Annotated in this window: 93 protein-coding genes, 1 tRNA gene and 4 pseudogenes; 34 read left to right on the top strand and 64 right to left on the bottom strand. The window is 67.1% G+C overall.

The genetic code is table 11. The features are described 5' to 3' along the window. Positions 1–2,456 (bottom strand): winged helix-turn-helix domain-containing protein (locus AC3WLF_RS25320; protein WP_492358988.1); only part of this gene is annotated, 2,456 nt, incomplete at its 3' end. Positions 2,457–2,769: 313 nt separating this feature from the next. On the opposite strand from AC3WLF_RS25320, the gene AC3WLF_RS25315 reads away from it, so the two are divergent. From AC3WLF_RS25315 to AC3WLF_RS25285, 7 genes are all read left to right on the top strand, one after another. Next, positions 2,770–5,637 carry a winged helix-turn-helix domain-containing protein gene (locus AC3WLF_RS25315; RefSeq protein WP_492358987.1) on the top strand — a complete coding sequence of 956 codons (2,868 nt, stop codon included), beginning with the start codon at positions 2,770–2,772 and terminating at the stop codon, positions 5,635–5,637. A gap of 203 nt (positions 5,638–5,840) precedes the next feature. Continuing rightward, positions 5,841–6,980, top strand: a complete 1,140-nt coding sequence (locus tag AC3WLF_RS25310; RefSeq protein ID WP_492321042.1) for an acyl-CoA dehydrogenase family protein — start codon at positions 5,841–5,843, stop codon at positions 6,978–6,980. Between the two features lie 37 nt (positions 6,981–7,017). Beyond that, positions 7,018–8,205: a lipid-transfer protein gene (locus tag AC3WLF_RS25305; RefSeq protein WP_492358986.1), complete on the top strand. Its 1,188-nt coding sequence runs from the start codon at positions 7,018–7,020 to the stop codon at positions 8,203–8,205. A gap of 26 nt (positions 8,206–8,231) precedes the next feature. Continuing rightward, positions 8,232–8,672 carry a MaoC family dehydratase N-terminal domain-containing protein gene (locus AC3WLF_RS25300; RefSeq protein ID WP_492357031.1) on the top strand — a complete coding sequence of 147 codons (441 nt, stop codon included), beginning with the start codon at positions 8,232–8,234 and terminating at the stop codon, positions 8,670–8,672. A gap of 14 nt (positions 8,673–8,686) precedes the next feature. Then, positions 8,687–9,103, top strand: coding sequence for a MaoC family dehydratase (locus AC3WLF_RS25295; RefSeq protein WP_492358985.1), 417 nt, complete (start codon positions 8,687–8,689; stop codon positions 9,101–9,103). A 26-nt stretch (positions 9,104–9,129) separates the two neighbouring features. Further along, positions 9,130–9,954 (top strand): SDR family NAD(P)-dependent oxidoreductase, encoded by an 825-nt coding sequence (locus AC3WLF_RS25290; RefSeq protein ID WP_010808912.1) that lies wholly within the window; start codon positions 9,130–9,132, stop codon positions 9,952–9,954. A 270-nt stretch (positions 9,955–10,224) separates the two neighbouring features. Then, positions 10,225–11,373, top strand: a complete 1,149-nt coding sequence (locus tag AC3WLF_RS25285; RefSeq protein ID WP_492358984.1) for a porin — start codon at positions 10,225–10,227, stop codon at positions 11,371–11,373. 50 nt (positions 11,374–11,423) lie between these two features. On the opposite strand, the gene AC3WLF_RS25280 is transcribed toward AC3WLF_RS25285, so the two are convergent. Continuing rightward, a complete protein-coding gene (locus AC3WLF_RS25280) occupies positions 11,424–12,299 on the bottom strand; it encodes a pirin family protein (protein WP_492321036.1) in 876 nt (291 codons plus the stop codon). Between the two features lie 139 nt (positions 12,300–12,438). Then, entirely contained in the window at positions 12,439–13,017 is a 579-nt protein-coding gene (locus tag AC3WLF_RS25275) for an acyloxyacyl hydrolase (protein ID WP_492358983.1), read from the bottom strand. Between the two features lie 235 nt (positions 13,018–13,252). Between AC3WLF_RS25275 and AC3WLF_RS25270 the strand changes: the two genes are divergently transcribed. The 6 genes and pseudogenes from AC3WLF_RS25270 to AC3WLF_RS25245 all read left to right on the top strand — a co-directional run. Continuing rightward, positions 13,253–14,047: a hypothetical protein gene (locus tag AC3WLF_RS25270; RefSeq protein ID WP_492358982.1), complete on the top strand. Its 795-nt coding sequence runs from the start codon at positions 13,253–13,255 to the stop codon at positions 14,045–14,047. Further along, entirely contained in the window at positions 14,044–15,441 is a 1,398-nt protein-coding gene (locus AC3WLF_RS25265; RefSeq protein WP_492351824.1) for an MFS transporter, read from the top strand. Before AC3WLF_RS25270 ends, AC3WLF_RS25265 begins: the two co-directional genes overlap by 4 nt. An 87-nt stretch (positions 15,442–15,528) precedes the next feature. Further along, entirely contained in the window at positions 15,529–16,557 is a 1,029-nt protein-coding gene (locus AC3WLF_RS25260; protein WP_492321032.1) for a TGS domain-containing protein, read from the top strand. 111 nt (positions 16,558–16,668) lie between these two features. Then, positions 16,669–16,956, top strand: coding sequence for a GYD domain-containing protein (locus AC3WLF_RS25255; RefSeq protein ID WP_492321031.1), 288 nt, complete (start codon positions 16,669–16,671; stop codon positions 16,954–16,956). 400 nt (positions 16,957–17,356) lie between these two features. Next, positions 17,357–17,650, top strand: coding sequence for a hypothetical protein (locus tag AC3WLF_RS25250; RefSeq protein WP_492358981.1), 294 nt, complete (start codon positions 17,357–17,359; stop codon positions 17,648–17,650). A gap of 79 nt (positions 17,651–17,729) precedes the next feature. Beyond that, a pseudogene (locus AC3WLF_RS25245) lies at positions 17,730–17,972 on the top strand (DUF255 domain-containing protein); the annotation flags it as partial. A gap of 48 nt (positions 17,973–18,020) precedes the next feature. Here the strand turns inward: AC3WLF_RS25245 and AC3WLF_RS25240 are convergent. From AC3WLF_RS25240 to AC3WLF_RS25230, 3 genes are read right to left on the bottom strand one after another with little or no spacing between them, the layout of a single operon-like run. Continuing rightward, complete coding sequence (locus AC3WLF_RS25240; protein ID WP_018315177.1) at positions 18,021–18,389, bottom strand: hypothetical protein; 369 nt, start codon at positions 18,387–18,389, stop codon at positions 18,021–18,023. Beyond that, positions 18,386–19,303, bottom strand: coding sequence for a DUF2950 domain-containing protein (locus tag AC3WLF_RS25235; RefSeq protein ID WP_492358980.1), 918 nt, complete (start codon positions 19,301–19,303; stop codon positions 18,386–18,388). Before AC3WLF_RS25235 ends, AC3WLF_RS25240 begins: the two co-directional genes overlap by 4 nt. 20 nt (positions 19,304–19,323) lie before the next feature. Continuing rightward, positions 19,324–20,730 carry a DUF3300 domain-containing protein gene (locus tag AC3WLF_RS25230; protein WP_492358979.1) on the bottom strand — a complete coding sequence of 469 codons (1,407 nt, stop codon included), beginning with the start codon at positions 20,728–20,730 and terminating at the stop codon, positions 19,324–19,326. 340 nt (positions 20,731–21,070) lie between these two features. Here AC3WLF_RS25230 and ppk2 (AC3WLF_RS25225) point away from each other — a divergent pair, with 340 nt between their 5' ends. Next, on the top strand, positions 21,071–21,955 hold the full coding sequence (gene ppk2, locus AC3WLF_RS25225; RefSeq protein WP_492321016.1) for a polyphosphate kinase 2: 885 nt from the start codon (positions 21,071–21,073) through the stop codon (positions 21,953–21,955). Here ppk2 (AC3WLF_RS25225) and AC3WLF_RS25220 read toward each other — a convergent pair whose 3' ends face one another. The 5 genes and pseudogenes from AC3WLF_RS25220 to AC3WLF_RS25200 all read right to left on the bottom strand — a co-directional run. Beyond that, positions 21,956–22,357: a hypothetical protein gene (locus AC3WLF_RS25220; RefSeq protein WP_492321015.1), complete on the bottom strand. Its 402-nt coding sequence runs from the start codon at positions 22,355–22,357 to the stop codon at positions 21,956–21,958. Positions 22,358–22,440: 83 nt separating this feature from the next. Continuing rightward, on the bottom strand, positions 22,441–22,695 hold the full coding sequence (locus AC3WLF_RS25215; RefSeq protein ID WP_010808930.1) for a hypothetical protein: 255 nt from the start codon (positions 22,693–22,695) through the stop codon (positions 22,441–22,443). Positions 22,696–22,888: 193 nt separating this feature from the next. Continuing rightward, a pseudogene (locus AC3WLF_RS25210) lies at positions 22,889–23,170 on the bottom strand (phosphotransferase family protein); the annotation flags it as partial. Positions 23,171–23,180: 10 nt separating this feature from the next. Continuing rightward, a pseudogene (locus tag AC3WLF_RS25205) lies at positions 23,181–23,601 on the bottom strand (TauD/TfdA dioxygenase family protein); the annotation flags it as partial. A 38-nt stretch (positions 23,602–23,639) separates the two neighbouring features. Further along, positions 23,640–24,147 (bottom strand): annotated as a pseudogene (locus AC3WLF_RS25200) (zinc-binding dehydrogenase); the annotation flags it as partial. A 2-nt stretch (positions 24,148–24,149) separates the two neighbouring features. Here AC3WLF_RS25200 and AC3WLF_RS25195 point away from each other — a divergent pair. Continuing rightward, entirely contained in the window at positions 24,150–24,761 is a 612-nt protein-coding gene (locus tag AC3WLF_RS25195; protein WP_492358978.1) for a tripartite tricarboxylate transporter substrate-binding protein, read from the top strand. Between the two features lie 36 nt (positions 24,762–24,797). On the opposite strand, the gene AC3WLF_RS25190 is transcribed toward AC3WLF_RS25195, so the two are convergent. After that, positions 24,798–26,528, bottom strand: coding sequence for a SulP family inorganic anion transporter (locus AC3WLF_RS25190; protein ID WP_492321013.1), 1,731 nt, complete (start codon positions 26,526–26,528; stop codon positions 24,798–24,800). Between the two features lie 295 nt (positions 26,529–26,823). Here AC3WLF_RS25190 and AC3WLF_RS25185 point away from each other — a divergent pair, with 295 nt between their 5' ends. Further along, on the top strand, positions 26,824–27,171 hold the full coding sequence (locus tag AC3WLF_RS25185) for a hypothetical protein (protein WP_010808933.1): 348 nt from the start codon (positions 26,824–26,826) through the stop codon (positions 27,169–27,171). A gap of 85 nt (positions 27,172–27,256) precedes the next feature. On the opposite strand, the gene AC3WLF_RS25180 is transcribed toward AC3WLF_RS25185, so the two are convergent. Next, positions 27,257–30,760 (bottom strand): pyruvate carboxylase, encoded by a 3,504-nt coding sequence (locus AC3WLF_RS25180; protein WP_492358977.1) that lies wholly within the window; start codon positions 30,758–30,760, stop codon positions 27,257–27,259. A gap of 200 nt (positions 30,761–30,960) precedes the next feature. On the opposite strand from AC3WLF_RS25180, the gene AC3WLF_RS25175 reads away from it, so the two are divergent. Then, entirely contained in the window at positions 30,961–31,257 is a 297-nt protein-coding gene (locus AC3WLF_RS25175) for a hypothetical protein (protein ID WP_492321011.1), read from the top strand. Between the two features lie 127 nt (positions 31,258–31,384). Here AC3WLF_RS25175 and AC3WLF_RS25170 read toward each other — a convergent pair whose 3' ends face one another. From AC3WLF_RS25170 to AC3WLF_RS25155, 4 genes are all read right to left on the bottom strand, one after another. Continuing rightward, a complete protein-coding gene (locus AC3WLF_RS25170; RefSeq protein ID WP_492358976.1) occupies positions 31,385–32,176 on the bottom strand; it encodes a glycine-rich domain-containing protein in 792 nt (263 codons plus the stop codon). 53 nt (positions 32,177–32,229) lie between these two features. Next, on the bottom strand, positions 32,230–35,637 hold the full coding sequence (locus AC3WLF_RS25165; protein WP_492357041.1) for a bifunctional diguanylate cyclase/phosphodiesterase: 3,408 nt from the start codon (positions 35,635–35,637) through the stop codon (positions 32,230–32,232). Between the two features lie 180 nt (positions 35,638–35,817). Continuing rightward, the gene (locus AC3WLF_RS25160) at positions 35,818–38,280 is read right to left on the bottom strand and encodes a SagB family peptide dehydrogenase (protein ID WP_492358975.1); all 2,463 of its coding nucleotides are present in this window, start codon (positions 38,278–38,280) and stop codon (positions 35,818–35,820) included. A 206-nt stretch (positions 38,281–38,486) separates the two neighbouring features. Then, positions 38,487–38,789: a putative quinol monooxygenase gene (locus AC3WLF_RS25155; RefSeq protein ID WP_492351789.1), complete on the bottom strand. Its 303-nt coding sequence runs from the start codon at positions 38,787–38,789 to the stop codon at positions 38,487–38,489. Positions 38,790–39,086: 297 nt separating this feature from the next. Between AC3WLF_RS25155 and AC3WLF_RS25150 the strand changes: the two genes are divergently transcribed. Next, the gene (locus AC3WLF_RS25150; protein ID WP_492351788.1) at positions 39,087–39,818 is read left to right on the top strand and encodes a GntR family transcriptional regulator; all 732 of its coding nucleotides are present in this window, start codon (positions 39,087–39,089) and stop codon (positions 39,816–39,818) included. Positions 39,819–39,850: 32 nt separating this feature from the next. Here the strand turns inward: AC3WLF_RS25150 and AC3WLF_RS25145 are convergent, their stop codons facing one another. The 12 genes from AC3WLF_RS25145 to AC3WLF_RS25090 all read right to left on the bottom strand — a co-directional run bounded on the left by AC3WLF_RS25145 (position 39,851) and on the right by AC3WLF_RS25090 (position 49,755). Continuing rightward, positions 39,851–40,768 (bottom strand): porin, encoded by a 918-nt coding sequence (locus tag AC3WLF_RS25145; RefSeq protein WP_492351787.1) that lies wholly within the window; start codon positions 40,766–40,768, stop codon positions 39,851–39,853. A gap of 110 nt (positions 40,769–40,878) precedes the next feature. Next, positions 40,879–41,304 (bottom strand): hypothetical protein, encoded by a 426-nt coding sequence (locus AC3WLF_RS25140; protein WP_492357043.1) that lies wholly within the window; start codon positions 41,302–41,304, stop codon positions 40,879–40,881. A gap of 225 nt (positions 41,305–41,529) precedes the next feature. Continuing rightward, positions 41,530–43,329, bottom strand: a complete 1,800-nt coding sequence (locus AC3WLF_RS25135) for an amidohydrolase family protein (protein ID WP_492358974.1) — start codon at positions 43,327–43,329, stop codon at positions 41,530–41,532. Positions 43,330–43,413: 84 nt separating this feature from the next. Next, a complete protein-coding gene (locus AC3WLF_RS25130; RefSeq protein WP_436226094.1) occupies positions 43,414–44,121 on the bottom strand; it encodes a fumarylacetoacetate hydrolase family protein in 708 nt (235 codons plus the stop codon). A 31-nt stretch (positions 44,122–44,152) separates the two neighbouring features. Next, positions 44,153–45,088, bottom strand: coding sequence for a VOC family protein (locus AC3WLF_RS25125; RefSeq protein WP_492358973.1), 936 nt, complete (start codon positions 45,086–45,088; stop codon positions 44,153–44,155). Between the two features lie 58 nt (positions 45,089–45,146). Beyond that, entirely contained in the window at positions 45,147–45,545 is a 399-nt protein-coding gene (locus AC3WLF_RS25120; RefSeq protein WP_436226092.1) for a cupin domain-containing protein, read from the bottom strand. Positions 45,546–45,617: 72 nt separating this feature from the next. Further along, a complete protein-coding gene (locus AC3WLF_RS25115; RefSeq protein WP_492351783.1) occupies positions 45,618–46,574 on the bottom strand; it encodes a fumarylacetoacetate hydrolase family protein in 957 nt (318 codons plus the stop codon). A 12-nt stretch (positions 46,575–46,586) separates the two neighbouring features. Continuing rightward, positions 46,587–46,982, bottom strand: coding sequence for a nuclear transport factor 2 family protein (locus AC3WLF_RS25110; protein WP_492351782.1), 396 nt, complete (start codon positions 46,980–46,982; stop codon positions 46,587–46,589). Positions 46,983–47,083: 101 nt separating this feature from the next. Next, positions 47,084–48,442, bottom strand: a complete 1,359-nt coding sequence (locus tag AC3WLF_RS25105; RefSeq protein ID WP_492357047.1) for an MFS transporter — start codon at positions 48,440–48,442, stop codon at positions 47,084–47,086. Between the two features lie 146 nt (positions 48,443–48,588). Beyond that, positions 48,589–48,891, bottom strand: coding sequence for a putative quinol monooxygenase (locus AC3WLF_RS25100; RefSeq protein ID WP_492351780.1), 303 nt, complete (start codon positions 48,889–48,891; stop codon positions 48,589–48,591). A 90-nt stretch (positions 48,892–48,981) separates the two neighbouring features. Beyond that, positions 48,982–49,281 carry a putative quinol monooxygenase gene (locus AC3WLF_RS25095; RefSeq protein ID WP_492351779.1) on the bottom strand — a complete coding sequence of 100 codons (300 nt, stop codon included), beginning with the start codon at positions 49,279–49,281 and terminating at the stop codon, positions 48,982–48,984. A 78-nt stretch (positions 49,282–49,359) separates the two neighbouring features. Further along, entirely contained in the window at positions 49,360–49,755 is a 396-nt protein-coding gene (locus tag AC3WLF_RS25090) for a nuclear transport factor 2 family protein (RefSeq protein ID WP_492358972.1), read from the bottom strand. Between the two features lie 226 nt (positions 49,756–49,981). Between AC3WLF_RS25090 and AC3WLF_RS25085 the strand changes: the two genes are divergently transcribed. Beyond that, entirely contained in the window at positions 49,982–50,911 is a 930-nt protein-coding gene (locus AC3WLF_RS25085) for a LysR family transcriptional regulator (RefSeq protein WP_492351777.1), read from the top strand. 320 nt (positions 50,912–51,231) lie between these two features. On the opposite strand, the gene AC3WLF_RS25080 is transcribed toward AC3WLF_RS25085, so the two are convergent. The 15 genes from AC3WLF_RS25080 to AC3WLF_RS25010 form a co-directional block, all read right to left on the bottom strand. Continuing rightward, positions 51,232–51,414: a hypothetical protein gene (locus tag AC3WLF_RS25080; protein ID WP_492321054.1), complete on the bottom strand. Its 183-nt coding sequence runs from the start codon at positions 51,412–51,414 to the stop codon at positions 51,232–51,234. A gap of 30 nt (positions 51,415–51,444) precedes the next feature. Continuing rightward, positions 51,445–51,753: a YciI family protein gene (locus AC3WLF_RS25075; RefSeq protein ID WP_035825261.1), complete on the bottom strand. Its 309-nt coding sequence runs from the start codon at positions 51,751–51,753 to the stop codon at positions 51,445–51,447. A 23-nt stretch (positions 51,754–51,776) separates the two neighbouring features. Continuing rightward, a complete protein-coding gene (locus tag AC3WLF_RS25070; protein WP_492357048.1) occupies positions 51,777–52,217 on the bottom strand; it encodes a nuclear transport factor 2 family protein in 441 nt (146 codons plus the stop codon). Continuing rightward, positions 52,210–52,929, bottom strand: a complete 720-nt coding sequence (locus AC3WLF_RS25065) for an ABC transporter ATP-binding protein (protein ID WP_492321004.1) — start codon at positions 52,927–52,929, stop codon at positions 52,210–52,212. Before AC3WLF_RS25065 ends, AC3WLF_RS25070 begins: the two co-directional genes overlap by 8 nt. Positions 52,930–52,931: 2 nt before the next feature. Continuing rightward, complete coding sequence (locus AC3WLF_RS25060; protein WP_492321003.1) at positions 52,932–53,738, bottom strand: ABC transporter ATP-binding protein; 807 nt, start codon at positions 53,736–53,738, stop codon at positions 52,932–52,934. Further along, entirely contained in the window at positions 53,735–54,682 is a 948-nt protein-coding gene (locus tag AC3WLF_RS25055) for a branched-chain amino acid ABC transporter permease (RefSeq protein WP_492321002.1), read from the bottom strand. The genes AC3WLF_RS25060 and AC3WLF_RS25055 overlap by 4 nt, the downstream gene beginning before the upstream one ends. Positions 54,683–54,684: 2 nt before the next feature. Next, positions 54,685–55,572: a branched-chain amino acid ABC transporter permease gene (locus AC3WLF_RS25050; protein ID WP_492321001.1), complete on the bottom strand. Its 888-nt coding sequence runs from the start codon at positions 55,570–55,572 to the stop codon at positions 54,685–54,687. A gap of 29 nt (positions 55,573–55,601) precedes the next feature. After that, complete coding sequence (locus AC3WLF_RS25045; protein WP_492358971.1) at positions 55,602–56,756, bottom strand: ABC transporter substrate-binding protein; 1,155 nt, start codon at positions 56,754–56,756, stop codon at positions 55,602–55,604. Positions 56,757–56,793: 37 nt separating this feature from the next. Further along, the gene (locus AC3WLF_RS25040) at positions 56,794–57,711 is read right to left on the bottom strand and encodes an NAD(P)-dependent oxidoreductase (RefSeq protein ID WP_492351775.1); all 918 of its coding nucleotides are present in this window, start codon (positions 57,709–57,711) and stop codon (positions 56,794–56,796) included. A gap of 10 nt (positions 57,712–57,721) precedes the next feature. Then, positions 57,722–58,714 (bottom strand): Bug family tripartite tricarboxylate transporter substrate binding protein, encoded by a 993-nt coding sequence (locus AC3WLF_RS25035; RefSeq protein ID WP_492320998.1) that lies wholly within the window; start codon positions 58,712–58,714, stop codon positions 57,722–57,724. A 67-nt stretch (positions 58,715–58,781) separates the two neighbouring features. After that, a complete protein-coding gene (gene leuD / locus AC3WLF_RS25030) occupies positions 58,782–59,420 on the bottom strand; it encodes a 3-isopropylmalate dehydratase small subunit (RefSeq protein ID WP_492320997.1) in 639 nt (212 codons plus the stop codon). A gap of 21 nt (positions 59,421–59,441) precedes the next feature. Continuing rightward, a complete protein-coding gene (leuC, locus tag AC3WLF_RS25025; protein ID WP_492320996.1) occupies positions 59,442–60,857 on the bottom strand; it encodes a 3-isopropylmalate dehydratase large subunit in 1,416 nt (471 codons plus the stop codon). A gap of 37 nt (positions 60,858–60,894) precedes the next feature. Continuing rightward, positions 60,895–61,839 (bottom strand): hydroxymethylglutaryl-CoA lyase, encoded by a 945-nt coding sequence (locus AC3WLF_RS25020; protein WP_492320995.1) that lies wholly within the window; start codon positions 61,837–61,839, stop codon positions 60,895–60,897. A 39-nt stretch (positions 61,840–61,878) separates the two neighbouring features. After that, the gene (locus tag AC3WLF_RS25015; protein ID WP_492358970.1) at positions 61,879–63,090 is read right to left on the bottom strand and encodes a CaiB/BaiF CoA transferase family protein; all 1,212 of its coding nucleotides are present in this window, start codon (positions 63,088–63,090) and stop codon (positions 61,879–61,881) included. A 121-nt stretch (positions 63,091–63,211) separates the two neighbouring features. Next, on the bottom strand, positions 63,212–64,099 hold the full coding sequence (locus AC3WLF_RS25010; protein ID WP_010808952.1) for a LysR family transcriptional regulator: 888 nt from the start codon (positions 64,097–64,099) through the stop codon (positions 63,212–63,214). 83 nt (positions 64,100–64,182) lie between these two features. Here AC3WLF_RS25010 and AC3WLF_RS25005 point away from each other — a divergent pair, with 83 nt between their 5' ends. Beyond that, positions 64,183–65,037, top strand: coding sequence for an IclR family transcriptional regulator domain-containing protein (locus AC3WLF_RS25005; RefSeq protein ID WP_492358969.1), 855 nt, complete (start codon positions 64,183–64,185; stop codon positions 65,035–65,037). Between the two features lie 18 nt (positions 65,038–65,055). Here the strand turns inward: AC3WLF_RS25005 and AC3WLF_RS25000 are convergent, their stop codons facing one another. The 4 genes from AC3WLF_RS25000 to AC3WLF_RS24985 all read right to left on the bottom strand — a co-directional run bounded on the left by AC3WLF_RS25000 (position 65,056) and on the right by AC3WLF_RS24985 (position 68,789). Continuing rightward, positions 65,056–65,895 (bottom strand): dioxygenase family protein, encoded by an 840-nt coding sequence (locus AC3WLF_RS25000; protein ID WP_492357052.1) that lies wholly within the window; start codon positions 65,893–65,895, stop codon positions 65,056–65,058. A 22-nt stretch (positions 65,896–65,917) separates the two neighbouring features. Next, positions 65,918–67,570, bottom strand: coding sequence for a class I adenylate-forming enzyme family protein (locus tag AC3WLF_RS24995; RefSeq protein WP_492320990.1), 1,653 nt, complete (start codon positions 67,568–67,570; stop codon positions 65,918–65,920). After that, the gene (locus AC3WLF_RS24990; protein WP_058696897.1) at positions 67,567–68,355 is read right to left on the bottom strand and encodes a citryl-CoA lyase; all 789 of its coding nucleotides are present in this window, start codon (positions 68,353–68,355) and stop codon (positions 67,567–67,569) included. The genes AC3WLF_RS24995 and AC3WLF_RS24990 overlap by 4 nt, the downstream gene beginning before the upstream one ends. A 140-nt stretch (positions 68,356–68,495) precedes the next feature. Further along, positions 68,496–68,789, bottom strand: a complete 294-nt coding sequence (locus AC3WLF_RS24985) for a hypothetical protein (RefSeq protein WP_492351772.1) — start codon at positions 68,787–68,789, stop codon at positions 68,496–68,498. Positions 68,790–69,045: 256 nt separating this feature from the next. On the opposite strand from AC3WLF_RS24985, the gene AC3WLF_RS24980 reads away from it, so the two are divergent. Next, positions 69,046–69,696, top strand: coding sequence for a TetR/AcrR family transcriptional regulator (locus AC3WLF_RS24980; RefSeq protein WP_492351771.1), 651 nt, complete (start codon positions 69,046–69,048; stop codon positions 69,694–69,696). A gap of 139 nt (positions 69,697–69,835) precedes the next feature. On the opposite strand, the gene AC3WLF_RS24975 is transcribed toward AC3WLF_RS24980, so the two are convergent. The 6 genes from AC3WLF_RS24975 to cysS form a co-directional block, all read right to left on the bottom strand. Continuing rightward, positions 69,836–69,929 (bottom strand) — tRNA-Ser (locus AC3WLF_RS24975). 129 nt (positions 69,930–70,058) lie between these two features. Beyond that, positions 70,059–71,309, bottom strand: coding sequence for an aspartate kinase (locus AC3WLF_RS24970; protein WP_492320986.1), 1,251 nt, complete (start codon positions 71,307–71,309; stop codon positions 70,059–70,061). 123 nt (positions 71,310–71,432) lie between these two features. After that, complete coding sequence (gene tilS / locus AC3WLF_RS24965; RefSeq protein WP_492320985.1) at positions 71,433–72,884, bottom strand: tRNA lysidine(34) synthetase TilS; 1,452 nt, start codon at positions 72,882–72,884, stop codon at positions 71,433–71,435. Then, a complete protein-coding gene (locus AC3WLF_RS24960) occupies positions 72,850–73,821 on the bottom strand; it encodes an acetyl-CoA carboxylase carboxyltransferase subunit alpha (protein WP_010808961.1) in 972 nt (323 codons plus the stop codon). The genes tilS and AC3WLF_RS24960 overlap by 35 nt, the downstream gene beginning before the upstream one ends. Positions 73,822–73,936: 115 nt before the next feature. After that, on the bottom strand, positions 73,937–74,764 hold the full coding sequence (locus AC3WLF_RS24955) for a DNA-3-methyladenine glycosylase family protein (protein WP_492353321.1): 828 nt from the start codon (positions 74,762–74,764) through the stop codon (positions 73,937–73,939). Then, the gene (cysS, locus tag AC3WLF_RS24950; protein ID WP_492358968.1) at positions 74,761–76,149 is read right to left on the bottom strand and encodes a cysteine--tRNA ligase; all 1,389 of its coding nucleotides are present in this window, start codon (positions 76,147–76,149) and stop codon (positions 74,761–74,763) included. Before cysS ends, AC3WLF_RS24955 begins: the two co-directional genes overlap by 4 nt. Positions 76,150–76,434: 285 nt before the next feature. On the opposite strand from cysS, the gene AC3WLF_RS24945 reads away from it, so the two are divergent. The 4 genes from AC3WLF_RS24945 to AC3WLF_RS24930 all read left to right on the top strand — a co-directional run bounded on the left by AC3WLF_RS24945 (position 76,435) and on the right by AC3WLF_RS24930 (position 79,192). Continuing rightward, positions 76,435–77,145 (top strand): tetratricopeptide repeat protein, encoded by a 711-nt coding sequence (locus tag AC3WLF_RS24945; protein ID WP_492358967.1) that lies wholly within the window; start codon positions 76,435–76,437, stop codon positions 77,143–77,145. A gap of 74 nt (positions 77,146–77,219) precedes the next feature. After that, positions 77,220–77,804 (top strand): peptidylprolyl isomerase, encoded by a 585-nt coding sequence (locus AC3WLF_RS24940; protein ID WP_492358966.1) that lies wholly within the window; start codon positions 77,220–77,222, stop codon positions 77,802–77,804. Positions 77,805–77,827: 23 nt separating this feature from the next. After that, a complete protein-coding gene (locus tag AC3WLF_RS24935; protein WP_010808966.1) occupies positions 77,828–78,328 on the top strand; it encodes a peptidylprolyl isomerase in 501 nt (166 codons plus the stop codon). A gap of 66 nt (positions 78,329–78,394) precedes the next feature. Then, complete coding sequence (locus AC3WLF_RS24930) at positions 78,395–79,192, top strand: UDP-2,3-diacylglucosamine diphosphatase (protein WP_492358965.1); 798 nt, start codon at positions 78,395–78,397, stop codon at positions 79,190–79,192. Positions 79,193–79,222: 30 nt separating this feature from the next. Here the strand turns inward: AC3WLF_RS24930 and cysE are convergent, their stop codons facing one another. Then, positions 79,223–79,966: a serine O-acetyltransferase gene (gene cysE / locus AC3WLF_RS24925; protein WP_492358964.1), complete on the bottom strand. Its 744-nt coding sequence runs from the start codon at positions 79,964–79,966 to the stop codon at positions 79,223–79,225. Between the two features lie 305 nt (positions 79,967–80,271). Beyond that, positions 80,272–81,102, bottom strand: coding sequence for an RNA methyltransferase (locus tag AC3WLF_RS24920; protein ID WP_492320980.1), 831 nt, complete (start codon positions 81,100–81,102; stop codon positions 80,272–80,274). A 191-nt stretch (positions 81,103–81,293) separates the two neighbouring features. Here AC3WLF_RS24920 and AC3WLF_RS24915 point away from each other — a divergent pair, with 191 nt between their 5' ends. From AC3WLF_RS24915 to AC3WLF_RS24890, 6 genes are all read left to right on the top strand, one after another. Further along, positions 81,294–82,112, top strand: a complete 819-nt coding sequence (locus AC3WLF_RS24915) for an inositol monophosphatase family protein (RefSeq protein WP_010808970.1) — start codon at positions 81,294–81,296, stop codon at positions 82,110–82,112. Between the two features lie 223 nt (positions 82,113–82,335). Beyond that, positions 82,336–82,551, top strand: coding sequence for an HP1242/YdcH family protein (locus AC3WLF_RS24910; protein ID WP_492320979.1), 216 nt, complete (start codon positions 82,336–82,338; stop codon positions 82,549–82,551). A gap of 13 nt (positions 82,552–82,564) precedes the next feature. Beyond that, positions 82,565–83,677, top strand: coding sequence for a polyphosphate kinase 2 (gene ppk2 / locus AC3WLF_RS24905; RefSeq protein WP_492320978.1), 1,113 nt, complete (start codon positions 82,565–82,567; stop codon positions 83,675–83,677). A gap of 53 nt (positions 83,678–83,730) precedes the next feature. Next, the gene (locus tag AC3WLF_RS24900; protein ID WP_010808973.1) at positions 83,731–84,165 is read left to right on the top strand and encodes a universal stress protein; all 435 of its coding nucleotides are present in this window, start codon (positions 83,731–83,733) and stop codon (positions 84,163–84,165) included. A gap of 234 nt (positions 84,166–84,399) precedes the next feature. Continuing rightward, positions 84,400–87,099 (top strand): DNA mismatch repair protein MutS, encoded by a 2,700-nt coding sequence (mutS, locus tag AC3WLF_RS24895; RefSeq protein WP_492320977.1) that lies wholly within the window; start codon positions 84,400–84,402, stop codon positions 87,097–87,099. Further along, a complete protein-coding gene (locus tag AC3WLF_RS24890; protein ID WP_492352990.1) occupies positions 87,096–88,145 on the top strand; it encodes a hypothetical protein in 1,050 nt (349 codons plus the stop codon). The genes mutS and AC3WLF_RS24890 overlap by 4 nt, the downstream gene beginning before the upstream one ends. 68 nt (positions 88,146–88,213) lie before the next feature. On the opposite strand, the gene AC3WLF_RS24885 is transcribed toward AC3WLF_RS24890, so the two are convergent. Next, a complete protein-coding gene (locus tag AC3WLF_RS24885; protein ID WP_026201125.1) occupies positions 88,214–88,741 on the bottom strand; it encodes an FKBP-type peptidyl-prolyl cis-trans isomerase in 528 nt (175 codons plus the stop codon). A gap of 11 nt (positions 88,742–88,752) precedes the next feature. On the opposite strand from AC3WLF_RS24885, the gene AC3WLF_RS24880 reads away from it, so the two are divergent. Continuing rightward, a complete protein-coding gene (locus tag AC3WLF_RS24880) occupies positions 88,753–89,958 on the top strand; it encodes a JmjC domain-containing protein (protein ID WP_492358963.1) in 1,206 nt (401 codons plus the stop codon). 199 nt (positions 89,959–90,157) lie between these two features. Further along, positions 90,158–90,394, top strand: a complete 237-nt coding sequence (locus AC3WLF_RS24875) for a hypothetical protein (protein WP_037024358.1) — start codon at positions 90,158–90,160, stop codon at positions 90,392–90,394. A gap of 93 nt (positions 90,395–90,487) precedes the next feature. Here the strand turns inward: AC3WLF_RS24875 and AC3WLF_RS24870 are convergent, their stop codons facing one another. From AC3WLF_RS24870 to AC3WLF_RS24840, 7 genes are all read right to left on the bottom strand, one after another. Continuing rightward, positions 90,488–91,276, bottom strand: coding sequence for an MBL fold metallo-hydrolase (locus tag AC3WLF_RS24870; protein ID WP_492358962.1), 789 nt, complete (start codon positions 91,274–91,276; stop codon positions 90,488–90,490). Between the two features lie 67 nt (positions 91,277–91,343). Beyond that, complete coding sequence (bamC, locus tag AC3WLF_RS24865; RefSeq protein ID WP_492320820.1) at positions 91,344–92,576, bottom strand: NlpB/DapX family lipoprotein; 1,233 nt, start codon at positions 92,574–92,576, stop codon at positions 91,344–91,346. Between the two features lie 48 nt (positions 92,577–92,624). After that, a complete protein-coding gene (dapA, locus tag AC3WLF_RS24860; RefSeq protein WP_010808980.1) occupies positions 92,625–93,509 on the bottom strand; it encodes a 4-hydroxy-tetrahydrodipicolinate synthase in 885 nt (294 codons plus the stop codon). Positions 93,510–93,646: 137 nt separating this feature from the next. Further along, a complete protein-coding gene (locus AC3WLF_RS24855; RefSeq protein WP_492352994.1) occupies positions 93,647–94,225 on the bottom strand; it encodes a class I SAM-dependent methyltransferase in 579 nt (192 codons plus the stop codon). A 16-nt stretch (positions 94,226–94,241) separates the two neighbouring features. After that, complete coding sequence (locus AC3WLF_RS24850; RefSeq protein ID WP_492320822.1) at positions 94,242–94,907, bottom strand: site-2 protease family protein; 666 nt, start codon at positions 94,905–94,907, stop codon at positions 94,242–94,244. Positions 94,908–94,986: 79 nt separating this feature from the next. After that, positions 94,987–95,610, bottom strand: a complete 624-nt coding sequence (locus AC3WLF_RS24845) for an L-threonylcarbamoyladenylate synthase (RefSeq protein ID WP_492320823.1) — start codon at positions 95,608–95,610, stop codon at positions 94,987–94,989. Between the two features lie 71 nt (positions 95,611–95,681). After that, positions 95,682–96,527, bottom strand: a complete 846-nt coding sequence (locus AC3WLF_RS24840; protein ID WP_492352995.1) for a 3',5'-nucleoside bisphosphate phosphatase — start codon at positions 96,525–96,527, stop codon at positions 95,682–95,684. Positions 96,528–96,701: 174 nt separating this feature from the next. On the opposite strand from AC3WLF_RS24840, the gene AC3WLF_RS24835 reads away from it, so the two are divergent. Continuing rightward, complete coding sequence (locus tag AC3WLF_RS24835) at positions 96,702–97,787, top strand: NAD(P)/FAD-dependent oxidoreductase (protein ID WP_492358961.1); 1,086 nt, start codon at positions 96,702–96,704, stop codon at positions 97,785–97,787. Positions 97,788–97,857 lie beyond the last annotated feature (70 nt).

The raw sequence follows: 97,857 nt of genomic DNA, 5'->3' as shown, positions 1-97,857 counted from the left end.
AAGTATGCTCCGCGCCCCGCCGCGCCACCGTCCTCCCTGCCAGCCATGCCTGCCAGCAAGCCGAAGGTACGTTCGCCTTCGTCGAGGATGGTGCGCACCAGCCCCAGCCGCTCGCCCGCCGCCAGCGCGGCTTCGAGGTACGGTGCCGCTTCATCGGGACGATAGAGGTCGTCGAGCGCGGTGGCCTGCAGCAGGTCGACCGTCACAAGCAGCGGTTCCCGCACCGAAGCCACGTACAGGCCACGCACGGTGCCAAGCGCGGCAAGCGCCTGCGCGGGCTCGCCTTGCGCCAGCGCCAGCCGGGCGCGGGCCAGCGCCGCCACGGCGGCGATTTCCTGGCCGCGCGGCGTAGCGCCCGGATCGTGCCGGCCGAGTTCCTCCAGCGAGGCCTGCAGCCGCTGCGCGTGGCGCAGGTCCTTGCCCAGCAGCGCCAGGCGCTGGCGCTCGGCCGCCACGCGCGCCACCCCGCGCGGCAGGCCACGGCGGTGGAACATGGCTTCGGCTTCCACCAGTTCCGCCAGGGCTTCATGGCGAGCGCCGGCCAGCCATTGCAGCCGGGCATGGCACAGCGCCGCTTCGATCAGCACGTCCGGGGTGCCGGTACGCAGCGTCTGCAGCCGGCCCGCCAGCACTTCGCTGGCTTCGGCAATGCGGTCCTGCTCGTACAGCGCGGCAGCCACCGGCACTGCGCACAGGCTGGCCGCGATCGAGCGGCGCCCATAGGCATGCTGCGCGGCCGCCAGCACGTCCGTGCCGAGCCGCAGCGTCTCGTAGGCATTGCCCTCGACCCAGGCCATCAGCGCCATCGTGCCGGCACCCATCAGCGCAATCTCGGTGTCGCCGGGCTGCGCCGCGCAGCGGTATGGCGCACGCGAGCGCGGCTGGCAGCCCAGCAGGGTGCCGTAGCGCAACGCCAGGCTCATGCGGATCTGCTCGAGCGCGGGATTGCCCGGCGGCCTGCCCTGCAGGCTGTCGAGCAGCGACTGCACCCGCGCGTGGTCGTCCTGCTGCGCGGCAATGGTCGCGCGCATCACCGTGGCGTGCACGACGGTATCCACGCCGGGCCCGGCACTGGCTTCCCAGCGCCGGATCCAGTGCTCGGCGTGCTGCGGCCGCACCGATACCACGCATGCCCAGGCCGAGGCCAGCAGCAGCGCCGGGTGCAACGCCAACCGCGCGGGTGCAATGCCGTCGGCCCACTGCAGGAAGTCGCGCAGCGGACTGACGCCGGGCAAGTGGGCCGCGGTTGCCTCCACCAGCGCCAGCACGCGGCCAAAGTCGCCGCTGCGCAGCGCGTGTCCGATGGCCTCCGCCGGCTTGCCGCAATGGTCCAGCCACGCGGACGCAAGCCCGTGCAGCCGCTGCAGCTCAGGCAGTCCATGCGGCCCGGGGCCCGTGCCGTGCTCCAGCTCATGCAGCAGGTGCGCCCGCAACAACGGGTGGAAACGGTACCAGCCGTGCCCGCTCCCATCGGCAACCTCATCCGGCTCGGGCGGGGCTGGCTCCAGGAACAGGCCGCGCGCGGCGATCTCGGCAAGGCGCGCCGGCGCCTGCGCGCAGCCGGCAAGCAGCGCGGCAAGATCGGCATGGATGCGGCGCGGCACCGCGAGACAGCGCATGAAGTCCAGCAGCGCCGGCGGCAATCCGGCGGTCACTTCCTCCTGCCAGTAGGCATGCAGGGCAGCGGATTGCGCATGCGGCCACGCCGGCTCCTGGCCCATGCGCAGCGATGCGGCAACCAGCTCCACGCCGGCGGGCCAGCCTTCGGTGACTTCCTGCAGCGCCACCGCCATGTCGATCGCGGCTTGCGAGTTCTCCCGGCGCGCGGTGCGTCCTTCCACGCGCTGGCCCACGAAGGCCAGGGTTTCGGCAACGCTGAAGGCCAGCTCGGCGCGGCCGGCTTCGGCCAGCTCCCGGCCGGCGCGCAGCCGGGCCAGGGCCAGCCCGGCCTCGCCGCGCGCCGCGGCGACGATATGCAGGTGCGGCAGGCGCGCGCACAGCACGCCCTGCAGGAAGGCCAGCGTGGCCGGGTGCCGCAGGCGGTCGAGACCGTCCAGCATCAGGTAGACCTCGCCGGGCACGCCGTCCAGCAGCGCGACGAAGGCAGGCAGCAAGGCGGCGGGGTGCGCCGGGTCGCTGCCAAATTCCTGGCCGGGGCGGCACAGCCGGATGCCGGCCTGCCGCAGGCTGGCATCGAGGCTGGCGCAGAACTGGCCCAGGTCGTCGTCTTCCGTCGCGATCGTGAGCCAGGCCACGCGCGCGCCGCCGGCCATCAGGCGGTGGCGCCACTGCGCCATGACCGTGGTCTTGCCGTAGCCGGCAGGCGCAGTCAGCAATATCAGCCGGCCATGCCGGGCATGGTGCAGGCGCTGCAGCAGGACCTCGCGCGCAATCGAGCGCCGGTTCTGGCGCGGCGGCACGAGGCGGGTCGCGACGGCAGCATGTATGGTTTCCATGGGCGTCCAGCGGTGCGCAATCGAAGCGGGGCAAAGGGACGAAGGAGCGAAGGCATGAACAGGCACGCGCTTCGCCAGCGGGCTTGCCGCTGCGCGAATATAAGGCGACGCCCTGTGACCGGACATCCGGCAAACCCTTCCCCACCTGTTCCGGGTGGCCCGCGGGTGCTGTGCGCGTCTCACCCGGGCCACCCGGACAGCCGGCCTGGCCGCGTCTGCCAGTACAATTGCGACAACGTGCCGCCTTTGCCCGGCATCGCGCTGCCCCACCCGCATTTCCTCCGCACCTCACCTGCACCGTCCTGCCTCGTCCATGCCCCAGACGCCAGCCAATCCGCCAGCCGCTCCCCGTAGCCAGCCCGCCGCGCCAGTCTCGCAGCCGTCCCGGCCGGCGTCGCTGCGCAGCGCGGCGCGCGTGGTCGCGCGCGAGCGCCTGCTGGCGCAGCTGACCGAGGCACGGCGCCGGCGCTGCATCGTGCTGCAGGGCCCGGCCGGCTACGGCAAGACCGCGCTGCTGACCGCGTGGCGGCTGGACCTGCTCGCGCTCGGCTTCGACATGGCCGCGCTGACGCTGGAGCCGGCCGACAACGAGCGCCAGCGCTGGCTCGACCGCCTGCTCGGCTGCCTGTCCGAGGTCAGCCCCGCGCTGACGCGCGAAGCCATGGTGCTGGCCGACCGCGGCACCGACGACGAAGCCGTCGAGCGCGCCATCATCACGCTGGTGCGCGGCATTGCCGCCCATCCGCGCGACGTGACGCTGGTGCTCGACGACGTGCACCACCTGACGGCGCGCGTGCTGGAGCCGCTGCAGTGGCTGCTCGACTATGCCCCGGCCAATTTCCACGTGGTGCTGGCCTCGCGCGTAGCGCTGCCGCTGTCGCTCGGGCGCCTGCGCGACCAGGGCATGCTGCTGGAGCTGGACCAGCGCGACCTGCGCTTCACGCTGGCTGAATCGCAGCATTTCCTGCGCGCCCAGCTGGGCGACATCAGCCCGCGCGATGCGCGCATGCTGCACGAGCTGACCGACGGCTGGGTGGCCGGCCTGCAGCTCTTTGCCGCGCACTGGAAGCGCAAGAAGGCCAACGCCAGCGGCCTCACCTTTGCCACCGGCTTCGTGCAGGCCAGCGTGCAGGATGCCGGCGCCTTCGCCGAGTATTTCGAACGCGAGGTGCTGTCGCGCCTGGCGCCGGACGAAGCCGAGCTGCTGGTGCGCGCCGCCTCGTGCGAACGCTTCACCGCATCGCTGTGCGAGGCGCTGGGCGAGCAGGCAATGGGCGGCGAAGGCGAGATCCTGGCGCTGCTGACACGGCTGGAACAGGAGAACCTGTTCATCACGCCCGCGCAGGGGCCCGAACGCGAAGCCTGGTACCGCCTGCATCCGCTGCTGCGCGAAACACTGGCGCAGCGGTTCCGCTCGCGCAGCGAGTCGCAGCAGCGCGCTGTGCACGCGGCGGCATGGCGCTGGTTCCGCGACCATCGCATGCTGGAAGAGGCCGTGCGCCATGCGGTGCTGGCGGGCGATGCCGACACCGCGGCCGACCTGGTGCAGCGCTTTGCCGACACCCTGATGATGCGCGGCGAGGTGCGCAAGGCGCTCGGCCTGCTGCGCGCCATCCCCGCCGATCAGGTGCAGGCGCGCCCCGAACTGCGCCTGCTGGCGCTGCGCATGCAGATGTTCTCGCGCGACCTCGACCAATGCGCCGCGGCCGCCAACCGGCTGGAGGCCGATATCCCGCCTGGCGACAGCTCGCTGCGCTACCGGCTGTCGCTGCTGCGCTTTTCACTGGCGGTGCTGCGCGACGATACCCAGAGCGCCCTGGCGCTGCTGCCGCAGATCGAGGCAGCGCCCCCCGACCTTGCGGCCCTCTTCATCGGCTCGCGCAACAACCTGCTGTCGTGGCTCTACATGCACCTGGGCGACTACGAGCGCGCCCGCCGCATCCAGACCGAGGCGCCGCCCCTGTTGATCGACGGCGCGCCGCTGCTGGGCACCGCCAGCGGCATGCTCAACGGCCGCTGCATGATCGGCTTCAGCCATGCGCTGGAAGGCAACGTGATCCAGGCCGAGCGCGTCGCCCGCGACGTGCTGCGTGAAGTCGAACAGGTGGGCCACGGCGGCGCCGGCGCCGGCGCCGAGCCGGAATACTTTGCCGCGGCGCTGCTCGGCGAAGTGCTGTATGAACAGAACGACCTGGACGCTGCGCGCCGGCTGCTGGAAGACCGCGTCGACGTGCTCGAACGGGTATCGATCCCCGATTCGGTGCTGCGGGTGCACACCGTGCTCGCGGCCGCGCACTGGCTCAGCGGCCACCGGCTTGATGCCTTCGCCCAGCTGGAGCGGCTGGAGGACTACGGCACGCAGCTGCACCTGGACCGCCTGGTCGCGCAGAGCCTGGCCAACCAGTTCCGGCTGCACCTGGCCGGCGGCGACATTGCCGCCGCCGAGGCCGTGCTGGCCCGCCTGGACGCCATTGCCGCACGCCATCGCAACGCGCCGCGCGGTTCGCTGGACGCGATCCACATGGTGACCGAGCGCGCCCACGTGCTGCTCAGCCTGGCGCATGACGACATGCGCGGGGCCGCGGCCCGCATGGCGCCGCTGATCGCCTACTGCGAGACGCGCGGCTGGCAACGCCATGTGGCGCAGCTGCATATGCTGGCGGCGGTGGTGGCATCGCGGCGCGGCGAGACCGGGCCGGCACGCGCGCATGTGCTGGAAGGCTTGCGCCGGGGCCACCGCCTCGGCCTGATGCGCAGCCTGATCGACGCCTGCCCGGGCGCGCTCGCCCAGATCGCCGGCGCGGCCGCCGACCCCACGCTGGATCCGGTGCTGGCCTTCTATGTCGAACGCCTGCAGGCCGCCGTGCCGCCACGTGCCGACGCAGCGGGCGCGGCCGGATGCACCGCCGCCGTCGCAACCGCCGGTGGCACCGCCAAGGCCGACGCGCGCTTTGAGGAACTGAGCGATCGCGAAGCCGATGTCGTGCGCCTGCTCGGCCAGGCCCTGCCCAACAAGAAGATCGCGCGCACCCTGGGCCTGTCGCCGGAGACGGTGAAATGGCACTTGCGCAACATCTTCCGCAAGCTGGGCGTCAGCAGCCGCGACGAGGCCGTGGCCCGCGCCCGCGACCGCGAACTGGACCAGGCCGGCGGCGCCCAGCCGCCTGAAGCGCCGCACTGACGGCGCGCCCTCTCCCTCTCCCTCCCCCGCTCCCCCTCCTCAACGCCGCGCAACCCATGCGCGGCACCCCCTCTTTGCTGTCTCCGGCCACCTGACGCGGGTGGTGTTCGCGGCCCCCTCCTCCCCGGTACCTTAGCGCCATACCAGTGGCCGCATACCTTGGCCGAGGCAACCTCCCGCAGACCGATATCCGGAGTCACCCAATGGAAATCAACCGCACCATCTATCGTGACGACCACGAGATGTTCCGTACCACCGTACGCCGCTTCCTGGAACGCGAATGCCTGCCCAGGCAAGCCGAATGGGACAAGGCCGGCAAGGTCGACCGCGAGACCTGGCTCAAGGCCGGCCGCGAAGGCCTGCTGTGCGTGACGCTGCCGACCGAGTACGGCGGCGGCGGCGGTGACTTCGGCCACTGCGCGGTGTTCGCCGAGGAATACGCCCGCGTCGGCCTGAGCGGCGTCGGCTTCGGCGTGCACTCGGACATCATCGCGCCATACATCGCCCGCCTCGGCAATGAAGAGCAGAAGCAACGCTGGCTGCCCAAGGTCTGCTCCGGCGAATACATCCTGGCCATCGGCATGACCGAGCCGGGCACCGGCAGCGACCTCAAGGCGATCCGCACCACCGCTACCCGCGACGGTGACGAATACGTGATCAACGGCAGCAAGACCTTCATCAGCAACGGGCTCAACGCCGACCTGATCATCATGGTCTGCAAGACCGACCCCGCCGCCGGCGCGCGCGGCGTCAGCCTGATCGTGGTGGAAGCCGACCGCGAAGGCTTCCGCCGCGGCCGCAAGCTGGACAAGGTCGGCCAGCACGCGCAGGACACCGCCGAGCTGTTCTTCGACAACGTGCGCGTGCCGGTGGCCAACCTGCTGGGCGAGGAAGGCAAGGGCTTTGCCTACCTGATGACCGAGCTGCCGCAGGAGCGGCTGTCGATCGCCGTCAGCGCCGCCGCCAAGCTGGAGGTCTGCCTGGAGCACACGCTGGCCTACGTCAAGGACCGCAAAGCCTTCAACCAGACCGTGTGGGACTTCCAGAACACCAAGTTCAAGCTGGCCGACATCAAGACGCAGGCCATCTCCGTGCGCCTGATGATCGACCACTACATCGGCGAGCACGTCCGCCGCCGGCTGACGCTGGAAGAAGCCGCCATCGCCAAGCTGCATTCGACCGAAGTGCTGGGCATCGCGCTGGATCAGATGGTGCAGTTGCACGGTGGCTACGGCTACATGATGGAGTACCCGGTGGCGCGCGCCTTTGCCGACATGCGCGTGACCCGCATCTACGGCGGCACCAGCGAAGTGATGCGCGAACTAATCGCCCGCAAGCTGTAAGCACCGCCCACCCACAGACATTCTTCGGAGCACACACATGACTCGCAAGGTATTCGTCGCCGGCGCCGGCATGATCCCGTTCAAGAAGCCGGGCAGCAGCAACACCTATGACGTGATGGGCGCAACGGCCGTGCGCCAGGCGCTGGAAGACGCCGGCCTCGGCTATGAGGACGTGCAGCAGGCCTACGCCGGCTACGTGTATGGCGATTCGACCTGCGGCCAGAAGGCGCTGTACCAGGTCGGCATGACCGGCATCCCCGTCATCAACGTGAACAACAACTGCGCCACCGGCTCGTCGGCGCTGTTCCTGGCGCGCCAGGCGGTGCAGAGCGGCGCGGTGGACTGCGCGCTCGCCGTCGGCTTCGAGTTCATGCAGCCCGGCGCGCTCAAGTCGCGCTGGGACGACCGCGCCCCGGCGCTGGAGCGCGCCCTCGACCTGGTGGACGACCTCGTCGACCGCAAGGACCTGCCCAATGCCATCCGCCAGTTCTCCGGCGCCGGCAAGGCCCATATGGACAAATACGGCACCAGGCTGGAAACCTTCGCCAGGATTCGCGCCAAGGCCAGCCGCCACGCCGCCAACAACCCGCTGGCCGTGTTCCGCAACGTGCTGAGCACCGAGGACGTGCTGGCCGCGCCGGCGCTGTGGGAAGGCGTGCTCACGCGCCTGATGGCCTGCCCGCCGACCTGCGGCGCCGCCGCCGCCATCGTGGTGTCGGAAGAATTCGCCCGCAAGAAAGGCCTGAAGACCGATGTGCTGATCGCCGGCCAGTCGCTGACCACCGACCGCCCCAGCACCTATGACGCACGCGACATGATCCGCGTGGTCGGCTTCGACATGACGCGCGAAGGCGCGCAGCAGGTGTATGAGCAGGCCGGTGTCGGCCCGCAGGACATCGACGTGATCGAGCTGCACGACTGCTTCGCGCAGAACGAGCTGCTGACCTATGAAGGCCTCGGCCTGTGCCCGGAAGGCGGCGCCGAGAAGCTGGTCAACGACGGCGACAACACCTATGGCGGCAAGTGGGTGGTCAACCCGTCGGGCGGCCTGCTGTCCAAGGGCCATCCGCTGGGCGCCACCGGCCTGGCGCAATGCTACGAGATGGTCCAGCAACTGCGCGGCACCGCCGACCAGCGCCAGGTGCAGGGCGCGAAGCTGGCGCTGACGCACAACCTGGGCCTGGGCGGCGCCTGCGTGGTCACGCTGTACCAGAAGCACGCCTGAGCACACGCCGACACAGGAGCCCATCCATGATCGACAAGAAACACATCGGCAAAGTGATCGCGGACTTCCGCACCTCTGCCCCCGCCAGCCAGCTGCGCTTCTTCGCCAAGGCCACCGGCCAGACCGATCCGGTCTATATCGACGAAGCCGCGGCGCGCGACGCCGGCCACCCGGGCCTGCCGCTGCCGCCGACCTTCCTGTTCTCGCTGGAACTGACGCAACCGTCCACCGCGTGGCGCGATGAGGTCGGTATCGTGCCCTCGCGCATCCTGCATGGCGAGGAATCTTTCATCTACCACCGCATGGCCTACGCCGGCGACACGCTGCACTTCACCACCACCATCGCCGACATCTACGACAAGAAGGGCGGCGCGCTGGAGTTCCTGGTGCGCGAGACCCGCGTGACCAACCAGGACGGCGAGCACGTGGCGGACCTGCGCAGCGTGCTGGTGCAACGCAACGGCTGAACCGGAGAACCCGCATGAGCAAACTGAGCTTCGACCAGGTCAAGGTCGGCGACACCCTGCCCCCGCTGACACTGGAGCCGATCAACCGCACTACGCTGGCGCTGTTCGCCGGCGCGTCGAACGACCACAACGCCATCCATATCGACACCGACTACGCGCGCAAGGCCGGCATGCCCGACGTGTTCGCGCACGGCATGCTGTCGATGGCCTACCTGGGCCGCCTGCTGACGCAGTGGGTGGACCAGCGCCAGCTGCGCCAGTTCGGCGTGCGCTTTGTCGGCATCACCCACCTGGGCCATCGCATCACCTGCACCGGCCGCGTGGTGGACAAGCTGGAAGTCGACGGCGAGAAGCGCGTCAAGCTGGAAATCCAGACCGCCAACCAGTATGGCGAAAGCAAGATCCTCGGCGACGCCGTCGTTGCCCTGTAAATCCAATCAAGCACAAGGAGTCTGAAATGGGAGCACTTGAAGGCAAGGTGGCACTGGTCACCGGTTCGGGCCGCGGCATCGGCAACGCCATCGCCATGCGTCTGGCACGCGAAGGCGCGCGCCTGGTCATCAATGACCTGGACGCCGAGCCGGCGCAACAGACCGTCGAGGAACTGAAGGCAATGGGCGTTGAAGCCGTGGCCTGCGTGGGCAATGTGTCCGCACCGGACTTTGCCGACCGCTTCATCAACACCGCGATGAGCAACTTCAAGAGCATCGACATCATCGTCAACAACGCCGGCTTTACCTGGGACGACGTGGTGCAGAAGATGAGCGACGAGCAGTGGTACGCCATCCTGGACTGCCACATGACCGCGCCCTTCCGCATCCTGCGCGCCGCCTACCCGCATATCAAGGCACTGGCCGCCGCCGACAAGGAAGCCGGCCGCGAGGTGTACCGCAAGATCGTCAATATCTCGTCGACCTCGGGCCTGAACGGCAATGCCGGCCAGATCAACTACTCCGGTGCCAAGGCCGGCGTGATCGGCATGACCCGCGCCATGGCGCGCGAGTGGGGCCGCTTCAACGTCAACGTGAATGCGGTCGCGTTTGGCCTGATCCACACCCGCATGACCTCGGCCGACGCCAAGGCCGGCGCCACGGTGAACATTGAAGGCCGCGAAATCCGCGTGGGCCTCAATCCGGAAATGCTGAAGTCGCACGCCCAGCGCAATCCGCTTGGCCGCGGGGGCACCCCGGAAGAAGCCGCGGGCGGTGTGTACCTGTTCTGCTCGCCGGATTCCAACTACATCACCGGCCAGGTGATCGCGGTCGCCGGCAACGTGCAGTAAATCCAGCCGCACCGAAGCGGGGGCTCGCGTTGGCGAGCCCCCGTTTTCTATTGTGCTTCGCCAGCAGCGTGCCTGCGCCGCACCGCCCCCCCATCTCAAGTCAATAGGGACTCTCCGTCTGCCATCAACCGTGCGGCATTGCAACGCCCAGACCCCGATTCACTCCTTTTAGGAGGGGGCCTGACACCATGCACAAAGGTCTAATGGAACAGAGCCGGGCGTAGCAACCGGCCAGCGCCTTCCATAAAAACCGACAGGAGACGACTTAGCATGAAGCAATCGCTTATCACGCTGGCTGTACTGGGCGCGGCTGCAGGCAGCGCCAATGCACAGTCCGGCGTGACGCTGTATGGGGTCATCGACGGATCGATCGAGTATGTCAACCGCGTGGCCGCATCCGCCGCCACGCCCACGCAGGGCGGCAAGCGCATCGGCATGCCGCAGGTCGGCGGCCTGTCCGCCTCGCGCTGGGGCCTGCGCGGCGTGGAAGACCTTGGCGCCGGCAACCAGGCGCTGTTCGTGCTGGAAAGCGGCTTCCAGTGGGACAGCGGAAATCTGCAGAGCGCGCCGCTGTTCAATCGCCAGTCCTATGTCGGCGTGCAAAACGACACCTTCGGCAAGCTGACTTTCGGCCGCCAGTACACGTCGTTCTTCGACGGCATGGCCAACTTCGCGCCGATGCGCTTTGCCGCCACCTATGAGCCGGGCATCTGGTGGATGGGCCTGAACTACCGCGAAGACAACATGGTCAAGTACATCGGCAAGTTCGGGCCGCTGCAGGCCGCCGCGCACTTCTCGTTCGGCGCCGGCGTGGCCGTGCAGAATGCCACCGTGCTGCTGGCCAACGGCGGTGCCGGCGAGGTGCCGGGGCACTTCAGCGACAACATCGCCTACGGCGGCTCGCTGATGTACCTGAACGGCAGCGGCTTCGGCGCCTCGATCGCGGCCGACGTCTGGCGCCCTGCCGCGGTCACCGGCCAGCCCGGGACCATGACCAAGCTGGGCGCGGCGGCGCTGTACAACTCCGGGCCGTTCAAGTTCACGCTCGGCTACCGCTACAACAAGGGAGAGTTCGCCAACGGCAACACGCTGCTGCGCGACGACTACTGGTGGGCCGGCGTCAACTACCAGGCCACGCCCGCGCTGGGCCTGTCGCTGGCCTACTACTACGCCGACGTGAAGGGCGCACGCGCCACCGCCACGGCCGCCGAAACCAACCCGTCCAACCTGCAGCAGGTCAGCTTCATCGCCGACTACAACTTCAGCAAGCGCACCGACGTGTACCTGTCGGCCGGCTATGCGCGCAACGGCGGCCTGAGCTTCGACGGCGCGGCCACCGCCTTTGCCTTCAAGTACCCGACCATGGCCGGGCAAAAGAGCATGGTGGGCGTGACCGTGGGGATCCGGCAGATCTTCTGATGCCGGAGCGGGGCGGGCCGCAAGGCTCGCCCCGTTGCAGCAGCAGGCGCCTAGCGGCCGCCCGCCGCGATGCTGCCGAAGTGACCGCTGCTGAAGTCGCGGAAGGCATCGGCGATCTGCTCTTCAGTGTTCATCACGAACGGGCCATGGCCGACGATCGGCTCGTCGATCGGCTCGCCGCTGAGCAGCAGCACCACCGCGTCGGTGCTGGCTTCGATGTTCACATCCTCGCCGGCACCGTCCAGCACCACCATCTCGGCATCCCGCACCGTCGCCTCCGCGTTGACGGTGATCTTGCCGCGCAGCACCACCAGCGCGGTATGCCAGCCCTCCGGCAGCGCCAGCCGCGTGCTGGCCCCCTGGTTCAGGCGCATATCCCACACATGCATCGGCGTGAAGGTGCGCGCCGGACCGGCCTTGCCCGCGTACTCGCCGGCGATCACGCGCGCCGTGCCGGCGCCATCGGGCATCGGCACCACCGGGATATCGCGGTCGACGATGGCCTGGTAGCCGGGCGTGGTCATCTTGTCGCGCGCCGGCAGGTTGACCCACAGCTGCACCATTTCCAGCGCGCCGCCGCTTTGCGTAAAGGCCGGCGAGTGGAACTCCTCATGCAGGATGCCGGCGCCCGCCGTCATCCACTGCACGTCGCCGGGACCGATCACGCCGCCCTGCCCGGTCGAGTCGCGATGCGCGACCTCGCCCTTGTAGACGATGGTCACGGTCTCGAAACCGCGGTGCGGATGCTGGCCAACCCCGCGCGGGCGCTGCGTCGGCGTGAAATCGGCCGGCCCGGCGTAGTCCAGCAGCAGAAACGGGCTCAGCTGCTTGCCGTGGCTCATGTACGAAAACATCGAGCGCACCGGAAAGCCATCTCCGACCCAGTGCTGACGCGGTGCGCTGTAGACACCCAGAATGCGCTTCATGTCTGATCTCCGAGTATGCGAGCCGATAGTGGCAGGCAATGATACATGGAGCAATGATAGGCGCCGCAGACGATGCGCGGTAGGCGGTGGGATTGCGATGCAGTGTCCTGCGGCTGGAACGATGCCGGCCGCCACCCCGTCAGAAGCGGTAGCGCACGTAGCCCATGCTGAAGTTGGTGCCGGGATTGGGGTGCTTGATGCCGGCATTGGACAGGTGCTGGAAGCGGTAGCCGATGGCAAGCCGCTGCGCCTTGCCGAAGGCAATGCCCGCGCCGACCATGTCGGAGAACTGAAATGCCGAGCCCATGCGATGGCCGTCGGCGATCTCGGTATGGCTGAGCACGCGCAAACCCACTGAGGCTTCAACAAACGGCGTCGCGTATTCGCCCGCATAGCTGAGCCGGAAGATCGGTGACACGCCGAACTCAGTCAACTGGCTCGACGGCCGGGACGACAGCGCCCGCCAGTTCGCGACATTGACCTCGCCGTCCAGGGACAGCGCAAGGCGGCTGGACCACTGCCACTGCACGATATCGTCCCAGCGCGCGGCCACTTCGTATTTTTCAACACCGTGGCGGTTGTCGCGGCCATAGCCGCCCTGCATCGAGAAGGTTGCCGCGTCGGCTGCGGCCGGCAGCGCGCACAGCCAGGCCGCAAAGGGAACGGCGGCAGCAAGGTGCGCCAGCCGGCTTGATGAGATTGCCTTCTTCACTGACATCCGCGGATTTCGGGCAGCGTCGGCGTGTATCGCGGTGCTGCCACTTTGTTCTGGTCACGGCGCTCGAAGATAGCAGCCCTTCAGATTTGCGGAAGCCTGCCAGAAGCAAACACAGTGTTCCAATGCCGGAACAATGCACAGTCACGGCTAAAGAATTGGCAAAGCCACGCACAATTGTCGAAACTTGGTAGTACGCGGCGGTCACAGGGCCGCCCACCAGCGGAAGGAAGCCATCATGCGCGCCTGCCGACAAGCCCGCCCTGCCGCCAGGGCCGCCGCAGTCTGGCTGCTGGTGGCGGCCATGGCCACGGCGGCCTGGCTGCTGCCGCGCCTCGCGCAGCCGCCGCAATACCATCGTTATGCCGACCCTTACGTCTGCTTCGGCGCGCCCCACTGCCTCGACATCGGCTCCAATCTGCTGTTCCTGCTCGCGGGCGCGGCCGGCCTGCGCTATCTGGGCACCACGGCCGCCAGCCGCGCCTTTATCGCGCCAGCGGAGGCCTGGCCTTACCGGCTGCTTTTCTTCGCCGTCTTCCTGGTGGGCCTGGGCTCCGCCTATTACCACCTTGCACCGGACAACCAGCGGCTGGTATGGGACAGGGCCCCGCTTGCGTTCGCGCTGATGTGCTGGCTGGGCGCCAATGTGTGCGAGCGGGTCAGCCTCAGGGCCGGCTTGCGGCTGCTGCCGCTGCTGCTGATTGCGGGGCCGGCCAGCGTCGGCTACTGGGCCTGGAGCGAAACCCGCGGCATCGGCGACCTGCGTCCTTACCTGCTGGTTCAGGCATGGGCCATGCTGGTGGTGCCGCTGCTGCTCTGCCTCTATGCGCCGCGCTACACTGGCGACCGGGAGGTGCTGGCCATCACCGGCTGCTATGTGCTGGCCCTGGCTTGCGATGTGCTGGACCACCAGGTCGCCGCGCTCACCGGGCTGGTCAGCGGGCACACGCTCAAGCACGTGTTCGCGGCACTGGCCGTCTATGGCGTCCTGCTTCGGCTGAAGCGGCGCCGCATCGTGGAGGAAGGAACATGACCGTGCCCCAACCGGGTAGCCACGCTCGCGCGCCCCGCATGCCCTCTGCCCTGGGCGTCGATGTACGGCCGCGCGAAGTGTGGGCATGGGCCATGTACGACTTTGCCAACTCCGGCTACACCACGGTGGTCATCACCGCGCTGTTCAATGCCTATTTCGTCGCCGTGGTGGCCGGCAATGCGCCCTGGGCCACGCTGGCGTGGACCGCGGCGCTTTCGCTCTCCTATGCGCTGGTGGTGCTCAGCGCGCCGCTGGTCGGTGCCTACGCCGACCTGCGCGCAGCCAAGAAGCCGCTGCTTGCGGTGACGACGGCGGGTTGCGTGGTGTTCACCGCCCTGCTCTATTTTGCGCAGCCCGGCACCCTTGGCCTGGCCATCCTGTGCGTGGTCCTGTCCAACTTCTTCTTCGGCAGCGGCGAAAACCTGATCGCGGCCTTCCTGCCGTCGCTCTCCACCTCCCGCGCCCTGGGCAGGGTATCGGGATGGGGCTGGAGCCTTGGCTATATCGGTGGCCTGGTCACGCTGGGCGCATGCCTGCTCTATGTCAACTGGGCCAGCGCACGCGGCCACGTCGCCAGCCAGTTCGTTCCCGTCACCATGCTGATCACGGCGGCCATCTTTGCCCTGGCGAGCCTGCCGACCTTCCTGCTGCTGCGCGACCGCGGCGCGCCACGGATCGCTGCGTCCGCGCCGGCTGGCGAACCGGTCCGCGGCACGGCCTGGGCCAGGGTATGGCAACGCCTGGGCCAGCTGCGCCAGTTCAGGGACCTGCGCCGCTTCCTGCTGTGCACCCTGTTCTACCAGGCCGGCATCCAGGCGGTGATCACGCTGACCGCAATCTACGCCAACCAGGCCATGGGCTTCACCATGCAGCAGACCCTGATCCTGGTGCTGGTGGTCAACCTGACGGCGGCGGCCGGCGCCTTCCTGTTCGGCCCGGTGCAGGACCGCATCGGACACGTGCGCGCCATTGCCCTGACGCTGCTGGGCTGGATCCTGACCATCCTGCTGGCGCACGCCGCGCGCGAAGCGCCGCTGTTCTGGCTTGCCGCCAACGTGGCCGGCCTGTGCCTGGGCGCCGCCCAGTCCGCGGGACGGGCCATGGTGGGGCTGCTGGCCCCGCCCTCGCGCGCGGCCGAGTTCTTCGGTCTGTGGGGCCTGGCGGTCAAGCTGGCCTCGATCGCCGGGCCGCTGACCTATGGCATGGCAAGCTGGCTGACGGGCGGCGATCACCGGCAGGCGCTGCTGGTCACCGGCAGCTACTTCGTGGTCGGGCTGGGCCTGCTGTGCGGGGTCAACACCGTGCGGGGCCGGCGGACTGCCTTGCGCGCCGAGCGCATGGTCAGGCTCGAGACCGGGTACGGCGCCGCCACTGCCAGCCCTGCTTGCCATTAGCAGCGCGGATGATAGGCTAATGAAACTGCCCTTTGGCGATTGGATCGCCCTTTCGGCTTCCGGACGCTGAAACTCTGGCGACAGCCCATGCCAGCAAACCTCACCCCAGAGTACAAGCAGGCCGAACAAGCCTATCGGCAGGCACGCCAGCCGCGCGAGCAGCTCGAATGCCTGAAGGAAATGCTCCGTGTCATCCCGAAACACAAAGGGACGGAGCATCTGCAGGCCGATATCAAGTCGCGGATCAGGGAACTCACCCAGGCATCTGCGGGCCACGGGAAGGGCGCGCACAGAGGGCCGGCACATGCGGTGCATCCCGAAGGCGCGGCCCAGCTCTGCCTGATCGGCCCGCCCGGCGCGGGAAAATCCAGCCTGCACGCGAGGCTGACAGGATCGGGCAGCGGGGCCGGGCCCTACCCCCACTCTACGCAGGTGCCGGTCCCCGCCATGTTGCCGCTCGACGACATTGCTTTTCAGCTGGTGGATCTGCCACCGGTATCCGTCGACTTCATGCAACCCGGGCTCACTGACATATTGCGCGCGACAGACGGCGTACTGCTGGTGGTCGACCTGAGCGCGCCAGACTGTACAGAACAGTTGGCATTGATTCTGCGGCGGCTCGCCGAGGCGAAGATCATCCTGTCGGAGCGCTGGCCGGGTCAGGCCGACAGCCCTGGGACGACGGCGGAACCGGTGGCTGACCCGTTCAGTGTTCACCTCCCCGCGCTGCTGCTGGCCAACAAGACTGATCTCGCCAACCCGGAAGACGCGGCCGTGCTCGAAGACCTGCTCGGTGTACGCTTTCCGGCGCTCGCAACCTCGGCAACCGACGGGCGCGGACTGGCCGCGGTCGGTCCGTTCCTTTTCAAGGCCCTGGGGATCGTGCGTGTCTACACCAAGGCACCCGGGAAACCCGTCGACCAGCGTCGGCCTTTTACGATGCGCCGCGGCGACACCGTGCTCGATGTCGCCTTGCGCGTGCACCCCGATCTCGCGCGTACATTCAAGTTCGCCCGCATCTGGGGCAGTGGCAAGTTCAGCGGCCAGCAGGTGGGCGCCGATCATCCGGTAGCCGATCATGACGTGGTGGAACTGCATTCGCAGGCGCATGGCTGACCAAAGCCATGGCGCGAGCGCCGATGGCATAGACTGAAAGACCTGCGGCCGGTTGTTCCCGCATGACTGCCGTGCCGGTTTGTGGAGCAATTTCTTGCACGGAGGTATGCCATGACTACATACGTCATCCTCAGCCGTCTCGCTCCTGATGCGTTCACGGATCCCAGGGACATGAAGCAGCTCGCCGCCACGGTGGCCGAGAAAATCAAGGCCGAATGCCCTGCCGTCACCTGGAAGGACAGCTATCTGACACTCGGGCGCTTTGACGTGGTGGACATTGTCGAGACGGACGACCTGAAGCAGCTCGAGCGTGCGGCGTTGATTATCCGCGGCTATGGACACGCCGCGACCGAGACGCTGCAAGCAACGCCGTGGGACGAGTTCATCGCGGCCCTGTAGCGCCGATCGACGGACCAGGCCGCGCACGCGGCGGCGCAGCCAGATTCAGGTTGACCTGACCGTCGGCTGCCCTATACTGAAAGTGCTGACTGAGACACGCTTGAGTAAAGCGAAGGTAGGTCGGCGAAACGATCATGTTTCCTGGCTGATCTGCCAGATGAAGCGTGATCGTGCAGGCGACATATGCCTGCAAGTCCGGACCGGATCATAAGTTGCTGACCCGGTTCGGACGCACCCCGATTGAAGCGCTGGGCACCTGCAGAAGGTGCTCTTTTTATTGGTGGCATGGGGCGATGTTGACCACTCGCCTCGCGTGCGCCGCCATCGAGCGATCGGGTAATGCAAAAGTGGACGGATCGGATCAGAGCCGTACCTGATCCGAACTGAAACAAGGAGTCGCATGCGCGCCCGCTCACGCCCTCCGAACGCCGGCTACCGCTGGCTGTGGCAGCTGTCTGCCGCCGGCTGGGGGCACTGCGGCCTGGCCTATGTCAGCGGCGCGCTGCTTGCACCGCGCTGGTGGCCCGCAAGGGAGGCCATGCCCCTGCGGGACCGGTATTCTTCGCGGCGCACGGCGCTGGTGCTGTACACCTTCGCCTATCGTGGCGGCGGGGTGCCGCCCGGCACCATGCCACCGCGCGATGGCTTTACCTGGCGATACCAGCACTGGTCACAAGGGGTTGGGGTGGCCTGATGCCGGAAACCAGCCACGCGCTTGCCGGGCACCCTGTTCTGCCCCACAGTTGTCCCCCCGGCCCAGGCTGGAGACCATGATGACAAACCGGCTCGCCACAGAAACCTCGCCTTACCTCCGGCAACACGCGGAGAATCCTGTCGACTGGTATTCCTGGTGCGAACAGGCGTTTCGCCGCGCGCGCGACGACGACAAGCCGGTTCTGCTTTCGATTGGCTACGCCACCTGCCACTGGTGCCACGTCATGGCGCACGAATCGTTCGAGAATCCCCGGATCGCCGGCCTGATGAACGAACGGTCCATCAGCATCAAGGTCGACCGGTAGGAGCGACCCGACCTCGACGACATTTACCAGAAGATCCCCCAGACCTCAGCGGCCCATGCGCGCGTCGTAGCTGCGCGAGATGCGCTCCAGCAGACGCGGATCCGACGGGTCGGTGCCGTCGAACTGCACCCGCACCGTGCCGTCGGCCTGGCGGCGCACGCTGGCCCTCACCGGCAGGTTGTTGCGGGTTCCTTCCACCGTGCCGGCCACGGCATCCTCGGTGCTGATCGCCACGCCCTGGTCGCGCATGGCGCCGGCGGCCGCGGCAAAGGCGCGGTCGTAGCGGCTGGGCTGCAGCCCCGGGTAGGTGGTCGGGACCACCTCGGCGGGGTAAGGGTAGGGATAGCATGCCGTCAGCACCGGCACTGCGGCGAACACGGCAACGCCCGCCAGGAGCCCGAGCCCATGCTTCATGGCGTCACCTTGCTCCAGCCAGGGCCGGGATCGAAGGTCTTGGTCGCCGCGGCCTTGCCGGCGCTGTCGGTGCCCAGGTCGCGTTCATAGACCTGGCCATCGTGGCTGACCATGAAGCTCTTCACGCCGGTATCGCCATACCGCACCGGCCAGGCCAGCACGGCGAAGCCGCCGAACAGCTTGCCACTGACGACATAGTTGTACGCGCCGCCGGGTGCGTTGGGGCCCTGGGCCGTCAGCAGCTTGTAGTGATAGCCGTAATAGCCGCCCTGCCCCGGATTGCGCTTGCCGGCCGTCAGGAATGCGGCCCCGAGCGGGCTGGGCGGTGCGCCATCCGATGTCGGCCAGTACAGCCCGTCCTGCTTGCCCGGCGTACTCGCAAGCTTGCCTGCGTAGGCCAGCAGGCCGTCACCGTCGTGGTCGGTCCGGGCGTATTCGCGCTGGGCGTCGTAGATCGCCAGCATGGTCTGGATCACCGAGAGTTCATTGCGGCCGATGCGGCGTATGCGCATCTCATCGACCCCGGCACGCGTATCGAACTGCCAGCCCTTCGATGTCTTCACCAGCGGCACTGGCAGGGTCCAGCCGTCATTGCCTACGGCGATGCGGGCATGGCTGTCGCCCTCTGGCTTGACCGCATGCGAGATCCGCCAGGCCTCGAGAAAGCGGTAGCGGATGTCGGCGCCGACTGGCGGGATCAGGTCGTGGAATTTGGCGCCCAGCAGCACCTTCATGGCATCGTCGTCGCTGGCGGCGACTGCCTCGCCAAAGGCGTTCATGGCGGCCTCGGGGGTTTTGAAGGGCTTCTGCGCGTGCGCGGCGTGCATGCCGGCAACGGTCAGCGCGAGCGCAAGCGCCACCGCGCAGGCCGGGCGGCCAGGCAGGGATCGGGCAAGGCTTAGTGGTGACGTCATGATCGAGACTCCCTGGTCCGCTAGCGCCTGCCACCGCGTCCGCCACCGCCACGGCCGCCGCCGAAGCCGCCGCCACCACGGCCCCCGCCGCCGCTGAAGCCGCCGCCTGCGCGGCCTCCGGCCGATTGCATGCTGGCGCGTCCGCGATCAAAGTCGCGCTGCGACGCCGCGCCGCCGCCCACGCCCTGGAAGGCGTTGTCCCGCCCGCCACCGCCGCCGCGGTCGGCTACGGTGGTGGCCCGTTCACCGCCGCCCCGCGACCGGTCGGCGGCCCCCGCGCGGTCCGATGCACCGGCCCGGTCAGATACGCCGCCTCGATCGGAGACTCCGGCCCGGTCAGAGACCCCGGCCCGATCACCGCCCCGTTCGCCAGCGCGATCACCGACCCGGTCTCCCGCCCGGTCTCCGGCCCGATCCCCGGCACCCGGCCGGTCCTGCCCGCCTGCCCGGTCGCGCGCCGCGCGGTCGGACACGCCGGCACCGCCCTCGCGGCCGCGGAACTCATTGCGCCGGTCCCCGCCTGGCACATCGCGCGAGAATTTCTCGCGGGTAGCATTGTCGCGGTAGGCCACGCCCTGGCGGTGACTGGCGTCGTGCTGCCAGCGCCCGCCCGCCTGTACCTTGGTGCGGTCGAAGTTGCGGTCGATATTGGTGGCCCGGTTGACATTGATGTTCACGTCGCCGCCGCCCCAGTTGCAGTTGCCGAAGATCGCCCCGGCGGCGGCCAGCCCGATGCCCCAGGCAAAGCCCGTGGCCAGCGCGGCGCCCGGGTAGTAGGCGGGATAAGGCGGCCAGTAGTACGGCGGGTAGGACGGATAACCCCAGGAACCGTAGACCACGGTGGGGTTGTAGGCCGGGACGTAGATGACCTGCGGGTCGGCCGGTTCGATGCGCACCACGGTCTGCACGCCCGGCGCCGCCGTGGTCGCGGGCTCGACAATGACCTTCTGCTGTTCGGTGGTCTTGAGGTTGCCGGATTGCTGGGCCTTGTTGCGCAGCCGCTGGACCGCGGCCAGCACGTCTTTCTCCTGGGCCAGGAAGGCATCGCCCAGCTTCTGCGTCCAGTCGAGCTTGTCGTTCATCGGCTCAAGCACCTGCGGGAAGGCCACCAGCGACTTCACGCTGACATCCCAGGGCTGGTCGGCCACGGCCTTGACCGCGGCGTCGCCCTTGACCTTGGGATTGGCCTTGACCCAGCGTGCCGCGTGCACGATCTCCAGCGGATAGGTGGAGGCCATCAGCACCTGCGACAACACGGAATCGGGATAGAGCGCGATCGGTGCGACCAGCGCCTCTAGCTCTTCGGGCTTGAAGGTGGGTGGCGGGTTCTGTAAGTCTTGGGCAGCGGCGCCGCCCGCTCCCGCCACCAGCGCGACCAACAGCCATGCGCAGCCGGACCTGAGCAGCCGCCTGACCAGAAAGGCCATGTTCCCTCCTCGCAGCCGGTGACGGAACCATCCGAGGCGTACTGGGGCAGCGCGCCGGGCTGGAGGATGTTCTCCAGCCGCGCGCCATTGCCAGCCGGCATACGGAGCGGATATTGCTCCATACGCGCTACGAAGGTAGTACGGAAGACATTGAAATTCAACCGAATTCCGGTCGCCGCCCGGCAAGGGTTGCGACAGGAAAACGGACCGGCATGAGGATTTCCCCCGATTTTGTTCCTATCGTAGAAACGAGCCGCCAGCGCGCATGCAAGCGGTACGCCCAGGTTTGAAGGTGCATGACCGGACCCTCAAGGCACCGGTACGTCAGTGGAGGAAGATCATGGCCAAGCGAAAAGGGAAGCGCCACGGCGACAACGGGAGCCAGGCGGAGCCGCCGCGCGAACCAGGCCCGGCTGAACGCCTCGATGAAAATCCGGACCAGCAGCAGCGCGAGCGCATGTCGGAGAAGGAATACCAGAAGGCGCTCTTCACCCTTCATGTCGAGCTGGTCAAACTTCAGCAATGGGTGCAGGCCAGCGGCAGCAAGGTCTGCGTGGTGTTCGAAGGGCGCGACGGTGCCGGCAAGGGCGGCGCCATCAAGGCCATCACGGAACGCGTCAGCCCGCGCATTTTCCGCGTGATCGCCCTGCCCGCTCCGACCGACCGCGAAAAGAGCCAGATGTACGTGCAGCGCTACCTGCCGCACCTGCCCGCCGCGGGAGAAATCGTCATCTTCGACCGGAGCTGGTACAACCGCGCCGGCGTCGAACGCGTGATGGGATTCTGCTCCGAAGCGCAGGCCGACGAGTTTCTGCGCGCCGTCCCACTGGTCGAACGCGCCATCGTGCATTCCGGCATCATCCTGATCAAGTACTGGCTCGAGGTCAGCCCGGAGGAGCAGACCCGCCGCCTGCAGGGACGCATCAAGGACGGCCGCAAGCTCTGGAAGCTCACTGACATGGACTTGCGTTCGTACAGCCGCTGGTACGACTATTCACGCGCGCGCGACGCCATGTTTGCCGCATCCGATACCGACTATGCCCCATGGCATGTGGCCAATTCCAATGACAAGCGCCGGGCGCGCCTGAACATCATCACGCACCTGCTGGCACAGATCCCGTACCAGGCGATCGAACGCAAGCCAGTCAAGCTGCCTGCCAGGCAGAAGGCGGGTGGATACCGGGAGCCCGACTATCCCTATCGGTACGTCGAAGAGCGGTACTAGCTACTTCGGCAGCTTGCGCGACCTCCAGTTGCCGTCCTTCTCCTTGCAGTACCACCCGGTCCAGGCTTCGGTTTCGCCGGCCCGGCGGAATTCACTGCGCAGTTGCCGGCAGCGGTCGCCGTGGTCGCGCCGGGACTGCAATGGCGTGAAGGAACCTTCGACCTGCCGCTCGCGCGTGTCGGGCGGCAGCCTGAACGTCATGCGGGCGCCGTCGGCGCCCTGCTCCAGGGTCCTGCGGAAGACAGCCGTCAACGCCGTGAGCTGGTCCTGGGTAAGCGTGCCGACGATGGTGCCGCCCAGGTAGTGGTCAAAATAGGCAACGGCCGGCCCCGCCGACATTGCACCCGCCAGCATTGCGGCACTGCATGCCAGCGCGTGCAGGATCGTGTATCGCCTGCTCATCTTGCCTCCTCCGCCATGGCACGCCCCCAATCGGGCAAGCGCGGAAGCACCGGACCCACATGCCCGCCAGCCGCGGCAGCGGCCTATTCGAAGCGCTCGGTCAGCACCATCGCGTCCACCTTGCGCTGCTTCCAGAACAGGTGGTTGATGCGCGGCTGCAGCAGCCGCAGCGCGGCCCCATCGACCGAATTGAAATGCAGCGACACCGCCGGGCGGGTGCCGTCTCCCGGAACGCGTTCGATCTCATCGCAGGCCGGGAAGCCGTAGCGACCGATGAACTCCTGGATTTCCTCGTCGGTTGTCGCCGTATCGATATTCACAAGCATCAGCACACTCATTGACGTCTCCTGAAGTCTCGGGATGCCAGACAGCCCGGTTCCGATGCGGCCATGAATCCGCGGACCCATCTCCCCTTCCTATCTTTAAGCCAGGCCGGATCGGAAGGCAAACTTTGATTCCCGATAAGGAGTCCAGGGCAGATTCCGTCACCTGCGGCGGATTCGATCCGGCTGGCGCCGGACCGCGCCGACGCTAGCGCCCTGCCGCGCGGTAGCGCATCGCGAATTGCCACCCCAGTTCGGCCAGCGGCACCGCCTTCCTGCCTGTCTCCACGGCATCTGCCGCGGCGGCGTTGCCGCTCCTGGCACGCTGCCCGATGCCGTGCATGATCGCCGCGAGCCGGAAGAAGTTGTAGGCAAGGTAAAAGTCCCAGTGCTCGAGCGCGTGCGTGCCGTTGGTCTCGCCGTACCAGCGCAGGTAGGTTGCCTCGTCGGGAATGCCCAGCGCCTGCAGGTCGAGCACGCCGATGACGCGGGGCTCGGTGGGATCGCCGGCGACAGGCGGTCGTACGAGACGTACTGGTTGCACCACATGGTGTCACCGCCGGTGGGGATGGTGACCGCCGACAGGATCGAGATCTTCGGCGGCACCTCGGTATAGATCGAGTCGGAATGCCAGGCCTCGGTCGAGGCGGTTTCCTTCGGGATCCTGGTGACCTGAGCCAGTTCCGGGAACTCGGTCAGGCCCCTGAGCAGCGGGTTGCCCTGCACCGGCTTGCCCCAGCGCCGGGCGAACGCGACCTGTGCAGCCGGCTGTAGCTGCTGGCCGCGGAACACCAGCACGCCATGCTCCAGGAATGCCCGGTGCAGGATCTCGAAGCTGGCATCGTCGAGCGGCTGGTTCAGGTCGACACCGGTCACGGCTGCGGCCACGGAGCCGCTCAGCGGCTTGATCTGGATTGTCATTCATCATGTCTCCTCTTATCTATCGCTTCTCTGTGGAATCAGTCGACCAGCAACACGATCTTGCCGACGTGCTGGTCTTGCTTCATGTACGCATGCGCGGCGTCGATGTCGGTCATGGCAAAGGTCCGGTCGATCGGCAGCCGCACGCGGCCCGCGCGCAAAAAAGGGCAGCATGTCGCACGCGCAGGCCTGGATGCATTCCAGCCGCTCCTGTTCCGTGCGGGTGCGGAAGATCACGCCGATCAGCTGCAGGCGCTTGAGCCAGAGCTGCGCCAGGTCGATCTGGGCGGTCGCCGAGCCCAGCCGCGCGATATTCACCAGGCGGCCCTTGACCGCGAGGCTCTTCATGTTGGCCTCGAACACCGGGCCGCCGACGGTATCGATGATGATGTCGACGCCCTTGTTGTCGGTGGCCTGCAAGACCGCCTCGACCTGGTCGTCCCGCGAGGCATCGATGCCGACATCCACGCCGAACTGGCTGATCTTGTCCAGCTTGGCCGCCGAGCGCGAGGACGCGATCACGGGCCTGGCGCCCATCAGCGGGGCTGATGGCAAGCTCGCCGTACATGCTGGTGGTCAACCCGTCCGTGGGCGGCTCGGTCAAGGAACTGGTGGCACGGGCCAAGGCGGAGCCCGGCAAGCTCAGCTATGCCTCGCCCGGCCCGGGCACCCAGCAGAACCTGATCAGCGAGGTGTTCAAGGAAACCGCGCATATCAACGTCGTGCACGCGCCGTACAAGGGCGGACCCCAGGCGCTGACCGACATGGTGGGCGGCCATATCCACATGATGTTCCACGGCGTGCCGGCGGTGATGCCGTTCGTCAAGGGCGGCCAGCTCAAGGGCATCGCCGTGGCCGGCAAGCAGCGGCTGCCGTTGTTCCCCGATGTGCCGACCATGGCGGAAGCAGGCTTTCCGGGCATCGAGGCCAGCGAATGGTATGGCCTGGTCGCGCCTGCCGGCACGCCCAGGGAGATCGTTGCGCTGCTGAGCAAGGAAATCGACAAGGCGCTGAATGCGCCAGGTGTGCGCCAGCAGCTTGCCAGCAAGGGCTATGAGCCAGCCAGCCAGAGTTCTCCGGACCAGCTTGCGACGTTCATGGCGGCAGAGCTGAAGAAATGGGCGCTCGCCATCAAGCAGACCGGGTTCCGGCTGGAGTAGCCGGCGCGCGGCGCAACCAGCCTGGACCGTAACGGTTCAGGCTGGCTTGCCGACGTAATCATCCACCGCACTGCCCACCGTGGGGTGGAAGTTCTTGTCGCCAATCGCCTCCATCAGCTCGAAGCGCTTGAGCTTGTCGCGCACCGGGTCCTTCATCTCGGCAAAATGCAGCGCGATGCCGCGCTCGCGCAGGATGCCGCTCAGTTCACGCAGCATGTCGGCCGAGGTGACGTCGACGCTGGTCACCGGTTCGGCCGCCACCACCACCCTGCGCACGGGTGTCGGCGATTCGTCGATCGCTTCCATCAGGCGCGCCTGGAACAGCTCGGCATTGGCGAAGAACAGCGGCGCATCCCAGCGGAACAGCAGCAGCCCGTCGATGCGCTCGGCATCCGGGTAGCGCTTGGTGTCGTGGTAGCCGCGCAGGCCCTCGACACGGCCGAGCACGGCATAGTGCGGCCGCCAGCCGTCCCACAGGAATTCGATCACTGCAAGGACCACCGCCAGGATGATCCCCGGGATCGCCCCGAACACGGCGACCGCGGCAAAGCAGACCATCGACAGCCAGAACTCCCACTGCTGGATGCGGTAGATGCGCTTCAGGTCCGCGAACTCGAACAGGCCGATCGCCGCTGCGATCACGACCGCAGCCAGCGCGCTGTTGGGCAGGTACTGCAGCAGGTTGGGCGCGAACATCAGCAGCACCGCCACGGCCAGCGCGCCGACCACACCGGTGAGCTGGGTCTTCGCGCCCGCGGCTTCGGCCACCGGCGTGCGCGATGCGCTGCTGCTGATCGGAAAGCCCTGGAAGAATCCCGCAGCCAGGTTGGCGGCGCCCAGGCCGACCATCTCCTGGTTCGGGTCGACGCGGGTGTTGGTGCGCGCGGCAAAGGTGCGCGACAGCACGCTGGTATCGGCGAACGAGATCAGCGCGACAGCAATGCTTCCCAGCAGGATCGCAACCAGGTCCGCGCCACTGACCCAGGGTACGACAAAGCCCGGCAGCCCTTGCGGGGTCTTGCCCAGCACTTTCACCCCGTGCTGGTCGAGATCGAACATGCTGACGGCCAGCGTCGCGACGATCACGGCAATCAGGATGCCGGGCACGCGCTCGAAGCGCTTCAGCAACAGGATCAGCACCAGGCTGCCCGCGCCGACCGCAAAGCTGTACCAGTTGGTCTCGCCGGCCAGGATCGCCTGGCCGAGGCTGACCATCTCCCGCAGCGGGCCGGCGTCTTCGATCGAGATGGCGAACAGCTTGGGCAACTGGCTGACCAGCACCGTGAGCGCGATCCCGTTCATATAGCCGTAGCGGATCGGCTTGGACAGCAATTCGGTAATGAATCCCAGCCGCAACAGCCCCATCACGATGCAGACCACGCCCGACACGATCGCCATCATGCTGGCCACCATGACCGCGCGCCCCGGATCGCCGCCGGAGACCTGCAACACCACCGCCAGGATTGGCGCCGCCAGCGCCGAATCCGGCCCCAGCACGAGGATCCGGCTCGGGCCAAGCAGGGCATACACCAGCAGCGGGACCATGGTGGCGTAGAGCCCGTAGACACCGGGCACGCCGGAAGCCTCGGCGTAGGCGATGCCGACCGGCACCAGCATGGTCGTGAGCACCAGACCGGCGGCGAGGTCTTTCGGCAGCCAGGCCGGCTGATAGTTCTTCAACACCAGCAGTCCCGGGAGCCAGCGCAACCATCCGGGTGCCTTGTCGACTTCGCGCTGCGCGGCAGGGGTCAGGTTCTGGGGCTGCATGGGTCGAGTTCTGCCCTGGGCAGGCAAGGAGTATGCATCGACTATAGGAGGTCGCGCTTCGACAAATGTGCGTCGAAGCAAAGAAAAAAAGGATTTTGGATTGCGCTGGCGGCGCCAGGCCGAGGCCCCCGCGAGCCGCTCCGATGCTGCATCGCAACACCTCCTCGTGCTGCCATGCTGCCTGCGCAGGTCTCCGCGCTGTCGACAACCATCAGTTTCTGACAATCCCGCGACGGGCACATATGATGGTTGTCTGGCGGGCATGCCCCGTTTATCCATCACCGGGGAGAGAACGATGCCGATATCCAAGAGATGCCTGGTAGCCGGCCTGGTGGCACTGGGCTGCGCCTCGGCGGCGCTGGCGCAGCGCGCATCGACCGAGGGTGCCGCGAGCGCCATATCGGATGCCGTTCAGGGCGGGACCAATCCCTATCGCCCCCCGTCGGCCGCCACCCAGGATCCCGAAGAGGCCGCACGCGCGAAGTGCGAGGAGCTGAAGGAGCAGTACAACGCCACATCAAAAAGGCGTTCGTACCATTCCGCCCCGGGCACGCAGAACGCGCAGGGCCGGACCATCCCCAAGATCGAACGCGACAAGACGCGCAAGCAACTGCAGCAGGCGTACCGCGACAATTGCACCTAGCCGGGATCTGTCTGAACGGCGTGGTGGAAGTGGCGGACGGTTCGCTGCAGGATGCGAATCGGAGCCTGCGCCCTGCCGGCCAACGTCAGCCCTTCAGTTCGATCAGCAGATCCTTCGCCGCCACGCGATCCCCCTGCTGAACATGGACTGCGGCGATTTCGCAGTCCCGCTCCGCCGCGATATGGGTTTCCATCTTCATCGCCTCCAGCGCCAGCAGCGTCGTGCCCGCGGCCACGCGCTGCCCCGGCTGCACCGCCACCGTCACGATCGAGCCGGGCATAGGCGCGGCCACATGCAGCGGGTTGTCGGGCTCGGCAACCGGACGGCTATGGCGCGCTGCCGCCGCTTGCGTGGGGCTGCGCTGCTCGACCAGCGTGGTGCGCGACTGCCCGTTCAGCTCGAACTGGACCTTGATGACACCCTCTTCGGCATCGGGGTGCGTGCCTTGCAGCGAGACCAGCAGGGTCTTGCCGGCGGCGATGTCGATCGCCACTTCTTCCTGCGGCTGCAGGCCGTACAGGTATGCCGGCGTGGGTACCACCGAGGTGTCGCTGTAGTTGCGCACATGCGCGTGGTACTCGCCGGCCTGCTTCGGATACATCAGGTACGAAGCCAGCTGGCGGTCGTCGAGCGGCTGCTCGCACGCCGCTTCGGCCGCGGCGCGCGCCGCGTCGAGGTCGACCGGCGGGATCTGGTCGCCGGGCCGGTATGGCACCGGCGGCTCGCCGCGCAGCACCTTGCGCGACAGTTCCGCGGGGAAGCCGTCGGGCGGAAAGCCCAGCTCGCCCTTGAACAGCGACACCACCGATTCAGGGAAGGCGGTTTCCTTGGCGGGATCGCACACATCGGCGGCGCTCAGGTCGTTGGCCACCATCATCAGTGCCAGGTCGCCGACCACCTTGGACGTCGGCGTCACCTTGACGATGTCGCCGAACATCTGGTTGACCTCGGCATAGGCGCGCGACACCTCGGTCCAGCGATGCTCGATGCCGAGCGAGCGCGCCTGCTCGCGCAGGTTGGTGTACTGGCCGCCGGGCATCTCGTGGCGGTACACGTCGGCGGTGCCGGCGCGGATTTCGGATTCGAACGGCGCGTAGTAGCGGCGCACCCCTTCCCAGTACATCGACGCTTCGTGCAGGCGCTCCAGGCTGAGGCCGGGATCGCGCTCGCTGCCGGCCAGGGCCGCGGCGATGCTCGACAGGTTGGGTTGCGAGGTCAGCCCGCTCATGGCGTCGAGCGCGCCGTCGACCGCATCGCAGCCGGCCTCGATCGCGGCCAGCGCCGAAGCGGCCGAGATGCCGCTGGTGTCGTGGGTATGGAAATGGACCGGCAGCCCGGTCTCTTCCTTGAGCGCCCTGACCAGTGCCGCCGCGGCCTGCGGACGGCAGATGCCGGCCATGTCCTTGATGCCCAGCACATGCACGCCGGCCTGCTTCAGCTCGCGCGCGATGCCGACGTAATACTTCAGGTCGTACTTGGCACGCGACTTGTCGAACAGGTCGCCGGTATAGCAGATCGCGCCCTCGCACAGCGCGCCGCTCTCGCCGACGGCATCGATCGCCACGCGCATGTTGCGCACCCAGTTCAGCGAATCGAACACGCGGAACACATCCACGCCGGCACTGGCCGCCTGGCGCACGAAGAAGCGCACCACGTTGTCCGCATAATTGGTGTAGCCGACCGCGTTGGAGCCGCGCAGCAGCATCTGGAACAGCACGTTGGGAACGCGCTCGCGCAGTTGCTCAAGGCGCTGCCACGGGTCTTCCTTGAGGAAGCGCAGCGCCACGTCGAAGGTGGCGCCACCCCAGCACTCCAGCGAGAACAGCTGCGACAGTTCGCGCGCATAGAACGCCGCGATCGGCAGCATGTCGGCGGTGCGCATGCGCGTGGCGAACAGCGACTGGTGCGCGTCGCGCATGGTGGTGTCGGTCAGCAGCACCTGCTTCTGCTCCAGCATCCAGCGCGAGAACTTCTCCGCGCCCAGCTCGCGCAGCCGGTCGCGCGTACCGTAGGGCAGCGCGCCGCTGGTGTCGAAGGCGGGCAGGACCGGTGCGGGCAGCGGCAGCGATGGCAGCGTGCGGCCGCTCATCTCCGGGTGCCCGTTGACGCTGACCTCGCCCAGGTAGCGCAGCAGCTTGGTGGCGCGATCCAGGCGCTTGGTGAACGCCAGCAGTTCCGGCGTCAGGTCGATAAAGCGCGTGGTGACGTCGCCGGACCGGAACGCGGGATGGTTGATGACGTTCTCGAGGAACTGCAGGTTGGACGCGACGCCGCGGATGCGGAACTCGCGCAGCGCACGGTCCATGCGCCGGATCGATTCGGGCGCGGTCGGCGCCCAGGTGGTGACCTTGACCAGCAGCGAATCGTAGTACGGCGTGATCACCGCGCCGCCGTAGGCGGTGCCGGCGTCCAGGCGCACGCCGAAGCCGGCCGCGCTGCGGTAGGCGGTGAGGCGGCCATAGTCCGGCAGGAAACCGTTCTCCGGGTCCTCGGTGGTGATCCGGCATTGCAGCGCATGACCGTTGAGCGAAATCGCTTCCTGCACCGGCACGCCCGCGGCGCGCACGACGATCTCGCCGTTTTCATTGCGCGTGTTCTCGGTCATGCCGATATGGCCGCCTTCGGTCACGCGGATCTGCGCCTTGACGATATCGATCCCGGTGACCATCTCCGTGACCGTGTGTTCGACCTGGATGCGCGGATTGACCTCGATGAAGTAGAACTGGCCGGAGTCGGCATCCATCAGGAACTCGACCGTACCGGCATGGGTGTAGCCGACTGCGCGCATCAGCCGCAGGGCCGATTCGCACAGCGCGGCCCGGCCGGCATCGTCGAGGTATGGCGCGGGCGCCCGCTCCACCACCTTCTGGTTGCGCCGCTGCACGGTACAGTCGCGCTCATAGAGATGCACGAGGTTGCCGTGCGTGTCGCCGAGCACCTGCACTTCGACATGGCGCGCGTTGCGCACCAGCTTCTCGACATACACCTCGTCGTTGCCGAACGCAGCCAGCGCCTCGCGCCGCGCCGCGGCCAGCGCCCCCTCAAGGTCCTGCTCGCTTTCCAGGACCCGCATGCCGCGGCCGCCACCGCCCCAGCTTGCCTTGAGCATCAGCGGATAGCCGATGCCGGCAGCCAGGCGTTTGCACGTTTCCAGGTCATGCGGCAGCGGATCGGTTGCCGGCATCACCGGCACGCCCGCGTCGATTGCCGCGTTGCGCGCCGCCACCTTGTTGCCAAGCTTGCGCATGACCTCGGGCGACGGGCCGATCCAGCGGATACCCGCGTCGATCACGGCCTGCGCGAAGTCCGGGTTCTCTGAAAGGAAGCCATAGCCCGGATGAATGGCATCGACCTTCGCCTGCCTGGCAATGCGCAGGATATCGTCGATGTCGAGGTAAGCCGCCAGCGGCTTCTTGCCCTCGCCGACCAGGTAGCTCTCATCGGCCTTGAAGCGATGGAGCGCGAGGCGGTCTTCCTTCGAATAGATTGCCACCGTGCGCACGTTCATCTCGGCGGCCGCGCGCATCACGCGGATCGCGATCTCGGAACGGTTGGCAATCAGCAGGGAGCGGATAGGGGCGTAGTCCATGGGATGCAGGGAAGCGAACCAGCCGCGCGCAACCGCCGCGGCAGGGTCAGGTGATCGGGGATGCAGCACGGGCGCAAGGCTTGCCCGGGCTGCTAGTCGTATTGGGCAAATGGGGCGTGCGAGTCCATCCAGTCATAGTGCGCCGATGCAGCGGCCCACGCCCAGTTGGCACGCTTTGGCAATGGCTGGTTCCGATCGCCATGCTCGCTTCGGTTCTGGCCGGCAAGTGGCTGATCGCCGTCCCCGGCAAGCTCGCGGCTGTGCGCGCGGGCTCCGATTCTTCCGTAGTACATCGTGGTGCCTTCCTCATCAAGACCAGGTTCGCCTGCCCACGACGCAGCGCGATGCAGGGCGACGGCAGGTTTGCAGGCACGATGAAATACGCGCCCGTCCCGTCCTGCTGCCGCAAGAACCGGGCCACGGCCGGTTCAGGCACCATCCCATTGATTTGGCGGAGGATTTTCTTCCGAGGCCGGCCTAACGAATTTCAGAAATGAAATTTTTCATTTCATGGATGCCGCGGCCAATGCGCGATGCAGCACCTGTGGCGCGCGGCAACCGGGAGTGCCGGCGTGGGCAACGTGGCCAGGCTGACGACGCCCGCCCGGCCACGAATGCAGGCCTTCAGCAGGCAGCGGCCTGGGGCGCCGCCAGTGCGCAGTATGCGGGGGCGCCGGCCGTGGCAAGGCGGGCACAGTACGCCGGTTCTTCCGTCCTGGCGATGCGTGCGCAATACGCGGGCTCTTCCGCCCTGGCCATGCGCGCGCAGTACGCGGGCTCGTCCGTCCTGGCGATGCGCGCACAGTACGCGGCCTCTTCCGCCTTGGCCATGCGTGCGCAGTATGCCGGCTCCTCCGTCCTGGCGATGCGTGCACAGTACGCGGCCTCTTCCGCCTTGCCCATGCGTGCGCAGTATGCCGGCTCCTCGGTCCTGGCGATGCGTGCGCAGTACGCGGCCTCTTCCGCCTTGGCCATGCGTGCGCAGTACGCGGCCTCGTCGGCCGCCGCCCGGGCGCAATATGCGGCAGACGTCAGCGGGCTGCCGAATTCGCGCATGCTCAGCGCATCGCTCGCAGCGGCCATTTGCAGGAGGCGGGCCTCGTCTTCCGGACCGTCGATGCCAACGTAGGGGTCGTGGTGAAGGACATAGCCGAAGATGCGCACGCAATCGCTGGCATAGCGCCTGGTGTCCAGGATGTGGGCATGCCAGAAGGCATCCACCTGCTCGCTGGGGACGGCTGGCGCGTCCGGATGCTTCGCCGCCAACTTGAGGAATTGCCGATAGCCGCTCTCCGCCTGCTCCAGCGATTCCGGCGACCAATGCGCATGCTTCTGATGCAGCAGCTTGGCCTTCATCCTGGAAAAGTCCAGGGCGTCGATGGCCTGCCACATGATTTCAATAGTACGGTCCTGCATGATCTAGCTCCCTGTTATTGGACTGCTTAAGCACGCACCGGACTGACGGGCAGTCAGGCGCGCATCGGTTGCGGTCCATGCTCGAGAGCGGGACCGTTCTCCATGCGGCTGGCCAGGAAGGCAGTGATCTTCGCTGGCGGCAGCGGATGGCTGAAGTAGTAGCCCTGCACTTCGTCGCAGCCTTCGCGGCGCAGGAATTCGAGTTGCACCTCGTTCTCCACGCCTTCGGCGACCACTTCGAGGCCAAGCCGGTGGCCAAGGCCGATCACCGCGCTGGTAATCTGCGTGTCGCTGCGGCTTTCCGGTATGTAGCGGACGAAGCTGCCGTCGATCTTGACCGTATCGATCGGGAAGCGGCTCAGGTACGCGAGCGAGGAGTAGCCGGTGCCGAAGTCGTCGATTGCCAGCCGGACACCGGTGCGCTTCAGGCGCGAGAGCCAGCTGGACGCCTGTTCGGCATCGCGCATGACCATGCTCTCGGTGAGTTCAAGCTCCAGCAGGTTGCCGGGCAGCCCGGCTTGCCGCAGGGCATCGATGATGGTCAGCCTGAGCGACTTGTCGGCGAACTGCCGTGCCGAAAGATTGACTGAAACACGCACCGGCGGCAGTCCCTGCGCGCGCCATGCGGCATTCTGCCGGCACGCTTCGCGCAGGGCCCAGGCACCGATCTCGACAATGGCGCCGCTCTGCTCCGCGAAGGGAATGAAATCTCCGGGCATGACCAGGCCGAGTTCCGGGTGGCGCCAGCGGATCAGTGCCTCGACCGCCGTGCACGCCCCCGACGCGAGCGCAATGCGCGGCTGGTAGTAGAGGATGAATTCGTCCTGCTCGAGCGCGCGGTGCAGGTGCGACTCCATGTCGATGCGCCGCTGCAGCGACGCGCTCATGCCCCGGCAGTAGAACTGGTAGCCGTTCTTGCCGAGCTGCTTGGCACCGTACATGGCCAGGTCGGCATGCTTGAGCAGGGTCTGCCAGTCGCTGCCGTCCTCGGGGAAGGAGCTGATGCCGATGCTTGCCGTCATGCGCAGTTCCGACTCGTTGACGACGAAGCCTGGCGCGAGCGCAGCCTGGATCCGGGCGATGGTCCGGTCCAGGATCGTCGAATCTCCCTTGGGGTCCAGCAGCACGACGAATTCATCGCCGCCGAAGCGGGTGATCAGCTCCACCTCCTCCAGGCTGCCGCGCAAGCGGTCGGCCATCTCGCGCAGCACGATGTCGCCGGCGTTGTGGCCGATGGTGTCGTTCACGACCTTGAATTCGTCCAGGTCCACGAAAATGACATGCAGGGCCTGGCCGCTGGCGCGGGCACGGGTCAGCGCCTGCTCGAACTCGGCCTTGAACATGAGGCGGTTGGGCAGCCCGGTAAGCGCATCGTGATTGGCGATGAAGCGCAGGTTTTCCTCGGCCTGGCGCCGCAACAGGAAATGCCCGGTCTGATTGGCAATGCCGCTCGCCATCGCGAGCGCATGCGTATCGGGGCTGCGCTTGCTGCGGGAATAAAGTTCGACCACGCCGAGCGTCACGTGGCCCCGGCTCAGCGGGAAGGCGAACACCGTCCGGATGCCGCCGGCGTCGAGCCACCTGGCTTGCGGATGCCGGGCCATCGCGCTCCGGCTTGCATACCATTGCGGCGCCTGCAAGACCACGGCGCCGGCCGGCAATGCGGGGCGCTCGGCGAGCCAGGGCTGCAGCGTCTTGACGCGGGCCAGGTAGACCGGCGGCAGCTTCAGCCCCTGGCTGTCATCGCCAGGCCAGAAGGCACCGGCCTCCCAGTCCATGCCTTCGAGCAGCGTGTGGACGATCTCCTCCAGCACCTCGATCTCGCTGGTGGCGGTGGCCAGGTGCAGGGCAATCTGGTGTTCCTGCGTCCTGGCCTGCTCGGCGGACCTGCGCTGGCTGATGTCCTGCGCGGTGCCCCGCAGCACGGCGCTGTCCGCCGCCCCATGCGCGTGGCCGATCAGGTGCAGCCAGCCCCGGCGTCCGCGCCGCGACCGGTAGGGGCACTCGAACTCGAACGGCTGGCGATCCTGCAGGGCTGTCCGCATCCTTTCCCGCAGCACGGCGCGATGGCCGGCGTCGATCGCCTGGAACAGCGCTTCCGGAGTCGGCTTGTCGCCGCGCAAGCCTAGCAGGCGCGCCATCTCCTGGGAAAAGTGCGCGCTGTCCTGGTCCAGGTCGATGCGCCAGTCGCCCAGGTGGGCAATCTGCTGTGCCTCGGCAAGCGCGGCCTGGCTGTCGCGCAGGCTGTGCGTCATCTGGTCGGCCACGGCCACGGCGCGAGCGCGCGAACTCGACAACGCGTAGGCCAGCCACCCCAGCAGCACGCTGATGATCGCGCCGGAAATCACCACCAGCCCCGGCAGGTAGCGCTGCGGACCACTGATGGCCTTGGCATCGGCAGCAAATGCAATCACCCAGCGCCGTCCGCCGAAATTCCGCACCACGCTCTTGGCCAGGTCATGCTGGCCCGGGGCCGCCTGGCCGTCCGCCAGTACTGTCGCGCCATGCGCGGCACTGGCGTGGACGGCGCTGCCGCCGGCAACCCGGCTGCGTTCCCTGGCCGCCAGGCCGGTCACGCTGTCATAGAGCAGGTTGGCTGCGGAAGGCGGAACCGCAGCCTGCGCGAAGTCTCCGGCATCATGCACGCGGAACCGGATCCGGCGCAGGTTCTCATTGCTGACCAGGTCCTTCAGCAGGTCATCCACCCGGATCCCCGCGCCAACCGAGCCGACATAGGCGCGCCGGCGCGCTTCCACGGAATCCAGCTCGGGCACCTTGCGGTACACCGGCAGGCGCAGGGCGATGCCCACATGCGGGTTCTTTGCCTCGCTGAAGATCAGGCGCCCGCTGCTGACTGACTGCCCGGTATCGCGCGCGCGTTCCAGCGCGGCCAGGCGGCGTGGCTCGGCGCCCATGTCGATGCCGATCGACGCCAGGTTGAGGGCGAGCGGTTCGACATAGGTCAGCACGAAATGCCCCGGCCGCTGGCCGGGAGGGCGGACGTTGAACGTCACGCCCGCCTCGCGCAGGATCGGATCGCTGCGCTGCCGGGCGACAAAGGCGTCGATCTCGGCCGCCGGCACGTAGGGCGCGTAGTTCAGCGTCTGGAAACCGGGATAGCGCTGCGGCAGGTTCAAGCCGCTGACGAAATCGCGAAACTCGCCGCGCGAGACATGGTCGCTGGCGCCGAACAGCGCCTGCATGGTCACCAGTACATCGGTATAGAGGCGGATCCGTGTATCGATCTGCTGGATCACGTCGCCGGTATCGTTCTCAAAACGCAGGCGGACGTCCTTCTCAAGCAGGTCGGTGCAGAACGCATAGACGACAGCCGTCGTCATCAAGCCAAGCAGCAAGGTGCCCGCGGTGATGGTGCGCGACCCAAGCCGTCCAAGCGGGCGCAGCGCGCGCGCAAGCGTCTGGCGCAAGATTGTTTCCCCCCGGATGTCGATGGCAACCATGCGGCCGAACGTCCGTCACCAACGACTGATGCTAATAGTGCACTTATTGGCTGGGGTTTCTATTCGAAACCCGCGCTCTTATATGTCTTAACAATCTATAACAAGCGGGGAAAAACGGGCCCTGATTATCGCGACGTAAACACCCGACTTAAGTGGGGTTGCAGTTTTGCGAGATGCGGATCAGGACGACGGCTGCGGCACGGCGTGGCCCAGCGCCACCGCCAGCAGGAACTGCTCCTGCGATGGATCAAGCCCGAGGACGTCGTTCAGAAGCGTGTCGAAGACGCCGCCGAACGGGCGCGCGCTCAGCCCCAGCGCGGTGGCGGCAAGAATCAGGTTCTGCGACAGATGGCCGGACTCAGCCACCAGCATGCGATAGCCCCCCTCGCCATACTTGTACTCGTGCCGGGGAAAGTACCCGGTCAGGCAGATCAGCGCGGCACAGCCCGAGATCATTTCCCGTTCCGCCGGCAACATGGCTTCGATCAGGCGCTCGCGGGGCAGCGGCCGCACGCATTCCAGTTCCCCCTCATCCGGGCAGAGGTGATAGATGGCTGGGGGGAGCCCTTCCACATTGAGTATGACCGGGTAGATTTCGACCGCGTAGAGCCCTCCGCTTGACGGATAGGCGCGTAGCGTGGCGTCGCGCGAGGCTCCGCTCAGGATGCCGGTCGCGCCACAAGCGATCTGGAGCAGCGCGTCGAACGGCTGGCGGGAAACCGGCAGGCCGGTATAGGCGCGCTGCGAACGCCGGGCCCGCGTGATGGCATGGAAGGCCTCGAGCTCTGCGGGGACGGATCGCCCGAGCGTCGTTCTTGGCGCGCCAGGATAAGCGCGATGCCCACCGTCAGTTGCCAGATGCAGGACGGCATCGCGGTCCAGGCCGCCGCCGGCAAGCACACCCTTTTTTGTGAGGGTATGCAACAGCCGGCCGGCGGCCCTGCCCGAGAGGTCGATCACGCCGGCGTCGGCCAGCGCGCGCAGCAGGGCATCCCCGACGCCGCGGTCGGGAGGGGATAGCCGGTCCAGCAGCTGTGCGACAGTGTGCCCGCCGTCCATGGCGCGTAACAGGCCAGCCAGCACCGCGGCCGCACCAGCCACGGCGACTTCGCGCCGTGTGGCGCGCATCAACACGCAGCCCGGCTGTGGCTCAAATGCCGGCTCCTCGCAACGCAGGGCGAAGCGCGTGGTGCTGTCTGCGTCGGCCCAGCTGCGTGCAAAGGGAACAAGCGTCGGGCATAGGGCGCCGACGTTTGCTCCGCCGGCTGGCGTCCAGGTGGTCTGCCGCCTTTCAGGCACCCCGTCTATCAGCAGGCCAGAATCGAAGACATACGAGACCGCCGTCTCATCAAACATGGTCAACCTGAAGCCGGCGGATTCAGGCATTGGGCCAGGCGCCGGCACGGCGGCCTCTGCTGTGGCTGCTGTGGCTGCTGTGGCTGCTGTCGCTGCTGTCGCTGCTGTCGCGCCGGCGCGCCGTGTCGCGTCGTCGAGCCGGTCACGCAACACCGTCTGACCGGCTAGGTCCCGCGTTGCCTTGCAGGCGGCCAGACCGGCCTCGTAAGCTTGGCAGGCCGGCGCCGGCCGATCGAGCGCCAGCAGCGCGTCGCCCAGGTCGCGTTGCAGCATGGCCGCCAGCCCCGTGCGGCTGGCGCCCTCCGGCGCCTGTGCAAGCGTCCCAAGGGCCTGCTCAAGGAAACGGACCGACTGCTCGAGCCGATGCGCCAGCCGCAGTGAGTGCCCGAGCCGGCCGAGCACGACGGCGGCGCCGAAGGACTCTCCCTGGCCCAGCGAGGCCAGCGTGGCGAACAGTTGTGGAACACGCAGGTGCAGTCCGTGGAAGAGCAGATACTCCGCCCGCGGCGCGGATGCCGTCGCAGCGTCGCTCGCGGCGTCGGCCTGCATGCCAGCCACGTCTGCCAGGACACCAAAGGCATGCCAGATCTCGGGCGCATCCGGATCAAGTGCAACGGCAGCGTCCAGGGCATGCTGCACCAGGCGGCGGATATCCGCCGCCGGTGCCGACCCGACCAGGAGCCGTGCCAGCGCACATGTGTGCTGAAGCCGGCGCCGCGACGGGACGGCGCGCACATCGAGCTCGAGTGCCTCTCGATAGCATGCGATCGCCTCGGCTGGCCTGGCGGCGCGCGCGAGACATGCGCCCTTCTCGCCGAGGACCTGCGCTGCCCGCGCGCAATCGCCCAGCGCACGGAACGCGCTTGCCGCCTGCGCATAAGACAGGCTCGCATCGGCGTCACGCTGCAGCGATGCGTCGAACTTGCCAAGCCGATGCCAGGCCTGGGCCACAAATCCCGCATCGCCCGCGTTCCTCGCGGCGGCCAGCGCGGCTTCATAGGACTGTCTTGCCTGCTCAATGTCGCCCGAGGCGCGGAACCCGTCCCCTAGCGCGGCATGCAGCATGTAGACAAGCCGGCCAACGGCCCGCGCGGGTGCGAGCCGTTGCGCCAGCGTGAGCGCGGCGTGCAGCTGCGACATCGCCGCGTCGAAGCGTGACGCCCCAAGCAGGCACTGTCCAATCCGCTCGAGGACGACAGCGCGCTCGAAAGCGCGCGCCTGCGGCAGCCGGGCTTCGATGGCCTCGAACAATTGCCGGGCATGATCCCAGTTCTGCGCCTGCAGCATTTGCTGCGCCCGCTCGCACGCGGCCGGATACCACGCGCGGATGTCCTGGTTTTTCGATACGCTCCGACTACCGGCGCTAGCGCCCTGTGTCCCTGAACTGGCCATTGGTCTCATCCGACAGATCTCCGCGCCGACAATGTGGCAGGCAAGCCCGCCCGGAGCCCGAGCGGTCGTCCGGACGCAGCTTGCGACAGCGGGACTTTATATTACGGCGCTACGCGGATGAAATCCGAACGCTCCCGCACCTCGAGCATCGGCGGCCCCACGGTGTACCACGTCTTGTGATGCGCTGTCTGCGCATGCGCTTCGATGGCGGCCTGGTCCCGATAGACTTCGTAGTACATGATTCGGGTGGGATCTTCCGGGTCGACCAGCACGTCGAACTGCAGGCAACCCGGCTCGGTCGTTCTTGCCGCTTCGGCATTCGCGTTCAGCGCTGCCATCAGTTCCTCCACCTTGCCCGGCTTGATGCGGCAATTGACCACCAATACGACGTTTCCTTCACTCATGAATCTCTCTCCTTAGTCACCGCCGCTGATCCGCACTTCGGCTCGAACGGCGTTTGTTGTGGGTCATGGCAGCATCCCGGACCGCACACAGTGCTACGATCCTAATGCTATTATCATTATACTTATATAGACCAGCACAGCAAGCCAACTTCGCGGCAATCGACTATCGTTGCAGCGCACGAACCAACAAGGAGAGGCGATCTAGTCTCCTGTGCGCGCCAGTGATCGTTATGTTGTATAATATTTTCATTATGTTCAATGCAACAGCCGTTCGCCGCCGGCAGGAATATCCTACCCATGGAAACCAGTCATTTCAGCCGCAAGCTTCCGCTCTGGTACCAGGCTTGTGAGTCGATCCGCGCGGAGATCTACAGCCGGCTGCGTTCCAGCGAACTCCGCCTCCCGCCCGAGAGCCAACTTGCAGAAGAGCATGGCGTCAGCCTGATCACCGTCCGGCAGGCATTGACGGTACTGGAGAGCGAGGGCCTGATCACGCGGACTCGCCGCCGTGGCACCGTCATCAATCCACTCGAAGCGCAGCCAAGGAAGGAGATGAAGGTCCTGGGAACACTGGCGACAGTGTTCAATCACGACTCGGCTGCGGAACTCGACCTGCTTGAGAAGCTTCTGGTCGTCACCCCCGAGGACCTGAAAGCGACCTTCCGCGACGCGACGCACCTGACCTATATGCGCCGCCTGCGCCATGACAAGAACGGCCCGATCAACTACGCGGTCAATTACATGCTTCCCGAGTTCGGTGAGAACATCACCGAGGCGGATATGCAGAAGATGCCGATTCCGCGGATCCTGCGGGACAAGTTCAATGTCAATGTCATGCGCATCGACTACAGCGCCAGCGCAATGGAAGCCTCCGCCGATATTGCGAGCCACCTCCGGGTGCCGCCGAAAAGTGCAATCCTGAATCTGGTGGCGACGGTCTTCGATCATACGGAGCGCGTGGTCGATGTCGGGCGGATCTATTGTCCCGCGGGCAAGTTCTCCTTCGATATCTCGATCGACATGTCATAGCGGCCGCGCATGCGCGGCCGGCGCGCCCGCTCTCAGAATCTGTGCTTGATGCCGATCTCGCCGCCGAAGTGTTTCGGCCTGGCATTGCTGTCGTGCACGATGTCGGCATACAGCGAGGTGCGCTTCGATAGCGAGTAGTAGTAGGCGATACCGGTCTTTTCCATCAGCGTCCGATCAGAAGTGGTATCCCTGAGCTTGCCGTGGGAAATGTGGATCTGGCTGTTCCGGATCGGAATCGTGGCGCCCAGGATCAGGGACACGCGCCGGTTCCCCGTATCGGTCATGCCGCCGCCCATCGAGGCGCGCAGCGTAAATGCCTGCGTTTCATAGACGCCGGTGACCATGTGCCAGATGGCCCTGTCGCCGCCAGGCCGGTCGTATCCATAGGCTGCGAGGACGGAACCGGCCCGGTAGGAAACGGAGAAGGAAACCGGACGATGCGGCACCTTGTTGCCCTCGGCCTCCGCGACCTGGCCAGAGAACGTCAAGCCGTCGACATCAAACTGATAGTTAACGGATTTGTCGTTGTATACTCTACCGATGCCGCCGGTGCTGATCAGGAACATCGACATCAACGTGCTGTTGTAGAGCGGGTCCGCGGGAATCTGCACGTTCCAGCTCGCTGGCGTGTATTCCCGCCCGACCCAGAACCGCCCGAACCGGCCGAGAATGCCCACCATCGAGCGGTCATTGAACAGCCGGGTCGGATCCCGCATGGCACCCGTGTCCCCGGCAAAGCGGTTCTCCACATTGAAGAAGGCCTGCATGCCGCCCCCCAGGTCCTCGGTGCCCCGCAGACCAAAGCGGTTGCCCGATCCGTTCTGCATTGCCCAGGCGCCCTTGCCCGGGTTCTTTGCGATCGCAATATCGATCACGCCATACAACGTCAGCGATTGTCCCCACGCGGTACTGCAGAGGACGAAAAGCAGGAAAGAGACTAACAATTTCATCGGACCACGCTCCCCCATCTGTTGCCTTTGGCACTTCAGGCATATTTATTAAGAATATTTATAAATCTATTGGGCGGGACAGCCTCCTCGCTACACCGCCGGGTGGTCCCTCACATCATGTCTTCAAAGGAATTGATGGACATCTGCGTGCCGCGCAGAACACCGCCGGCGTCGAACTGGAAATGAAATACCGCGATCTGCGTCACATACTGGAAGCGGTAGGACCAGATTTCACGCTTCTGCAGCGCGTAGTACTGGATCGGCAAGCGGGGCTTGCCGAAACGCGCCACCACATCCTGCTTGGCCCACGCGCCCGGCCTGGCCTGCTGCAGCCCCTCCATCGTCAGCATCTGGCGATAGTCGACCAGAGCGCCATCCGTATCGAAATCCGCGGCATAGACGAAGAGTCCGAGCGGCTGGCCCGAGTACAGCCAGCGGCTGCGCCCGTCATGCAGCCGAACCTTGTCGGTGGGTTCTCCTATCCTGGCCTGCAGCGTCTGCGCGGAAATGCCGCGCACCTCCTGCAGTTCAACCATGGTCGGCGCAGCGGCGCAACCGGCCAATGCAAGCGCGGCACCGGCACTTGCCAGAAAACCGCCGAGCGCACTCAATCGGTCTATTTCCTTTTTCATCAGCGATTCCCAGAGGGGTGAGGAATCCCCGGGATGAATCCACGGGGCAAATGGGGAACAGGAATTCCCGCAGACAGAGGCTGACGGCGCAGGCCCTGCCTGCGCCGCTGATGCCGTCAGGCGCCCAACCTACGGCCTGAGCACGTAAGCCGGCGCGGTGGCGTTCTGCCCGATATAGGAAGTCGATCCCAGGAAATTGGGCCGATACGGTTCGGCATGGCTGTTCAGGCCCGCCGGCAGGGTGCCGACCAGCGCCGGGCCGTTGATGCGCGCCAGCACGCGATCCCTCGCCCGGGTCACGTCCCTGAGCAGCTTCTGCACGTCCCAGCCGACCAGTTTCCTATCGCGGTACACGATCTTTCCGGCAATGACCACGTCGCGCACGTTGCGCGACTCCATCAGCGTGACCACGGTGCCGGGAACGTTGTTCATGGGCGCGGTGTTGAGCGTATTGGCGTCGAGCACGACGATGTCGGCCTCTTTTCCCGGTGTCAGCGTGCCGACCTTGTGAAGCAGTCCTGAGCCCGCGGCGCCGGCAATGGTCATCATCTCGATCACTTGCCGGCTGGTCACCAGCTGCGGCGCCTTCAGCCCCTGCGGGTCGCTCAGCGGGAACACCAGCTCGTTCGCCAATGCCCGTTGCAGCGTGAATGCGGAACGCATCATCGAGAACGGGTTGGTCGTCATGTTGGTTTCCGTGTCCGGGCTCAGGCTGGGCAGGATGCCGTAGTTCAGCGCAAGCTGGAACGGCGGCATGCCGTGGCGCATCTGCATTTCCACCAGCGGCGAGATCGAAACGTGCGCGCCCCGGTCGGCAACCAATTGCCAGGCGCGCGACCTGACGTTATCCACGCCGATCTGGGCGACCGGCTCGTCCTGCCACAGCGTGCAGTGAACCAGCGTGACATCGGACCAGTCGGCGCCGTTGCGCGGATCCTGCGCAATGCCCTCGACGACTGCGCCGTGCGCCGCGTGGTTGTTGATCCAGGCGCCGAACTCCCGCGCGAGTTGCCAGCCCGTGTAGTTCTGCTTCTCGCGCGTGCGCGGATCGACCACCGGGTGCCAGTCCAGCATCGCGCCCAGCGTCACCAGCTGGTCCTTCGAGTTGAAGTACGTCTTGGCCAGCCGGCCCAGCCCGAATGACGTATCGCCGCTGCGGCCGGGGTATTCATAGGACTGCTCCGGGAACTGCGCCGAGCGGTCATTGCCCCATCCGTAAGCGTAGACCGCGCGTTGGCCCGAATCGAAGAGCGCCTGGATCATTGCGTCGGTATGGTCCGGCGTGTGCGATGACTGCGAGGTATCCGTGATCGTGGTGACGCCCTGGGTGATCTGGCTGAGGGACGACACCAGCTCGGCGATGTAGCAGTCCTCCGGGTCCATGGGCGGGCGCCCGAGATCCCAGATGGGCGGCTGGCCCGGAACGGGCGGATTCGGCATGAATCCCGGCGTCCAGACCTCCTGGATGGTGGTGGTATAGAACTCGCCCGGCCATTTGGCGACCGGCTGCTGGCTATTGGCCGGTATGGCGCGGATATGGATGCCATCGGACAACGCACTGCGCATCAGCGTCTGGTACTGATGCTGGTGCGTGCTGATGAAGCCGGGCATCACGATGGTTCCGCTGCAATCGATGACCTGCGCGTCGGTCGCTTCCAGATGCGGGGCAATGGCCACGATCTTCTTGCCCTCGACCAGGACATCCGCCTGTTCGAAGTCTCCTACCTTCTCGTCAAGCGTGAGGACCGTGCCGCCTTTCAGCAGCAGGCGCACGCCGCGGTTCCCGCCGACTTCCGGGCTCCGATACGCCTGGCTGTATGCGCTGCGAGCCGATGCCTCGCTGACCGCGTTGTCGGCTCGATTCTCCTGCCCTGCTGCATCCGCCGGCGGCCATTTACCGACTCGCCCGGATTCGCCTTGCTCATTCATGCTCCGACTCCAGATATGAAGGAAATATTTCCCTGTGGCTGGCGCCTGGACCTGGCGCCATGCCTGCATGCGACTGACGCCTGGCTAGGCTGCAGGCCCAATGCGCAGGTCAATGCTGGCGACGCCTGCGACCACGCCGTGCAGGCTGTCGCCGGCACGCACCGGCCCGACGCCGTGGGGCGTTCCCGTATAGATCAGGTCGCCCGGCCCGAGGCGATAGTATTTGGAGAGATCGGATACCAGCTCCGCCACGTTCCAGATAAACATCGAGATATCGCTGTCCTGCTTCGTCTCGCCATTCACCGAGACCGCGATCCTGCCGCTTTGCGGGTGACCGATTTCCGAAACCGGCACGATCTCCGAGACGATCGCGGACTCCTCGAAATCCTTGCCCACCTCCCACGGCCGGCCCTTGTCGCGCGCGGCGAGCTGCAGGTCGCGCCGCGTCATGTCGAGCCCGCATGCGTATCCGAACACGCAGTCCCAGGCCTCGGCGGGCGACACCCTGAACGCAGGCTTTCCGATCGCGGCAACCAGTTCGATCTCGTGGTGATAGTTGGCAGTGGCCGGCGGATACGGAACGACCGAGTCCGTGTGCGTGATGGCGAAGGGACTCTTGGTGAAATAGAAGGGCGGCTCAGGCGAGACTTCCCTGCCCATCTCCCTGGCATGGTCGGCATAGTTCAGCGCGACGCAGAAGATGCGGCGCACATGGTAAGGCTGGGCGCTGCCACGAATGGGCACACGCGGCAGCACCAGGCTTTGCGGGTCGAATTCAAGTGAGGTGTTCATGTTCGGCTTGATAGTGGTGTTAAGCGGCGGCTCAGGGGACGACGCGATTCAGCAGTGCCTCGGAAGGCTCCCCGCCCCACGGCGAGACAAAGCCCTGGGCGATGTCAACGCGCTTGCGTCCCGAGCTTGCGTTCAGCAGGTCGCCATGCGCGTAGTGTTCGTGAACCATCCCCCAGGGGCCGCCCCAGTAGTCGAACACCTGGTTTCCGAGCAGGTGGCGTCCAACGCCATAAAGCGGCTCGTACCTTCCCTTCGCTTGCAGGTGCTCGTGGCCGGTGAAGACGTCGTCGAGGTCAACCACCTCGAAGGCGAGATGGTTCAGGCCCGCGGTGGCATTGCTGAAGAACATCGCCACGTGGTGGTCGACGAACTCGTCGCCGCAGTCGCAGCGGTTGAACGACCCCAGCACGTTGTCCGGGCTGCCCTCGTACACCTCCTCTGACGGCAGCAGGCCCAGCACATGCCAGTACCATTCCAGCGTCTCCTGCAACCGGGGGGTGAAGATGACGGCATGGCCGAAGCTCCTGACCCGGGCGGGCCCCATGTGGATCCGGTCCAGTACGCCGACCGTCCGGCCTTGCTCCGGATGGCGATGCGTAATCGGAAGCTCAGGCAGCGGCGCGATGCCGTGGACGACTTCGATCAGGTAGCCGTCGGGGTCGCGCAGGCGCACGCGCTTGCCGCCACCGGGCGCGTCGATCGGCTCCACCGCGGAGGCGCCAGGCACCCGCGTCAGCTTCTCCAGGTCTGCCTCGCTGCCCGCGCGGTAGGCCATGCCCAGGAAGGCAGGGCTGCCCTTTTCCGTCACATGGATGTATTGCGCGGGCCCGGTGCCGCGCATGTACAACGTATTCTCGTTGCGCGCGACGCGCACCATGCCGAAATCGAGCAGGAATGCCTCCATCCTGTCCAGATCCGGTGCGCGCAGCCGCCCGTATGCAACGCCGGTTGCCTTGATGATGCTCATCATGTCTCCAGGTATTGGCTGGCCGCTCGTGGGCGGCCGAGCCTTGTGCCGATTGTTGCTAAGCCGCCTCGGTCTCGGCTTCGAGCGTGCTGAAATTGCCCGGCGAAATGACCTCGAGGCATTCGAAATCGGCCGACCAGTCCAGCGCGCCGTGCGTCAGGCCGCCAGGCTGGTACATGCAGTCGCCGGCCTTGAGCGTGACTTCGCCGTGGCCCTCGTGCCAGAGCTTCATCCATCCCTTGAGCATGTAGACGACCTGCAGGTCTACGATGTGCCGGTGACCGCCGATGGGCGACTCCATCGACGCGGTGGCACGAATCAGGTGCACCAGGTAGCGGCCGCTGGTCGCCTTGCGCATGCCGAGATCGCAATACTCGAAGAAGCCCCGCCTTCCATCGCTTTCCCAGTTCAGATCCTCGCCTCTGAGGATCGTCAGTTTCTCCACGTCTTCCATCATGTCTCCTTGTCCAGTTTCCAGAAGATTTGCGCCCGTGCGGGTTGCCGTGCCGGACCCGCAGCCCGCCCGGCGCTATGCCACCGGATTGGCCAGCGTGCCAAGTCCGGCGATCTCGATTTCGATGCGGTCCCCTCGCTTGAGATAGACCGGCGGCGTGCGGCCGGCGCCAACGCCTTCCGGGGTGCCGGTGCTGAAAATGTCGCCCGGCTGGAACCGGTACCATTTCGAGAAATACGAGATAAGCCTGGGAATCCGGCAGATGAGATCGCTGGTGCCGCTGTCCTGCATGACCTTGCCGTTCACGCGCGTGGTGATCGCCAGGTCGTGGGGATCCGCGATCTCGTCAGCGGTAGTCAGGACTGGACCGCATGGCGAAAAGCTGGGCAGGTTCTTGCCGAGGATGTTCCGGTCCCATGCGCGGATGGACTGGAAGCGCTCGGTCGAGGAGAACACCTCGGCTACCCAGTTGCGCGCCGACACGTCGTTGACGATGGTGTAGCCGGCGACATACTGCATCGCCGACGCTTCGTCGACGTTATGGCAGGTCCGTCCGAACACGAAGGCGAACTCGCCTTCGAAGTCGACCTGGTCCGGAAACTGCGGCGGAATCAGGATTGGCTTCTCGTGGCCCGTCAATGTGTCGGCAGGCTTGATGAAGGCGGTAGGATTTTCCGGCAGCGGCACGTCCGGATACTCGCGCATATGGCGACCGTAGTTGCCGGACGCCGCCAACAACAAACGCGGCTCCGGGATCGGGGCCAGCAGCGGCGTGCCATGGAACGACACCAGTGCCCCAGTTTCGCTGAGCTGGGCACTCGCGTGGTCGCTCATTTCCTCGACGGCACGCCGGCACTGATCGGCCAGCGCCAGTGCGGGAGCGCCGCCTTCGAGAATGCCGCGCACATCCGCAGGGATAAGCCTCGCCACACCAAGATGCCGGCGCAGCAAGATCAGGTCGAGGATATTCCCGTCGCTCATCAGCAGGCCGGGATGGCCCTTTTCCCCACAGTCGATAGTCACGAATTTCATCTTGCCGTCTCCTTATGCCTGCGCCTTGCCAGTCGGTATGGACGCCCACCCAACCATCTGCCAGCCGAAGGAAGCCAACACCCATACGCTCTGGAAGAGGCTGTCGATCAGCCGCTTCTCGCCACTGGACATGCCCTGGATCGCAATGTGGCCATGAACCACCGCGGTATCCCCGTACACCTGGACCGCTGCCGCCGTGCGCTTGATGTCGAGGTACTTCACCGCCCCGCTCGCGATGGAGGCGAGGTATTGCTGCTTGTCGTCCTGCCTCGCGCTGCCGTGGATGTAGACCAGGTCGCCGCCCAGCAGGCGGTCCAGGCCTGCCATGTCACCGCCGATCATCGCGGCATGCCGCTGGTCGTCGGCATTGAGGACCGAGGTGATCTTGCTTTTGGTTTCGTCTTTCATATCGATTCTTCCAGGCCATCGGATGAAGGCTGACATCCGATGGCTATTTTTTGCTTATATCAATAGATTTAATGTGCGGACCATGGCCGCCGGTTATCGCGTCATTGCGCCATGGAATCCGCCACCGATCCGCCTGTCTTCGGATCCTTCAACGCGCGGCTGCCGGCGCCTGACTGGCCGGGGGCATGGGCAGGAATCAGCCAGATGGCGAGCGCAGAGATCGAGCAGATGGCAGCCATCACCATCAGCGGCGCCGTCAGGCTTCCGGTCCGCTCCTGGCCGATCCCCATCAGGTAAGGCCCGATGAAGGAACCGAACGACGCAACCGTGTTGACCAGGGCCAACCCGCACGCGGCGCTCTGCCCGACCAGCAGCGTGGACGCCAGCGCCCAGGCGGGCGGAAAGCACGCGAACAGGAAGGCGCAGGCAACGCTGAGACCGGCTATGGTGACGTAGATGTTGGTGCTTGCCTGGACGCTGATCACGAAGCCCAGCGCTCCCAGGAGGACTGCGAAACAGAAATGTCCGCGACGCTCCTGGAAATAGTCGGACGAGTAGCCGAGCAGCAGCGTCACCAGCACGGTGCCAATCCAGGGAATGGAGGCGATCAGGCCGATGTTGCGGAAGCCGCTGACGCCGGCCGACTGCACCATCGTGGGCAGCCAGAAGACGATGCCGTACAGGCCGAGATAGCCGCCCGCCATGATTGCGCCGAGTGCCCACGCGCGCCAGTCCTTGAACGCCAGGAACCAGCCGCCCGACTCATGCCTGGAGGCACGATCCCTTGCGATTGCGTCGAGGACGACGCGCTTCTCATGTGGGCTGAGCCACTTTGCGTCCTGGGGCTTGTCCGCGACCAGCAGGAAGAACACGAAGCCCATCAGGATCGCCGGGATGCCCATGACCACAAACAGCCATTGCCACCCGGCCAGCCCGGCCGTGCCGGACATCGACTCCAGGATCCAGCCGGACAACGGGCCAATGAACAGGTTGCTGATCGGGAACACCAGCAGCAGCAATGCCATGACCCGGCCAAAGCGCGCCCGCGGGAACCAGCCGGACAGGTAATAGACGATGCCGGGGTAGAAGCCAGCCTCCATGAGGCCCAGCAGGAACCGGGCCATATAGAACTGCTCCGGCGTGCGCACCAGGATCGTCCCGACCGTGACGATGCCCCAGCTCACCATGATCCTGGCAATCCATTTCTTCGCACCCACGCGCGCCAGGATGACGTTGCTCGGCACTTCGAACAGCAGGTAGCCGAGCGAGAAGATCCCGGCCCCAAAACCGTAGGCCGCGGCTGACAGGCCGAAGGCCTCGGTGATCTGCAACTTGGCGAAGCCGACAATGAAACGGTCGAACAGCGCAATCATCGAACAAATGAACAGCAGCGGCAGGATGCCTCGCGTCACGCGCCGAAATACCTTGTCCTCTTCTTCCTTGCCGATCTCCGCCGGCAAGCTTGTCCTGATAGTCGAATCAGAATTGATCATGGTGAACCCTTCTCTTTCTGGATGAGCCAGCCCTTGCCGGGACGCCGGCAAGGGACGGTGAATCGCGTGGCAAGACCCAAAGACCGGCATGCCAGCCCGGGACAGCCTCCGCCTCAGGGCGCGACGCGCTCGTAGATCGCCAGGTCGTGCTCGGCGAACAACGGGATGCCTTCCTGCAGGAATCTCTTGAAATGCGGCGTCTGCTGATGCGCCTGCAGCGCCGCCAGATCCCGGTAGACTTCGTAGACGACAATGCGCTCGTCGCCGTCCTCGGCGGTCGTCACATCGAACTGCAGGCAACCTGCTTCGGTCTGCAGTGCCGCCATGCGGTTCTTCTCCAGCTCATCCAGCAGTTGCTGCCGCTTGCCGGCCTGCGCCTGGCAGGCCACCACCACCACTTGCTTTCTCTCGCTCATCAGTCTCCCCTCTTGCTTGTTGTGTATTGCTTCGCTGCGCCGGGCGGGCGGCCTGTCGCGTGCCGGCCGAACCGCCTCAGCCGCGCCCGGTCACGGTGCCGTGCGTGACAGCCGCACCGGCTGCCGCACTTCGAGAAGCGGTGCGCCTTCGGTCACCCATCGCTTGTGGTGAGCGGTCTGCGCGTGTGAATCGATCGCCGCCTGGTCCCGGTAGACCTCGTAGTACATGATCTTGGTCGGATCGTCCTTGTCGACGCTGACGTCGAAATGCAGGCAGCCCGGCTCCGCGCGGGAGGCTTCCGCATTCGCCAGCAACTCCGCCATCAGTTCCTTCACCTTGTCGCTCCGGATCCGGCAGCTCACTGCCAGGACCACGTTCCTTTCGCTCATCGCTTCTTCCCCTTCAGTAGATTGATCTGCTCGCAGACCGTACTGCCTGGCGCAGGCGCGGCCAGGCACGAACATCCATCACGCGGACGTAAACGCTTGCGGCACAGAGGCCCAGGCCGCCATTTGCCATTGCTTGTCCGACCTGACCCAGACGCTCTGGAACAGGCCGGTCATGCCCTTGCGGCTGCCCTCGCGCAACACACTGAGTGAAAGCTGTCCGTGCATGACGGCGGTCGGCCCATAGACCTGCACGACTGCCTCCGACCGCTTCAGCTCGACGTATTTGACGAGGCCGCTCGATACCGCCTTGAGATAGGCAGCCTTGTCTTCCGTACGCGCAGTCGCATGCGTGTAGACCAGGGAATCCGCAAGCAACGCATCCAGCGCGGCCACGTCGCCGGCCAGCATGGCCGCATATCGCGCGTCATCCGCCGCCATCACCGCCGCAATGTCGGCGCTCAGCTTCTCGTTCATCTCCACCACCTTTTCGAGTTTTCAGGGTTGCCCCGGACAATCTTCGGAGCCTCAAAACTAATGATAATATTTATATACTCTTATGAGACAAGATCAATCAGGGATTCCCCGCGCGACCCGGTCTTGGGCGGCACGAGCCTCACATCTTCGCCTCGCCCGGCAACTGAAATTCGACGGCCAGCGCTCGCGAATCAACAACTTCGAAACAGCCACCTCGTCAATTCTCATGGATATCAAGCAACTCCGTGCATTGCTGGCCGTCGCAGAGACCGGCAGCACGACCAAGGCGGCGGAACGCCTGCACATCGTCCAGCCCGCCGTCTCCCGCCACATCCGGCTTCTCGAGGAGGAGCTGGGCGTCGAACTGTTCGAGCGCGAACGGCACGGCATGCTGCTGACCGATGCCGGCAAGACCCTCGCGGAGTACGGCCGGCGTGCGCTGCGCGAACTGGATCGCGCCAGGGCCGAGATCCAGCCCGCCGCGGGCCTGGTCTCAGGCACGGCGGACATTGGCCTCCTTCCCAGTTGCGGCGAACTCCTGGCGCCGGAGCTGGTTGCCACGCTAAGGGACCGGCATCCGCAGCTGGGCGTCCGCCTGACGGTAGGCTATGCCGGGCATTTGCGGCAGTGGCTCGAGTCGGGCGAGGTGGATGCCGCGCTGATGTATGACGACAAGTCGGTCACGGGCCTGCAGGTGCAGGCCCTGCTCGACGAGCAGCTGTACCTGGTGGGGCGGCCAGGCACGCTGCCACAGGCCGGGCCGCTTTCCGTCATGGACCTGGAGGGACTGGCGCTGGTGCTGCCGAATCCGCCGCATGGCCTTCGCAATGTGGTGGAGCATGCTTATGCCGTTTCCGGTATTGACCTCGTTATTGCCGCCGAAACCAATTCGCTCAGCGTGCAGAAGTCGCTGGTAGCGAAAGGCTTCGCCCATACCATCCTGCCAAGTTCCGCCATCTCCGACGACCTGGCGCGTGGCACCCTGGCCGCCGCGCCCATTGCCTCGCCGGCCCTGTCTCGCCGCATCCTTCTTGCGCGGCTTGCCACGCGCACCCAATCCACCGCCGCCTCCTGTGCGACCGCCGCGCTCGTGTCGCTGATGAAGCGCCTGGTGCAGGACGGCATCTGGCGCGGTGCGACATGGATCGGCGCGTAAAAAAAATCGCCATGGCATCGCGGCTGCTCACGGGGTGCCAGCGGATCGCGAACGGATTGGCCGGCGGCGCCTCCGTAATGATCCAGACACTCCTGGCCTGCCTGGCAAGAGGTTCGGACCTGGATTTGTCATCGAAAAATGCAAGGCATTCGCTTCGGTGGATCAGTGGTCATGATGTTAGAACTGATACTCATCGAAGGTGAAATTCAACTTGCTGATCTGAAGGATCAGTTAACGTGATACCGGGCGCCGCGACGCAATCCGGTATGTCAGGGACGATTTGGCAAGAAGGCCGGATCGCCGCACCAGGACAGCGCGGTTCAGCGCTTGGATGTCGTCGTCGGACCAGCCGCGGCCAATGCCTTCAGCTCGCGGGTGTTGAAGAAGTGCTCGCGCACACAGGCGCCGTCCCTCGACGTGGAGGTCTGGTGGTCGGCGTCGATGCATTCCATCGTCCGCCGCGCCAGGATGCCGGCCTTGTCGCCATTCACCGCATGATCCATGCCCCGCATCACGCCAGGCGCGCCCGGGCATCAAGCCGGATCCAGGACGTCCGACCTCGGCTGGAACCGGTGGATATGAATCGTCTGCCAGACGCCGGCCTGATAGAACGGATCGGACCGGTTAAAGGCGATCACGGCCTCCTTGCTCCTTGCCCGGACCAGGAACAAGCTGCCGATCATGTGCTCGCCGCCGTCGGACATCAGCGGGCCGCGCAGCACGCATTCGACAGGCGCCGCGGCCAGGTAGGCACGGTGCGCGTCATGGCTTGCCAGCCGGCGCGGCAGCGCGTCGGCATGGTCCAGGCAATGGATGATGAAGTACGTGTCGTCCGGGTCCATCGGTGCTGCTCCACATGCTGCCATCAGGAGGCTCCTGGCACGGGCGGCGCGCTCGCGGCCGGCATCGGCGTCGAGGCCCAGGCCAGCATCTGCCATGCGCCCTGATGGCGCCTCCACACGCTGAGAAAGCGGTTGTCGAGCGTGCGCTCCGCCCCGTCCACCACGGCCCTGAGCAGGGCCTTGCCCTGCATCACGGCCAGGTCGCCGTAGATCGCCTGCCCCACCTCCGCCAGGCTCGCATGCAGGTAGCGCACCCGCCCGCTGCGGATCGAGCCAAGGTACTCCGCCTTGCTCTCGCGCAATGCCGAGGAGTGCGTATAGGAAAGCTCGTCAGCCAGCAGGGCATCGAGCGCAGCCAGGTCGCCGGACAGCATGGCGCGATACCGCGCCTGATCGGCTTGCGTGAGTGCGGCAAGGTCCGCGGGTTCGCCCAATGCCATCGTCGTGGTCTCCAGGTCAGCCATGAAGGTAAGCCTTCACCAGGGTCTTGTCGTTCAGCAGCGCCTGCCATTCGCCGCGCCGGACTTCATGGATCACGCGCCCCACTGACAGCACGTAGGCGCGATCCGTCATGTCCGCGGCGATCGCCACGCTTTGTTCGACCAGCAAGATGCTCAGCCCACGCGCGCGCAGCTGGTTCAGCACCGCCAGAATCTCCTTGACGATGCGGGGCGCCAGGCCGGTGGTGAGTTCATCCATGATCAGGAGGTCGGGCTGGAGCAACAGTGCGCGCGCGATCGCCACCATCTGCTGCTGCCCGCCGGACAGCAGCCCGACCGCGCTGTCGGCACGTTCGCGCAGCAGCGCAAACAGATCGCATACATCGTCATAGGTGTAGCGCAGCGCGCCGCCGCGGGCGCGCTTGCCGGCATGCTCGGCCAGGCGCAGGTTGTCGCGCACCGACAGCTCGGCGAACAGGTTGCGGTTTTCCAGCACTACGCCGATGCCATGCCTGAAGCGGCGATGCCCGGGGACATGGCCGATCTCCGCCCCGTCCTTGACGATGCTGCCGGCCATCGGCCGGATCAGGCCGGCCAGCGTGCGCACCAGCGCGGTCTTGCCGGCGCCGTTGGCGCCCACCACCGCCACCGCCTCGCCCGGCGCGACCGTCATGTCGACATCGTGCAGCACCGGCACCGCGCCGTAACCGGCGCGCAGGCCTTTCACGTTCAGCATGGTCAGACTCCCAGATAGGCTTCACGCACGCGCGGATCGGCCTGCACCTCGTGCAGCGCCCCGCTGGCGATGATTTCACCGTAATAGAGGACATGGGCCGTGCCGCAGATCGTCATCAGCCCCATGTCGTGCGAGACCAGCAGGATGGTCATGCCCTCCTGGTGCAGGCGCACGATCCATGCGCGCAGCAGTTCGATCTCTTCGCTGTTCAGCCCCGACGACGGCTCGTCCAGCAACAGCAGTCCCGGATTGCCGATACAGGCACGCGCCAGTTCGACGATGCGCCGCTGGCCGGCCGGGAGGGTGCCGGCCCGGAGCTGCAGCAAGCGCTCCAGCCCGAATTTCCCGGCACATGCCAGCGCCGCATCGTGCATGGCCGCCAGCTCGCGGCGCGACGCCGGCGTGCGCAGCATCGCCTGCAGCACGCCCGCGTGGGTGGCCTTGTGGCAGCCTGCCATCAGGTTCTCGAGCACGGTCATGTGCTCGAACACCTGCGGCGTCTGGAAGGTGCGCACCAGGCCGGCGCGGCTGCGCTGCTGGACGGTGTCGGCGGTGATGTCCCGCCCCGCGAGCGACACCTTGCCCCCCTTCGGGCGCAGGAAGCCGGAGACGATATTGAAGCAGGTGGTCTTGCCGCTGCCGTTCGGGCCGATCAGGCCGACGATATGGCCGGCCGGCACGTCGAAGCTGACATTGCGCAGCACCTCCAGCCCGCCGAAGCTGTGCGCGACCGCGTCGAGGCGCAGCAATGCCTGCGCCGGGCGCACGGCTTGTGGCGCCGTGCCAAAAGCAGGAACGGGATGGTTCATCTTGCCTCCTTCAGTCCAAGCATGCGCTGCAGCGCACCAGCGATGCCGCCCATCATCCCGCCGGGCATCAGCGTGACCACCAGCACCAGCACCGTGCCGAACAGCACCTGGTGGAAATCCCCCAGCCCGCTCAGCAGTTCCGGTACGAGCGAGACGAACAGCGCGCCAAGGATCACGCCATAGGTCGAGCGGGCCCCCGCCACCACCGGCACCAGCAGGAACACGATGGAACGCTCCGCCGTAAAGCTCTGCACGCTGACGAACGACACGTAGTGGGCAAACAAGGTTCCGGCCAGCGAGCCCAGCATGGCCGACAGCACGAACATCGAGGTCTTCAGCCGGTGCATGTCCACGCCCAGCACCTGCGCCGCCGGCGCGGCATCGCGCATCGCCCGCATGGCCAGGCCCGGGCGGCCCTTGACCAGGTTGTCGACCAGCCACAGCAGCACCGCGAGCAGCGGCCAGACGAAGTAGTAGTAGCGCTCCGGGGTGTCCAGCACATAGCCGAACCAGGACAGCTTGGGAATGCCGCCGATTCCCAGCGTGCCGCCGGTCAGCCAGTCCCACTCGAAGAACAGCACGTTGGCGATGCTTCCCACCGCCAGCGTCGCCAGCGCCAGGAAGAAGCCGCCCAGGCGCAGCACCGGCACGCCGATGGCCGCAGCCAGCGCGGCGCTGATGACCAGTCCGGCAGCCGCACCGGCCAACGCCGGCCAGCCCAGCGCCGTGGTGCAGTACGCCGAGGCGTATGCGCCGATGCCGTAGAACGAGGCCTGCGCCAGATTGACGATGCCGCACTGCCCCAGCAGCAGGCCCACGCCAAGGCCGCCCACGGCCAGGATGGCGGCGAAGTTGAGCAGATCGACGTGATGCCGCGACAGCAGCTGCCCGGCCGCCACCCACAGCAACACGCCAGCCAGGATGAACGCGCGTGACGGGTTCATGGTTATCCTCCCTTGCGCCCGGCCCGGCCCAGCACGCCGTTGGGCAGCAGAATCATGATGACGATCAGGATCGACAGCGCGATCACGTCGCGATAGCCAGACGGGAAACCCACCACCGCCAGCGATTCGGCCAGGCCGAGCAGCAGGCCGCCCGCCACGGCCCCGAGCGGATTGCCCAGGCCGCCGAGAATGGCCGCGGCGAAGCCCTTCAGCGTGAGGCCGATGCCCATCTGGTAGTTCATCGACAGCAGCGGCGTGACCAGCACGCCGGCGATCGCGCCGAACCCGCCGCCGAGCAGGAACGTGTACGTGCGCATGCGGCGCACGTTGATGCCGGTGGTGGTGGCGCCATCCGGATCGAGCGAGGCAGCGGTCATGGCCAGGCCCGCCAGGGTCCTGGTGTAGAACAGGCGCAGCGCACCGACCAGCAGCACCGCAATGCCGGTCAGCGCCAGCGCATGCACGGGCGTGGTGGCGCCGAACAGCTCCACCACCCCCTCCCCGCCAATCGCCGGCAGCAGGTGCGAATCCCGGCCGCCGAAGTAGAGCGCCGCGGCCGACAGCGCAAAGGCCAGGCCAATGGTCAGCAGCAGGAAGCTCTCTTCGCCGGCGCCGCGGCGCAGCATCGGCCGCACGAACAGCACGTCGATGGCCAGGCCGCTGGCGGCACCGGCGGCAATGCCGCCGGCAATCGCCAACGCATATGGCAGGCCCAGCGCCTTCAGCGCGAACACCGCCACCAGCGCGCCGATCACCGCGAACTCGCCCTGCATCGCATTGACGATGCGCGTGCCCTTGAAGATGATGGCCATGCCCACGCCGATCAGCGCGTAGACAAAGCCATTGGTGATCCCGGACAGGATCGCCTGGAATACGAGGGTGGTGGACATACCAGCTCCTTTCCCGCGACCGTCGCAGGCTATGGTTTGGCCTTGTAGGGCAGCCGCTCGAACTGGCCCTTCTGCAGCTTCGAGTACGTGAAGCCGGCCAGCGTCATGCCGCCCATATCGGGCGCGGCGAAGTCGTAGCCGCTGGTGACGCCCTGGTAAGGCCGGCGCAACGCGCTGCACAGCTTGTCGCCCGGCGCATCGGCACCGGCCGCCTTCAGGCCCGCGGCCAGGGCCATGACCGCATCCCAGCCCACCGCCGAGAAATGCTTGGGCAGCTTGCCGTACTCCTTGCGGAAGGTCTCGACAAATTCCTTCTGCCGGGGCAGCGGGTCTTCGGACACGATGAACTCGGGATGGATGATGTTGTCCGCGGCCTCGCCCATGGCCTTGACGGTCTCGTAGGTAGCCGTGCCATGCACGGAGATGATGGGAACGCCGACCTTCAGCTGGCGCACGTTGCGGAACGGCGCGGGCGAGGTCGAGATGACGATGATCGCATCCGGCGTGGCCGCCTTGATCTTGGCCGCCTGGGTGGTGACATCGGTGGCGGCGATCTCGAACTTCTCCACCTGTATGAAGCTGACGCCGTACTCGCGGTCCAGCGTCTTCAGGCTGGTCCATACCACCTGCCCGTAGCCCGAGTCATGCAGCACGCCGACGCGCTTCAAGCCGTTGTCGCGCGCATAGGCCAGCACGGCACGCGCGTTGAGCTCCTGCGACGGCGTCAGGTGGAACACACAGTGGCGTTCACGCTCCACCGCGGGCCCCAGTCCCGAGAACGAGAACAGGGGCACCTTCTGCGCCTGTGTGATGCCGCCGATTGCAACCGTCTGTGCAATGCCCGATGGCCCGACGATGGCGCGAACCTTGTGCGTATGGAGCAGCGCGTTCGCCTTGGCGACGGCGGAATCCGGGCTGGAGCCGTCGTCTTCGACAATCATTTCCAGCGGCCGCCCGCCAATGCCCCCACGGGCATTGACGACCTTCTGCGCCAGCAGCGCGCCTTCGCGCTCGGCCTGGCCCACGGCGGCAAGGCCGCCGGTGATCGAGAACAGGCCGCCGATGCGGACCGGTTCGGCGCCGGGCTTGCCCTGGGCCAGCACCGGCGGCATCGCCAGCGCCAGGGCAAGCCCGGCGGCGACGAACAGGGCGCGTGGCGCCCGGGTGATCGGGTTGTGTTTCATGTCTCCATCCTTTTTTATAGCTATCGGGTTGGCCCGATTACACTGCGCCGGGCTCGCCTGCCCACTCGAGCACATCGGCCAGCGCGGCGATGTCGAGATGGTCCTGCCGGCGCTGCTGCATCAGCGCCAGGTATTGCCGCACCAGCGACGACATCGGCAGCGCGACCGCGTTGTCGCGGGCCACCGCCAATGCCAGGTCGAGGTCCTTCACCACCAGCGAGATCGGGCCGACGGCGGCGTAGTCGCGCTGCTTGAGCTGCTCTGCCTTGGTGCGGTAGTGGGCGCTGCCGACGATGCTGTCGTTGATCGCATCGACCATCAGCGCGCGGTCCAGCCCGGCGCGCGCGCCGAATGCCAGCCCTTCGCCGATCACCGCGGTGCTCATGAACACCATCATGTTGATCATCAGCTTGATGACGCGGGCCTCGTCCGCGCCGCCCACGTAGGACTGGCGCGCGGTCAGGCACGCCAGAATGGGCTGCACCGCGTCGAAGGCCGGCCGCGGCCCGGACACGAAGCAGCTCAGCTGCGCGCTGGCCGCCAGCGATACCGTGCCCGACACCGGCGCGCGCAGAAAAGCGGCGCCGCGCTGCACGAGCGCGGCGGCCACCTCGGCCGAGGCGTCGGGCGAGACCGTGCTCATGTCGACAAAGACCTTGTCCGCCGTTGCGGCCCCGGCAACGCCGCCAGGGGCCAGGAACAGGTCGCGCAGCCCGCCATCGTCGAAGATCGTCGAGAACACCACATCGGATTCCGCCACCAGTGCCTGCGCGGACGGCGCCACCGCGGCCCCGGCAGCGGCCACCGCCTCGCACTGCGCCGGCACACGGTCGAAGACCTTGAGCAGGTAGCCGGCTTTCAGCAGGTTCAGGCACATCGGCCGGCCCATGGCGCCAACGCCGATCCATCCAAGCCGCGGTGATTGCACCGTGTGTGCGTTGCTTGTGTTGGTCATGGCCCGCCCCCTACTCGACCCTGACGCCGGACAGCTCGACCAGCTTGCGGGTCTGGCGGGTCTGCGTCTCGATGTACTGCGAGAACTGCGCCGGGCTCAGCTTCATCGGCACCATCCCCTGCGCGGCGAAGTGCTTCTCGACGAAGTCCTTGTCGTCCAGGATCTCGCGGATGGTGGCATTCAGCTTGTCGACCACTGCGCGCGGCACCTTGGCCGGGGCCAGCACGCCGTAGACGGCCGAGATATCCATGTCCTTGTAGCCGGCTTCGGCAAAGGTCGGCACCTGCGGCAGCGCGCGCGTGCGCTTGTCGCCGCTGACGGCGAGCACCTTGAGCTTCTTTGCCGCAACAAAGCTCTGGATCGTCGGCAGCGCCGGGAAGGTCATCAGGATCTGGCCGCCGACGACGTCTGCCACCGCCGGCGCCGAGCCCTTGTACGGCACGTGGACCAGGTCGGTGCCGGCCAGCTTGTTGAACAGCGCGCCCATCAGGTGCGGCTGGCTGCCGCTGCCGAACGAGCCGTAGCTGAGGGCTTGCGGGCGGCCCTTGGCATACGCGGCCAGGTCCTTGACGCTGTCCACCGGCAGGCTGCCCGAGACGGCCATGACCAGCGGCACGTAGCCGATCGTTGCCACCGGGGCAAAGTCGCGCGCGACGTTGTACGACACCGACGGCAGCACCACCGGGTTGAGCACGAAGGTGGCATCGTTGGTGAGCAGCAGCGTGTAGCCGTCGGGCTGCGCCTTGGCCACCGCGTCGGCGCCGATCACGGTATTGGCACCGCTCTTGTTTTCCACCACCACCGGCTGGCCCAGCTTCTCAGACATGCGCTGCGCCAGTTGCCTGGCGATGATGTCGGTGGTTCCGCCCGGTGCGTAAGGCACCACCATGCGGATCGGCTGCGTGGGATAGGTCTGCGCCAGTGCGGCGCCCGTGCCTGCCAGGCAGGCCAGGCCGAAGGCTGCGGCACGCAGCGCGTGAATCGTATGAAATTGCCAGGACATAAGGTCTCCATCCATTGTCTGTGTCGACGGTGCCGGCTCGGACGGCCGGCTGCCGTCAGGGGATCATTCAGTCAAAGAGCCAGGGCTCCAATTGCCGCCGCGCCTGTTCGTAATCCCGGATCTGCCCGGCATGGCGCAGCGCCAGCGCGATATCGTCCAGGCCGTTCAGCAGGCAGTGCTGCTTGAACGGATCCAGCGTGAAGGCAATGGCCTCACCCGACGGCGTCACCACCTGCAGCGCGGCGAGGTCCACCTGCAGCCGGTAGCCCGGCGTGGCCGCGATCTCGGCGAACAGGCGCTCGACCACGTCCGGCGCCGCGACGATCGGCAGCAGGCCGTTCTTCAGGCAGTTGTTGTAGAAGATGTCAGCAAAGCTGGGCGCGATCAGCGCGCGCAGGCCGAAGTCCTCCAGCGCCCACGGCGCATGTTCGCGCGATGAGCCGCAACCGAAGTTCTCGCGCGCCAGCAGGATCGAGGCGCCGCGGTAGCGCGGCTGGTTCAGCACGAAATCCGGGTTGAGGGGCCGGCTGCTGCAGTCCTGTCCGGGCTCGCCGTGGTCGAGGTAGCGCCAGTCGTCGAACAGGTAGGGGCCGAAGCCGCTGCGCCGGATCGACTTCAGGAACTGCTTCGGCAGGATGGCGTCGGTATCGACATTGGCTCGGTCCAGCGGCGCCACCAGGCCGTCCAGCGTGGTAAAGGCTCTCATTGCTCGGTTTCCTCCGGTGGTCTACAGCGAGCGCACATCGATGAAGTGGCCCGCCACCGCGGCCGCGGCCGCCATCTGCGGGCTGACCAGGTGGGTGCGCCCGCCCGGCCCCTGCCTGCCTTCGAAGTTGCGGTTAGAAGTGGAAGCGCAGCGCTCGCCGGCCGCCAGGCGGTCATCGTTCATGCCCAGGCACATCGAACAGCCCGGTTCGCGCCATTCGAAGCCGGCGGCGATGAACACCTGGTCCAGCCCCTCGGCCTCGGCCTGCGACTTGACCAGCCCGGAGCCCGGCACCACCAGCGCCTGCCTGATGCGCGGCGAGACATGGCGCCCGCGCAGCACCGCCGCCGCGGCGCGCAGGTCTTCCAGGCGCGCATTGGTGCATGAGCCGATGAATACCTTGTCCAGCGCGACCGCCTCGATCGGCGTATTCGGCAGCAGGCCCATGTAGTCCAGCGCCTGCTCGATGCTCTTGCGCCGCACCGGGTCGCGCTCGTCGCGCGGATCGGGAATGCGCTCGCCGACGGCCACCACCATTTCCGGCGAGGTGCCCCAGGTCACATGCGGGCGGATCGCGGTGGCATCCAGCTCCACCACGGCATCGAAGGCGGCGCCCGGATCGCTGCGCAGCGTGCGCCAGTAGCCGGTGGCGGCGTCCCACATCGCACCGGCCGGTGCCTGCGGGCGACCGTCCAGGTAGGCCAGCGTGGTTTCATCCACCGCCACCATGCCGGCGCGCGCGCCCGCTTCGATCGCCATGTTGCACACGGTCATGCGCGCCTCCATGCTGAGGCCGCGGATCGTGCTGCCGGCAAACTCGATCACGTGACCGGTGGCGCCGGCGGTGCCGATGCGGCCGATCAGCGCCAGCGCGATGTCCTTGGCGGACACGCCACGGGGCAGCTCGCCCTCCACCCGCACCAGCATCGACCTGGGCTTCTTCATCCACAGGCATTGCGCAGCCAGCACCTGCTCGACTTCAGAGGTGCCGATGCCGAAAGCGAATGCCGCGAACGCGCCGTGCGTGGACGTGTGCGAGTCGCCGCAGGCAATGCTCATGCCGGGCAAGGTGGCGCCGCGCTCCGGACCGACCACGTGCAGGATGCCCTGGCGCGGATCGTCCATGCCGAAGTTGACGATGCCGGTGTCTGCGCAGTTCTGGTCCAGGGCCTCGACCTGCGCGCGGCTGACGGGATCGGCAATGCCCAGCTTGCGCGCGGTGGTCGGCACGTTGTGGTCGGCCGTTGCCAGCACGGAAGCGGCGCGCCACACCTTGCGCGCGTTCAGGCGCAGGCCTTCGAAGGCCTGCGGGCTGGTCACCTCGTTGACCAGGTGGCGGTCGATATAGATCAGCGCGGGTCCGTCCGGCTCCTGGTGGATCACGTGGCTGGCCCAGAGCTTGTCGAGCAGGCTCGCCGGGCGGTCGGGTTCAGTCATGGGGGTCTCTCCTTGTATTTCTCGTGGCGGACGCGGGTTACCTTGCGCCCACCCACTCAGGCACCGGATGCAGCTCGGTGCTCTTGCCGGCCTTGACCACCTGCCCGGAAATATCGTGTCCGACCAGCGCCGGCAGCTCGCGCGCCGCGCCAAGCAGCCGGTCCAGGTCGACACCGGTGTCGATGCCGGAAGACTCCAGCATGTGCACCAGGTCTTCCGTGCAGATATTGCCGGTCGCGCCCGGCGCAAAGGGGCAGCCGCCCAGCCCGCCCAGCGACGCATCGAAACTGTCCACGCCCGCCGCCAGACCGGCCAGCACATTGGCCAGGCCCATGCCGCGCGTGTTGTGGAAATGCAGGGTCAGCGGCACGCCCGGGAACCAGCGCAGGAACGCCTCGACCAGCTTGCTCACCTGGCGCGGGTCGGCCATGCCGGTGGTATCGGCCAGCGTGATGCTGTCCATGCCCAGTTCCAGGTAGCGGCCCGCGGCCCACTTCACCCGTTCCGGCGCGATCTCGCCTTCGAACGGGCAGCCGAACGCGGTCGCCACGCAGCCGCTGACAGCCAGATCGGCCGACTGAGCCAGCTGCATCACGCCGCGGAACTGCTCAAGCGACTGTTCGCAGGTCATGCGCATATTGGCCAGGTTGTGCGTCTCGCTGGCCGACATCACCAGGTTGATCTCGTCGAGATCGCACTCCAGTGCGCGCTCGCAGCCGCGCGCATTGGGCACCAGCGCGGTGTAGACCACGCCCGGATGGCGGCGGATGCCTTTCGCGACCGCCTCGGCATCGCGCAGGTTCGGGATCGCCTTGGGCGAGACAAAGGAGGTGATCTCGATCCTGGCCAGGCCGGTTTCCGAGAGGCGGTCGATCAGCGCGATCTTCTGTTCGGTGGGGACGAATTCAGGCTCGATCTGGAAGCCGTCGCGCACGGACACTTCATTGATGCGCACGCGCCGGGGGGCATTAGGAAGCCACATGGTTCTTTCCTTTCTTTCCTTTTTTGTAGGGGGCGGGCCTCAGACCACGCCGGCGGCGCGCAGCGCGCGCAACTCGTCGCCGGCAATGCCGATGCCCGCCAGGATCTCTTCGGTGTGCTGGCCCAGTTCGGGGCCGATCCACCTGGTGCGCCCAGGCGTTGCGCTGAGCTTGGGCACGATGCCGGACAGCTCCAGCGGCGAGCCATCGGGCAACTGGTGCGGCTCGATCATGTCGCGCGCGCGGTAGTGCGCGTCGCTGCTGATCTCCGCCGCGGTGTAGATCTTTCCGCAGGGCACGGCCGCGGCTTCCAGCGTTGCCAGCACCGTGTCGAGGTCATGCGCGGAAGTCCACGCGGTGATGGCGTCGTCGAGCATGGCGTTGTGCTGCGCGCGCCCGTCGTTGTGCGCCAGGCGCGGGTCTTGGCCCAGGTCGTCGCGGCCGATGGCGGCCATGAAGCGCCGGAAGATGGCGTCGCCGTTGCCGGCGATGATCACGTACTGGCCGTCCTGGCACGGATAGGTATTCGACGGCGAGATGCCCGGCAGGCTGGCGCCCGAACGCTCGCGCACGTGGCCGAACTTGGCGTACTCCGGCACCAGGCTCTCCATCACGGCAAACACCGACTCATAGAGCGCCACGTCGACAAACTGCCCTTCGCCCTGGTTGGCGCGCAGGTGGTGCATGGCCAGCAAGGCGCCGATGACGCCATACAGCGACGCCAGGGTGTCGCCGATGCTCACGCCCGAGCGCACCGGCGGCCGGTCGGGATAGCCGCTGACATAGCGCAGCCCGCCCATCGATTCGGCAATCGCGGCAAAGCCGGGGCGGTCCTTGTAGGGACCGGTCTGGCCGTAGCCGGAGATGCGCACCATGACCAGCGCGGGGTTCACCTTGCGCAGGTCTTCCCAGCCCAGGCCCCATTTCTCGAGCGTGCCGGGGCGGAAGTTCTCGATCACGATATCGGCTTCGGTGACCAGCTTGCGCACGATCTCCTGGCCCTGCGCCGAACGCAGGTCCAGCGTCAGCGACTTCTTGTTGCGGCTCTGGCTATACCACCAGAGCGAGGTGCCTTCATACAGCTTGCGCCACTTGCGCAGCGGGTCGCCGTCCTTGGGCGATTCGATCTTCAGCACTTCGGCGCCGAACTGCGCGAGCAGTCCGCCCGCATACGGGCCTGCGATCAGCGAGCCGAGTTCGATCACGCGGACGCCCTGCAGCGGCATCGTTCCGTTGTTCGCTTCGTTAGCCATGGCGGTTTGCTGCTCCTGTGGATACGGTGGTCTGTGATGCAAGATTGGAAGAACCCGCGCGCACGGTAAAGCAACCATTGGCGAGCCCGCCATCGCGAAAAACGATGGCAGCGCTGGCGCGCTATTCGTCCTCGCGCAGCCGGTCCACCAGCAGCCGCGCCACCGCGGACAGGCCCTCATACGCACGCACGCCGATCACCAGCTGGCGCGCGGCCCACGCTTCATCGAGCGCGACGGTGCGGATGCCAAGGGTCTGCTGGTAAGGCCCGGCGCTGGACCTGGGCAGGATCCCCAGGCCCAGTCCCGCCTGCACCATCAGGCACAGCGCGTCGTAGCCGGGCACGTGGATGCGCGGCTTGAACACGCGGCCCGCCTCGCTGGCGGCCTTGGCCAGCTGCAGGTGGATCTGGCTGCCTGCGTGCAGGCTGACAAAGTCGTAGTCGAAGGCCTCGCGGATGGTCACCGAGTGCCGCCCGGCCAGCGGATGCGCGCCGGGCACCACCACGACCAGTTCGTCGCGCCGGTAGGGGAACGTCTCCAGTTCCGCACCCACCGCACCCGCGGTGAAGATGCCGATGTCCGCGGCATTCTCGGCCACCGCGCGCACGATGGCGGTGCTGACGCGCTCTTCCAGGTGCACGTCGATCAGCGGGTACTCGGCCAGGAACGACTTGAGCTGCGCCGGCAGGAACTGCGTGATGGCCGAGATATTGGCCATCACCCTCACCTGCCCGCGCAAGCCGCCGCCGTAGTCGCGCATGCGCACCAGGATGTCATCCAGGTTGTGCAGCACGCCGCGCGCCAGGTGCGCCAGCTCCATCCCGGCCATGGTCGGCTGCACGCCCTTGTTGCTGCGCATCAGCAAGGCCGTGCCCAGCCCCTGCTCCAGTTCGCTCACGCGCTTGCTGACCGCGGCCGCGGCGAGGTGCGCGTGCTCCGCCGCCGCGGCGATGGAGCCGGTTTCGGCCACGGCGACAAACAGGCGCAGCGAAGTGGGGTCGAGTCTCATGATGCGGTGTCTCCCGGATCCGGTGGCCTGCGGTGGCCCCGGTCCTTGTGTTGCAGGCGGTCTGTTGCAGCTAAAATGCGGTCATGACCTCCGCCGCCAAACCATCCGCCCCCGTCGACAACGACACTCCGCCGAAGCTCGAGGAAGGCCACCGCGACTACGTCGCGGCGCTGGCGCGGGGCCTGGCGGTGATCCAGGCCTTTACCGAGACCACGCCGGAACTGACGCTGAGCGAAGTGGCGCAGGCCACCGGCATGACGCCCGCGACCGCACGCCGCGCGCTGCTGACGCTGCAGGCGCTGGGCTATATCGGCGCCAACGGCCGCCGCTTCGTGCTGCTGCCCAAGGTGCTGTCGCTGGGCGCCGCCTTCCTCAGCTCGATGAACCTGCGCGACATCGTGCAGCCGTTCCTGCAGGAGGTGGCCGAGCGCTTCCGCGATTCGGTCTCGCTTGCCATCCTCGACGGCGACAGCGTGGTCTACCTCGCGCATGTGCCCAGCCGCAGGCGCATCGCCTTCCGCGCTTCGGTGGGTTACCGGCTGCCGGTCCATTGCACCTCCCTTGGCCTGGCCTTGCTGGCGCACGCGCCCAAGGCCCAGCAGAACAAGATCCTCGACAAGGCGCCATTCCAGAAATTCACCCCGCTGACGCTCAGCGATGCCGACGCGCTGCGCGCGGCGCTGGCACGCGCGCTCGAGCAGGGCTATGCCATCCAGGACAGCCAGCTGGAGCTGGGCGTGCTGTCGATCGCCGTGCCGGTGCGCGACCCGCAACAGCGCGTGATCGCCGCCATCAACTGCTCCACCGAAACCGAGCGCACCAGCCCCGACGAACTGGTCGCCACCCGGCTGCCGGCGCTGCGCGAAGCCGCCGCGTCGATCGAGGCGGCGATCCGGCGCGCGCCGGCGCTGGCGCACTCCATTACCTCCGCCTCCTGAACCGCCTCGCGCGCCGGCTTACTGCGCCGCTTCAGGCTGCAGCACGATATCCAGGTTGACCAGCTGGTAGCCGTCGCGCTCCGGGTGCGGCAGCGCGTCGACGATGTGGTCGTCGATGGTCGAGAAGATGCAGTCGACCGGATTGGCCGGATCACCGGCGAAATACAGCTGCGACGTCAGCGTCCGGTAGCCCGGCTGCATCACCCGGTAGTGGATGTGCGGCGCGCGCTGCCGGTTGCGGCCCAGCCGCTTCATCAACACGCCCACTTCGGTATCCTCGCGCCCGATGATGTAGCCACCCGGGCGGATGGTGAACACCTGGAAGCTGCCATCCGCCTCGCAACGCAGCTTGCCGCGCAGGTTGTCTTCGGACTGCGAGTCGTCTTCGTTCTCATAGCGGCCGAACTGGTTGGGCTGCCATACGATCATCATCGCGCCCGGTACCGGCGTGCCGGTGGCGGCATCCAGCACGCGGCCGCGCACCTCTAGCCGCTGGCCAGGCTCGTCGTCGGTGGCGATATGGCACGGGTTGGAGCCTTCGGCGATCTCGTCCTTGGGGAACGGGCCGGTCACGTTCTGCGGCGTGGCGTGGTCATCGGTGCGTGCCAGGTCCAGCGCGCGCATGGTCAGTCCCATCATGTCGCACAGCATGATCAGCTCATCCTGCTGGGCCACCTTGCCCATCCAGGTGGCGATCCGGTAGAGCTGCTGGTCGGTCAGCTTGAGTTCGTCCAGCATGGCGTGGAAGTGCTTCAGCGCCACGCGGAACTGCGCCTGCAGGACCGGGTCCGCGCCGGGCGCATCGCTGCACATGGCATCGAAGGCGCGTTGCAGGGTGTAGTTGTCGGGGTTGTTCATCGTTGTCTCCGGTGATTCTGTGTCAGTGGCCGGCGGCGGCCATGTCGATGGCGCGGGCGAACAGGGTTCCATCCGCTTTCAGCTTGTGCTTGGCCGGCTTGTGCGTCGGGGTGTGCGGAATGGCATCCACGGCGACGACATAGCGCGGCAGCTTGTGCACGGCCAGCCGGTCCCGAGCCCAGGCGAGCAACTCGCCCGGCTCGACCGACTGCCCCGGACGGAACTGCACCGCCAGCAGGATCTCTTCTTCGCCCAGGTCCGCCGGCACGCCGATGGCCGCCGCTTCCTCGACTGCGGGGTGCTCGCCGAAGATCCGGTCGAGCTCGGCGCCGGACACGTTCTCGCCCTTGCGGCGGATCACGTCCTTCTTGCGTGCGACGAAGACGTAGTAGCCATCACTGTCCTGGCGCACCAGGTCGCCGGTGGCAAACCAGCCGTCGCGGAACGCGGCCTCGGTCTGCGCGGCGTCGCGGTAGTAGCCCTGCATCAGCGTCGGGGTGCGGATCAGCAGTTCGCCCGCGGCGCCGGGTGCCACGTCGTGGCCGTCGTCGTCGACGATGCGCGCCTCGGGCACCGGCACGGCCGGGTCCGGGTGCGGCGAGATCAGTCCCATGGTGCCGAGCTTGTGCGGGCCGTTGAACGGATTGGCGATGACGCCGGGGATTTCCGTCATGCCGTAGCACTCGATCAGGCGCGGCACGTGGAATTCCTGCTTCATCACCCGCACCATCTCCTGGGTCTGCGGCGCAATGAACATCTTGGTGATGCGATGGCCCGGCACGAATTCCGCGCGCGGGCGCCGCGCCAGGATGCTGCCGGCAGCAGCCACCAGATTGACCTCGGTCGCGCCGCTCTCGGCCGCGAAGCGCCAGAACGACGACGCCGAGAAGCGGCGCATCAGCACCAGGCAGCCGCCGCAGGCCAGCGCCCCGCCCACCGAATACATCAATGCATTGATATGGAACAGCGGCATCACGCACATCACGCGCTCGTCCGGCTGCAAGTGCAGGCGGCCGACAAAGGCCTCGGCCGTCAGCACGTAGCCGCGATGGCTGTGCATGGCGCCCTTGGGAAAGCCGGTGGTGCCTGAGGTGTAGATGATCAGGGCGGTGCTGCGGTCGCTGTCGACGCCCGGCGCAGCGTTGGCCGGCTGCACCGCATGCGCCGCGATCGACGCGGCCAGCGTCGGCACGCCGTGATCGCCATCCTCGTTGGCGCGCAGCCAGACGTCACCGCCCAGGTCCGCGGCCACGGCCGCGCCGGTTGCGAGCGTGCCGGGCGCGCAGACCAGGCCGCAGACCTGCGCGTGCCGGAATACGTACAGCGCCTCGTCGAGCCGGTATTCGGGATTGGCCGGCACCATGGTCGCGCCGATACGGGCCAGCGCGAACATCAGCACCACGGTGGACGGATGGTTGGTCGAGAGCACGCCGACACGGTCGCCGGGGCGGACTTGCATCGCCTGCGCCAGCCAGTCCGCGGTGAGGGCGATCCGTTGGTCGAGCTGGCGATAGCTCCAGGTCTCGCCCTCGAACACAAGCGCCGGCTTGGCCGGGTGCGCCGCCACGCGGGCGGCAAGGAAACCAGTGAGTGTGGCATCGTGGGCGCGGTACTGCCTGAGCACATCGAGCGGCGCCACCAGCGCGTCGCCGGCAGGGAGTGCGGGCGGCTTCATGATGCTTGCGCCGGCGCGGCGCTGTAAGTGATGGCGTGTTCGGCGGCGTCGGCCAGGATAAAGCCGATGGGTTGCGCACGCTCTTCCTGCAGGTGGGCGATCAGGCTCGCCACGCGGGCCAGCATCGGCACACCCTTGAGCGCGCTGGCGGGATAGCCGGCATCGAGCAGCACCGCGGGGATCGCGCCCGACACATTGAGCGGCAAGGCCTTGCTGTAGTGCTCGGGAACCGCCGCGGCCACCGCCTCGAGCGCGGCGACGTGGTCGCCCGCGATGCCGAGTTCACGCGCGAACGCCAGCAGGCGGTGCGCACGCGGATCGCCCTGCTTGTGCGTGGGGTGGCCAAAGCCCGGCAGCGGCTGCCGTGCCTGCCGCAAGGCCCGCACCACCGCGTGCGCGCTGTCTGCCAGCGTGCCGGCGTCGCGGCCGGCCAGCACTTGCGCCAGCATCTGCCCGGCGGTTTCCGAGGCCCCCAGGATGACCGAGCCGCAGCCCAGCACGCCCGCGGCCACCGCGCCCTGCAGGGCGTCGGGGGCGGCGGCGAGCGTCATGCGCGCGGCCTGCACCGACGGCACCAGTCCGTGTTCGGCAATGGCGACCAGGCAGGCATCGGTGATGGCCACCAGCTTTTCGTCCGGCTGGCGGCCGGTAAGCAGGAACAGAAAGTAGGCCGTAAAGCCGATCTTGCCGATCAGTTCCTGGCTGAGATCCTTGCCATGCACCGACACCCCGTGGAGATCCACATGGGCAATGGCGGTGTGGCCGGTGCGTTTGGCATCCGTCACGTTGTCTCCTATTTTTGCGCTACGCGCAATCTAATGCGGTATACGAATTATTTTAGGGCGTGCCACGATGCATTGCAAGGTCGGGAATACCTGCACCGGGAGCCAGCCGGCACTGCGCCAGACGCAGCGCCGGCACATCATCAGGCACGGTCCGACGGATCGGTCTCCCCGATCCGGGCGAGCGCGCCATCGGTGAAGGGATCGACTTCGCGTACCGCGCCGTCCAGATACGGATCGACCTTGCGCGCTGCGACCTTGCGGAACTGCTCGTCCACCAGCCGGCCCGGCTGCGAACGCTGCGCCGACGCGGCCGAGGGGATCGAGCCATGTGCCGCACGCGCACCATCGGCATAGACATCGGGCGACCGCACCGCGGCCTGGGCCGCCGAAGCCATCACCAGCACGACTGCTGCGCCAAACATTGCCGTTTTCATCACTTGCTCCTGTTAAGCATCGAAGAGAAGAGCGCCGGTTCTGGCCGGGGTCTGGGTTCCAGTCCTTCAGTGCGTCGCTCATGGTGAGCAAATATAGTTAAAACCGTACCGTACGGTATTTTCCAATTCGAAATGAGTCGTTCTGATTTTTTGAAGCCATGAGCCTGTCACATTGGGAAACGCAGCAGCCTGCCGGCTTTTGGTAGACTGCGCAGAGTCTCCCCCGGCATGGGGCGCGACGCCACGCCTGCACCAGATGAGCTCTCCAGAAAGCGCTTCCCCCCCTGTGGTCCACCACCCGCCCGTGCGCATCACGCGCCGCGGCGAAGAGAAACGCGCGCTGATCCTCAGCACCGCCGCGGACATGTTCCTGGAACATGGCTATGACGGCGTCAGCCTGGATGACATCGTCAAGGCGTGCGGCGGCTCCAAGACCAACGTGTACAGCTATTTCGGCGGCAAGGATGGACTCTTCGTCGCGGTGGTGGAGCGGCTATGCGACCGCTTCCTGGAGAAGACAGAGAAAGGACTGGACCTGTCGCGCTGCAACGCCGCGCAGGGCCTGCACAGGATTGCCCACAGCTTCCTGCATTCGCTGCTGGAAGAACGGCACCTGGCGTTCCTGCGGCTGATCTTTGCGGAGTCGCGGCGCTTTCCGGCGCTGGGCAATGCCTGGTACACGCGCGGCCCGGAGGCAACGTGCGCCTATATCGCGGCCTTCCTGTCCGCGCAGCAGGCCAACGGCATCCGTCTTGCGGCAAGTCCCGAGGCCAGCGCCCGGCTCTTCCACGGCATGGTGCTGGCCAGCGTGCTGCACCGGACGCTGGCCACCGGCATGCGGCCGGACGAAAGCGAGACCGGTGCGCTGGTCAACAACGCCATCGCGGTGATCGTGCCGAAGGACTGAAATCGCAGCGCGGATCGCTCATCGCGCCGGGATGTCCGAGATGCCTTGAATGCGCCATCCTCTGACACAAGGCATCTGATGGGCCAGAAAAACAAAAACCCCGGAAGACCGCGATCTTCCGGGGTTTCGCCGCCATGACTGGCGGAGACGGAGGGATTCGAACCCTCGATCCAGGTTTTGGCCCGGATGCTCCCTTAGCAGGGGAGTGCCTTCGACCTCTCGGCCACGTCTCCCAAACTTGCGTTGTGTGAGGGAGCCACACAACGAAGCGCGTATTCTAGCGGCGCCGCACGTGTTGGTCAACGAAAAATCGATCACTCAACACAAAAATCGCGACCCCGCCAGAAGTGTTCACGAACGGATCACGCCTGTTCCAGTTCGAAAGCCTTGTGCAGCGCGCGCACGGCCAGTTCCATGTACTTCTCGTCGATCAGCACCGAGATCTTGATTTCCGAGGTGGAGATCATCTGGATGTTGATGCCCTCTTCCGACAGGGTGCGGAACATCTTGCTGGCGATGCCAACGTGCGAGCGCATGCCCACGCCCACCACCGACACCTTCGACACCTTCGGGTCGCCCGACACGCTGCCGGCGCCGATATGCGACTTGACGCCGTCGTTCAGGATGGCCAGGGCGCGCTGGTACTCGCCGCGCGGCACGGTGAAGGTGAAGTCGGTCTTGCCGTCGACGGACTGGTTCTGGATGATCATGTCGACGTCGATGTTGGCGTCGGCGACCGGGCCCAGGATCTGGTAGGCGATGCCCGGCTTGTCCGGCACGCCCAGAACGGTGATCTTGGCTTCGTCACGGGCAAAGGCGATGCCGGAGATGACGGCTGCTTCCATGGTGGAGTCTTCCTCAAAAGTGATCAGCGTGCCCGAGTGCATTTCCTGCTCGAGCGGCATAAGCGGGTCGGTCAGCGACGACAGCACGCGGGTCTTCACGCGGTACTTGCCGGCGAACTCCACGGAGCGGATCTGCAGCACCTTGGAGCCGAGGCTGGCCATTTCCAGCATTTCTTCGAAGGTGATCTGGTCCAGGCGGCGGGCGTCTTCGACCACGCGCGGGTCGGTGGTGTACACGCCGTCGACGTCGGTGTAGATCAGGCACTCGTCGGCTTCGATCGCGGCGGCAATGGCCACGGCCGAGGTGTCCGAGCCGCCACGGCCGAGCGTGGTGATGTTGCCGTCGTCGTCGATGCCCTGGAAGCCGGTGATCACGACCACGCGGCCGGCGTCGAGGTCGCCGAGGATGCGCTCGTCGTCGATCGATTCGATACGGGCCTTGGTATAGGCCGAGTCGGTCTTCACCGGCACTTGCCAGCCGGTGTAGCTGACCGCGTCGATGTCTTGGCCGTGCAGCGCGATGGCCAGCAGTGCCACGCTGGCCTGTTCGCCGGTGGAGGCGAGCATGTCCAGTTCACGCGGATTGGGCTGCGGCGAAATTTCCTTGGCGAGTCCCAGCAGGCGATTGGTCTCGCCCGACATGGCCGAAGGCACCACGACTACGCGGTGACCGGCGCGGTGCCACTTGGCCACGCGCTTGGCGACATTCTTGATGCGTTCCGTGGAACCCATCGAAGTGCCGCCGTATTTGTGAACGATGAGAGCCATCTTCTTGTCGACGCCAGCGATTGTGCAAAGCCCTTGAAAATACACGAACAAGCCCTGTCAGGCAAGGCGGGAGCGGGGTTCTGGCTGCAGATCGGAAGTGATGCCGGCGCCGATCCGGGGGCTTCAGTGCGTCGGCGTCGCCACTGCCGCGGGCCGCGGATGCCATTCGACGCGCCAGCGCGGCGCCGCCGGGGCGTCCGGCCAGCGGCGGTGCATGCCCAGGCCGGCGGCCAGCACCAGGGTATCGCCAGACCACAGCAGCGGCAGCCAGGCGCGGCGCCAGGCCGGGATGCCGGCTTCCTGGCAGGCTTGCTTCAGGGCCCGGGCCGGGCCGCCCGGGCGCAGCACGATACGCTCGCCGCCGCTGCGGGCGGCCAGGCGCAAGGGCTGGCGCAGCGCCGCTTCGGGCACGCCGAAGGTGTCATCACGGAAGAAATGGAGTTCGCCGCGCCAGGCAGGCACGACGATACGGGCCTCGCCGCGCCAGTCCAGCGTCACGGGTGCCGGCGCGGCGATCGGTGGCGGCGTGCAGGCCAGCACGCGGTCGCGGAAGCGGCGCAGGACCAGCCCCTCATGCGCGATCGCGGGCTCGCCGCCAGCGTGGGCGACCAGTTGCTCGCGCATCGCCGCCAGCCTGGCAGTGGAAGGCGCGCGCACGCCGAGGTCGCGCAGCCAGAAGCGCAGCACGGCATCGGCATGTGCCACGGGCAAGGCGCGCAGCCCTGCCAGGTCGAGTTCGGCAAGCGTGTCGGCATCGCGGCCGGGGCGTGCCAGCGCCGCCAGCGAGGCGGCTGCCAGTTCATCGATCAGTGCGCCTGCCTGGGCGAAATGCGCTGCCGCCTGCACCACGTTGGCCGACAACGCCGGGAAGGCCGCGACCAGCGCCGGCAGGTGCGCGCGCAAGGCATTGCGCGCATAGCGTTCATCGGCATTGGACGGGTCGTCGACCCATTGCAGCGCGTTGGCCGCGCAGTAGGCCTCGATCTCGGCGCGGGCCACGTCCAGCCAGGGGCGCAGCAGCGTCACGCCGCTGCGCTCGTCGAGCGGGCGCAGCGCTGGCATGCCAGCCATGCCGGCCACGCCGGCGCCGCGGAACAGCCGCAGCAGCACGGTCTCGACCTGGTCGTCCTGGTGGTGGGCGAACAGCAGCAGGCGCGCGCCGCTGTCGGCGCACATCGCCGCCAGCGCGGCATAGCGCGCGCGGCGCGCGGCCGCTTCCACGCCCTCGCCCGCTTCGGGCTGCACCGACACCCGCCGCACGAAATAGCCGACCTGCCACTGCGCGCACTGCGCGGCGCAGAAACGGTCCCAGTCGTCGGCATCCGCCTGCAGGCCGTGGTGGACATGCAGCGCCACCACGCGCGCGCCAACGCCCCACTCCGCCGCGGCCGCGCGGGCGGCATGCAGCAGCGCGACCGAATCGCGCCCGCCCGACAGGGCCACCGCGATCGTCGCCGCGCCCGTGCCGCCGCCAGAAACAACAAAGGCCGCACCGGCCTGGAGGGCCTGTGCGACCTTGTCGGTCAGCCGGGCGGACGGGTCAGTCCTGGGTGCCGGTTTCCTTGAACTTGCCATAGGCGAGCAGGCGCTCATAGCGGCGAGCCTGCAGCTCCTTCACGCTCATGCCCTGGAACTGACGCAGCGACTCGGCCAGCGAGCGCTTGAGCATCGCCGCCATGCCCTTGTAGTCACGGTGCGCGCCGCCCAGGGGCTCGCTCACGATCTTGTCGATCAGGCCCAGCGCCTTCAGGCGGTGCGCGGTCAGGCCCAGCGCCTCGGCGGCTTCCGGTGCCTTCTCGGCGGTCTTCCACAAGATCGAGGCGCAGCCTTCCGGCGAAATCACCGCGTAGGTGGCGAACTGCAGCATCTGCACCACGTCGCCCACGGCAATCGCCAGCGCGCCGCCCGAACCGCCTTCACCGATGATGGTGGCGATCAGGGGCACCTTCAGGCCGGCCATCACGTACAGGTTGTGGCCGATGGCTTCGGACTGGCCGCGCTCTTCGGCGTCGATGCCGGGGAATGCGCCCGGGGTGTCGACGAAAGTGAAGATCGGCAGGCCGAACTTGTCCGCCAGCTCCATCAGGCGCTTGGCCTTGCGGTAGCCCTCGGGCTTGGGCATGCCGAAATTGCGCATGGCGCGCTCTTTCGTGTCACGGCCCTTCTGGTGGCCGATGACCATGCACGCCTGGCCGTTGAAGCGCGCCAGGCCGCCGATGATCGAAAGATCGTCGGCAAAGGTGCGGTCGCCGTGCAGCTCGTGGAAATCGGTAAAGATCTCGCGCACGTAGTCCAGCGTATAGGGACGCTGGGGGTGGCGGGCGATTTGCGCAACCTGCCACGGGGTCAGGTTGGCGTAGATGTCTTTGGTCAGCTGCTGGCTCTTGCCGGCCAGCCGCGAAATTTCTTCGGAAATATCAACAGCCGAATCGTCCTGCACAAAGCGCAGTTCTTCGATCTTTGCCTCGAGTTCGGCAATGGGCTGCTCAAAATCCAGGAAGGTGGTTTTCATAAAATCACACGTACCTGTCTGTGAAGGGGCGCATTCTACCGGAATTTGGTCGCTATCTTAGCGCCTGCCAGATAGCCCGGACTGCACCTGCCACTAAATTTTCTTGCTGTGATGCCTAATACGTCACTGGCAGCGGGTCGAGACTGCGCCACATATACCACGTGGCCACAGTTCGCCATGGCTCCCAGTTGGCCGCCACCTCGCGCGCCTCGCTGCGCGTGACCGGCTCGCCACTGAAGTAATTGGCGGAGATCGCGTTGATCAGGCCGATGTCATCGAGCGGCAGCACGTTGGGCCGCATCAGGTTGAACATCAGGAACATCTCGGCGGTCCAGCGGCCGATGCCGCGGATCTGCGTCAGCTCCGCAATTACTGCTTCGTCGTCCATCTGCGCCCATTCGCCGACATGCACCGTGCCCGCCTTGAAGTGGTCGGCCAGGTCGACCAGGTATTCCCCCTTGCGCTTGGACAGGCCGCAACCGGCCAGCTTCTCGGGACCGGCGCGCAGGAACTGTGCCGGGGTCAGCCTGGGGCACAGGGCATGCAGCCGCTCCCACACCGACTGTGCCGCCTTGACCGAGATCTGCTGGCCCACCACCGCGCGCGCCAGCGTGACGAACGGATCCCCGCGCGACACCAGGTGCGCCGGGCCGTAGGTCGGGATCATCTTGCGCAGGATGCGGTCGCGCTTCATCAGGTCGGCGCAGGCCTCGTCCCAGTAGGCGGGGCGCACCGCGTCGATGACGGTTTCGACCGGCAGCGGCACCGCATCCGCCTCGGGCAGCACGGCCTTGGCATTGCGCGTGCCCCTGGCCGTGTCCTTGCCGTCAGGCAGCGGCGCCTCCTTGGCGCCAGCCTTGCCCGGGCGCGGGCCGGCCGCCTTCACCCGGCCCCTCGTGGCGGGAGGCGTGGCGGTGGCGGGCTTGCGCGCGGCAGCGTTCAAGCACGCCTCCACTCGGTGGCACCGCCCGGCTTGTCTTCCAGCACGATGCCAGCTTCCAGCAGTTGCGCGCGGATGCGATCCGCTTCGGCAAAGTTGCGCTCCACCTTGGCGGTCTTGCGCGCGGCGATCAGGGTCTCGATCTGTTCCGGCGAGATGCCGTCGTCGGACCTGCCGCCTTGCAGGAAGGTATGCGGGTCGCGCTCGAGCAGGCCCAGCGTGCCTGCCAGCCCCTTGAGCTGGCGCGCAGCCGCGGTCGAGCCGGTGCGGTTGATCTCGCTGGCCAGGTCGAACAGCACCGACATCGCGATCGGCGTGTTGAAGTCGTCGCCCATGGCCTCGGCAAAGCGCCTGGCGTGCGGCTCGTCCCAGTCCACCGCGCAGCCGCCCGGCTGGCTGTCCTTGAGCGCCGTGTACAGGCGTGTCAGGGCGTGGCGCGCATCGTCCAGGTGCGCGTCGCTATAGTTCAGCGGGCTGCGGTAGTGCGCGCGCAGGATGAAGAAGCGCACGACCTCGGCGTCGTACGACTTCAGGACCTCGCGGATGGTGAAGAAATTGCCAAGCGACTTGGACATTTTTTCGTCGTTGATGCGCACGAAGCCGTTGTGCATCCACATGTTGACGAAGGGCTTGGCGCTGGCGCCTTCAGACTGCGCAATCTCGTTCTCGTGGTGCGGGAACTGCAGGTCGGCCCCGCCGCCATGGATGTCGAAATGCTCGCCCAGCAGCGTGCAGCTCATGGCGGAGCATTCAATGTGCCAGCCCGGGCGGCCGGCGCCCCACTTCGAGTCCCACTTGCTCTCGGGCGGCTCGCTGGCCTTGGCGGACTTCCAAAGCACGAAGTCGAGCGGGTCCTGCTTGGCGTCGTTGGCGCTGACACGCTCGCCGGCGCGCAGGTCTTCCAGCGACTTGCCCGAGAGCTTGCCGTAGCCGGCGAACTTGCGCACCGAATAGTTCACGTCGCCGTCGCTGGCCTGGTAGGCCAGGCCCTTGGCTTCCAGCTTGCCGATCATGTCGAGCATCTGCGGCACGTAGTCGGTGGCGCGAGGCTCGTGGTCGGGGCGGATCACGCCCAGCGCGGCGGCATCCTCGTGCATGTACTGGATGAAGCGCGCGGTCAGCTCGCCGATGGTCTCGCCGTTCTCGGCCGCGCGGCGGATGATCTTGTCGTCGATGTCGGTGATGTTCTGCACATACGTCACCTCGTAGCCGGCGGCACGCAGCCAGCGGTGCACCATGTCGAACACCACCATCACGCGAGCGTGGCCAACGTGACAATAGTCGTACACCGTCATGCCGCACACATACATGCGGACCTTGCCGGGTTCGATTGGCACGAATGGCTGTTTCTCACGCGCGAGCGTGTTGTAGATGTTCAGAAGCTGCATGAAACGAAGTGAGTGGTGAGAGGAGACTGCCGCGGTTCGCACAGCAGGCAGCGCGGGCCGTGGCGCCGGTTGCCCGGCGCCTGGCAGGCCGCCGGTGGCAACGCGGGCCACTGGCGCAATTCCGTCGCGCCCCATATCTTACCGGAAGGCGCTGCGCTGGTTGCCTCCGGCACGGCGCCGCCAGCGCCGCGCGAGATGCCGCGCCCGCTGCCCCGATGTCATCGCCCTTCGTGCCGGACTTGCCGCTTTGCTAGAATGCCGCGGAGTATAACGGACCTGTCCTCAATGAGCCTGCCGCTGCCCTCCCCGTCTTCTGCCATGTTCGCCGCCCCCGCGCGCCGACGCGGCCATCGCGCCGTACTGCCCCTGCTGGCCCTGGCCGCCGCGCTGGCGGCCCCTGCCTACGCGCAGAACGGCCCGCTGTCGCTGGCCGCGCCGACGACGCCGGTCGGCGGCATCCAGTCGACCGATCCTGGCATGAGCGAGGCCCAGCAGGCCGCCAACGCGCGCCGCTACGACGAAGCCATCAAGGGCTTCGACCGCGTGCTGGCCGCCAACCCGCGCAATGCGCAGGCACGCTTCCAGCGCGCCTGGGCCCTGGCCCAGTCCGGCCGCGAAGACGCCGCCATCCAGGCCTTTGCCGAAATGGCGCAGGAGTTCCCGGAACTGCCCGAGCCCCACAACAACCTGGCGCTGCTCTACGCCAAGCGCGGCGACCTGAAGCGCGCCGAGGCCGAGTTGCTGCTGGCCACCGAAGTCAAGCCGGGCTTTGCCATCGGCTATACCAACCTGGGCGACGTCTACCGCCGCCTGGCCGAGCAGGCCTACGCCGAAGCGCTGCGCCGCAATCCGGGCGATGCCCGCGCCAGCGCCGGCCTGCGCCAGCTGAACCCTGATGCCGCGGCGCCGGTCAAGCCGGCGGCGCCCGCCGGCACCGGCCGCAAGGCAACGCCAGCGCAGCGCCAGGCACCTGCCAGCGCCCCTGCCGCGAACTGACGGCCACCCATCCCAAGGCCCGGGCGCGGCGCGCCCGGACCATGTGCATCATCCAGACTTACCGGAGTTCCTTCATGATCCGTTCCCGTCGCATCGTCCTGGCCGGCCTGACCGCAGGCGCCCTGGCACTGTCCTCGTTCAGCGCAATGGCTCAGCAAAAGGCCGCCGAGCGCGTCCAGTTCGTCACCAGTGCCGGCAAGTTCACCGTCGAGCTCTACCCCGAGGCCGCGCCCAAGACCGTCGCGAACTTCCTGGAATATGTGAAAAGCGGCTTCTACAGTGGCACCATCTTCCATCGCGTGATCAATGGCTTCATGGTGCAGGGCGGCGGCTTCGACCGCGACATGAAGGAAAAGCCCACCCGTGCGCCGATCCCGCTGGAAGCCCGCGGCGGCCTGAAGAACAAGGCCGGCACGGTGGCCATGGCACGCACCAGCGACCCCAACTCGGCCACCGCGCAGTTCTTCGTCAATGTGGTGGATAATCCGAATCTCGACTACCCGCAGCCGGACGGCAACGGCTACGCAGTGTTCGGCAAGGTGGTGGAAGGCATGGAGACGATCGACAAGATCAAGAGCGTGCCGACCACGGCCTACGGCCCCATGCGCAATGTGCCGGCCGCGCCGATCGTGATCGAGTCGGCCACCGTCGTCAAATAACACTACCGAACAGAGGAAATCCCATGTCCAAGGTCCAGCTCCACACCAACCAGGGTGTCATCACCATTGAACTCGACGCCGAGAAGGCCCCGAAGTCGGTCGAGAACTTCCTGTCATACGTGCGCAAGGGCCACTACGACAACACCATCTTCCACCGCGTGATCAAGAACTTCATGATCCAGGGCGGCGGCTTCGAGCCCGGCATGAAGCAAAAGGGCACCGACGCCCCGATCGAGAACGAAGCCGGCAACGGCCTGAAGAATGACCGCTACACCGTGGCCATGGCGCGCACCAACGCCCCGCACTCGGCCACCGCGCAGTTCTTCATCAACGTGGTCGACAACGACTTCCTGAACTTCTCCTCGCCCACGCCGCAGGGCTTCGGCTATGCCGTGTTCGGCAAGGTCGTGGAAGGCACCGACGTGGTCGACCAGATCAAGGGCGTGCGCACCGGCAGCTCGGGCTTCCACCAGGACGTGCCGCTGGAAGACGTGGTGATCGAGAAGGCCGTCATCGTCGAGTAAGCCGATGCCTGACGATTGCGGTTCCGTGCGCATCCACGTGCCGGCATTCCCCTTCCGACACCGCGCATGACCGCGATCCCCCACACGCCGGTGGCCGGTCCCTTCGAGGCACAGGCGCCGGCGTGGTTCATTTCAGACCTGCACCTGACGCCCGGCATGCCCCGCACGCTGGCGGCCTTCGAGCGCACGCTCGAGCGCGCCGCACAGCACGCGCGCACGCTGTTCATCCTGGGCGACTTCTTTGAATTCTGGATCGGCGACGAAGAAACCGACTCACCCTTCGCGCAGCGCGTGACCGGCGCCCTGCGCGCACTGGCCGCGCGCGGCGTGGCCGTGTACCTGATGCACGGCAACCGCGACTTCCTGCTGGGCCAGCGCTTCGCCTGCGCGGCCGGTGCCCGCCTGCTGCCCGACCCCGCCGTGATCCACTGTGCCGGCCAGCGCGTGGTGCTGAGCCACGGCGACATGCTGTGCATCGACGATGAACGCTATAACCGCTTCCGCCGCTGGACCCGCAAGCGCTGGGTGCAACGCGTGTTCCTGGCACTGCCGCTGAGCGCGCGTCTGTCGATCGCCCGCAAGCTGCGGGCAGACAGTGAAGGCAACCGTGCCAGGCAATTGAGCGCGGGAGCGGCCGTGCCGGTGATTTATGGTGATGTGGCGCCCGCGGCCGCGGCCGAGTTGCTCGGCGCCGCCGGTGCGTCGCTGCTGGTGCATGGACACACGCACCGCCCGGCACGGCATGAAGACGCCGCCGGCGTGCGCTGGGTGCTTACTGACTGGGACCTGGACGGCGCCCATCCGCGCGCCGCGGTGCTGCAACTGGATCGCGACGGCTTCCGCCTGTTGCCGCAGACCGACTGAGCGGCAGCGCCGGCCCGGCCCCTGCCCCGCTCACTTCATCAGCCTGCGCAGTTCGCTCGCGTCGAAGGGATCGTTCGGCGTGTTCTCCAGGTGTTCGCCAAGCCGGTCGAGCGCGGCCAGCACCGCCTCGATGCGGTCGTGCTGGCGCCCCGCATTGTCGATCAGGCTCTTGAGCGCCAGCGACACCGGATCGTCCGCATTGGGCGTGATGCCATAGGCCAAGAACTCCTGCTTGGCACCCTGCTGCGCCGATGGCGCATCCGGCAGGATGATGCGGGCGGGGATGCCCACGGCGGTCGCGCCCGGCGGCACCGGCTTTAGCACCACCGCGTTGGAGCCCACGCGCGCGCCGTCGCCCACCACGAATCCGCCCAGCACCTTGGCGCCCGCGCTCACCACCACGTTGGCGCCCAGCGTGGGATGCCGCTTCTGGCCCTTGTACAGCGAGGTGCCACCCAGCGTCACGCCCTGGTAGATGGTGCAGTCATCGCCGATCTCGGCGGTCTCGCCGATCACCACACCCATGCCGTGGTCGATGAAGACGCGCCGGCCCAGCTTGACCGCCGGATGGATTTCGATGCCGGTGAAAAACCGCGCCCAGTGCGAGATCCAGCGCCCCAGCCAGTGGAAGCCCGCGTTCCAGCATCGATGCGCAAAGCGGTGGAACATCACGGCATGCAGGCCGGGGTAGCAGGTCAGCACTTCCAGGCGGCTGCGCGCGGCGGGATCGCGCAGCATGATGGTGTCGATATCTTCCTTCAGGCGAGAGAACATCTTGGTCGTGTCGTGTTGCCGCGCCGTGCGCCGCGCCACGCGGGCTGGTGCCCGGGGCAGGGTCGCCGGCGAGGTCAGTGGCCGGTGGGGACGGGATCAGGGAGTGTAAGTGATTTGCCGGACCCGCTTGGGGTGCCGGTGTTTGGCCCCTGATCCGTCAGGGACATTGCGGCGATGCTGCGGTCAACATCGCCCGGGCCTGCGCAAACCCGCAGCCGCAAGGCGACAGCGCGCGCGATTGCCGCGCGTGCCTGCGTCGCCCTGCATCGAATCGCTCCGGTTTGCTGCCACTGTCCTCGCTCCTGTCACCGGTCCTTGCGCGGGCCCGGCTGGTTCTGCGCGGCGATCAGCATATGCTTGGCGATGCCGCGCAGGATATTCACTTCCTCGCGCTCCAGGCCGCTGCGCGCCAGCAGCCGGCGCAGCCGGGTCATCAGCCTGCGCGGGTTGGACGGATCGAGAAAGCCGATTGCCTCCAGGCCCGTCTGCAGATGGCCGAACATGGCCTCGACCTGCTCGGCCGTGGCCGGCTCACCAGCATAGCCGATATTGGCGCCGGCGTCCGGGGCCGCCTCCAGCAGCGCCAGCCGCATCTCGTAGGCGATGAGCTGCACCGCCTGCGCCAGGTTGAGCGAGGTATAGGCGGGATTGGCGGGGATATGGGTGACTGTGTTGCAGCGCTCGACCACTTCATTGGGCAAACCATAGCGCTCGTTGCCGAACACGAAGGCAACGCCGCCGCTGCCAGACAGCGTCTGGCGCGCGCGTTCCGCGGCGGCGCGCGGCAGCAGCCGCGGCGGGCCGAATTCGCGGTGGCGCGCGGTCATCGCCACGGTCAGCGCGGCGCCGGCCAGCGCCGCGTCGACCTGGTCGACGATGAGCGCGCCCGCCAGCACATCGTCGGCACCGCTGGCCATGGCGATGGCGTCGGAGTGACGCAGCACATCCGGCTCGCGTGGCGAGACCAGCACCAGGCTGCCGAAGCCCATGGTCTTGATCGCGCGCGCCACCGAGCCCACGTTGCCCGGGTGGCTGGTTTCGACCAGCACGAAGCGCACGCGGCCGAAAGCGTTGCCGCCGGTATCACCGCTGTTGCCATCGGCAGCGGGCTGGCTCGTATCAATTGCCGGGTTCATATACAATTCGGGGTTCTTCTTTGGCGCGGCGCCAGGTTTTTGCTTGCTCGCGAGACTCTCGCGGCACATTTGCAGCAGAACCGGCGACGCCCGACGTTCTTCTACAATCCGTTGTGTTGTCAGCTGCCCATGAGCGGGCGTGCGGCGCTTTTGCGCCCCGCCGCCTCGTCGTGGCCGGCCTGGAGAGATTCATGCATCCGATGCTCAATATCGCCATCAAGGCGGCCCGCAAAGCGGGATCCATCATCAACCGCGCGTCGCTCGACGTCGATCTGGTGCGCGTCTCGCGCAAGCAACACAACGATTTTGTCACCGAGGTGGACCGCGCCGCCGAAGCCGCGGTCATCGAGATCCTGCGCACGGCCTACCCGGAACACGGCATTCTAGCGGAAGAATCCGGCCAGTCCTGGGCCGAGGGTGAAGACTCCCACGAGTACACCTGGGTCATCGACCCGCTGGACGGCACCACCAACTTCATCCACGGCTTCCCGCAATACGCGGTCTCGATCGCCCAGTTGCACCGCGGCACGCCCGTGCAGGCCGTGGTCTACGACCCGACCCGCGACGAGCTCTTCACCGCCAGCAAGGGCGCCGGCGCCTTCCTGAACAACCGCCGCATCCGCGTCACGCGCCGCGACAAGCTGGCCGACTGCCTGATCGGCACCGGCTTCCCGTTCCGCGACCTGGAAGGCCTGGACGAATACATGGAATTGTTCGCGCTGATGACCCGCAACTGCGCCGGCCTGCGCCGGCCGGGCGCCGCCGCGCTGGACCTGGCCTATGTGGCCTGCGGCCGCCTGGACGGCTTCTTCGAGCGCGGCCTGCAGCCTTGGGACATGGCTGCAGGCATGCTGCTGATCACCGAATCGGGCGGCCTGGTCGGCAACTACGCCGGCGAACCGCGCCAGATGGAACAGGGCGAAGTGCTGGCCGGCAACCCCAAGGCATTCGCCCAGATGGTGCGCCTGCTGTCGCCGTTCTCGCTGGACAACGCCAAGCCCGCCGCCTGACACCGGCACATGGCCTGACGGCCAGATCAGCCACACCCCGACGCCCGCCGCACCCCGGCGGGCGTTTTGCATGGTGCGCCGCGCCTGCCACCGCGCCCTGCACTGCAGACCTTTCTCATTCCCCGGACGGCCATGATCCTCGTCAAGGTCGCCCCACCCTGCCCTCCCCAAAATGAAACCATGCGCCACGCCCCGTGCGCGCGGATCCAGCAGGAGAGCCAGCATGTTTCCCGAATACCGCGACCAGATCACCACCCTGAAGACCCAGGATGCCCGCTTCGCGCGCCTGTTCCACCGCCACAACGCGCTGGACCAGGAAATCCACAACATGGAGTCGGGGCTGGTGCCGGCCTCCACCTTCGAGATCGAGCGGCTGAAGAAAGAGAAACTCCTGCTCAAGGACCAGCTCTACGCGATCCTGCGCAACACCCCAGCCTGACGGAGGACCGCAGATGACAGATCGCGACACCATCCAATCCTCCCACACCGCCACCGCGCCACGTGCCCGCGCCACGGCCAGGGGCGACGTGCTGCCCACCAACTCGGCGCTGTCAGCCCAGCGCAAGGAGGTCGAGAGCGCCGTCAACGCCTCGGTGCAGCTGGCGGCCAGCAGCATGCAGGACATCCTGGCCAGCCGCGCAGGCAACGGCGCCGACATGCTCGACGCCATGCGCACGCTGCTTGACGGCCTGGCGCCCGACGAGGCCGCGCAGCTGCGCAGCCTGATCCTCGAAGGCGATCCCGCCGTGTGGCAGGCCGGCCGCAAGCGCCATCCGGACGACGAGCTGTCCGCGGGCTGGCGCGAAGGCGCGTACCCGTACCAGAACCTGATGTCGCGGCGCAATTATGAAAAGCAGAAGTACCGCCTGCAGGTGGAGCTGCTCAAGTTCCAGGCCTGGGTGCGCGAGACCGGCCAGCGCGTGGTAATCGTATTCGAAGGGCGCGACGCCGCCGGCAAGGGCGGCACCATCAAACGCTTCATGGAACACATGAACCCGCGCGGCGCGCGCGTGGTGGCGCTGGAAAAACCCACCGAGGCCGAGCGCGGGCAATGGTACTTCCAGCGCTATGTGCAGCACCTGCCGTCGGCCGGCGAGATCGTGCTGTTCGACCGCTCCTGGTACAACCGCGCCGGCGTGGAGCACGTGATGGGCTTCTGCTCGCAGCGCGAATACCAGGACTTCCTGCAGCAGGCGCCGGACTTCGAGCGGCATCTGGTGCGCAGCGGCATCCACCTGTTCAAGTTCTGGTTCTCGGTCAGCCAGAAGGAACAGCGCCGGCGCTTCCGCGAGCGCGAGATCCACCCGCTCAAGCAATGGAAGCTGAGCCCGGTCGACCTTGCCTCGCTGGACAAATGGGACGAATACACCCAGGCCAAGGAGGCCATGTTCGCCCACACCGACACCGCCGATGCGCCGTGGACGGTCATCCGCTCGGACTGCAAGAAGCGCGCGCGGCTCAATGCGCTGCGTGCCATCCTGTCGCGCTTCCCCTACGGCAACCGGGACACCACTGCCATCGGGCAGCCCGACCCGCTGATCGTGGGACGCGCGCTGGCCAACTGAACCTCGCCCCCTACTCCCGCACTTCTTCCGTTTTCCCCTTTACCAAGGCCCCTATGTTCAAGCACATCCTGCTGCCCGTCGACGGTTCCGAGCTTTCCCACAAGGCCGTGTCCGCCGCCATCCAGTTTGCCCGCACCGCCTCCGCGCGCCTGACGCCCTACATGTGCGTGGAGACCTATCCCTACATGGTGGGCAGCGACAGCACCCATGAGAGGCGCGAGGTATTCCAGCAACGCGTGGAAGCACTGGCGCGCCAGGAACTGGTCAAGATCGAGGCCGCGGCGGCAATGGCCGGCGTCCCGTGCGCGGGCCACGTCTCGGCCGCCAGCGCCCCGTATCACGGCATCATCAACGCTGCCCGGGACCTCGGTTGCGATGTCATCTTCATGGCCTCGCACGGCCGCAAGGGCATCAGCGGCCTGCTGCTGGGCAGCGAGACGCAGAAGGTGCTGACCCACAGCGACGTGCCGGTGCTGGTGTTCCGCTGACGGCACGCCGCTGACCCCGCCGCCGGGCCAGATCCGGCCCGCGCGGCGCGGCAACCGCTGCCCCGTGCTGTACCATATCGCCCATATTCGAAAACGCCCCTTCGCGCCCCGGCCCCAGGCCGCCGGATGACCGCCCGGACGCCCCGCGCGGCCGCCATCCGGCTTGCGCAAGGCGGCGATCCGAGCGGAGCGGGCGGCATCACGCAGGCCCACCGCCAGACAGGCTAAATGGCAATGGGATTGCAGAAAAAAACCGACCCGGAACAGGCACAGGCAGATTCGTCCGCGAGCCGCCACACGCCCATGATGCAACAATATCTCCGCATCAAGGCAGACCACCCCGACACCCTGCTGTTCTACCGCATGGGTGACTTCTACGAACTCTTCCACGACGATGCCGAAAAGGCCGCGCGCCTGCTCGACATCACGCTGACCGCGCGCGGCGCCTCCAACGGGGTGCCGATCCGCATGGCCGGCATTCCCTTCCATTCCGCGGACCAGTACCTGGCGCGCCTGGTGAAGCTGGGCGAATCCGTGGCGATCTGCGAGCAGATCGGCGACCCGGCCACCAGCAAGGGGCCGGTGGAGCGCAAGGTGGTGCGCATCGTCACCCCGGGCACGCTGACCGATGCCGCGCTGCTGCCGGACAAGGCCGATACCTTCCTGATGGCGGTGCACCAGCAGACCACGCGCCGCGGCGTCAGCAAGACCGGGCTGGCGTGGCTGAACCTGGCCAGCGGCGAGCTGCGCCTGATGGAATGCGAAGCGGCACAACTGGGTCGCGAGCTGGAGCGCATCCGCCCGGCCGAGCTGCTGTATGCCGATGGCATCGAGTTGCCCGCGCTGGCGTGCGCGCGGACCCGCCTGCCCGAATGGCATTTCGACCAGGACGCCGGCACGCGCCGGCTGCGCGAGCAGCTGGGCGTGGCCAGCCTGGACCCGTTCGGCTGTGCCGGGCTGGGTGCCGCGCTGGGCGCGGCCGGCGCGCTGCTGAACTACGCCGCGACCACGCAGGGCCAGTCGCTGCGCCATGTGCAGGGCGTGAAGGTCGAGCGCGAATCGGAGTACGTCGGCCTGGATTCCGCCACGCGGCGCAACCTGGAACTGACCGAGACCCTGCGCGGCGGCGAGTCGCCGACACTGTTCTCGCTGCTGGACACCTGCTGCACGGCGATGGGCAGCCGCGCGCTGCGCCACTGGCTGCACCACCCGCTGCGCGACCCGGCGCTGCCGCAGGCACGCCAGCAGGCCATCGGCGTGCTGATCGACCAGGGCACCGATGCCCTGCGCACGGCGCTGCGCCGGCTGGCCGACGTCGAGCGCATCACCTCGCGGCTGGCGCTGCTCAATGCGCGGCCGCGCGACCTGTCCTCGCTGCGCGACACCTTGCGCGCGCTGCCGGACGTGCAGGCCTGCATCCGCGATGACCAGGGCAGCACCTTGCTGGCGCAGACCCTGCACGACCTGGCCGTGCCGCAGGACTGCCTGGACCTGCTGGTGCGCGCCGTGGCCGAAGAGCCGGCCACCGTGGTGCGCGACGGCGGCGTGATCGCGCGCGGCTACGATGCCGGACTGGATGAACTGCGCGACATCTCCGAGAACTGCGGCCAGTTCCTGATCGACCTCGAAACGCGCGAACGCGCCCGCACCGGCATTGCCAACCTGCGCGTCGAGTTCAACCGCGTGCATGGCTTCTATATCGAGGTCACCAACGGCCAGGCCGACAAGGTGCCCGACGACTACCGCCGCCGCCAGACGCTGAAGAATGCCGAGCGCTACATCACGCCTGAGCTGAAGGCCTTCGAGGACAAGGCGCTGTCGGCACAGGATCGCGCGCTCGCGCGCGAAAAGCAGCTCTACGACGGCCTGCTGCAGGCGCTGCTGCCGCATATCGGCGAGCTGCAGCGGGTGGCCGCCGCGCTGGCGCGCCTGGACGTGCTGACGGCGCTGGCCGAGCGCGCGCAGACGCTGGACTGGTCCGCGCCTGAGCGCGTCGCCGAGAACGTGGTCGACATCGTGCAGGGCCGCCACCCGGTGGTCGAAGGCCAGCTCGCGGCCGAGTCGGTGGCTTTCATCGCCAACGACTGCCAGCTCAATGAAGCGCGCAAGCTCTTGCTGATCACCGGCCCGAACATGGGCGGCAAGTCGACCTTCATGCGCCAGACCGCGCTGATCGTGCTGCTGGCCTGCGTGGGCGCCTACGTGCCGGCGCGGCGCGCGGTGATCGGGCCGATCGACCGCATCTTTACCCGCATCGGCGCCGCCGATGACCTCGCGGGCGGCCGCTCCACCTTCATGGTCGAGATGACCGAGGCCGCCGGCATCCTGCACCACGCGACCCCGGCTTCACTGGTGCTGATGGACGAGATCGGGCGCGGCACGTCGACCTTCGACGGGCTGGCGCTGGCCTGGGCGATCGCGCGCCACCTGCTGTCGCACAACCGCAGCCACACCCTCTTCGCCACGCATTACTTCGAGCTGACGCAACTGCCGCAAGAGTTCCCGCAGGCAGCCAACGTGCACCTGTCGGCGGTCGAGCATGGCGATGGCATTGTCTTCCTGCACGCGGTGCAGGACGGCCCCGCCAGCCAGAGCTACGGCCTGCAGGTAGCGCAGCTGGCCGGCGTGCCGCAGCCGGTGATCCGCGCCGCGCGCAAGCACCTGGCCTGGCTGGAGCAGCAATCGGCCGACGCCACGCCGACGCCGCAGCTGGACCTGTTCGCGGCACCGCCAACGCCGGAGGACGACGAGGACGACTTCGGCGCCGCCCCGGCGGCCGTGCCCGCGCCGCTGGCGCCCGCGCTGGCACCCGAACAGGCCGCGCTGGTCGATGCGCTGGCCGACCTGGACCCCGACACCCTGACGCCGCGCGCCGCGCTGGAGGCGCTGTACCGGCTCAAGGCACTGGCAGGCGAGGCGCTCGACGCCGCATGAACGCTGCACGCCGTGCCCTGCTTGCCATGCTGCTGCCGCTGCTTTGCACGGCCGGCATGGCATCGGCCGCGCCCGCGGGCCGCGCCGGCAAGACACCGGCCAGGCCAAAGCTGACGCGCATCGCGCTGATCGCCGACCTGCCCCAGTGGCCGGCCGCGGAGGCCAACGCGGCAGCGCTGCTCGACTACTTCGGCGAGCGCAAGCTGGACCTGGTCATTCATGCCGGCGGCATCAAGGGCGATACGGAATCGTGCAGCGATGTGGTGCTGGGCAACCGCCAGCAACTGCTGGACCAGTCGCCGCTGCCGCTGGTCTACGTGCCCGGCGAGACCGACTGGTCCGAATGCCGGCTGCCGGTCAACGGCGGCTTTGACGCGGTCGAGCGCCTGAACCGGCTGCGTGAGCTGTTCTTCCCCGAGGACGCCACGCTCGGCCGGCATCCGCGGCCGCTGCTGCGGCAATCGGACCAGGCGCTGTTCCGCAGCTTCCGCGAGAACATGCGCATGGAGGTGGGCGATATCCTGCTCGTCGGCATGAACCTGCCTGGCGACAACAACCACTACCGCAACGAAGGCGGGCGCAACGGCGAGTTCGAGGACCGGCGCGAAGCCAACCGCCAGTGGCTGGCGCGCGCGTTCTCGGTGGCGCGGCAACGCGACCTGAACGGCATCGTGGTGGTGGTCCACGCCGACCCGCATTTTGCCAACGGCTGGGAGAAGAAAGGCCGCCCGACGCTGCTGGACGGCTTCATGCGCCACCGCACCCGCGATGGCTACCTGGAATTCAAGCGCCAGCTGCGCGAGCTGGCCGGTCGTTTCCGCGGCCAGGTGCTGCTGGTGCATGCGGGCGGAAACGGGGCCAACGGGGCCGACAACGGCTTCGGCATCGACAAGCCGCTGCGCGATGCGGCCGGCAAGGTCATGCAGAACTTCACGCGCGTGTCACTGCCCGCCAACACGGTCTCGCAATGGGCCGAGCTGGTGATCACGCCTGGCGCGGCCTCACCGTTCGCGGTCATGCTCAGGGACGCACCGGCACCGCGCTGAGACCGCTTGCCGGCCGACAACGAAAAAGCCGGCTGCGGCCGGCTTTTTCTTCGGGTGCGGAAATACGATCAGTGCAGCGTGCGCGGCGTGTCGTCGTCCTCGTCCTCATCGACGACTTCAACGCCCGAGGCGCCATGGGCGTGGCCGTGCTCGATTTCCTCGGCGGTGGCCTCGCGGACTTCGGAGACCTTCAGCCAGAAGCGCAGCGCCATGCCGGCCAGCGGATGGTTGCCATCCAGCACGACCTTGTCCTCGGCCACGTCGGTCACGGTGTAGATGACGGAGTCCTCTTCGTCGCCATCTTCGGGCATGCCTTCGAACTGCATGCCGACTTCCAGCGGCTCGGGGAAGCGGTTGCGCGGCTCGACCTTCACCATATCGGCGTCATAGTCGCCGAACGCGTCTTCCGGCTCCAGCTGCAGCTGGGTCTCGAAGCCCGCGTCATGACCGTCGAGCGCTTCCTCGATCTTGGGGAACGTGCCATCATACCCGCCGTGCAAATAAACCATGGCTTCATCTGACTCCTCGATCAGATTGCCTTGCGCGTCCGACAGCTTGTACATCACGGACACCACAGTATTCTTAGCGATTTTCAATTCTTGACTCCATGAACGATTCCGCATTATACGCGCAGGCCCTGCCCCCTGGCCCCGTCGATCCAGACACTCCGCTCGACCTGCTTGGTGGCATGACGCCTGCTGCATTCATGCGGGATATCTGGCATCGCAAGCCCCTGCTGATTCGACAGGCAGTACCCGGAATCGTGCCGCCTGTGTCGCGCGAGGCTCTTTTCGACCTGGCCGACAGCGATGACGTCGAATCGCGCCTGGTGACGCACTTCCGTAACCGCTGGAAACTCGCGCATGGCCCATTTGCGCGCGAAAACCTGCCCGGCGTCAAGGCCCGCCAGTGGACCCTGCTGGTGCAAGGGGTAAATCTGCACGACGCCGCCGCGGCGGAACTGATGGGCCGCTTCCGTTTCGTGCCCGACGCGCGCCTGGACGACCTGATGATCAGCTACGCCACCGACGGCGGCGGCGTGGGCCCGCATTTCGACTCCTACGATGTGTTCCTGCTGCAAGTCTCGGGCCGGCGCCGCTGGCGCATTTCGTCGCAGACCAGCCTTGAGCTGATCCCGGACATGCCGCTGAAGATCCTCGCCGACTTCAACGCGGAACAGGAATGGGTGCTCGAACCCGGCGACATGCTCTACCTGCCGCCGCAATATGCGCACGATGGCATTGCCGAGGGTGAATGCATGACCTGCTCGATCGGCTTCCGCGCGCCGGCCTACCGCGAGCTGGCCGGGCATTTCCTGGCCTGGCTGTCTGAAACGGTTGAAGACAACGAAGACCTCGGCGGCCGTTATGCCGACGCCGGCGAGCGCGCCGCCACGCGGCCCGCGCAGTTGCCGGCCGGCATGACCAAGGCAGTCGCCGAGCGGCTCAAGGCGTTGCAATGGAATAGCCAGATGGTGTCTGAATTCCTCGGCAGCCATCTGTCCGAACCCAAACCTGGCGTTGAATTTGCAGAGATACCTGACATGCCGTTGCGCGGTTATGCGACACTGGCGGCCCGCCATGGTGTAGTACTGCCATCGGCATCGATTGCGCTTTACGACCGCGCGAATTTCTTCCTCAATGGAGAAGCCTACGAGCCGCCGGCCGAACTGATGCAGTGGCTGAAAAAGTTGGCCGATTATCGGCAGCTTAGTAGCGAAGATGTTGCGGCTTGCGCGGGCCTACCCGATCTGATGGAAACTTTCCATCACTGGACGCTGGAAGGATGGCTGCAATTGGGTCCGCGGCTGTAATAATGCGTAACATTGCGAATCAGTAAATTTCGGCGCTACACAAGCCGGGAAAACGCGGATATAATCGTTGGCTGGCTAGTACTGTGGACCATTGCATATGTCGGGACCCGGGAGGGCCTCTATTTTGCAGTTCAAGAGCGATAATTACCGGTAATTATTCATCGCCTGTTTTCCGTTATTACAAGTTAAAGGACGAAAAATGAAGAAGTCTCTCCTGATCGCATCGCTGCTGGCCGCTGTTGCTCTCGCCGCTTGCGGCAAGAAGGAAGAAGCTGCCGCTCCGGCCGCTGACACGGCTGCTCCGGCCGCTGCCGCTCCGGCTGCTGAAGCTTCGGCTCCCGCTGCTGAAGCCCCGGCCGCTCCGGCTGCTGCCGCTCCGGCTGCTGACGCTTCGGCTCCGGCTGCTGACGCTTCGGCTCCGGCTGCCAAGCAGTAATCGGTTCCTGACCGATGAAAAAACCGGCCTTCGGGCCGGTTTTTTTATTTGGGCGCCGCTACCGCACTGCGCCCTGCTGAATCCACGCATCCCTCAGGCGCGCACCGCCTGCCAGTCCAGGCCCTCGTCCTGGTCTGCCACCAGCACCTCGGACGGCAACGCACCCAATGCCATTGCCAGCGCCCCCGTTGCCAGGTCACGCGTATTGTTCTGCTTGCTGAGGTGGGCCGCGACCACGCGGTTCAGGCCGGTATGGGCAACTTGCGCCAGGATACTGGCCGCCACTTCATTGGCCAGGTGGCCGAAGTCCCCGCCGATGCGCCGCTTCAGCGAAGCCGGATAGACCGAATTGCGCAGCATCTCGCGGTCATGGTTGCATTCCAGCACCAGCGCATCCACGCCTGCCAGGCGCGCCGTCACGTAAGGCGTCTCCATGCCTGCATCGGTCAACACGCCTAGCCTTGCCTGCCCGTCCGACAAGACGAACTGCAGCGGCTCGCGCGCATCGTGCGGCACAGTGTACGGCAGCACCTGCAGTCCGGCGACGGCAAAGGCATGGTCGGCGCCGCAGACGCGCACGTCGGCCGCATCGGCGCCGCGCAGGTGCGAGGTCGCCAGCCAGGTGCCGTGGCTGGTGTACACCGCCAGGCGGTGGCGGGCAGCAAAGGCGTAGGCCGAGCCGACGTGGTCGCCATGCTCGTGCGTCACCAGCACGGCGTCGAGCTGGTCCGGCGCGACGCCCAGGCGCTCCAGGCGCCGGGCGGTCTCGCGGATGCCGAAGCCGCAGTCGAGCAGCACGCGCGTGGTGGTGGTGCCTTCGCGGGATTCGATCAGCAGCGAGTTGCCCTCGCTGCCGCTGCCGAGGAAGGCGAAGCGCATCATGGCCGCGCCCTCCCCGCCAGGCACCGGCCAGGACGGCCGGCTGGCATGCCAGCAGTCATGCGCCGGCTCAGTGCAGTTGCTCGTCGATCAGCGACAGGATGCGCTTGCCGATTTCGCCGTTCTCAGGCTGGCCGGCATCGTTGAGCACCGTCACCAGCGTGCCGCTGCCCGTGCCCTTGAGCGACACGCGATACTTCTTGGCGGTCTTGGAATCTTCCGGCTTGGTGAACAGCTTGGAGAAGAAGCCACGGCTGTCGGCAACGGTGCGCGGGTCGACATAGCGCACGTAGTACAGGCCCTGGCCGCGGTCGCGGTCTTCAACCGTGAAGTTCACGCGGTCCAGCGACAGGCCGACCGAGCGCCAGGCGCGGTCGAACGGCTCGGGCAGCTGCAGCGCCGGGGCGCCGTTGACCTGGGCCAGGTACGACTTGGCCGGCGCGGCGCCATCGGCACCAGCGGCGGCCGCGGTGCCGGCAGCGGCGGCCGTGCCCGAAGCGGCTGCGGTATTGCCCGCCGCCGCCGGGTTCTTGGCCATGCGGTCGGCCTGTTCCTTCTGCACGCCCAGCCGCTGGGCCAGGCGCGACAGGAATTCGGCTTCCAGCTCTGGATCGGCCGGACGCGGAGTCCAGACCGTGCTCGACTTGTCGATGCCGGTCAGCTGCTCCTGCGCACCGCGGTGGCTGATGAAGACCTCCAGCGTGCCGTTCTGCGAACGCTCGACGCGGGTGCGGAACTTGTCGCGCTCCGAGGTCGAGTACAGGCCGTCGAAGACCTTGCCGATGGTGTTGCGGATGATGTCCTGCGGGATCTTGGCGCGGTTCTCGGCCCAGTCGGTTTCCATGATGCCGGTCTCGGGCGAGTCCTGCACCAGCAGGAAACCGCTTTCCTGCCAGAAGCCGCGCAGCTGCTGCCACAGCTGGTCGCCGCGCATGCCGTTGCTGATCACCAGCCAGCGCTGGTTGCCGTCGCGCTCCATGCGGATGCCCTGGGCGGAGGGCAGCACGTTCTCGCTCGGGGATTGCTCGCGCACCTTGGTGGCCTGGCTGTACGTCGACAGCGTCGAGGTGCCGTTCGCATCGGGCACCGAATAGCGGCGATCGCCCTCCAGCTTGGTCAGGTCGGGCGGGATATCCAGCGTAGGCGTGCGCTTCGAGGCCGACGACTTGTAGTCGATCTTGTCCGGCTGCATCGCTTCGTTGATGCTGCTGCAGCCGGTGATCACGCCAGCGGCGAGCACGGGCACAACCAGGGCGGCGCGGCGGACTTGCGTCGCGCCGCGGCGGTTAAGCTTCAGTTTCATTGACACGCAATCCTAGTAGGTGGTGCGACAGCAGGACGCCGCGAAAGATCAGGCCAGCAGGCCGGCGGCGGCCAGTGCCTTGCGTACATAGTCGTGGTTGGCCTCGGACAGAGGGGTCAGCGGCAGGCGGATACCGCCTTCCATCCTGCCCATCTGCTGGAGCGCCCACTTGACCGGGATCGGGTTGGCCTCGATGAACATGGCCTTGTTCAGCCCGATCAGCTCCATGTGCAGGCGGCGCGCGGTGACGACGTCGCCCTTGAGCGCCGCAACGCACATCTCGTGCATCTTGCGCGGTGCCACGTTGGCGGTGACCGAGATATTACCGTGGCCGCCCAGCAGGATCAGCGCAACCGCGGTGGGGTCGTCGCCGCTGTAGATGGCAAAGCCTTCCGGCGCGTCCTTGATCAGCTGCGCGGCGCGGTCGATATTGCCCGTCGCTTCCTTGACGCCGACGATGCCCGGCACCTGCGCCAGGCGCAGGATGGTCTCGTTGTTCATGTCCGCGACCGTACGGCCCGGCACGTTGTACAGCAGCACCGGCAGCTCCACCGCTTCGGCGATGGTGCGGAAATGCCGGTACATGCCTTCCTGGGTCGGCTTGTTGTAGTACGGCACGACCTGCAGCGACGCATCGGCGCCCACCTTCTTGGCGAAGGCGGTCAGCTCGATGGCCTCCTTGGTGGAGTTGCCGCCGGTGCCCGCGATGATCGGGATGCGCTTGCCGGCCTGTTCCACGGCAACGCGGATCAGTTCGCAGTGCTCCTCGACGGAAACTGTCGGGGACTCGCCGGTGGTGCCCACGATCACGATGCCGTCGGTGCCTTCGGCCACGTGCCAGTCGACCAGTGCGCGCAGGGCCGGGAAGTCCAGGCTGCCGTCTTCATGCATCGGGGTAACGATGGCGACAATGCTGCCGGTAATCTGTGTCATAACGTTAAGGAATTCGGGATGCGAATAACGGGATTGTACCGGAACCGCAGGCCGCTTCGACCGCCGCCCGGACAGGGGTTGATACCAACTGTTTCAACGTGTGCAGCGGCATTCTCGCCGACAGCGCCGTGCCTGGCTCAGGCGTCGAGCCGGTAGCGTGCCGGCGCGGGCGCATCGGCGCCGGCAGCCGCCTCGCGCACCGCACATATCCGCTGCACGAAGGCTGTTTTCGGCACTTCGACCAGGCCATCCTCATAGGCGACCACGCGCAGGCCATGCTGGCGCGCCACTTCGAGCAATTCGCCCGGCCGCAGCAGGAAATCCGGCCGCGACGGCTTGCCGACGGTTTCATTGCCCGCGGCAAAGGTTTCATAAATCCACATGCCGCCGGGCGCCAGCGCCGCCGCCAAGTGCGGCCACAGCGGCCGGTGCAGGTAATTGGTGACGACGATGGCGTCGAACGGCGCCTCGCCGGCCAGCGGCCAGGCGCCCTGCTCCAGGTCGGCCACCCGGCCGGTCACGCCGGCCGGCAGGCCGGCGATGGCCTCGGCGTCGCGGTCGACGGCCAGCACCGTGTGGCCGCGCGCCGCCAGCCAGGCGGCATGGCGGCCGCTGCCGCAGGCCAGGTCCAGCACCCGCGCGCCGGGGCGCAGCAGGTGGGCCCAGCGGGCAACCCAGGGGGAGGGGGCCGAAAGCCCGGCATGCGATAGCGTCATGGCGTTCCCCGGCACGTCACTGCAGCAGCATCACGATCGGGCGCAGCATTAGCTCGATCAGCGACATCAGCACATTGACCACCGGCGTCATCCAGATCGTGGTGATCACGCCAGCGGCCACCAGCGCCAGCACCACGAAGATGCCGTACGGCTCGATGCGCGACACCGCGCGGGCAATGCCCTGCGGCAGCAGCGCGGTCAGCACGCGGCCGCCGTCCAGCGGCGGCACCGGGAACAGGTTGAAGGCCGCCACCACCAGGTTGACGCGCACGCCCGCCAGCGCCATCTCGCCGAAAAACGGCTCGCGCACGCCGCCCCAGGTCAGGCCGATGGCCAGCAGCACCCAGACGAAGGCCTGCACCACATTGCTGGCCGGCCCGGCCAGCGCCACCCACATGCCGTGCCAGCGCGGGTTACGCAGGCGCTCGAACGCCACCGGCACCGGCTTGGCATAGCCGAACACGAACTGGCCGCTGGTCATGATATAGAGCAGCAGCGGCACCGCGATGGTGCCGATCGGATCGATATGGCGGATCGGGTTCAGGCTGACGCGCCCGAGCGCATAGGCCGTGTCGTCGCCGAAAAGCTTGGCCACGTAGCCGTGCGAGGCCTCATGCAGCGTGATGGCGAACAGCACCGGCAGGGCATAGACCGCGAAGGTCTGGATAAGGGAGGAATCCATGGTCCCTATTGTAACGGCCCGGCGCCGCCCAGGCGCACGCTCGTGCACCCGCCAGGCGGGGTGGCAGCGCCCGGGGAACTCAGAGCCCGAAGCGCTCGACGTCGCCGCGGCCCGCGCGGATCAGTTCGGGCTCGCCGCTGGTCAGGTCGATCACCGTGGTCGGCTGCGCCGGCGCCGGGCCGCCGCACACCACCAGGTCAAGCTGCTTCTCCAGCCGCGCGCGGATTTCCGCCGGGTCGTTGAGCGGCTCTTCGTCGCCCGGCATCTGCAGCGTGGCCGAGATCAGCGGCTCGCCGGTCTCGCCCAGCAACGCCAGCGGAATCGCGTGTTCAGGCACGCGCACGCCGATGGTCTTGCGCGCCGGGTGCGACAGCCGCCGCGGCACCTCCTTGGTCGCTTCCAGGATGAACACGTACGGGCCCGGCGTGGCGCCCTTGAGCCAGCGGTACTGCCGGTTGTCGACGCGGGCAAAGTTGCCGAGCTCGGACAGGTCGCGGCACATCAGCGTCAGGTGGTGGCGGTCATCGATACCGCGCAGCCGGCGCAGGCGCTCGACGGCGGCCTTGTCGTCGAGCCGGCAGGCCAGCGCATAGCTGGAATCGGTCGGCAGCGCAATCAGGCCGCCCTTCTGCAGGATCTGGGCGGCCTGCTTGACCAGGCGCGACTGCGGATTGAGCGGATGGATCTCGAAGTACTGTGACATGGACCAGGGTGGCGGATTCAGACAGATCGGAGCGGAATCTGGGGGGTACCCCGGCCAGGCCGGGCTTGCGCCTACCAGTCGTGCCAGACCGGCGTCACCGTCGGCGGCAGCGGCGGCAGCTTGCCCAGCTCGACGCGCCCTTCGCCGGGGCCGTGGAAATCCGAGCCGCGCGAGGCCAGCAGCCCGTAGTGGCGGGCCACCGCGGCATAGCGGCGGTACTGGTCGGGCGTGTGGCTGCCAGTCACGACCTCGACGGCACCACCGCCCAGGGCGGTGAATTCATCGAACAGCGCGTCGTGCTGGGTATCGGTGTAATTGTAGCGGCCCGGGTGCGCCATCACGGCGATGCCGCCGGCGGCGCGGATCCAGCCGACTGCGTCGGCCAGGCTGGCCCAGCGGTGGCCGACATAGCCGGGGCGGCCTTCCGACAGGTACTCGCTGAAGACCTCGCCCACGGTGGCGCAACGGCCCTGGTCGACCAGCCAGCGCGCAAAGTGCGTGCGCGAGATCAGGTCCGGGTTGCCCACGTGCTGCAGCGCCCCTTCATAGGCGCCGGTGATGCCCACTTTTGCCAGCGCGTCGGCAATATCGCGCGCGCGGCGCGCGCGGCCCGAGCGGGTATCGGTCAGGCCGTCGATCAGTTCCGGGCAGTGCGGGTCGATCTGCAGGCCGACGATGTGCACGGTCTGCCCGGCCCAGGTCACCGAGATCTCCACGCCCGGCACATAGCGCATGCCGAACTCCTCGGCCGCGGCACGCGCCTCGGCCTGCCCGCCCAGTTCGTCGTGGTCGGTCAGGGCCCAGAACGCGACCCCCGCGTCGCGGGCGATTTCCGCGATGGCGCGCGGCGCCAGCGTGCCGTCGGACACGGTGGAATGGCAATGCAGGTCGGCATTGATGGCGTGGGCGTTTTGCATGGGGCCATTCTACTCCCGTCGCCCCCTCCATGCGTGACGCCGGCGCCCCCTGGAAAGCCACCATGCCAAAGCCCTGCCGGCAACGCTGGCGTGGGCGGAAACGGGCGATGTGCGGGGTATAGTCGGGCCTTGCACTGTCATTTTTGCGGGCACCTGGCGTGCCCGCCATGCCCAATGTCCACCGCTACCCCCCTCGCACCAGCCCCCGTCACCACCACCGATGTCCTGATCGTGGGCGCTGGCCCGGTCGGGCTCTTTGCCGCGTTCCAGGCCGGCGTGCTCGGCCTCAGATGCGAGCTGATCGATGTGCTCGACCGCGCCGGCGGCCAGTGCACCGAGCTCTATCCTGAAAAACCGATCTACGACATCCCCGCCGTGCCGGGCTGCCTGGCGCAGGACCTGGTCGACCGGCTGCTGGAGCAATGCGCGCCGTTCGATTTCCCGATGCACTTCGGCCAGCGCGCGGAAAGCCTGTCCGAAATCCCGCGGCAGCCGGCACCTGACGGGCATGCCGCCCATGAGCGCCTGCTGGTCACCACTGACGGCGGCAAGCGCTTCGATGTCGCCGCGGTGCTGATCTGCGCCGGCGCGGGCGCGTTTGCGCCGCAGCGTGTATCGCTGCCGGAAGCGCCGGCACTGGAAGGCCGCCACGTGCACTACGCCGTGCGCGATGTGTCGCGCTTTGCCGGCAAGCGCGTGGTGGTGGCCGGCGGCGGCGACTCGGCGCTGGACTGGGCGCTGGCGCTGCGCAAGGTGGCCGCGCGCGTGGCGCTGGTGCACCGGCGCGAAGGCTTCCGCGCGGCCGACGGCACCGTCGCGGAAATGCGCGAGGCAGTGGCGGCCGGCGAGATGGATTTCGTGGTCGGCATGCTCGGCGCCCTGCGCACCGAAGGCCAGGACGGCCCGCTGACCGAGGTCGAGGTGCGCACCCGCGACGGCAGCACGGTGCTGCCCACCGATGAACTGGTGGCGCTGTACGGCCTGGTGTCCGAGCCGGGCCCGATCGCGCAGTGGGACATGGACATGCGCGCCGGCCGCATCCTGGTCGACACCACCACTTATGAAAGCTCGCGCCGCTGCATCTTTGCCGCGGGCGATATCGCCTACTACACCAACAAGCAGAAGCTGATCCTGTCAGGCTTCCACGAGGCCGCGCTGGCATTGCGCCGCGCCTACCACTACGCCTTCCCGGAAAAGGCGCTGGTGCACGTGCACACCAGCAACAACGCCGCGCTGAAGGAAAAGCTGACGCACGCCTGAGTAACCGTCTTCAAAGTCAAGTTCGGTGAAGCGATTTGTCCCAAGGAGTGCTGGTTCTGACCATGGCGTT

Source organism: Cupriavidus sp. FW306-01-F10A (genome assembly GCF_058782785.1).
Note: the sequence above shows the minus strand (reverse complement) of the source record. Positions and strands in the feature narration are given on the sequence as shown.

Coding starts and splice junctions, on each gene's coding strand:
- AC3WLF_RS25315 (WP_492358987.1), top strand. CDS start 2,770: ATGCCCCAGACGCCAGCCAATCCGCCAGCCGCTCCCCGTAGCCAGCCC.
- AC3WLF_RS25310 (WP_492321042.1), top strand. CDS start 5,841: ATGGAAATCAACCGCACCATCTATCGTGACGACCACGAGATGTTCCGT.
- AC3WLF_RS25305 (WP_492358986.1), top strand. CDS start 7,018: ATGACTCGCAAGGTATTCGTCGCCGGCGCCGGCATGATCCCGTTCAAG.
- AC3WLF_RS25300 (WP_492357031.1), top strand. CDS start 8,232: ATGATCGACAAGAAACACATCGGCAAAGTGATCGCGGACTTCCGCACC.
- AC3WLF_RS25295 (WP_492358985.1), top strand. CDS start 8,687: ATGAGCAAACTGAGCTTCGACCAGGTCAAGGTCGGCGACACCCTGCCC.
- AC3WLF_RS25290 (WP_010808912.1), top strand. CDS start 9,130: ATGGGAGCACTTGAAGGCAAGGTGGCACTGGTCACCGGTTCGGGCCGC.
- AC3WLF_RS25285 (WP_492358984.1), top strand. CDS start 10,225: ATGAAGCAATCGCTTATCACGCTGGCTGTACTGGGCGCGGCTGCAGGC.
- AC3WLF_RS25280 (WP_492321036.1), bottom strand. CDS start 12,299: ATGAAGCGCATTCTGGGTGTCTACAGCGCACCGCGTCAGCACTGGGTC.
- AC3WLF_RS25275 (WP_492358983.1), bottom strand. CDS start 13,017: ATGTCAGTGAAGAAGGCAATCTCATCAAGCCGGCTGGCGCACCTTGCT.
- AC3WLF_RS25270 (WP_492358982.1), top strand. CDS start 13,253: ATGCGCGCCTGCCGACAAGCCCGCCCTGCCGCCAGGGCCGCCGCAGTC.
- AC3WLF_RS25265 (WP_492351824.1), top strand. CDS start 14,044: ATGACCGTGCCCCAACCGGGTAGCCACGCTCGCGCGCCCCGCATGCCC.
- AC3WLF_RS25260 (WP_492321032.1), top strand. CDS start 15,529: ATGCCAGCAAACCTCACCCCAGAGTACAAGCAGGCCGAACAAGCCTAT.
- AC3WLF_RS25255 (WP_492321031.1), top strand. CDS start 16,669: ATGACTACATACGTCATCCTCAGCCGTCTCGCTCCTGATGCGTTCACG.
- AC3WLF_RS25250 (WP_492358981.1), top strand. CDS start 17,357: ATGCGCGCCCGCTCACGCCCTCCGAACGCCGGCTACCGCTGGCTGTGG.
- AC3WLF_RS25240 (WP_018315177.1), bottom strand. CDS start 18,389: ATGAAGCATGGGCTCGGGCTCCTGGCGGGCGTTGCCGTGTTCGCCGCA.
- AC3WLF_RS25235 (WP_492358980.1), bottom strand. CDS start 19,303: ATGACGTCACCACTAAGCCTTGCCCGATCCCTGCCTGGCCGCCCGGCC.
- AC3WLF_RS25230 (WP_492358979.1), bottom strand. CDS start 20,730: ATGGCCTTTCTGGTCAGGCGGCTGCTCAGGTCCGGCTGCGCATGGCTG.
- ppk2 (WP_492321016.1), top strand. CDS start 21,071: ATGGCCAAGCGAAAAGGGAAGCGCCACGGCGACAACGGGAGCCAGGCG.
- AC3WLF_RS25220 (WP_492321015.1), bottom strand. CDS start 22,357: ATGAGCAGGCGATACACGATCCTGCACGCGCTGGCATGCAGTGCCGCA.
- AC3WLF_RS25215 (WP_010808930.1), bottom strand. CDS start 22,695: ATGAGTGTGCTGATGCTTGTGAATATCGATACGGCGACAACCGACGAG.
- AC3WLF_RS25195 (WP_492358978.1), top strand. CDS start 24,150: ATGGCAAGCTCGCCGTACATGCTGGTGGTCAACCCGTCCGTGGGCGGC.
- AC3WLF_RS25190 (WP_492321013.1), bottom strand. CDS start 26,528: ATGCAGCCCCAGAACCTGACCCCTGCCGCGCAGCGCGAAGTCGACAAG.
- AC3WLF_RS25185 (WP_010808933.1), top strand. CDS start 26,824: ATGCCGATATCCAAGAGATGCCTGGTAGCCGGCCTGGTGGCACTGGGC.
- AC3WLF_RS25180 (WP_492358977.1), bottom strand. CDS start 30,760: ATGGACTACGCCCCTATCCGCTCCCTGCTGATTGCCAACCGTTCCGAG.
- AC3WLF_RS25175 (WP_492321011.1), top strand. CDS start 30,961: ATGCTCGCTTCGGTTCTGGCCGGCAAGTGGCTGATCGCCGTCCCCGGC.
- AC3WLF_RS25170 (WP_492358976.1), bottom strand. CDS start 32,176: ATGCAGGACCGTACTATTGAAATCATGTGGCAGGCCATCGACGCCCTG.
- AC3WLF_RS25165 (WP_492357041.1), bottom strand. CDS start 35,637: ATGGTTGCCATCGACATCCGGGGGGAAACAATCTTGCGCCAGACGCTT.
- AC3WLF_RS25160 (WP_492358975.1), bottom strand. CDS start 38,280: ATGCTGCAGGCGCAGAACTGGGATCATGCCCGGCAATTGTTCGAGGCC.
- AC3WLF_RS25155 (WP_492351789.1), bottom strand. CDS start 38,789: ATGAGTGAAGGAAACGTCGTATTGGTGGTCAATTGCCGCATCAAGCCG.
- AC3WLF_RS25150 (WP_492351788.1), top strand. CDS start 39,087: ATGGAAACCAGTCATTTCAGCCGCAAGCTTCCGCTCTGGTACCAGGCT.
- AC3WLF_RS25145 (WP_492351787.1), bottom strand. CDS start 40,768: ATGAAATTGTTAGTCTCTTTCCTGCTTTTCGTCCTCTGCAGTACCGCG.
- AC3WLF_RS25140 (WP_492357043.1), bottom strand. CDS start 41,304: ATGGTTGAACTGCAGGAGGTGCGCGGCATTTCCGCGCAGACGCTGCAG.
- AC3WLF_RS25135 (WP_492358974.1), bottom strand. CDS start 43,329: ATGAATGAGCAAGGCGAATCCGGGCGAGTCGGTAAATGGCCGCCGGCG.
- AC3WLF_RS25130 (WP_436226094.1), bottom strand. CDS start 44,121: ATGAACACCTCACTTGAATTCGACCCGCAAAGCCTGGTGCTGCCGCGT.
- AC3WLF_RS25125 (WP_492358973.1), bottom strand. CDS start 45,088: ATGAGCATCATCAAGGCAACCGGCGTTGCATACGGGCGGCTGCGCGCA.
- AC3WLF_RS25120 (WP_436226092.1), bottom strand. CDS start 45,545: ATGATGGAAGACGTGGAGAAACTGACGATCCTCAGAGGCGAGGATCTG.
- AC3WLF_RS25115 (WP_492351783.1), bottom strand. CDS start 46,574: ATGAAATTCGTGACTATCGACTGTGGGGAAAAGGGCCATCCCGGCCTG.
- AC3WLF_RS25110 (WP_492351782.1), bottom strand. CDS start 46,982: ATGAAAGACGAAACCAAAAGCAAGATCACCTCGGTCCTCAATGCCGAC.
- AC3WLF_RS25100 (WP_492351780.1), bottom strand. CDS start 48,891: ATGAGCGAGAGAAAGCAAGTGGTGGTGGTGGCCTGCCAGGCGCAGGCC.
- AC3WLF_RS25095 (WP_492351779.1), bottom strand. CDS start 49,281: ATGAGCGAAAGGAACGTGGTCCTGGCAGTGAGCTGCCGGATCCGGAGC.
- AC3WLF_RS25090 (WP_492358972.1), bottom strand. CDS start 49,755: ATGAACGAGAAGCTGAGCGCCGACATTGCGGCGGTGATGGCGGCGGAT.
- AC3WLF_RS25085 (WP_492351777.1), top strand. CDS start 49,982: ATGGATATCAAGCAACTCCGTGCATTGCTGGCCGTCGCAGAGACCGGC.
- AC3WLF_RS25080 (WP_492321054.1), bottom strand. CDS start 51,414: ATGGATCATGCGGTGAATGGCGACAAGGCCGGCATCCTGGCGCGGCGG.
- AC3WLF_RS25075 (WP_035825261.1), bottom strand. CDS start 51,753: ATGGACCCGGACGACACGTACTTCATCATCCATTGCCTGGACCATGCC.
- AC3WLF_RS25070 (WP_492357048.1), bottom strand. CDS start 52,217: ATGGCTGACCTGGAGACCACGACGATGGCATTGGGCGAACCCGCGGAC.
- AC3WLF_RS25065 (WP_492321004.1), bottom strand. CDS start 52,929: ATGCTGAACGTGAAAGGCCTGCGCGCCGGTTACGGCGCGGTGCCGGTG.
- AC3WLF_RS25060 (WP_492321003.1), bottom strand. CDS start 53,738: ATGAACCATCCCGTTCCTGCTTTTGGCACGGCGCCACAAGCCGTGCGC.
- AC3WLF_RS25055 (WP_492321002.1), bottom strand. CDS start 54,682: ATGAACCCGTCACGCGCGTTCATCCTGGCTGGCGTGTTGCTGTGGGTG.
- AC3WLF_RS25050 (WP_492321001.1), bottom strand. CDS start 55,572: ATGTCCACCACCCTCGTATTCCAGGCGATCCTGTCCGGGATCACCAAT.
- AC3WLF_RS25045 (WP_492358971.1), bottom strand. CDS start 56,756: ATGAAACACAACCCGATCACCCGGGCGCCACGCGCCCTGTTCGTCGCC.
- AC3WLF_RS25040 (WP_492351775.1), bottom strand. CDS start 57,711: ATGACCAACACAAGCAACGCACACACGGTGCAATCACCGCGGCTTGGA.
- AC3WLF_RS25035 (WP_492320998.1), bottom strand. CDS start 58,714: ATGTCCTGGCAATTTCATACGATTCACGCGCTGCGTGCCGCAGCCTTC.
- leuD (WP_492320997.1), bottom strand. CDS start 59,420: ATGAGAGCCTTTACCACGCTGGACGGCCTGGTGGCGCCGCTGGACCGA.
- leuC (WP_492320996.1), bottom strand. CDS start 60,857: ATGACTGAACCCGACCGCCCGGCGAGCCTGCTCGACAAGCTCTGGGCC.
- AC3WLF_RS25020 (WP_492320995.1), bottom strand. CDS start 61,839: ATGTGGCTTCCTAATGCCCCCCGGCGCGTGCGCATCAATGAAGTGTCC.
- AC3WLF_RS25015 (WP_492358970.1), bottom strand. CDS start 63,090: ATGGCTAACGAAGCGAACAACGGAACGATGCCGCTGCAGGGCGTCCGC.
- AC3WLF_RS25010 (WP_010808952.1), bottom strand. CDS start 64,099: ATGAGACTCGACCCCACTTCGCTGCGCCTGTTTGTCGCCGTGGCCGAA.
- AC3WLF_RS25005 (WP_492358969.1), top strand. CDS start 64,183: ATGACCTCCGCCGCCAAACCATCCGCCCCCGTCGACAACGACACTCCG.
- AC3WLF_RS25000 (WP_492357052.1), bottom strand. CDS start 65,895: ATGAACAACCCCGACAACTACACCCTGCAACGCGCCTTCGATGCCATG.
- AC3WLF_RS24995 (WP_492320990.1), bottom strand. CDS start 67,570: ATGAAGCCGCCCGCACTCCCTGCCGGCGACGCGCTGGTGGCGCCGCTC.
- AC3WLF_RS24985 (WP_492351772.1), bottom strand. CDS start 68,789: ATGAAAACGGCAATGTTTGGCGCAGCAGTCGTGCTGGTGATGGCTTCG.
- AC3WLF_RS24980 (WP_492351771.1), top strand. CDS start 69,046: ATGAGCTCTCCAGAAAGCGCTTCCCCCCCTGTGGTCCACCACCCGCCC.
- AC3WLF_RS24970 (WP_492320986.1), bottom strand. CDS start 71,309: ATGGCTCTCATCGTTCACAAATACGGCGGCACTTCGATGGGTTCCACG.
- tilS (WP_492320985.1), bottom strand. CDS start 72,884: ATGGCAAGTTCAAGGAAACCGGCACCCAGGACTGACCCGTCCGCCCGG.
- AC3WLF_RS24960 (WP_010808961.1), bottom strand. CDS start 73,821: ATGAAAACCACCTTCCTGGATTTTGAGCAGCCCATTGCCGAACTCGAG.
- cysS (WP_492358968.1), bottom strand. CDS start 76,149: ATGCAGCTTCTGAACATCTACAACACGCTCGCGCGTGAGAAACAGCCA.
- AC3WLF_RS24945 (WP_492358967.1), top strand. CDS start 76,435: ATGAGCCTGCCGCTGCCCTCCCCGTCTTCTGCCATGTTCGCCGCCCCC.
- AC3WLF_RS24940 (WP_492358966.1), top strand. CDS start 77,220: ATGATCCGTTCCCGTCGCATCGTCCTGGCCGGCCTGACCGCAGGCGCC.
- AC3WLF_RS24935 (WP_010808966.1), top strand. CDS start 77,828: ATGTCCAAGGTCCAGCTCCACACCAACCAGGGTGTCATCACCATTGAA.
- AC3WLF_RS24930 (WP_492358965.1), top strand. CDS start 78,395: ATGACCGCGATCCCCCACACGCCGGTGGCCGGTCCCTTCGAGGCACAG.
- cysE (WP_492358964.1), bottom strand. CDS start 79,966: ATGTTCTCTCGCCTGAAGGAAGATATCGACACCATCATGCTGCGCGAT.
- AC3WLF_RS24920 (WP_492320980.1), bottom strand. CDS start 81,102: ATGAACCCGGCAATTGATACGAGCCAGCCCGCTGCCGATGGCAACAGC.
- AC3WLF_RS24915 (WP_010808970.1), top strand. CDS start 81,294: ATGCATCCGATGCTCAATATCGCCATCAAGGCGGCCCGCAAAGCGGGA.
- AC3WLF_RS24910 (WP_492320979.1), top strand. CDS start 82,336: ATGTTTCCCGAATACCGCGACCAGATCACCACCCTGAAGACCCAGGAT.
- ppk2 (WP_492320978.1), top strand. CDS start 82,565: ATGACAGATCGCGACACCATCCAATCCTCCCACACCGCCACCGCGCCA.
- AC3WLF_RS24900 (WP_010808973.1), top strand. CDS start 83,731: ATGTTCAAGCACATCCTGCTGCCCGTCGACGGTTCCGAGCTTTCCCAC.
- mutS (WP_492320977.1), top strand. CDS start 84,400: ATGGGATTGCAGAAAAAAACCGACCCGGAACAGGCACAGGCAGATTCG.
- AC3WLF_RS24890 (WP_492352990.1), top strand. CDS start 87,096: ATGAACGCTGCACGCCGTGCCCTGCTTGCCATGCTGCTGCCGCTGCTT.
- AC3WLF_RS24880 (WP_492358963.1), top strand. CDS start 88,753: ATGAACGATTCCGCATTATACGCGCAGGCCCTGCCCCCTGGCCCCGTC.
- AC3WLF_RS24875 (WP_037024358.1), top strand. CDS start 90,158: ATGAAGAAGTCTCTCCTGATCGCATCGCTGCTGGCCGCTGTTGCTCTC.
- AC3WLF_RS24870 (WP_492358962.1), bottom strand. CDS start 91,276: ATGATGCGCTTCGCCTTCCTCGGCAGCGGCAGCGAGGGCAACTCGCTG.
- bamC (WP_492320820.1), bottom strand. CDS start 92,576: ATGAAACTGAAGCTTAACCGCCGCGGCGCGACGCAAGTCCGCCGCGCC.
- dapA (WP_010808980.1), bottom strand. CDS start 93,509: ATGACACAGATTACCGGCAGCATTGTCGCCATCGTTACCCCGATGCAT.
- AC3WLF_RS24855 (WP_492352994.1), bottom strand. CDS start 94,225: ATGACGCTATCGCATGCCGGGCTTTCGGCCCCCTCCCCCTGGGTTGCC.
- AC3WLF_RS24850 (WP_492320822.1), bottom strand. CDS start 94,907: ATGGATTCCTCCCTTATCCAGACCTTCGCGGTCTATGCCCTGCCGGTG.
- AC3WLF_RS24845 (WP_492320823.1), bottom strand. CDS start 95,610: ATGTCACAGTACTTCGAGATCCATCCGCTCAATCCGCAGTCGCGCCTG.
- AC3WLF_RS24840 (WP_492352995.1), bottom strand. CDS start 96,527: ATGCAAAACGCCCACGCCATCAATGCCGACCTGCATTGCCATTCCACC.
- AC3WLF_RS24835 (WP_492358961.1), top strand. CDS start 96,702: ATGTCCACCGCTACCCCCCTCGCACCAGCCCCCGTCACCACCACCGAT.